108 protein-coding genes, 1 pseudogene and 1 riboswitch (1 of these 110 cut by a window edge) are annotated in these 115,343 nt (G+C 67.9%); of the genes and pseudogenes, 50 read left to right on the top strand and 59 right to left on the bottom strand.

All coding sequences use genetic code 11. The annotated features are described in order from the left end of the window. Positions 1-195: 195 nt before the first annotated feature. The 16 genes from ACY466_RS02525 to dacB all read right to left on the bottom strand — a co-directional run bounded on the left by ACY466_RS02525 (position 196) and on the right by dacB (position 16,097). Positions 196-990 carry a type III pantothenate kinase gene (locus ACY466_RS02525; RefSeq protein WP_463249586.1) on the bottom strand — a complete coding sequence of 265 codons (795 nt, stop codon included), beginning with the start codon at positions 988-990 and terminating at the stop codon, positions 196-198. 4 nt (positions 991-994) lie between these two features. Then, positions 995-1,426, bottom strand: coding sequence for an aspartate 1-decarboxylase (gene panD, locus ACY466_RS02520; protein ID WP_463249584.1), 432 nt, complete (start codon positions 1,424-1,426; stop codon positions 995-997). Beyond that, complete coding sequence (gene panC, locus ACY466_RS02515) at positions 1,411-2,343, bottom strand: pantoate--beta-alanine ligase (protein ID WP_463249582.1); 933 nt, start codon at positions 2,341-2,343, stop codon at positions 1,411-1,413. Before panC ends, panD begins: the two co-directional genes overlap by 16 nt. Continuing rightward, positions 2,340-3,251 (bottom strand): Rossmann-like and DUF2520 domain-containing protein, encoded by a 912-nt coding sequence (locus ACY466_RS02510; protein ID WP_463249580.1) that lies wholly within the window; start codon positions 3,249-3,251, stop codon positions 2,340-2,342. The genes panC and ACY466_RS02510 overlap by 4 nt, the downstream gene beginning before the upstream one ends. Before the next feature lie 113 nt (positions 3,252-3,364). Next, on the bottom strand, positions 3,365-4,759 hold the full coding sequence (locus ACY466_RS02505) for a DUF6779 domain-containing protein (RefSeq protein WP_463249578.1): 1,395 nt from the start codon (positions 4,757-4,759) through the stop codon (positions 3,365-3,367). 117 nt (positions 4,760-4,876) lie between these two features. Further along, positions 4,877-5,344: a DUF3180 domain-containing protein gene (locus ACY466_RS02500; protein ID WP_463249576.1), complete on the bottom strand. Its 468-nt coding sequence runs from the start codon at positions 5,342-5,344 to the stop codon at positions 4,877-4,879. Next, positions 5,341-5,880, bottom strand: a complete 540-nt coding sequence (folK, locus tag ACY466_RS02495) for a 2-amino-4-hydroxy-6-hydroxymethyldihydropteridine diphosphokinase (protein ID WP_463249574.1) — start codon at positions 5,878-5,880, stop codon at positions 5,341-5,343. The genes ACY466_RS02500 and folK overlap by 4 nt, the downstream gene beginning before the upstream one ends. Next, entirely contained in the window at positions 5,881-6,243 is a 363-nt protein-coding gene (folB, locus tag ACY466_RS02490) for a dihydroneopterin aldolase (RefSeq protein ID WP_463249572.1), read from the bottom strand. Then, the gene (gene folP, locus ACY466_RS02485) at positions 6,240-7,118 is read right to left on the bottom strand and encodes a dihydropteroate synthase (protein ID WP_463249570.1); all 879 of its coding nucleotides are present in this window, start codon (positions 7,116-7,118) and stop codon (positions 6,240-6,242) included. Before folP ends, folB begins: the two co-directional genes overlap by 4 nt. Next, a complete protein-coding gene (gene folE, locus ACY466_RS02480) occupies positions 7,118-7,759 on the bottom strand; it encodes a GTP cyclohydrolase I FolE (RefSeq protein WP_463249569.1) in 642 nt (213 codons plus the stop codon). The genes folP and folE overlap by 1 nt, the downstream gene beginning before the upstream one ends. An 82-nt stretch (positions 7,760-7,841) precedes the next feature. After that, positions 7,842-10,505: an ATP-dependent zinc metalloprotease FtsH gene (gene ftsH, locus ACY466_RS02475; protein ID WP_463249567.1), complete on the bottom strand. Its 2,664-nt coding sequence runs from the start codon at positions 10,503-10,505 to the stop codon at positions 7,842-7,844. Positions 10,506-10,677: 172 nt separating this feature from the next. Then, positions 10,678-12,012: an amidase gene (locus tag ACY466_RS02470; protein ID WP_463249566.1), complete on the bottom strand. Its 1,335-nt coding sequence runs from the start codon at positions 12,010-12,012 to the stop codon at positions 10,678-10,680. A 1-nt stretch (position 12,013) separates the two neighbouring features. Beyond that, a complete protein-coding gene (hpt, locus tag ACY466_RS02465; protein ID WP_463249564.1) occupies positions 12,014-12,568 on the bottom strand; it encodes a hypoxanthine phosphoribosyltransferase in 555 nt (184 codons plus the stop codon). A 31-nt stretch (positions 12,569-12,599) separates the two neighbouring features. Beyond that, a complete protein-coding gene (tilS, locus tag ACY466_RS02460) occupies positions 12,600-13,631 on the bottom strand; it encodes a tRNA lysidine(34) synthetase TilS (protein ID WP_463252113.1) in 1,032 nt (343 codons plus the stop codon). Next, positions 13,607-14,650 carry a zinc-dependent metalloprotease gene (locus ACY466_RS02455; RefSeq protein ID WP_463249562.1) on the bottom strand — a complete coding sequence of 348 codons (1,044 nt, stop codon included), beginning with the start codon at positions 14,648-14,650 and terminating at the stop codon, positions 13,607-13,609. The genes tilS and ACY466_RS02455 overlap by 25 nt, the downstream gene beginning before the upstream one ends. Before the next feature lie 28 nt (positions 14,651-14,678). Next, the gene (gene dacB, locus ACY466_RS02450) at positions 14,679-16,097 is read right to left on the bottom strand and encodes a D-alanyl-D-alanine carboxypeptidase/D-alanyl-D-alanine endopeptidase (protein WP_463249560.1); all 1,419 of its coding nucleotides are present in this window, start codon (positions 16,095-16,097) and stop codon (positions 14,679-14,681) included. Positions 16,098-16,239: 142 nt separating this feature from the next. Here dacB and ACY466_RS02445 point away from each other — a divergent pair, with 142 nt between their 5' ends. Both ACY466_RS02445 and ACY466_RS02440 read left to right on the top strand, forming a co-directional pair. After that, a complete protein-coding gene (locus ACY466_RS02445) occupies positions 16,240-16,731 on the top strand; it encodes an inorganic diphosphatase (RefSeq protein ID WP_463252112.1) in 492 nt (163 codons plus the stop codon). Between the two features lie 140 nt (positions 16,732-16,871). Then, positions 16,872-17,312 (top strand): PAS domain-containing protein, encoded by a 441-nt coding sequence (locus ACY466_RS02440; protein WP_463249559.1) that lies wholly within the window; start codon positions 16,872-16,874, stop codon positions 17,310-17,312. A 22-nt stretch (positions 17,313-17,334) separates the two neighbouring features. On the opposite strand, the gene ACY466_RS02435 is transcribed toward ACY466_RS02440, so the two are convergent. Continuing rightward, positions 17,335-18,165, bottom strand: a complete 831-nt coding sequence (locus tag ACY466_RS02435) for a crotonase/enoyl-CoA hydratase family protein (protein ID WP_463249557.1) — start codon at positions 18,163-18,165, stop codon at positions 17,335-17,337. 54 nt (positions 18,166-18,219) lie between these two features. Here ACY466_RS02435 and ACY466_RS02430 point away from each other — a divergent pair, with 54 nt between their 5' ends. After that, positions 18,220-18,696, top strand: coding sequence for a YbaK/EbsC family protein (locus tag ACY466_RS02430; RefSeq protein ID WP_463249556.1), 477 nt, complete (start codon positions 18,220-18,222; stop codon positions 18,694-18,696). 93 nt (positions 18,697-18,789) lie between these two features. Here ACY466_RS02430 and ACY466_RS02425 read toward each other — a convergent pair whose 3' ends face one another. Both ACY466_RS02425 and ACY466_RS02420 read right to left on the bottom strand, forming a co-directional pair. After that, entirely contained in the window at positions 18,790-19,227 is a 438-nt protein-coding gene (locus tag ACY466_RS02425) for a hypothetical protein (protein WP_463249554.1), read from the bottom strand. 127 nt (positions 19,228-19,354) lie between these two features. Then, entirely contained in the window at positions 19,355-20,614 is a 1,260-nt protein-coding gene (locus tag ACY466_RS02420; RefSeq protein WP_463249553.1) for an aminotransferase class V-fold PLP-dependent enzyme, read from the bottom strand. Positions 20,615-20,653: 39 nt separating this feature from the next. After that, positions 20,654-20,768, bottom strand: a riboswitch (SAM riboswitch). Between the two features lie 85 nt (positions 20,769-20,853). Here ACY466_RS02420 and ACY466_RS02415 point away from each other — a divergent pair. Continuing rightward, the gene (locus tag ACY466_RS02415; protein ID WP_463249551.1) at positions 20,854-21,684 is read left to right on the top strand and encodes an FkbM family methyltransferase; all 831 of its coding nucleotides are present in this window, start codon (positions 20,854-20,856) and stop codon (positions 21,682-21,684) included. Here ACY466_RS02415 and ACY466_RS02410 read toward each other — a convergent pair. Beyond that, on the bottom strand, positions 21,576-22,868 hold the full coding sequence (locus ACY466_RS02410) for an MFS transporter (RefSeq protein ID WP_463249550.1): 1,293 nt from the start codon (positions 22,866-22,868) through the stop codon (positions 21,576-21,578). The two genes, ACY466_RS02415 and ACY466_RS02410, sit on opposite strands and share 109 nt — an antisense overlap. A gap of 22 nt (positions 22,869-22,890) precedes the next feature. Then, positions 22,891-24,402, bottom strand: coding sequence for a SulP family inorganic anion transporter (locus ACY466_RS02405; protein WP_463252111.1), 1,512 nt, complete (start codon positions 24,400-24,402; stop codon positions 22,891-22,893). A gap of 322 nt (positions 24,403-24,724) precedes the next feature. On the opposite strand from ACY466_RS02405, the gene ACY466_RS02400 reads away from it, so the two are divergent. Next, positions 24,725-26,434 carry a ribonuclease J gene (locus tag ACY466_RS02400; RefSeq protein WP_463249548.1) on the top strand — a complete coding sequence of 570 codons (1,710 nt, stop codon included), beginning with the start codon at positions 24,725-24,727 and terminating at the stop codon, positions 26,432-26,434. A gap of 108 nt (positions 26,435-26,542) precedes the next feature. On the opposite strand, the gene ACY466_RS02395 is transcribed toward ACY466_RS02400, so the two are convergent. Further along, a complete protein-coding gene (locus ACY466_RS02395) occupies positions 26,543-26,950 on the bottom strand; it encodes a MerR family transcriptional regulator (protein ID WP_463249546.1) in 408 nt (135 codons plus the stop codon). Between the two features lie 236 nt (positions 26,951-27,186). Here ACY466_RS02395 and ACY466_RS02390 point away from each other — a divergent pair, with 236 nt between their 5' ends. From ACY466_RS02390 to ACY466_RS02380, 3 genes are all read left to right on the top strand, one after another. Then, complete coding sequence (locus tag ACY466_RS02390; RefSeq protein WP_463252110.1) at positions 27,187-28,404, top strand: glycosyltransferase 87 family protein; 1,218 nt, start codon at positions 27,187-27,189, stop codon at positions 28,402-28,404. A 102-nt stretch (positions 28,405-28,506) separates the two neighbouring features. Continuing rightward, positions 28,507-32,370 carry a Pls/PosA family non-ribosomal peptide synthetase gene (locus ACY466_RS02385; RefSeq protein WP_463249544.1) on the top strand — a complete coding sequence of 1,288 codons (3,864 nt, stop codon included), beginning with the start codon at positions 28,507-28,509 and terminating at the stop codon, positions 32,368-32,370. Continuing rightward, on the top strand, positions 32,352-33,695 hold the full coding sequence (locus tag ACY466_RS02380; protein ID WP_463249543.1) for a M1 family metallopeptidase: 1,344 nt from the start codon (positions 32,352-32,354) through the stop codon (positions 33,693-33,695). Before ACY466_RS02385 ends, ACY466_RS02380 begins: the two co-directional genes overlap by 19 nt. Here ACY466_RS02380 and ACY466_RS02375 read toward each other — a convergent pair. From ACY466_RS02375 to ACY466_RS02340, 8 genes and pseudogenes are all read right to left on the bottom strand, one after another. After that, positions 33,687-34,928: an MFS transporter gene (locus ACY466_RS02375; RefSeq protein ID WP_463252109.1), complete on the bottom strand. Its 1,242-nt coding sequence runs from the start codon at positions 34,926-34,928 to the stop codon at positions 33,687-33,689. The two genes, ACY466_RS02380 and ACY466_RS02375, sit on opposite strands and share 9 nt — an antisense overlap. Next, on the bottom strand, positions 34,925-35,578 hold the full coding sequence (locus ACY466_RS02370; protein ID WP_463249541.1) for a GntR family transcriptional regulator: 654 nt from the start codon (positions 35,576-35,578) through the stop codon (positions 34,925-34,927). Before ACY466_RS02370 ends, ACY466_RS02375 begins: the two co-directional genes overlap by 4 nt. A gap of 184 nt (positions 35,579-35,762) precedes the next feature. After that, positions 35,763-37,595 carry an acyl-CoA dehydrogenase gene (locus ACY466_RS02365; protein WP_463249540.1) on the bottom strand — a complete coding sequence of 611 codons (1,833 nt, stop codon included), beginning with the start codon at positions 37,593-37,595 and terminating at the stop codon, positions 35,763-35,765. Positions 37,596-37,617: 22 nt separating this feature from the next. Continuing rightward, positions 37,618-38,178 carry a methylated-DNA--[protein]-cysteine S-methyltransferase gene (locus ACY466_RS02360; protein WP_463249538.1) on the bottom strand — a complete coding sequence of 187 codons (561 nt, stop codon included), beginning with the start codon at positions 38,176-38,178 and terminating at the stop codon, positions 37,618-37,620. Further along, positions 38,175-38,633, bottom strand: a complete 459-nt coding sequence (locus ACY466_RS02355; protein ID WP_463249537.1) for an RNA polymerase sigma factor — start codon at positions 38,631-38,633, stop codon at positions 38,175-38,177. Before ACY466_RS02355 ends, ACY466_RS02360 begins: the two co-directional genes overlap by 4 nt. Before the next feature lie 44 nt (positions 38,634-38,677). Continuing rightward, a pseudogene (locus tag ACY466_RS02350) lies at positions 38,678-39,064 on the bottom strand (M23 family metallopeptidase); the annotation flags it as partial. A gap of 503 nt (positions 39,065-39,567) precedes the next feature. Next, positions 39,568-41,253, bottom strand: a complete 1,686-nt coding sequence (locus ACY466_RS02345) for a flavin monoamine oxidase family protein (protein WP_463249535.1) — start codon at positions 41,251-41,253, stop codon at positions 39,568-39,570. Beyond that, on the bottom strand, positions 41,250-41,894 hold the full coding sequence (locus ACY466_RS02340; protein WP_463249533.1) for a helix-turn-helix domain-containing protein: 645 nt from the start codon (positions 41,892-41,894) through the stop codon (positions 41,250-41,252). Before ACY466_RS02340 ends, ACY466_RS02345 begins: the two co-directional genes overlap by 4 nt. Before the next feature lie 75 nt (positions 41,895-41,969). Here ACY466_RS02340 and speB point away from each other — a divergent pair, with 75 nt between their 5' ends. Further along, complete coding sequence (gene speB / locus ACY466_RS02335) at positions 41,970-42,911, top strand: agmatinase (protein ID WP_463249532.1); 942 nt, start codon at positions 41,970-41,972, stop codon at positions 42,909-42,911. Here speB and ACY466_RS02330 read toward each other — a convergent pair. Further along, a complete protein-coding gene (locus ACY466_RS02330) occupies positions 42,875-43,504 on the bottom strand; it encodes a DedA family protein (protein ID WP_463249530.1) in 630 nt (209 codons plus the stop codon). The genes speB and ACY466_RS02330 overlap by 37 nt on opposite strands. A 272-nt stretch (positions 43,505-43,776) precedes the next feature. On the opposite strand from ACY466_RS02330, the gene ACY466_RS02325 reads away from it, so the two are divergent. Continuing rightward, the gene (locus ACY466_RS02325) at positions 43,777-44,592 is read left to right on the top strand and encodes an ANTAR domain-containing protein (protein WP_463249528.1); all 816 of its coding nucleotides are present in this window, start codon (positions 43,777-43,779) and stop codon (positions 44,590-44,592) included. A 16-nt stretch (positions 44,593-44,608) separates the two neighbouring features. Here the strand turns inward: ACY466_RS02325 and ACY466_RS02320 are convergent, their stop codons facing one another. Further along, the gene (locus ACY466_RS02320; protein WP_463249525.1) at positions 44,609-45,355 is read right to left on the bottom strand and encodes a 3-hydroxybutyrate dehydrogenase; all 747 of its coding nucleotides are present in this window, start codon (positions 45,353-45,355) and stop codon (positions 44,609-44,611) included. Positions 45,356-45,490: 135 nt separating this feature from the next. Here ACY466_RS02320 and ACY466_RS02315 point away from each other — a divergent pair, with 135 nt between their 5' ends. After that, positions 45,491-46,048, top strand: a complete 558-nt coding sequence (locus tag ACY466_RS02315; protein WP_463249523.1) for a DUF2231 domain-containing protein — start codon at positions 45,491-45,493, stop codon at positions 46,046-46,048. Here the strand turns inward: ACY466_RS02315 and ACY466_RS02310 are convergent. Next, on the bottom strand, positions 46,045-46,932 hold the full coding sequence (locus tag ACY466_RS02310) for a polysaccharide deacetylase family protein (protein ID WP_463249521.1): 888 nt from the start codon (positions 46,930-46,932) through the stop codon (positions 46,045-46,047). The genes ACY466_RS02315 and ACY466_RS02310 overlap by 4 nt on opposite strands. A gap of 33 nt (positions 46,933-46,965) precedes the next feature. Beyond that, on the bottom strand, positions 46,966-47,526 hold the full coding sequence (locus ACY466_RS02305; RefSeq protein ID WP_463249519.1) for a hypothetical protein: 561 nt from the start codon (positions 47,524-47,526) through the stop codon (positions 46,966-46,968). Positions 47,527-47,603: 77 nt separating this feature from the next. Here ACY466_RS02305 and ACY466_RS02300 point away from each other — a divergent pair, with 77 nt between their 5' ends. After that, positions 47,604-48,341 carry an SGNH/GDSL hydrolase family protein gene (locus ACY466_RS02300; RefSeq protein WP_463249517.1) on the top strand — a complete coding sequence of 246 codons (738 nt, stop codon included), beginning with the start codon at positions 47,604-47,606 and terminating at the stop codon, positions 48,339-48,341. 7 nt (positions 48,342-48,348) lie between these two features. On the opposite strand, the gene ACY466_RS02295 is transcribed toward ACY466_RS02300, so the two are convergent. From ACY466_RS02295 to ACY466_RS02285, 3 genes are read right to left on the bottom strand one after another with little or no spacing between them, the layout of a single operon-like run. Next, positions 48,349-48,933: an FKBP-type peptidyl-prolyl cis-trans isomerase gene (locus ACY466_RS02295; protein WP_463249515.1), complete on the bottom strand. Its 585-nt coding sequence runs from the start codon at positions 48,931-48,933 to the stop codon at positions 48,349-48,351. Positions 48,934-48,991: 58 nt separating this feature from the next. Continuing rightward, the gene (locus ACY466_RS02290) at positions 48,992-50,002 is read right to left on the bottom strand and encodes a hemolysin family protein (protein WP_463249513.1); all 1,011 of its coding nucleotides are present in this window, start codon (positions 50,000-50,002) and stop codon (positions 48,992-48,994) included. Continuing rightward, a complete protein-coding gene (locus ACY466_RS02285; RefSeq protein WP_463252108.1) occupies positions 49,999-51,438 on the bottom strand; it encodes a hemolysin family protein in 1,440 nt (479 codons plus the stop codon). The genes ACY466_RS02290 and ACY466_RS02285 overlap by 4 nt, the downstream gene beginning before the upstream one ends. Positions 51,439-51,549: 111 nt before the next feature. Between ACY466_RS02285 and ACY466_RS02280 the strand changes: the two genes are divergently transcribed. Together ACY466_RS02280 and ACY466_RS02275 are read left to right on the top strand one after the other, a co-directional pair. Next, a complete protein-coding gene (locus ACY466_RS02280) occupies positions 51,550-52,584 on the top strand; it encodes a zinc-binding dehydrogenase (protein WP_463249511.1) in 1,035 nt (344 codons plus the stop codon). A gap of 137 nt (positions 52,585-52,721) precedes the next feature. Continuing rightward, positions 52,722-53,249, top strand: coding sequence for a YceI family protein (locus ACY466_RS02275; protein WP_463249509.1), 528 nt, complete (start codon positions 52,722-52,724; stop codon positions 53,247-53,249). Between the two features lie 6 nt (positions 53,250-53,255). Here ACY466_RS02275 and ACY466_RS02270 read toward each other — a convergent pair whose 3' ends face one another. Further along, the gene (locus ACY466_RS02270) at positions 53,256-54,020 is read right to left on the bottom strand and encodes a YdcF family protein (RefSeq protein ID WP_463249507.1); all 765 of its coding nucleotides are present in this window, start codon (positions 54,018-54,020) and stop codon (positions 53,256-53,258) included. A 27-nt stretch (positions 54,021-54,047) separates the two neighbouring features. Continuing rightward, positions 54,048-55,043: a DUF418 domain-containing protein gene (locus ACY466_RS02265; RefSeq protein ID WP_463249505.1), complete on the bottom strand. Its 996-nt coding sequence runs from the start codon at positions 55,041-55,043 to the stop codon at positions 54,048-54,050. A gap of 57 nt (positions 55,044-55,100) precedes the next feature. Here ACY466_RS02265 and ACY466_RS02260 point away from each other — a divergent pair, with 57 nt between their 5' ends. Further along, positions 55,101-55,442 (top strand): hypothetical protein, encoded by a 342-nt coding sequence (locus ACY466_RS02260; protein ID WP_463249503.1) that lies wholly within the window; start codon positions 55,101-55,103, stop codon positions 55,440-55,442. Positions 55,443-55,463: 21 nt separating this feature from the next. Here ACY466_RS02260 and ACY466_RS02255 read toward each other — a convergent pair whose 3' ends face one another. Next, positions 55,464-55,610 (bottom strand): hypothetical protein, encoded by a 147-nt coding sequence (locus ACY466_RS02255; RefSeq protein ID WP_463249501.1) that lies wholly within the window; start codon positions 55,608-55,610, stop codon positions 55,464-55,466. 101 nt (positions 55,611-55,711) lie between these two features. Between ACY466_RS02255 and ACY466_RS02250 the strand changes: the two genes are divergently transcribed. After that, positions 55,712-56,086 (top strand): VOC family protein, encoded by a 375-nt coding sequence (locus tag ACY466_RS02250; RefSeq protein WP_463249499.1) that lies wholly within the window; start codon positions 55,712-55,714, stop codon positions 56,084-56,086. A gap of 96 nt (positions 56,087-56,182) precedes the next feature. Here the strand turns inward: ACY466_RS02250 and ACY466_RS02245 are convergent, their stop codons facing one another. The 4 genes from ACY466_RS02245 to ACY466_RS02230 all read right to left on the bottom strand — a co-directional run bounded on the left by ACY466_RS02245 (position 56,183) and on the right by ACY466_RS02230 (position 59,798). Then, positions 56,183-56,590, bottom strand: coding sequence for a hypothetical protein (locus tag ACY466_RS02245; RefSeq protein ID WP_463249497.1), 408 nt, complete (start codon positions 56,588-56,590; stop codon positions 56,183-56,185). 68 nt (positions 56,591-56,658) lie between these two features. After that, positions 56,659-57,258 carry a DinB family protein gene (locus tag ACY466_RS02240; protein ID WP_463249495.1) on the bottom strand — a complete coding sequence of 200 codons (600 nt, stop codon included), beginning with the start codon at positions 57,256-57,258 and terminating at the stop codon, positions 56,659-56,661. A 5-nt stretch (positions 57,259-57,263) separates the two neighbouring features. Beyond that, positions 57,264-58,229, bottom strand: a complete 966-nt coding sequence (locus ACY466_RS02235; protein ID WP_463249493.1) for a bile acid:sodium symporter family protein — start codon at positions 58,227-58,229, stop codon at positions 57,264-57,266. A gap of 108 nt (positions 58,230-58,337) precedes the next feature. Then, positions 58,338-59,798: an alanine/glycine:cation symporter family protein gene (locus ACY466_RS02230; RefSeq protein WP_463249491.1), complete on the bottom strand. Its 1,461-nt coding sequence runs from the start codon at positions 59,796-59,798 to the stop codon at positions 58,338-58,340. A 351-nt stretch (positions 59,799-60,149) separates the two neighbouring features. Here ACY466_RS02230 and ACY466_RS02225 point away from each other — a divergent pair, with 351 nt between their 5' ends. The 6 genes from ACY466_RS02225 to ACY466_RS02200 are packed head-to-tail and all read left to right on the top strand — an operon-like array spanning position 60,150 to position 65,865. Then, positions 60,150-62,981: a DUF4040 family protein gene (locus tag ACY466_RS02225; RefSeq protein WP_463249489.1), complete on the top strand. Its 2,832-nt coding sequence runs from the start codon at positions 60,150-60,152 to the stop codon at positions 62,979-62,981. After that, positions 62,978-63,376, top strand: coding sequence for a sodium:proton antiporter (locus tag ACY466_RS02220; protein WP_463249487.1), 399 nt, complete (start codon positions 62,978-62,980; stop codon positions 63,374-63,376). The genes ACY466_RS02225 and ACY466_RS02220 overlap by 4 nt, the downstream gene beginning before the upstream one ends. Then, complete coding sequence (locus ACY466_RS02215; protein WP_463249485.1) at positions 63,373-64,878, top strand: monovalent cation/H+ antiporter subunit D family protein; 1,506 nt, start codon at positions 63,373-63,375, stop codon at positions 64,876-64,878. The genes ACY466_RS02220 and ACY466_RS02215 overlap by 4 nt, the downstream gene beginning before the upstream one ends. Next, on the top strand, positions 64,875-65,252 hold the full coding sequence (locus tag ACY466_RS02210; protein WP_463249483.1) for a Na+/H+ antiporter subunit E: 378 nt from the start codon (positions 64,875-64,877) through the stop codon (positions 65,250-65,252). The genes ACY466_RS02215 and ACY466_RS02210 overlap by 4 nt, the downstream gene beginning before the upstream one ends. Further along, positions 65,249-65,506 (top strand): monovalent cation/H+ antiporter complex subunit F, encoded by a 258-nt coding sequence (locus ACY466_RS02205; protein WP_463249481.1) that lies wholly within the window; start codon positions 65,249-65,251, stop codon positions 65,504-65,506. The genes ACY466_RS02210 and ACY466_RS02205 overlap by 4 nt, the downstream gene beginning before the upstream one ends. Continuing rightward, positions 65,503-65,865 (top strand): cation:proton antiporter, encoded by a 363-nt coding sequence (locus ACY466_RS02200; protein WP_463249479.1) that lies wholly within the window; start codon positions 65,503-65,505, stop codon positions 65,863-65,865. Before ACY466_RS02205 ends, ACY466_RS02200 begins: the two co-directional genes overlap by 4 nt. 12 nt (positions 65,866-65,877) lie before the next feature. Here ACY466_RS02200 and ACY466_RS02195 read toward each other — a convergent pair whose 3' ends face one another. Together ACY466_RS02195 and ACY466_RS02190 are read right to left on the bottom strand one after the other, a co-directional pair. Continuing rightward, positions 65,878-66,237 (bottom strand): ArsR/SmtB family transcription factor, encoded by a 360-nt coding sequence (locus ACY466_RS02195; protein WP_463249477.1) that lies wholly within the window; start codon positions 66,235-66,237, stop codon positions 65,878-65,880. 17 nt (positions 66,238-66,254) lie between these two features. Further along, a complete protein-coding gene (locus ACY466_RS02190) occupies positions 66,255-67,511 on the bottom strand; it encodes an MFS transporter (RefSeq protein ID WP_463249475.1) in 1,257 nt (418 codons plus the stop codon). Between the two features lie 190 nt (positions 67,512-67,701). Here ACY466_RS02190 and ACY466_RS02185 point away from each other — a divergent pair, with 190 nt between their 5' ends. The 3 genes from ACY466_RS02185 (at position 67,702) to ACY466_RS02175 (ending at position 71,752) form a co-directional block, all read left to right on the top strand. Further along, positions 67,702-67,983 carry a DUF1490 family protein gene (locus ACY466_RS02185; protein WP_463249473.1) on the top strand — a complete coding sequence of 94 codons (282 nt, stop codon included), beginning with the start codon at positions 67,702-67,704 and terminating at the stop codon, positions 67,981-67,983. After that, the gene (locus ACY466_RS02180; protein WP_463249471.1) at positions 67,983-70,166 is read left to right on the top strand and encodes a heavy metal translocating P-type ATPase; all 2,184 of its coding nucleotides are present in this window, start codon (positions 67,983-67,985) and stop codon (positions 70,164-70,166) included. The genes ACY466_RS02185 and ACY466_RS02180 overlap by 1 nt, the downstream gene beginning before the upstream one ends. A 320-nt stretch (positions 70,167-70,486) precedes the next feature. Next, complete coding sequence (locus tag ACY466_RS02175; RefSeq protein ID WP_463249469.1) at positions 70,487-71,752, top strand: MDR family MFS transporter; 1,266 nt, start codon at positions 70,487-70,489, stop codon at positions 71,750-71,752. 94 nt (positions 71,753-71,846) lie between these two features. On the opposite strand, the gene ACY466_RS02170 is transcribed toward ACY466_RS02175, so the two are convergent. Then, entirely contained in the window at positions 71,847-72,938 is a 1,092-nt protein-coding gene (locus ACY466_RS02170) for a lipase family protein (RefSeq protein WP_463252107.1), read from the bottom strand. A gap of 278 nt (positions 72,939-73,216) precedes the next feature. Here ACY466_RS02170 and ACY466_RS02165 point away from each other — a divergent pair, with 278 nt between their 5' ends. Further along, entirely contained in the window at positions 73,217-73,948 is a 732-nt protein-coding gene (locus ACY466_RS02165; protein WP_463249467.1) for an alpha/beta hydrolase, read from the top strand. Here the strand turns inward: ACY466_RS02165 and ACY466_RS02160 are convergent. Next, the gene (locus tag ACY466_RS02160; RefSeq protein WP_463249465.1) at positions 73,945-75,000 is read right to left on the bottom strand and encodes an alcohol dehydrogenase catalytic domain-containing protein; all 1,056 of its coding nucleotides are present in this window, start codon (positions 74,998-75,000) and stop codon (positions 73,945-73,947) included. The genes ACY466_RS02165 and ACY466_RS02160 overlap by 4 nt on opposite strands. Before the next feature lie 199 nt (positions 75,001-75,199). On the opposite strand from ACY466_RS02160, the gene ACY466_RS02155 reads away from it, so the two are divergent. The 7 genes from ACY466_RS02155 (at position 75,200) to ACY466_RS02125 (ending at position 82,763) form a co-directional block, all read left to right on the top strand. Further along, positions 75,200-75,763: a TetR/AcrR family transcriptional regulator gene (locus tag ACY466_RS02155; protein ID WP_463249463.1), complete on the top strand. Its 564-nt coding sequence runs from the start codon at positions 75,200-75,202 to the stop codon at positions 75,761-75,763. A 111-nt stretch (positions 75,764-75,874) separates the two neighbouring features. Continuing rightward, positions 75,875-77,500, top strand: a complete 1,626-nt coding sequence (locus ACY466_RS02150; RefSeq protein ID WP_463249461.1) for a GMC oxidoreductase — start codon at positions 75,875-75,877, stop codon at positions 77,498-77,500. Positions 77,501-77,594: 94 nt separating this feature from the next. Further along, complete coding sequence (locus ACY466_RS02145; protein WP_463252106.1) at positions 77,595-78,842, top strand: lipase family protein; 1,248 nt, start codon at positions 77,595-77,597, stop codon at positions 78,840-78,842. Between the two features lie 66 nt (positions 78,843-78,908). Beyond that, complete coding sequence (locus ACY466_RS02140) at positions 78,909-80,201, top strand: competence/damage-inducible protein A (protein ID WP_463249458.1); 1,293 nt, start codon at positions 78,909-78,911, stop codon at positions 80,199-80,201. 81 nt (positions 80,202-80,282) lie between these two features. Next, positions 80,283-81,041 (top strand): SDR family oxidoreductase, encoded by a 759-nt coding sequence (locus tag ACY466_RS02135; RefSeq protein WP_463249456.1) that lies wholly within the window; start codon positions 80,283-80,285, stop codon positions 81,039-81,041. Beyond that, the gene (sigJ, locus tag ACY466_RS02130) at positions 81,038-81,925 is read left to right on the top strand and encodes an RNA polymerase sigma factor SigJ (RefSeq protein WP_463249454.1); all 888 of its coding nucleotides are present in this window, start codon (positions 81,038-81,040) and stop codon (positions 81,923-81,925) included. The genes ACY466_RS02135 and sigJ overlap by 4 nt, the downstream gene beginning before the upstream one ends. 46 nt (positions 81,926-81,971) lie before the next feature. Continuing rightward, positions 81,972-82,763 carry an LLM class flavin-dependent oxidoreductase gene (locus ACY466_RS02125; protein WP_463249451.1) on the top strand — a complete coding sequence of 264 codons (792 nt, stop codon included), beginning with the start codon at positions 81,972-81,974 and terminating at the stop codon, positions 82,761-82,763. 32 nt (positions 82,764-82,795) lie between these two features. On the opposite strand, the gene ACY466_RS02120 is transcribed toward ACY466_RS02125, so the two are convergent. Beyond that, positions 82,796-83,329, bottom strand: a complete 534-nt coding sequence (locus ACY466_RS02120; RefSeq protein WP_463249449.1) for a permease — start codon at positions 83,327-83,329, stop codon at positions 82,796-82,798. A gap of 100 nt (positions 83,330-83,429) precedes the next feature. On the opposite strand from ACY466_RS02120, the gene ACY466_RS02115 reads away from it, so the two are divergent. Then, positions 83,430-84,362: a cation diffusion facilitator family transporter gene (locus tag ACY466_RS02115; protein ID WP_463249447.1), complete on the top strand. Its 933-nt coding sequence runs from the start codon at positions 83,430-83,432 to the stop codon at positions 84,360-84,362. A 12-nt stretch (positions 84,363-84,374) separates the two neighbouring features. On the opposite strand, the gene ACY466_RS02110 is transcribed toward ACY466_RS02115, so the two are convergent. Together ACY466_RS02110 and ACY466_RS02105 are read right to left on the bottom strand one after the other, a co-directional pair. After that, a complete protein-coding gene (locus tag ACY466_RS02110; protein ID WP_463249444.1) occupies positions 84,375-85,673 on the bottom strand; it encodes a PP2C family protein-serine/threonine phosphatase in 1,299 nt (432 codons plus the stop codon). A 52-nt stretch (positions 85,674-85,725) separates the two neighbouring features. Next, positions 85,726-86,169: an SRPBCC family protein gene (locus ACY466_RS02105; protein WP_463249443.1), complete on the bottom strand. Its 444-nt coding sequence runs from the start codon at positions 86,167-86,169 to the stop codon at positions 85,726-85,728. Between the two features lie 150 nt (positions 86,170-86,319). Between ACY466_RS02105 and ACY466_RS02100 the strand changes: the two genes are divergently transcribed. From ACY466_RS02100 to bluB, 3 genes are all read left to right on the top strand, one after another. Further along, positions 86,320-86,847, top strand: coding sequence for a GNAT family N-acetyltransferase (locus ACY466_RS02100; RefSeq protein WP_463249441.1), 528 nt, complete (start codon positions 86,320-86,322; stop codon positions 86,845-86,847). A gap of 234 nt (positions 86,848-87,081) precedes the next feature. Beyond that, a complete protein-coding gene (locus tag ACY466_RS02095) occupies positions 87,082-88,008 on the top strand; it encodes an aldo/keto reductase (protein ID WP_463249439.1) in 927 nt (308 codons plus the stop codon). Positions 88,009-88,014: 6 nt separating this feature from the next. Then, a complete protein-coding gene (bluB, locus tag ACY466_RS02090) occupies positions 88,015-88,659 on the top strand; it encodes a 5,6-dimethylbenzimidazole synthase (protein WP_463249437.1) in 645 nt (214 codons plus the stop codon). A gap of 69 nt (positions 88,660-88,728) precedes the next feature. Here the strand turns inward: bluB and aztD are convergent, their stop codons facing one another. Genes aztD through aztB form a run of 4 tightly spaced genes read right to left on the bottom strand, consistent with a single transcriptional unit; the run spans position 88,729 to position 93,054 of the window. After that, positions 88,729-89,931 carry a zinc metallochaperone AztD gene (aztD, locus tag ACY466_RS02085; RefSeq protein ID WP_463249435.1) on the bottom strand — a complete coding sequence of 401 codons (1,203 nt, stop codon included), beginning with the start codon at positions 89,929-89,931 and terminating at the stop codon, positions 88,729-88,731. A 35-nt stretch (positions 89,932-89,966) separates the two neighbouring features. Then, entirely contained in the window at positions 89,967-90,893 is a 927-nt protein-coding gene (aztC, locus tag ACY466_RS02080) for a zinc ABC transporter substrate-binding protein AztC (RefSeq protein ID WP_463249433.1), read from the bottom strand. 2 nt (positions 90,894-90,895) lie between these two features. Beyond that, the gene (locus tag ACY466_RS02075; protein WP_463249431.1) at positions 90,896-92,125 is read right to left on the bottom strand and encodes an ABC transporter; all 1,230 of its coding nucleotides are present in this window, start codon (positions 92,123-92,125) and stop codon (positions 90,896-90,898) included. Between the two features lie 41 nt (positions 92,126-92,166). After that, complete coding sequence (aztB, locus tag ACY466_RS02070) at positions 92,167-93,054, bottom strand: zinc ABC transporter permease AztB (protein WP_463249429.1); 888 nt, start codon at positions 93,052-93,054, stop codon at positions 92,167-92,169. 53 nt (positions 93,055-93,107) lie between these two features. Between aztB and aztA the strand changes: the two genes are divergently transcribed. The 5 genes from aztA to ACY466_RS02045 are packed head-to-tail and all read left to right on the top strand — an operon-like array spanning position 93,108 to position 97,487. Further along, positions 93,108-93,755 (top strand): zinc ABC transporter ATP-binding protein AztA, encoded by a 648-nt coding sequence (gene aztA / locus ACY466_RS02065; protein ID WP_463249427.1) that lies wholly within the window; start codon positions 93,108-93,110, stop codon positions 93,753-93,755. 58 nt (positions 93,756-93,813) lie between these two features. Beyond that, positions 93,814-94,905 carry a hypothetical protein gene (locus tag ACY466_RS02060; protein ID WP_463249425.1) on the top strand — a complete coding sequence of 364 codons (1,092 nt, stop codon included), beginning with the start codon at positions 93,814-93,816 and terminating at the stop codon, positions 94,903-94,905. Beyond that, the gene (locus ACY466_RS02055; RefSeq protein ID WP_463249423.1) at positions 94,902-95,837 is read left to right on the top strand and encodes an ABC transporter ATP-binding protein; all 936 of its coding nucleotides are present in this window, start codon (positions 94,902-94,904) and stop codon (positions 95,835-95,837) included. Before ACY466_RS02060 ends, ACY466_RS02055 begins: the two co-directional genes overlap by 4 nt. Beyond that, the gene (locus ACY466_RS02050) at positions 95,834-96,646 is read left to right on the top strand and encodes an ABC transporter permease (protein ID WP_463249421.1); all 813 of its coding nucleotides are present in this window, start codon (positions 95,834-95,836) and stop codon (positions 96,644-96,646) included. Before ACY466_RS02055 ends, ACY466_RS02050 begins: the two co-directional genes overlap by 4 nt. A gap of 31 nt (positions 96,647-96,677) precedes the next feature. Beyond that, positions 96,678-97,487, top strand: coding sequence for a lipase family alpha/beta hydrolase (locus ACY466_RS02045; RefSeq protein WP_463249419.1), 810 nt, complete (start codon positions 96,678-96,680; stop codon positions 97,485-97,487). Between the two features lie 30 nt (positions 97,488-97,517). Here the strand turns inward: ACY466_RS02045 and ACY466_RS02040 are convergent, their stop codons facing one another. Continuing rightward, on the bottom strand, positions 97,518-97,952 hold the full coding sequence (locus ACY466_RS02040; RefSeq protein ID WP_463249417.1) for a DUF3995 domain-containing protein: 435 nt from the start codon (positions 97,950-97,952) through the stop codon (positions 97,518-97,520). A 346-nt stretch (positions 97,953-98,298) separates the two neighbouring features. Between ACY466_RS02040 and ACY466_RS02035 the strand changes: the two genes are divergently transcribed. Next, positions 98,299-99,237 (top strand): MerR family transcriptional regulator, encoded by a 939-nt coding sequence (locus ACY466_RS02035; RefSeq protein WP_463249415.1) that lies wholly within the window; start codon positions 98,299-98,301, stop codon positions 99,235-99,237. 53 nt (positions 99,238-99,290) lie between these two features. Here the strand turns inward: ACY466_RS02035 and ACY466_RS02030 are convergent, their stop codons facing one another. The 3 genes from ACY466_RS02030 to ACY466_RS02020 form a co-directional block, all read right to left on the bottom strand. Further along, positions 99,291-99,482, bottom strand: coding sequence for a hypothetical protein (locus ACY466_RS02030; protein WP_463249413.1), 192 nt, complete (start codon positions 99,480-99,482; stop codon positions 99,291-99,293). Positions 99,483-102,050: 2,568 nt separating this feature from the next. Further along, on the bottom strand, positions 102,051-103,046 hold the full coding sequence (locus tag ACY466_RS02025) for a hypothetical protein (protein WP_463249411.1): 996 nt from the start codon (positions 103,044-103,046) through the stop codon (positions 102,051-102,053). Further along, the gene (locus tag ACY466_RS02020; protein ID WP_463249409.1) at positions 103,043-103,543 is read right to left on the bottom strand and encodes an ImmA/IrrE family metallo-endopeptidase; all 501 of its coding nucleotides are present in this window, start codon (positions 103,541-103,543) and stop codon (positions 103,043-103,045) included. The genes ACY466_RS02025 and ACY466_RS02020 overlap by 4 nt, the downstream gene beginning before the upstream one ends. A gap of 747 nt (positions 103,544-104,290) precedes the next feature. Here ACY466_RS02020 and ACY466_RS02015 point away from each other — a divergent pair. The 7 genes from ACY466_RS02015 to ACY466_RS01985 form a co-directional block, all read left to right on the top strand. Then, on the top strand, positions 104,291-109,438 hold the full coding sequence (locus tag ACY466_RS02015; RefSeq protein ID WP_463249407.1) for an ATP-binding protein: 5,148 nt from the start codon (positions 104,291-104,293) through the stop codon (positions 109,436-109,438). A gap of 1,297 nt (positions 109,439-110,735) precedes the next feature. After that, complete coding sequence (locus ACY466_RS02010) at positions 110,736-111,368, top strand: SMI1/KNR4 family protein (RefSeq protein WP_463249405.1); 633 nt, start codon at positions 110,736-110,738, stop codon at positions 111,366-111,368. A 158-nt stretch (positions 111,369-111,526) separates the two neighbouring features. Then, the gene (gene zapE, locus ACY466_RS02005) at positions 111,527-112,567 is read left to right on the top strand and encodes a cell division protein ZapE (protein ID WP_463249403.1); all 1,041 of its coding nucleotides are present in this window, start codon (positions 111,527-111,529) and stop codon (positions 112,565-112,567) included. Positions 112,568-113,089: 522 nt separating this feature from the next. Continuing rightward, positions 113,090-113,563: a hypothetical protein gene (locus tag ACY466_RS02000; protein WP_463249401.1), complete on the top strand. Its 474-nt coding sequence runs from the start codon at positions 113,090-113,092 to the stop codon at positions 113,561-113,563. A 58-nt stretch (positions 113,564-113,621) separates the two neighbouring features. Beyond that, complete coding sequence (locus ACY466_RS01995; RefSeq protein ID WP_463249399.1) at positions 113,622-113,924, top strand: hypothetical protein; 303 nt, start codon at positions 113,622-113,624, stop codon at positions 113,922-113,924. Between the two features lie 345 nt (positions 113,925-114,269). Then, entirely contained in the window at positions 114,270-114,968 is a 699-nt protein-coding gene (locus ACY466_RS01990) for a DUF2510 domain-containing protein (protein ID WP_463249397.1), read from the top strand. A 26-nt stretch (positions 114,969-114,994) separates the two neighbouring features. After that, positions 114,995-115,343, top strand: the beginning of a protein-coding gene (locus ACY466_RS01985) for a DUF2510 domain-containing protein (RefSeq protein WP_463249395.1). It continues 371 nt past the right edge of the window; only the first 349 of its 720 coding nucleotides appear in the window; it begins with the start codon at positions 114,995-114,997; its stop codon lies off the right edge, out of view.

The following is a 115,343-nucleotide window of genomic DNA, read 5'->3' as shown; positions in this document are numbered from 1 at the left end:
ACGCACGTGAGACCACAGGGGACGACACGGAGAACTCCAGGGAGATGTGACGGCAGCGCCCACTTCGGGACGCCGGGGGCAGAGGTCAGCCCCGACAACACTCCCGAGTTCCCGTGCGATGAGTCACGGGACAAGTGAAACACAGACCCTCACTGTGCGCCAGCGTCTCCCCGCGCCGGCGCGGGGAGAGGTGGGTCAGCGGCGCCGAGCCTGGTTGCGCTCGTACACCAACCGAAGACCCTCCAGCGTCAGGTCCGGTTCGTACTGCTCGATCGACGTCGAGTCCGCCATGATCAACGGCGCGCTGTCCCCGGTCGCGACCACCACCACGTCGGGTCCGTCGAACCCGGGGACCTCCCGGCGCACGCGCGAGACGATGCCGTCGACCAGCCCGGCGAACCCGAACACCGCGCCGGACTGCATGGCCTCGACGGTGTTCTTGCCCAGAACGCCACGCGGACGGAGCAACTCGACCTTGCGGAGCGCCGCCGACCGCGACGCCAGGGCATCCATCGAGATCTCGAGGCCGGGCGCGATCGACCCACCCAGGAACTCACCCTTGGCGGACACCACGTCCACACAGGTCGACGTACCGAAGTCCACGACGATGCACGGGGCGTCGTACAGATGGTGGGCGGCGAGGCTGTTGACGATGCGATCGGCGCCGACGTCCTTCGGATTGTCCACCAGCAGAGGCACTCCCGTACGCACTCCGGGTTCGACGACCACGTGCGGAACGTGAGACCAGTAGCGCCCCAACATCGTTCGCAGTTCACGCAGCACGGAGGGCACCGTCGACAGCGCGGCCACGCCCGTCACGGTCTCGGCGTCGACCCCGAGCAGGCCGCGGAACGTGAGGGCGAGCTCGTCCGCCGTCATCGACGCGTCGGTCCGCAGGCGCCGCTGGCGCGTCAACTCCGCGTGCGTGCCGCTCCCCGTGAACACCCCGAGAACGATGTTGGTGTTACGGACGTCGACGGTGAGCAGCACGGGGTCAGACCGGAGACGTGGCGCGCGTGAGGGTGCGCGGGGAGATCAGCCCGGAATCGGCCGGGGTGTCCGCCGGGTCGACACCGAGCTGGACGGCGCGGTTGTTCTCGTCCACGAAGACCACGTTGGGGGCGTAGTCCAGCACTTCCTGCTCGTTCAGGATGCCGTACGCGATGATGATGACCAGATCACCCGGGTGCACCAGATGCGCTGCCGCACCGTTGATCGCGATCACGCCCGAGCCGCGCGTGCCCTCGATGACGTAGGTCTCGAGGCGCGCGCCGTTGTCGATGTCGACGATGGTCACCTGCTCGCCCTCGATCAAGTCGGCCGCGTCGAGAAGATCGGGATCGATGGTGATGGACCCGACGTAGTGCAGATCGGCGTGCGTCACCGTCGCTCGGTGGATCTTCGATGTCATCATCGTGCGGAACATGGTCGGTCCTGTTCTTCGGAAGCTGGGTTGAAGCCGGTGCCGAGCGCGACGCCGACGTTGTCGATGAGCCTGGTCGAACCGATGCGGGCCGCGACGAGCAGCCGCCCGTCTCCCTCGGCTGGCGGGTCACGCAGGTCCGCGCCTCGCAGTTCGAGATAGTCCACGTCGATCTCGGGGACCGAGTCGAGCACGGAGCGGGCGGCCGCCAGCACCGCGTCGTTGCCGCCGGACGCCGCGTGCGTTCCCGCCACGAGGGCGGCGGACAGGGCGACCGCGATCGCTCGCTCCTCCTCACCGAGGTACCGGTTGCGGGAGGACAGCGCCAACCCGTCCGATTCCCGCACCGTCGGCACTCCGATCACCTTCACACCCAGGTTCAGGTCCTGCACCATCTGATGCACGAGAACCAGTTGCTGGTAATCCTTCTCGCCGAAATAGGCCGCGTGCGGTCCCACGACGGAGAACAGCTTCGCGACCACGGTGAGCATGCCGGCGAAATGGCCGGGCCGAGTGGCGCCTTCGAGCTCGTCACCCACCGGGCCGGGGTGCACGGTGGTCCGCCGACCGTGCGGGTACATCGCCGCGGCGGAGGGAACGAACGCCACTTCCACTCCGGCCCTGCGCAACACCTCGAGATCCGCGTCGAGCGTCCGGGGGTACGCGTCGAGATCCTCACCCACACCGAACTGCAGCGGATTGACGAAGATCGACACCACGACGGTGGCGCCGCTGCGCTTGGCGATGTCGATGAGGTGCACGTGGCCGGCGTGCAGGGCACCCATGGTGGGTACCAACGCGATTCGGCGACCCGCGGCGCGCAGCGCACCGGTCACCGCCGACACCACGGCCGGCTCGTGATGCACGGTCAGTTCACCCGGCGTGAAACTGCCGGTGAGGTCGATCGTCGACGCGGTCACGGTCGTTCCGCCAACATCGACAGCAGATCGGCCGAGGCGCCGGCTCGTTCGGCCGTGCGCAACGACAGCGCGCGGTACCCGGCGGCGATGCGCGGATCCACCTCCGCCAATGCGTCGAGATGCCGCGAGACGGTCGAGATGTCCCCGCGCGCAACAGGTCCCGTCAAGGCCGACTGTCCCCGGCGCAGCGCGTTGTCCAGAGCCGCGGACAGCAACGGCGCGAGCACTCGCTCGGGAACACCGTTGGGACTGTCCTCGACGAGAGCCTGACCGAGCAGTTCCTGGTGCGCCAGGGCCTCGCGCAGCGCCTCGACGGCGTCGACCACCACGGTGACCAGATGATTGCTGCCGTGTGCCAACGCGGCGTGATACAGCGTGCGGGCGTCCTCGCGGACGCGCACCGGCTCGCCGCCGATCTCGAGCACCAGGGCCTGCGCGATGGCGTATCCGATGTCGTCCGCCGCGGTGATCCCGAAGCACGCCGTCGCGAGGCGGTCGGTGTCCTCGTCGCCGCCGGCGAAGGTCATCGCCGGATGCACGGCCATCGGCACCACGCCGCGGCCGGTGAGCGGAGCGAGAACGCCGATTCCGTTGGCACCCGAGGTGTGCATCACCAGCGTGCCCGGAGACACGGCGCCGGTGTCGGCGAGGCCCCGAACGATGGAGGCGAGTTCCTGATCCGGGACCGCGAGGACGAGCAGTTCGCTGCGCTGAGCGACTTCGGACACGTCGAGCACGGCGGCATCGGGCAGGCGCCGCGCAGCGCGATCGCGGGAGGCGTCGGAGACGGCCGCGCAACCGAAGACCACGTGGCCGACGCGTTCGAGGGCCTGGCCGAGGGCGGTGCCGACTCGACCGGCCGAGACCACGCCGACGGACAGGCGTGCAGGTGCTGGATCGGTGGTCACCGATGTCCTCTCGTTCGTTCCAGTCCCGCGTGGCGGGTACCGGACGTTCTGAGCCACCTTAGCGCCGGGGACGAGCACCGTGCCATGCGACACCGGTCACACCGGCGCGGTGATCAGTCCGCTCGACGACGGCGGCGTCCACCACCGGCCGCACCCTCGGCGGAACCCATTCCCGCCAGGATGTCGGCGACCGATCGGCCGCTCGAGTGCGCGCCACCGGCGGGTTCGGAGACCGCGACCGGCGCGTCGTCGTCGGGGCGTCGTCGACGGCCGCCGGTGCCGGCGGGAACGAACTCCGGCGTTGCCGATTCGGCGTCGGGATCGAGAAGGGGTTCGGGCTCGGAGAGCGGCTCCGGCTCGGTGAACGGCGGCTCCGGCTCGGTGAAGGGCTCCGGGGCGGGCGGCGCGGGCTCGGGGGTCGGCACCGGTCGCGGTTCGGGGTCGGGCTGGGGCTCGGGGTCTGGCTGGGGCTCGGGGTCTGGCTGGGGCTCGGGCTGAGGTTGCGTCGGGATCGTCTCGCCGTACGGTGCGCGATCGTCCGGGTACTGGTCCCCGAAACCACTGCTGTTCCCGAAGCCACTGTGCTCGCCGAACCCACTGTGCTCGCCGAAACCACTGTGCTCGCCGAAGCCGTCCTGGTCGCCGGACGTGTGGAACACCTGCGGGTTGTCGTACCCCGGCTGCTCGTCGCCCTGATCCTCGAACAAGGTCGGTTGCTCGCCGGCGGCGTCCGAAGCGGCTTCGTCGGACTCGGCCTCGTCCGATCCGGAGACACCCGGTGCGGGTGCGTCGGGTCGGGCGTCCCGCGGCGCGAATCCCTCGCCCGCAGACCACCCGGCCGACGGAGCGAAACGTCCGTCGGCCTCGAACTCGCCGTGGATGACCGAGGTCTCTGCGGTGACCGGCTCGTCGAACGGACCGGCGAAGCCGACCCGGTTGTACGCGGGATCGGGGGCGTACGACGGGGGCTGGCGACGGGCCGCGCCCGGAACGTACAGACCGCTCGCAGCAGGCTCGTACCCGCTGTACGACCGGTCCTGCAGTTCCCGCATCCGCTGCGCCTGACCGGCGATGGCCGCGCGATCGTCCGGAAGTTCGCCGTCGAACAGCATCTCGAGGCTGCGCCGCAACGACGCCAGTTCGGCGCGCAGGGCGCGCATCTCGTCCGCGTCCGCGCCCATCTCGTGGCGTACGCGACTCTCGACGCCCAGCTCGTACTCCCGACGCGCCGCGATCTCGCGCTCGAGCTGCAACTCGTACACGGTCTGCAGGTCCCGCGCCTTGACCTGGTCGGCCGCGGCGTCGCGCCGGTACTTCGTCATCGCGAACGCACCGACGATGGCCGCCCACAACGCGGCGACGATGCCGACGCGCAGAAGCGGCACGCTGTCGCTGACGATGAGAACGATGCTGGCCACGACCCCCAGCAGCACCAGGGCCGCGAGCGTCGTTTGACTACCACTGCGCTTCGTGCGACGGGTCGCCTTGTTTCGACTGGTGTCCGTCATGAGTCCCAGGGTAACGGCTCGGGAGGCTGTTCCTCCTCACCAAACACTCGAAACGGCCTGCGGGTTCCGTTTCCCGATCACCCCTGCGGCCCGGATCCGACCTCCCCGACCCGACACTCAGGCGGTGGGCGCGTCCGGTCGGTCGTCCGGTGTCCGGCAGCAATGCTCGAGCCACAACGCGGACCCCGCCGTCACCACGCCGGCCACCAGACCCACCACGGCACCCGGCGTGTCGGCGGCCGCCGCGACCACGGTGTCGCGCATCGGCAGCACGTGCACGAGCAATCCCACCCACACGCCGGCCGCCGCCGCACCCACCAGGCCCGACGCCTTGGCCAGGGCCACCGAGCGCGCCACCGTGATGGGGTGGAGTTGCCCCGGTCCCGGACCGATGCGTCCGGACCGCATTCGACTCCGCACCATGACGGCCATCGCGATCAGGATCACCGCGACCGGGTACAGCGACGCACCGGCGATCAGCGACACCGGCGGAAACGATCCGTACAGCGAGCGGGCGAGGATCCACGTCGCCACGGCGGCGATCACCGCGAGGCTCAGCAGGTCCCGGATCCGGGTGGGTGTCATCCTTCGCAACCCGAACCGCAGCGCACACTCCACTCACGTTCGACGAGTCGCACACCCGCACGCTCCGCCGCCGGCAGATCGGCGAGCACGCGGTCCACCCGAGTTCCGTTCAGTTCGGCGTCCGGCTGGACGTCCAACCAGGGGATCAGCACGAACGCCCGCTCCCCGGCGTGCGGATGCGGGAGACGCAGCTCCGGATCGTCGCTGCGCACGGGGACCGACGACCCGTCGACGACGTCCCACACGGCGACGACGTCCACGTCCAGCGTCCGCGGACCCCACGTCCGAACCCGCACTCGGTGCGCAGCCTGCTCGAGCTCCTGACCTCGCCGTAGCCACCCCCAGCTGTCCACGCTCGGGTCCTCGACGAGCAGCGCGGCGTTCAGGAAGTCCTGCTGCTCGACACCACCCCACGGCGCCGTGCCGTACAGACCGGACACCGCGATGACCGCGGACCCCAGATCACGCACCACCGAGCGCAACGTGTTCTCGCTGTCGCCGACGTTGCTGCCGATCGACAGGACCGCGCGCGACATCTACGCCCTTTCCCGGGTGACGACGACGGCCACGTCGGAGAACGTCAGGGGAATCGGGGCAAACGGCTTGTGCAGCGTCACCTCGACCTTCTCCACTCGCGGATCGGCCAACACGCCGTCGGCGATCTCCACCGCCACCGTCTCGATCAGATCCCGCGGTGGCCCGGCGATCACGGCTGCCGCCGCCTCGGCGAGTTCGCCGTAGTGCGCGGTCTTCGTCAGATCGTCGGACGCGGCGGCCGCGGCCAGATCCATGTGCACCACCAGATCGACGACGAAGTCCTGTCCGTCCCGCTTCTCGAATTCGAAGACTCCGTGATGGCCGCGAACCGTCAATCCGCGCAACTCGATTCGATCGCTCACGTCTGCCCTTCCGTCGTCGGTGTGGTCCACTCCCCGAACACCGCCAGGGCGTCCAGGGATCCCTGCGCATCGTGGACGCGCACCCCCCACGCACCGGCCGCAGCGGACAGGACGGAGACGGCCGCCGTCGCCGCATCACGCTCGATCGCGGGTCGGGCGACCCCGTCGCGGGCGAGCAGTGAGCCCAGGAATCGCTTGCGCGACGCCCCCACGAGCACGGGAAACCCGGTGTCCACCAACCTGTCCAGGCTTCGCAGCAGGTCCCAGTTGTGGCGGGCGTTCTTGGCGAAACCCAGGCCGGGATCGAGCACCAGGGAATCGGCGGACACGCCGGCGGCCATCACCGCATCGACACGGCGGAGCAGACCGGTCCGCACCTCCTCGACCACGTCGACGTAGCTGTGTTCCTCGGCCGAACCGGGCCGATGAGTCCAGTCGTTCGCGGAGCGCCAGTGCATCAGCACCCACGCCGCTCCGGAGTCGGCGACGACCGACGCCATGCGGGGATCCGCGCGCCCGCCGGACACGTCGTTGACGATCTCGGCGCCCGCCTCGATGGCCGCCTCCGCGACGGACGCACGCATCGTGTCGACACTGACCCGCACATCGTGCCGCGTGAGGGCGGCGACCACGGGCGTGACGCGGGCCGCCTCGACGTCGGGGTCCACGCGATCGGCGCCGGGCCGGGTGGACTCACCGCCGACGTCGACGATGTCGACTCCGAGCCGGTGCAGATCGAGCCCGTGCCCGACGGCCGCATCGAGGTCGAGGTACTCGCCACCGTCGGAGAAGGAATCCGCGGTGACGTTGACGACGCCCATCACGACGGGCCGGGACGGGCGAGGCAGAACCACCGGTCCGGAACGCGTCGACATCACTTGCGCAGGATCAGATCCAGCGCTTCGGCCCGAGAGACTGCGCTGGACTGGAGCACCCCGCGCACCGCGGAGGTGGTGGTGCTCGCCCCCGGCTTGCGGATACCGCGCATCGCCATGCACAGGTGCTCCGCCTCCATCACGACGATGACGCCGCGCGGTTCGAGCTTGCGCATCATGGCGTCGGCCACCTGGGTGGTCAGCCGCTCCTGCACTTGAGGTCGCTTCGCGTACAGATCCACGACGCGAGCAAGCTTCGACAGCCCGGTGACCCGTCCCGACTTCCCCGGGATGTACCCCACGTGCGCCACTCCGTGGAAGGACACCAGGTGGTGCTCGCAGGTCGAGTACATCGGGATGTCGCGCACCAACACGAGCTCACGATGCGACTCGTCGAACGTGGTGTTGAGAACCTCGTCGGGCTCGGTGAACAAGCCCGCGAACACCTCGCGGTACGCCCGCGCGACGCGAGCCGGAGTGTCGGCGAGGCCCTCACGTTCGGGGTCCTCCCCCACGGCGATCAACAGCTCGCGGACCGCGGCCTCGGCACGTTCCTGATCGAACGTGCGGCCCGAGATCACCGAGCGCGGTTCGGCCCGGTCACCGGTGTTCGTGTCTTCTTCGGTGCTACTGACGGACACCAACGGTCCCTTCGACGGGGGCTCTCGGCCCTGACGTGGATATATGCCTACGACGCGTGGGCGAACCGACGCGTGGGAAGAACTACCGCGGTTCCGGCCCGTCCCACTTCTGGGTCGGCGGATTCGACGGCAGGTCCCGCTCGCCGCGATCGTCCACACCGTCGCTCGGAGGCTGGTACTGCCCCTCCGGGTTCTGCGGATTGCGGTAGCGAGGTTCCGGCTGCGGGACCTCGCCGTAGGGCTGGAAGTCCTGCGGCTCCTGGTAGCGGGGCTCCTGATACGGCTCCTGGTAGGGCTGCGGCTCCTGATACGGCTGCGGTTCCCGGTAGCCCTGCGGACCCTGATAGCCCTGCGGTTCCCGGTAACCCTGCGGTCCCTGGTAACCCTGCGGACCCTGGTAGCCGCGCGGCTCCTGGTACGGCTGCGAATCCTGGCCACCGTTGTCCGGGCGGTACGCCCGATCCGGAGCGGGGTAGCGCGGATTGTCGGCGTCACGGGGCGGCCACCCGGGGGCGGACCAACCGGCGGGAGCGCCGTAGTCCGGAAGCGAACTCGAGCGCGGGCCGCCGTTCTGGTACCCACCGTTCTGGTACCCACCGTTGCGGTAGCCGCCGTTCTGCTGGCCGCCGTTCTGCTGGCCACCGTTCTGGTAGCCACCGTTCTGGTAGCCGCCGTTCTGCTGGCCGCCGGCGCCGTACCCGTTCTGCACGCCACCGTTCTGGCCGCCACCGTTGTACGAGCCGCCGTTCTGGCCACCGTTCTGCGAACCCGCACCCGAGTACGTCGGTTCCTTCACCACGGAGACCGGCGGCCACGGCTCACCGCGCTCCGCGGCCAACTCGCGCGGCGTCTTCACCGGAGGCTTGGTCGACGGAATGCGGTCGCCGAAATCGTTGAACGCCGTGATGCGCGGACGCTTCTCGACTCCGGTGAAGATCTTCTCGAGGTCCTTGCGGGTGAGCGTCTCGTGTTCGAGCAGCTCGGTCGCCAACTCGTCCAGCACGTCGCGGTAGTCGTTGAGGATCGACCAGGCCTCGGTGTGAGCCGCCTCGATGAGGTTGCGCACCTCGCCGTCGATCTCACGGGCGACCTCGTGCGAGTAGTCGGACTGCTGTCCCATCGAGCGACCCAGGAACGGGTCGCCCTGCTCCTGGCCGTATCGGACGGCACCGAGCTTGCTGCTCATGCCGTACTCGGTGACCATCGCGCGGGCGATCTTCGTGGCCTGGTCGATGTCGGACGACGCGCCGGTGGTGGGCTCGTGGAACACGAGCTCCTCGGCCGCGCGGCCACCCATGGCCATGACCAGCCGGGCGATCATCTCCGACCGCGTCATCAGACCCTTGTCGTCCTCCGGCACCGTCATGGCGTGACCGCCGGTGCGGCCTCGGGCCAGGATGGTGACCTTGTAGACCGGCTCGATGTCGGGCATCGCCCACGCGGCCAGAGTGTGTCCACCCTCGTGGTACGCGGTGATCTTGCGCTCGTGTTCGCTGATGATCCGGCTCTTGCGACGCGGTCCTCCGACCACGCGGTCGACGGACTCCTCGAGCGCGGCGTCGGTGATGATCGTGGCGTTCTCGCGGGCGGTGAGCAGCGCTGCCTCGTTGATGACGTTCGCCAGATCGGCACCGGACATGCCCACGGTCCGCTTCGCCAGACCCTCGAGGTCGGCGTCCTGCGCGACGGGCTTGCCGGCGGCGTGCACCTTGAGGATCGCGCGACGACCCGCGAGATCGGGAGCACCCACCGGGATCTGGCGGTCGAAGCGACCGGGACGCAGCAGAGCCGGGTCCAGGATGTCGGGGCGGTTCGTCGCGGCGATCAGGATGACGCCGGTGCGCTCTCCGAAGCCGTCCATCTCGACGAGCAGCTGGTTGAGGGTCTGCTCGCGCTCGTCGTGACCGCCGCCCATGCCGGCACCGCGCTGGCGGCCGACGGCGTCGATCTCGTCGACGAAGATGATGCAGGGGCTGTTCTGCTTGGCCTGCTCGAACAGGTCGCGCACACGCGAGGCACCGACACCGACGAACATCTCGACGAAGTCCGAACCGGAGATCGTGAAGAACGGCACCCCGGCCTCACCGGCGACAGCCCGAGCGAGCAGGGTCTTGCCGGTTCCGGGAGGGCCGTAGAGCAACACGCCGCGCGGGATCTTGGCGCCGAGCGCCTGGTAGCGCGCGGGGTTCTGCAGGAAGTCCTTGATCTCGTACAGCTCTTCGACGGCCTCGTCCGCACCGGCGACGTCGACGAACGTCGTCTTCGGCATGTCCTTGGTGAGCTGCTTCGCCTTCGACTTGCCGAAGCCCATGACGCCACCGCGGCCACCGCCCTGCATGCGAGCCATGAGGAAGATGAACAGACCCAGGATGATGATCATGGGCAGCAGGAAGATGAGGATCGAGCTCAGCCAGCTGTCGGTGGTGACCTCGGTGTCGAAGCTCTGGGCTCCCGACGCGGCGACCTTCTCGTAGATCTGTTCCGACACCGCGTCCGGGTACTGCGCGATGATCTGGGTGCTGCCGTTCGTCGCGTCCGTGGCGGCGTTCAGAGTCAGCCGGACCTCTTGCTCACGGTCGTGGATCTCGGCGGACTGCACGTTCCCGTCGTCCAGCTGCGCGACGGCCACGGACGTGTCGACCGTCTCCCAGTCGCGAGTGTCGTCCGAGAAGTAACTGAAGGCGAAGATCACCAACAGAATTGCGGCCACGATCGCCAGGTTGCGGAACAGTGTCTTGCGGTTCATACAGCGTCGCCCTCGATGGCAGTGAAATGTGCGTACAGGCTCCGGACGTGTCTCACCTACAGGTGGGACCCCCGAACTGTCAGGTTACCGCGAATGCGGACCCGGCAGCAGAAGCGTTCCTCCGGCCAACGAACCGTGAGGGCCATTCGGTTCCCGACGCCGCGGCGGTTCCCTACCCGGCGTCGGCGACCGTCCGCGCCCACGGGCGCTCCGTCTCGAGCTGCGCGGCCAGGGCGAGCAGCATCGCCTCCGACCCCGGTCGGCCCGCCATCTGCACGGCCGTCGGGGTTCCGGAATCCGGGTGGAGCCGGGCGGGCACGCTGATCGCGGGCCAACCGAGCAGGTTCCACACGGCCGCGAACGGCGCATACCGAACGTTGGCGACCAGGTTCGACGCCCACCCGCGCCGGCTCCAGCGCGCCGCCGCGATGGGCGGCTGCGCGAGGGTCGGGGTGAGGACGACATCGCGATCGGCGAACCACTCGTCCATGCGTCGTTCCAGGTCCGCGATCTGCTCGGGCCGCACGTAGCGTTCGAGCCGACGGCCGACGGCGATGTGGCGACGCGATCGCTTCTGCAGGGCCTTCGGATCGAGTCCCTCGGCGTCCGCGGCAGCACCGGCGGTCCACCGGGCGAGCTGTCCGAGCGGGCTGGCCGGGTAGGAAAGCTCGGCGGTGGCCACCGTGTGTCCGAGCCGAGCGAGGATGCGTCCGGATTCCTCGGTCACCGCGGCGAAGTGTCGATCGACCCGAACGAGGGGCGACGGCGTACCGGTGGCGATCCCGACGCGCAGCGACGCGGGCGGATCGACGTAGGCGAGCGACGGGTCGCCCGCCATGACCGAGAGCATCAGGGCGGCGTCGCCGACGGTGGTGGTCAGCGGGCCGTTCTCGGCCATCCCGTACCAGGAGTCCGCGCCCAGATCCGACGGGACGAGCCCGCGGCCGGGCTTGATGCCCACCAGGCCGCAGTCGGCGGCCGGGATCCGGATGGAGCCCATGCCGTCGTTGCCGTGGGCGATCGGAACCATGCCCGACGCGACGGCGGCGGCCGATCCGCCGGACGAGCCACCGGGAGTGCGGTCGGGGTTCCACGGATTGCGGGTCACGCCGCGGGCGTCGTCGGTGGTGCCCCACATGCACAGCTCGGGCACCGCGGTGAGTCCGACGACCACGGCCCCGGCGGCGCGGAGTCGGCCGACCACCGGGTGATCGGCGGCGGACGGTTCCGTGGACGTGGCCCGGGAGCCGTTGCGCATGGGGTACCCGGCGACCTGGACGTTGTCCTTGATCGCGACCGGCACCCCGGCGAGCGGGAGGGCCGCGCGGTCGGCGCGAGTGGCGACCGCATCGGCTTCACGCAGCACCTCGTCGGGCCGCACCACGACGAAGGCACGCACCGCGTCGTTCTGCGCGGCGATACGGTCGAGCGCCTCGGACGCGACGGCGGCAGGTTGGAGGATTCCGGCGCGGACGTCGTCGGCGATCTCCTGCGCGGTGCGAGCCATGTCAGCCTCCGTAGACCTTCGGGTCCAGCAACCCGATGTAGGGAAGATCCCGGTACCGCTCGTCGTAATCGAGTCCGTAGCCGACGACGAACTCGTTGGGGATGTCGAAGCCGACGTTGGCCACCTCGATCTCCACCTTCACCGCGTCGGGCTTGCGCAGGAGAGTGACCACCTCGAGCGAGGCGGGCTGCCGGGTGGCGAGGTTCTTCTTGAGCCAGGACAGGGTGAGCCCGGAGTCGATGATGTCCTCGACGATCAACACGTGCCGGCCGTGGATGTCGCGGTCGAGATCCTTGAGGATCCGCACGACGCCGGAGGACGACGTCGACGATCCGTAGGAACTGACCGCCATGAACTCCAACTGACACGGAATGGGAAGTGCGCGTGCGAAATCCGTCATGAACATGATCGCGCCCTTGAGGACTCCGACCAGCAGCAGGTCGCCTTCCGGCGCGCCGACGGGATACCGCGCGGCCACCTCCTCGGCGAGCTCCGCGACACGCTTGTCGATCTCCTCCTCGGAGATCATGATCGATGCGATGTCGCCCTCGTACACGAGTGTCCCTTCGGTAGCCCTTGCCGGCGAGTCACAGACCGCGGTGAATCGGCCGGTGCTCGAGCACAAGACTGCCACGTCGACGCAGCGCAACCAACCGCACTCCACCACCGCCGCCGCCGACGGCCACCTCGCCCTGACCCCGCCAGCGTCCGACGAGGTCGTCCACCGCACGAATCTGCCCGTCCGTGCGGGGTGACGCTCCACCGGCGAGGAGCCACGACCGCACCACTCGGCGTCGCACCGGTGCAGGCGATGCTGCGAGCACGGTGACGTCGAGACCGTCCTCGGTCCGCGCGGCGGCGAACGCGTCCGCCGCCAGGTCGTCCAGCACCGCGGAGTCCTCGCGCAGCTGATCCGCCGTGCGGGCGAGGGCGGACGCGACACCTCCACCGAGCACGTCCTCGAGAAGCGGCAGGACCTCCGCGCGGACCCGGACCCGGGTGAACGCGGGATCGTCGTTGTGCGGATCGAGCCAGGGAGTCGTCCCCAGTTCGCGGCAGGCGCCGACGGTGTCACGGCGGCGTACCGCCAGCAGCGGCCGCCCGTGCGGGGGATCGTGATCGATCATGCCGCGCAGCGATCGCGGGCCGGATCCGCGAGCCAGGCCGAGCAGCACCGTCTCGGCCTGGTCGTCGAGCGTGTGTCCCAACAGAATCGGCCGTCCGCCGCGGGCCGCGTCCAGCGCGTCGTACCGGGCACGGCGGGCGGCGGCCTCCGGGCCACCGGGACCGGTGACCTCGACGGTCACCACTCGTACTGTGCGACAACCGATGTCGTCGGCCGTCCTGGCTGCGTCCGCCGCGACCGACGCCGAATCGGGTTGCAAACCGTGGTCGACGATCACCGCGTGCACTCCGACGCCCTCGGCCACCACGCCCGCGGTGAGCGCGAGCGAATCCGGACCGCCGGACAGGGCGACCACCACGTCGCCGTCCGGGTGGTGTCGAGTCAGCCACTGCCGCACCGCATGTCGGACCACCAACAGGTGCGGACCCTCCGGGAAGGGTCGCGGCGACGCGGCCGGGGACACCTCCGTCAGCCCAGGACGCGGGCGGTCCAGCGCGCCGGCTCGGCGATCTCCGACAGCCGCGGCAGCGTGTCCGCGTCCGTCCACACGGTGTTGAACCGCTCCATTCCCACCTGACCCACGACGGCGTCGACGAAGGCCTTTCCCCGCACGTACTGCGCCATCTTGGCGTCGATGCCGAGCAGTGCGCGCAGCACTCGCTGAACGGGGTTCTGTTTCCGAGTTCGCCTGCGGTCGAACGCCTGTCGAATCGAGGCGACCGTGGGCACCACCGCGGGACCGACCGCGTCCATGACGTGATCGGCGTGGCCTTCGAGCAGCGTCCCCAGCACCAACAGGCGGTCGAGCGCCTCGCGCTGTTCCGGTCCCTGCGTCGCCCGCAGTAATCCGACGATCCCCTCGCTGCCGGGGCCACCGTCACCGTTCGAGCGCGACCGCACGGCGGCGGTCAGCCGCGGAATCATCTCCGAGAGCGGCTCGTCCGCTCCCTCGCCGAGTGTGGTGACGCAGTCCTTCATGTGATCGGCCAGCCACGGCGACGAGGAGAACTGGACGCGGTGGGTGACCTCGTGCAGACACACCCACAACCGGAAGTCGCTGGGACGCACCCGCAGTGCGCGTTCGACGGACACCACGTTCGGCGCGACCAGCAGCAGCGTTCCACCGGGGCCGGTGAAGGGATCGAACTGCCCGAGGATCGCCGAGGACAGGAACGCCAGCATCGCCCCGGCCTGCAGTCCGCCGGGCTTGCCGCCGAGGAACGACCGTTCGTCGTCGACGCCCGCCGTGGCGGTCAGGTGCTTCATGGACAACGCCGCCGCGCCGATCCACTCCGGTCGGCCGAGCACCTGTGCAGCGGGGATGTCCAGTCCGTCGGCGAGGCCGGTGACGTCTCGCACCGGTCCCTCGGCTCGGACCGACGCATCCGCGAGCTCCGCGTACACGGCGTCCTCGGTGAACCGAGTCATCTTCGGCGGGCGTGGGGCCAGTTTCGCGCCGGTGCGGGCCGCGAACGCCCAGTCGACCGCGCCGGGTGTGTCGGTGTCGGTCATCGTCGGTACCCGCCTTCGCTCGGATCGATCACGTGCAGCCGCACGATCGGAGGGTCGACGCCACCGCATCCAACGCGGGCCGACCGAGCGCCGGCGGTTTGTCGTTGGACATCAACGCGAACGTGAGCACCCGGCCGTCGGTGTCGACCACGTACCCCGCCAACGCACTGGCGACGTCCAAGGTTCCGGTCTTGGCCCGCAACCATCCCGCCGCGGTGCGGTCACCGGTGGCGTAGCGCCCGGCCAGGGTGCCGGTCGCCCCGGCGACGGGCAGGTGGTCGAGCATCGGACGCAGCTCGACGCCCACGGCGTCGTCCGTGTCCCCCGGACCCGGCCCGGCCGCGCTCGCCATGATCGACCCGAGCAGCTGCGCGGGCACCTCGTTCACGAGCGAGAGTCCGCTCAGATCGGACAGTTCCACGCCCGTCACGTCGAACCCACCGTCGGTGAGGGTTCGGAGCACGGCATCGGCGGCTCCCTCGAACGACGCCGGCTCGCCGACCTCGACCGCGACCTCGCGACCGATCGCCTCGGCGAGAACGTTGTCCGAGAAACTCAGCATCTGACCGAGTCGTACCCGCAGCGGTGCGGACTGCACCGTGGCCAGCGATCCCGCGCCCGACTCCGCGGTGCCGACGGTGACCACGGCGGGATCCAGCCCCAGGGCCGACGCGAGTGCCCGACCGGTGTCCAGCGCGGGCGTCTCGGTACGCGGTGACGAGTCGACCAGCGGATCGATCCGACCGCCGTCGAGGGTCAGCGGTTCGATCGGGGTGATGAACCCGGCACCGACATCCGCGGGAAACCAGCCACGCGCCGACGACGGTCCCGTGTACGCGCTCACGTCGACGGCGATGGAGGTCACCTCCGCGCCCGAGCGTCGTACCTGCTCGGCCAGATCCGCGATCCGCGCGCCGCCGTCGAAGAAGCTCGGCTCTCCCACCGGCTGGGCGGTGAGCGTGGGGTCGCCCTCGCTGACCAACACCACCTCGCCGGCCCGTTCCCCCTCGACCACCCGCGTCGCGACGCGATGTTCGGGAGGCAGAGCGATCATCGCCGCCGCCGCGGTGAGGATCTTCGTCGTCGAGGCCGGGGTCTGCGGCACGTCGGCGTCCGAACTCCACAGCACCTCGCCGGTGGGCCCGTCGGACACGATTCCGGTGAATCGACCGAGGTCGGGGTTGCGCAGCGGATCGGCGAGTACCGCGGCCAGACCGGCCGGGGTGGGCTTGGGCGCATCGTCGGTCGCAGGGGTCACGTACGGGGTGGCCATCACCGGCTCCGGCTCGGGGGCGATCGCCGCGACGTCGTCGTCGACGGGGCGAACGGCCGCGACGCCGATCGCGCCGACCACGAGTACCACCACCGCGACGGCCAGACCGATTCGGATACGCGTGCGCCGCCGCGATACCGCCAGCGATCCGGCGCCTCGCTTGATCAGGCCCACGTCGTTCCCCGCTCTCCACCCGCATCGGCCGAGGACCGATCCCCAACCCTTCTCTCGCACCCTATCGACGCGGCCGGTTACTGTTCGACCACCGGTGAAGACCGGAGCCAAGTACGTGGCCACCGAGCAAAGGACATCGCACGTGAAGTTCGACGTGACCATCGAGATTCCCAAGGGTCAGCGCAACAAGTACGAGGTCGACCACGAGTCGGGACGCGTTCGTCTCGACCGGTACCTCTACACGGCCATGGGGTACCCCGCCGATTACGGCTACATCGAGAACACGCTCGGTGAGGACGGCGATCCGCTCGACGCGTTCGTGCTCCTGCCCGAGTCCGTGTACCCCGGTGTGCTGGTCGAGGCCCGACCCGTCGGAATGTTCAAGATGGTCGACGAAGCCGGCGGCGACGACAAGGTGCTGTGCGTTCCGGCCGGCGACCCCCGCTGGGATCACATCCAGGACCTGGCGGACGTCTCGAAGTTCGAACTCGACGCCATCGAGCACTTCTTCGTCCACTACAAGGACCTCGAGCCGAACAAGCACGTCACGGGCTCGAACTGGGTGGGCAAGGCCGAGGCGGAAGCCGAGATCACCGCGTCGGTGGAGCGTCTGAAGAACTCCGGCGGACACTGACGGAGAACCCCGGCAGGCGCGATACCGGCAGTGGACCCGCTTCCGCGGCGACGGAACGTCGCGGCGGGTCCGCTGCTAGCATTTCCGCAGAGTCCGACAACGCTACGACGTAAGGGTGCGAGATCACGATGAGCGACGCCGTGAGCGACCGTAGGAACTCCCCGCCTCGCGGTGTGTCGAGTGCTACGCAGTTTCCCGATCTGCCGGTCACCGTCGTCCTCGACCGCATCCCCATTCCCGTGCTGGCCGTGGAGCCGGGTGGCGTCGTCGTCTTCGCCAACGAGGCGTTCGACGAGCTCATGGGATTCGACGACGAGCATCCGCGCTCGGAATCCGAACTGACCCTGCAGGACATCTTCCCGGAGAACGAGCCGCTCGGCGTCAACATCGCCGAGACCTTTCTGACCACCGTCGCGACCCGCGCCGACTCGCTGTGGCGCATGTCGGATTCGCGCGGCGACATCCTGCAGGTGCGCGCCAGCAAGTCCATCCTGCGGCGCGCCGAGGACTCCGTGGTTCTCGTGGTGCTCGAGGACTTCACCGACCAGCTGTGGAACGACCCGAAGAGCGCTTTCCGCTGATCGGGTCGCGTCCCACCGGCCGCTACTTGCCTTCGAACTTCGGCGCGCGCTTCTCGAACACCGAGGTGATCGCCTCGGTCAGGTCCTCCGAGGGCAGGAACGCGGAGTTCCAGGCGGCGACGTAACGCAACGAATCCTGCACTGCCGCAGCGCGACTGTGGTCCAGCACCGTCTTGATGCCGTGCACCACGAGCGGCGGGTTGGCCGCGATCTCCTGCGCGGTGCGATGCGCGGCGGCCGTCGTCTCGTCGGAGTCGGCGAACACCTCGTTGACCAGTCCGATGCGCTCGGCCCGCGCGGCGTCGATGTCCTTGCCGGTCAGCGCCAGTTCACGCAGGTGGCCGTCGCCGATGATGGCGGGCAGCCGGGCGAAGGAGCCCATGTCGGCCACGATCGCCACCTTCACCTCACGGATGCTGAACTTGGCGTCGGCGCTCGCGTAGCGGATGTCCGCGGCCGAGATCAGGTCGACGCCGCCGCCGATGCACCATCCCTGTACGGCCGCGACGACGGGCTTGCGGCAGTCCGCCACGGCGTTGATCCCGCTCTGCATGCGCTTGATCAGGTCGTGGAACGTGCTGCGCGGTCCGGCCTGCGCGCCGGCGAGCACGGGACCGAAGTCGCCGGCCATCGCGGGTAGATCCAGACCGTAGGTGAAGTGCTTGCCGGACCCGGCGATCACCACGGCGCGGACCTCGGGATCGGCGTCGAGATCGGCGAAGATCGGCGGCAGCTCGGACCAGAAGTCCGGGCCCATCGCATTTCCCTTGCCGGGCCCGATCATGGTCACGGTCGCCACGTGATCGGCCTTCTCGACGGTGAACGCGGTCCAGGTCTGGTTCTGTTCGGTCATCGGGTCAGCGTAGCCATCCCCGAAATCCCCACCCGACGCCATATCCTCGACGCCATGGCGAGGATCCATCACCCCGGCGCATCCCGAGTCGCGGATGTACTGATCTCCCGAGGGCACCACGGCGTGATCGTCACCTCCGATCGTCCGACCCACACCGCACGTCAGGCGGCGGAGGCGCACGGCGTCGAACTGGGTGCGATCTGCAAGTCGATGGTGTTCCTGCTCGACGAGGATCCGGTGCTGTTCCTGGTCTCGGGCGCGCACAACGTGGACCTGGCCGCGACCGGCCCACGTGTCGGCGGGGTGTTGACGCGCGCATCGATCGCGGACGCCGAGCACGCGACCGGTCAGCCCGTGGGCTCCGTGGCACCGGTGGGGCATCCGACCAATCTGCCCACGTTCGTCGATTCCGCGTTGGCCGAGCATCCGACGCTCTGGGCGGCGGCCGGGGATCCCGGCACCATGTTCCGGACCTCGTACTCCGAGGTTCTGCGGATCACCGCGGGTCTGGCGGTGGAGGTCGGCGGGTGAACCTGTTCCCCTGACTGGTTTTCCGTGGGTGCTGTGTGGACACGTGGGCGCTGCAGCACGCCCGGATCCACACAACTCCCGCGGAAAGCCGATCTACCCCCGCACTTTCCGCTGCGCCACACCGGGAATCACGTCGTCGACCACGCGGCGCACCACGTCCGCGCGGGCCGCCTCGATCACCGGACGCACCGTCACCCCGTCGGCCGCCCGGACGGTGACGATGTCGGCGATCAGGCTGATCAGTCCGGTGGCGGTGCCGACGTACTGCAGCGAATCCGGCCGGGGCGCTCGGCCGGACTCCGCCACCTCGCGTCGCGCCGTGCGCGCGTCCGCGGCGAGGTGCACGTCGACATCGACAAACACTCGCGCGTCGGGGTTCGTCTCGCGCAGCGCGCGGTAGCGGTTCTGCGCGACGGACAGATCGGCGGCGACGATGCGCACCACCGCGGCATCGTCACCACCGGAGGCGTCGGCATCGGGGAGGGCGTCGGTATCGAGGAGTACGACGGAGTCGGAGAGTACGGAGGTCATGAGCGCTGCCTGTCGGTCGGACGGAAAGTGGGTCACCCGGGAGATCACCGGGGCCGACACGCACTCGCCGTGGCTCGGCACAGGTCGATGTGGCGCCGAGCCCATCGCGCGTCCGTGACCATGTTGCTCATGCTAACGACACCGCCGACTCGCGATCGCGCAACGAGACGCAGCACACACCGACCGCGCGGACCAGCCTGTGCACGTCCTCGACGGTGGTCGCGATACCGATGCTCGCGCGCACGGCACCATCACCGTGCCCCACGCGGTCCAGCAGCGGGTGCGCGCAGAACTTTCCCGCCCGGACACCGATCCCGAAGTCGTCGGCCAACGCCGTGGCCAGCGCGAACGGATCGACGCCCGCAACCTGGAACGTGACGATGCCGACGCCGTCGTCCCCGTCCGACCACACACGTACGATCTCCAGGCCCTCCACACCGGCGAGCCCGTCTCGCAACGCGTGGGTCAGCACGGCGTCGTGCTCGGCGATCCGGTCGAACCCGGTCGCGGCGAGCGTCTCGCACGCCGCCGCGAGTGCGACCGCGCCGAGAAGGTTCGGGGTGCCGCCCTCGTGCCGCGCGGGCGACGGGCACCAGGTCACCCCCAGCGATCCGTCCTCCGCCACCGTGACGCTCGACGTCGCACCTCCCCCTGCGAGATACGGCTCGGCCGCGTCCAGCCAGTCCCGGCGCCCCACCAGCACGCCCGAGCCGAACGGGGCGTAGAGCTTGTGGCCGGAGAAGGCGAGGTAATCGACGTCGAGTGCTGCGATGTCGAGACCACGGTGCGGAACCAGCTGGGCACCGTCGACCAGAATGCGAGCGCCGCAGCGATGCGCGAGCGCCGCCAGTTCCGCCAGCGGAAGAACCTCACCGGTGACGTTGGACGCCCCGGTGACGGCCAGCAGCGCCGCCGGCGTCGACCACAGTTCGGCCGCGACGCGCTCGAGCGTCTCCGCGACGGTGTCCGCGGCCCGCACCACGCGGCGGTTCCGCCACGGAAGCAGGTTCGCGTGATGTTCGACGTCGAGGACCACGGTGTCGCCGGGAACGCAGCGCGACAACAGGTTCAACGCGTCGGTGGTGTTGCGGGTGAACACCACCACGTCCTCGGCGCCCGCCCCGCAGAAGCGTCCGACCGTCGCCCGCGCGGCTTCGAACGCGTCGGTGCTCACCCGCGACTTGTGCCCCGCGCCCCGGTGCACGCTCGCGTAGTTCGGGATGCAGTCCGCCACCGCGCACACCACCGCGTCGAGCGCGGGTGCGCTTGCCGCGCAGTCGAAGTCGAGATAGCGAACCGTGGTTCCGTCGGAGCAGAGCACCCGCTCGTCGGCCCCGAGCACCGGCGGTAGCGAACGGACGGGTGTGCAGCAATCGACAGCAGTCATGACAGAGGTGTCCCCTCGTTCAGGGACCGGTGTGGGACCGATCCGCGCTTGCCGTCCCGTTGTCGGGAATCGGCCGGGTCGTCACCCGGAGCACCCCACCGCGGAGGAGGGTTGCCGACCAGCGAGCCGGGGCTTGATGCTGGTACTCGTGACCTGGAAGCAGGATGGCAAACGCTCGATGTGTTGTCAACGCCGAGCGCGGTGGGCTCGAACTCTTACGTGGCGGTAGAGTATGGCTCATGGCCAGCCCCTCCTCCCGCCGCGTCCGGGGCGTGGCCCGGGTCCTGCGACTTCTCGCGAGCCGCACGTCGGTGCTCGAGCCGGAGATCGAGGGGCTCGCCCAGCACGTCTTCCCCGGGGCCATCTGCCTGGACGTCGGCGCCGAGTACGGGCTGTACACCATCGGCCTCGCCGCCCTAGCCGGATCGTCGGGCAGAGTCGTTGCGTTCGAACCGAATCCGTCGCTCGCCCGCTGGTTGCGCATCGTCTCCCGCGTGCTGCGCACCCCCCGCGTGACCATCGCGAACACCGCCCTCGGTGACGCGGTCGGCTGGACCGAACTGTCCGTGCCGCGCCGCAAATTCCTCCCGGTGCACGGCCGCGCGTTCATCGTGGCCGGTGCCTCCGGCGAGGGTGCGAACACCGAGTTCTCCTCGTCTCGACACCGCCACGTCCGGATGGAGACGCTGGACGAGGTGTGTCGAGCGCGGGGTATGGAGCGAGTGGACTTCGTCAAGGCCGACGTCGAGGGCGCGGAGCTCGCCGTTCTGCACGGCGGCATCGAGGTTTTGAAGAACTCGCAGCCGACCCTGCTGCTCGAGATCGATCAGCGCCACCTCGATCGATACGACCGCCGCGCCGAGGACGTCGTCGATGTCGTTCTCGCGCAGGGCTACTCGATGCACGTGTGGCGCGGCGCCAGGTGGACACCCGTGTTCGAGATCGACATCGAGTGCCGCAACTACCTTTTCGTCCCGCCGGATTCCGGGAGCGTCGGAGCGGGAGTGAACGCCACCAGCACGCACACCGCGGCGGGAACGATCGCGAATCCCAGCACCACGGGGACGTAACTGTCGAACACGTCGCGGCCGAGGGACAACGCCACCGGTCCGAACGCCGTGGACCCGACGCTGATCATCGTGGCGACACCGCGAATCGCGCCGATGTGCGCGGTCCCGAAGTAGTGGGCGTAGGCCGCCGCCTCGACGGCGCGAATGGATCCGCCGGCCAACCCCAGAATCAGCCCGTAGACGACGGCCAGGAATCCGGGCTCGATCAGCGGGATGGAGACCAGCGCCGCACACAGCAACGCCATCGAGATCGCCACGCCGAGCTTGGGTGCGATCCGATCGGCGAGTGCACCGAGCGCGAGCGTGCCGATCAACCCGGCCACGGTCTGCGGGATGAAGTTCGCGGCCGCCGCGGTGGCGCTGAGACCCTGCTCCCCCAACAGCGAGATCTGATGGAAAGCGACTGCAGTGCTGAGCATCCCGGACGCGGCGAGCCCCGACGCGATGGCCCAGAACATCAGCGTGCGCATCGCGGCGCGGACGGTCCACACGTCGCCCCGAGCGTCGGCGTCGGTGCTGCCGAGGTCCGCGACGCCGAGGGACCCCGGCGTGGAGACCGGCACCTCGATCGCGCGCGGCGCCCGACGCGGCGAGGTGGACCGCAGTCCGAGCAACGCGACCGGAATCACGATGACCCACACCGCGATCGCCTCGTATCGCCACACGGCGTCGATACCGTGCGAGGCGACCAGACGCTCGAGGAGCACCGGCGCGAGGGAGATTCCCGCGGATCCCGCCGCGGCGGTGATGCCCAGGGCCAAGCCACGTCGCTTGGTGACGTGCACGGCCACGGCGGTCGTCGCCGCCAGGCCCAGGGCCCCCTGGCCGGCCATGCGGATCCCGACGAACCCCGCGGTCAGGCCGTAGACGTCGGTGGCGACGCTCAACCCCATCAGCACCGCGCCGAAGATCGCGCCGATCACGGCCATCACGGCGCGGACGCCGTACCGATCCAACGCGCGGCCGACGAACGGCATCGCGGCCGCCCCGCCGAGGGTGCCGACGAGGTAACTCAACGACAGTTCGGTGCGCGAGATGCCGAGCTCGGCGATCAGCGGATCGGTGAAGACCGAGATCGCGGCGGTCTGACCGGGGGCGGTCATGATGGACGCCACGCTCGCCATGGCGACGATCAGCCACGGCGAGGTGGCCCGCGCGGACGGCGCGGAGGTGTGGGTGGTCATGTGGTCCCGTTCATCGCGAACATCAGTGTTCCGTGGACAGGTTTCCGGTCAACCGCAGGTGCCGCGCCGCCGATTCGTCGTCAAGCCCGGTGATCTCCGCGTGCTTGCCCTTCGAGGCGTACTTCTGGGTGACGGCGTCGAGCGCCGCGACCGTGGAGGCGTCCCACACGTGGGCTCCGCTGAGATCGATGATCACGTTCTTCGGGTCACCCGAGTAGTCGAACCGGTACACCAGATCGTTGCTCGAGGCGAAGAACAGTTCACCGCTGACCCGGTAGACGCGGGTGTCGACCGATCCGTCGTGGTTCGCATCCTCGTCCGACACCTTGGTGACCGTGGTGAGGTGGGCGACGCGGCGGGCGAACAGCACCATCGCGGTCAGCACGCCGACCACCACGCCGTACGCCAGGTTGTGCGTCGCCACGGTGACCACGACGGTCACCACCATGACGGTGGTTTCGCTCTTGGGCATGCGGCGCAACGTCTTCGGGCGCACGCTGTGCCAGTCGAACGTGCCGATCGCCACCACGATCATGACCGCGGCGAGGGCTCCCATGGGGATCAGCGCGACGACGTCGCCGAGTCCGACGACGAGGACCAGCAGGAACATACCGGCCATGAAGGTCGAGATCCGGGTGCGGGCACCGGACGCCTTGACGTTGATCATGGTCTGGCCGACCATCGCGCACCCTCCCATGCCGCCGAAGAAGCCGGTGATGACGTTGGCCGCGCCCTGGCCCCAGCTCTCGCGCGTCTTGTTCGAGTGGGTGTCGGTGACGTCGTCGACGAGCTTCGCCGTCAGCAGCGACTCGAGGAGACCGACGATGGCCATCGCGATGGCGAACGGGGCGATGATCTGCAGGGTCTCGAGCGTCAGCGGAACGTCGGGCAGGAACAGCGACGGCAGGCTGTCGGGCAGTTCGCCCTCGCCCCCGACGTTGGGAACGTTCCACGCGAAGGTCACCGTCGCGGCGGTCAGCAGCACGATCGCGACCAGTGGCGCGGGGACCACCGAGGTGATTCTGGGGAGACCGAACATGATGACCAGACCGACCGCGACCATGGGATACACCAGCCACGGCACCCCGATCAGGACGGGGAACTGGGAGGTGAAGATGAGAATCGCCAGTGCGTTCACGAAGCCGACCATGACGCTACGAGGGATGAACCGCATCAGCTTCGCCACACCGAGGACGCCGAAGAGGACCTGCAGGATGCCGGCGAGGATGACGGTCGCGATGAAGTAGTCGAGCCCGTACTCGCGGGCGACCGGGGCGATGACCAGCGCGATGGCACCGGTCGCCGCCGAGATCATCGCGGGACGGCCGCCCAGGAAAGCGATCGACACGGCCATGGTGAAGGACGCGAACAATCCGATGCGCGGATCGACACCCGCGATGATGGAGAAGGCGATGGCCTCGGGGATGAGCGCGAGTGCCACGACGAGACCGGCGAGGATCTCGGTCTTCAATCGCCGGGGGGACCTGAGTGCATCGAGCACGGTGTGCTCGCTCTCCGTCACCTCGTGAGGCATCGGTGAGTCGTATCCGCTCTGTGTCGTCAAGGCGGTTCCTTTCCACTGTTCGGCGCCGCACGAACAGGCAGGCGCGCACCATCGACCGCTGGTGGCGGGTGGTCGCATCGCTGCGACCGAGGGAAGATTGCGCGGAGCCCGGACGGGCATCTCGCGGTTCACGCACGGGCGTGACGACCAAGGACGAGAACGAACTCTACTCTTACGCAACTGTAGAGTCGAAGCAACCTGCGGTTGCGCCGTGTGACCGAACGCACCTGTGCGCCGTCGCTGGTAGAACCCGCGCACGACCGAGACGAAAATCTCCCGTAGCGTAAGACTAATGTCGAGAACTTCACGCCCGCGCAGATCCGCTTCCCCCACGCGAAATCCGGACATCACCGCACCGGCGAGCGGCACCCTTCGAGTGATCGCCACCGGCGGACTCGGCGAGATCGGTCGCAACATGACCGTCTTCGAGTTCGAAGGGAAGTTGCTGATCGTCGACTGCGGCGTCCTCTTCCCCGAGGAGCACCAGCCCGGTGTCGACGTCATCCTTCCCGACTGGAGCTTCATCCGGCACCGGCTCGACGACATCGTCGCGATCGTCCTGACGCACGGTCACGAGGACCACATCGGCGGTGTCCCCTACCTCCTCCGCGAACGCGGCGACATCCCGGTCATCGGGTCTCGGTTGACGCTGCAGTTCCTCGCGGCCAAGTTCGACGAGTTCAAGGTCTCCACCAAGCTCGTCGAGGTCGTGGCCGGCGAGAGCCGCACGGAGGGCCCCTTCGGCCTGGAGTTCCTCGCCGTCAACCACTCCATTCCGGACGGCCTGGCGATCGTCCTGCGCACCGGAGCGGGTGTCGTGCTGCACACCGGTGACTTCAAGATGGACCAGTTCCCGCTCGACAACCGCATCACCGACCTTCGTGGATTCGCCCGGCTCGGGGACGAGGGCCTGGACCTCCTCCTCGTCGACTCCACCAACGCCGACGTTCCCGGCTTCGCCGTCTCCGAACGCGACCTGAACCCGGCCATCGAGCAGGTGTTCCGTGAGACCGACGGGCGCGTCATCGTCTCGAGTTTCGCCAGCCACATCCACCGCATCCAGCAGGTTCTCGACGCCGCCCACGCCCAGGGCCGCAAGGCGGCGTTCGTCGGGCGCTCGATGGTGCGGAACATGAAGATCGCCATGGACCTCGGTTACCTCACCGTTCCCGACGGTCTCGTGGTCGAACTGCCGAAGCTTCGCGGACTGCCCGCGCGTAAGATCACGCTGATCTGCACCGGGTCTCAGGGCGAGCCGCTGGCGGCGCTGTCTCGGATGGCCTCCGGGGAACACCAGATCGAGGTCGGCCAGGGCGACACGGTCCTGATGGCCAGCAGCCTCATCCCCGGCAACGAGAACGCGATCTACCGCGTCATCAACGGGCTCACCGACAAGGGCGCCCGCGTGGTGCACAAGGGGAACGCGAAGGTGCACGTGTCCGGTCACGCGAGCGCCGGTGAACTCGTGTACTGCTACAACATCCTGGAACCCCACAACGTTCTTCCGGTCCACGGCGAGGCTCGACACCTGCGGGCCAACGCCGATCTGGCCATCCGTACCGGCGTTCCGCGCGAGCGGGTCCTGATCGCGGACAACGGCGATGTCATCGACCTCTCACAGGGCGTCGCCCAGATCACCGGCAAGGTCCCGGTCGGCCTGGTCTACGTCGACGGCAAGACCACCGGCGTCCTGACCGAGACCACGCTCGACGAGCGTCGTTCGCTCGGCGCCGACGGTGTCCTCACGGTCATCGTCATCGTCGACCCCGACACCGGCCTGCTGGTCGACGACGTCGACTTCATCGCCAAGGGCTTCACCCACGACAAGAACGCCTTCAACCCGCTGGCCAAGATCATCGCGAAGGCACTCGAACGCGAGAGCGCCAAGACCGCCGCATCGACGGGCGCCATCGAGGCGTCCGTGGTCCGCGAGACCACGCGGTGGTCCAAGGGAACCCTCGGCCGGCAGCCGCTCGTGGTGCCGGTCGTCGTCGACGGCTAGACGGTCCGCCCGGCGGCTCGGCGCAGGAGCCGCGCCGTCGGCGCAGCCGGGACCTCGGCGACGCGCGGCCGCGCCGGAAACTCGGCGACGCGCGGCCGCGCCGGGATCTCAGCGACGCGCGGCCGCGCCGCGGGACGCGAGGACCTCGGTGAGTTCCTCGGCGTAGGCGAGGTGGCGGCGCAGGGTGTCGCAACTCTCGGTGGCCTTGGTGTGGCATTCGCGGACGAACGTCTCGGCCGCATCGCGCTCGTCGTCGGAGGAACTCGGATCGTCGAGAGTGTCGAGGGCCTCGATCAGATTCTTCATCTCGGCGAGGGTGAACTCGAGGGGCTTCATGCGCCGGATCACCAGCAGCCGCTCGACGTCGTCCTCGGTGTACAGGCGAAATCCGCCACTGGAGCGGGCGGACGGGGTCACCAGACCGATGTCGTCGTAGTGCCGGACGGTTCGGACGGAGAGCTCCGTGCGCTGCGCGACCTGGCCGATCTGCATGTGCAGCCGATCGTCCGCCGTCATAGGTGATCCTCCCTCGCTGCTCCGGCGCGGCGCATGCATCCGCTGCCCTCGCCCGAACCACTGTAGTCGCGACGGCGGCGCCGTCCCGACGCCGATCGCGCGATGTGCGGTCCCGCGAACCCTACTGTTACGTTAAGGACGATTTGCGCGGACAGTGAGAATGGTGAGCGGCCACGGTGCCGCGCACCGTTTTCCGTTCGCCCGACCGAGGAGACACCCGCGTGCCCACCCCTGCCTTGTTCACCGCGGAAACCGGTGCCCGCCGCAGCCGAATCGCGGCGATCGTCCTGGTCGGCGCCGCGTCCGTGCTCACCGGCCTCACCACGGTCTACTTCATGTACCTCGGGTTCGCGAGAGATCAGATCGACCTCGCGGTCTTCCAGGACGCCGGCGCCGCGTACCTGAACAACTTCCCGCTGTACTCCGAGGACTTCCCGACGCGGTCCGGCCTGCGCTTCATCTACGCGCCCATCGCCGCGGTGCTGTTCGCGCCCATGACGCTGCTGAGCACGGTGAACCTCCAGATTCTGTGGGCCGCGCTGAACATCGCCCTGGTGTGGTGGGTCCTGGCCATCGTGCTCCGCCGCCTCGGTGTCGCCCGCCCGTTCCTCGTCGCGGTCGCCGCGCTGGGTGTCGCCCTGATGCTCGAACCGGTGCGGTCGAACTTCCTCTTCGGCCAGATCAACATCGTGCTGATGGCGCTGGTCGTGGCCGACTGCGTCGGCGTGGTGCCGCGGCGGCTGCGCGGTGTCGCCACGGCCGTGGCCGCGTCGATCAAGATCACCCCGGCCGCCTTCGGACTGTTCTTCCTGGTCAAACGCGACTTCGCGTCCATCGTGCGCGCGATCGTGACCGTCGCCGTCGTGGCGGCCGTCGGATTCGTGCTGCTGCCCGCCGCCTCCGTGTACTTCTGGACCACCGAGTTCTTCTCCACCGACCGCGGCGGCGGACACGCGTTCACCCGGAACCAGGCCATCACGGGCCTGATCGCGCGCCTGGGTATCGAGGGAAACCTCAAGACGATTCTCTGGGTGGTGGCCGCCGCACTGGTGGTGGCCGCTGCGGCCTGGTCCGCCCACCGCTTCGCCCGCGCCGGTGAGCCGATCGTCGCCCTCGCCGTCGTCGCCCTCGCCTCGCTGCTCGCGGCGCCGTTCGCCGTCACCCATCACTGGGTCTACGTCGTTCTGCTCGTCCCGCTCGCCATCGCCCCGCAGTACCGCCGGTGGCGCCCGCTCCTCTTCGCGGCGATCGCGGTGTTCGTCATCGCGCCGCACTCGGTGCTCAACGGCATCGACGACACCGACGGGTGGTTCGAGGTCACCGTGCGTCAGATCGTCGGCAACGGTCAGTGCCTCATGGGCATCGTGCTGATGATCGCCGCCGTCCTGGCGGCCCGCACCCGTCGGACGCCCGTCGAATCCGCCCCGGCGGACCCGGTGTCGGCGGCCGCCTGACGCTCCGGCGGCCGAGTTGTTCACCCGCTCGCAAACTGAGCGTGGAATAACGTGTCGTCACCGTCGTGAATCGAGCTGTCGTCACCCGAGAGGCCGCCCTACGTGTCATCGCCCATCCCCGAGGAGTACCTGCGCTCCCCGCTCGCGGCACCCGAACGCACCCTCGTCGACGTGCTGCGCGAGACCGCCGATCGCTATCCGGATGCCCCCGCGATCGACGACGGCGACACCACCATCGGCTACGCGGAACTGCTGGTCAACATCGACGAGGGCGCCCAGTGGCTCTCGCGGCACGGCGTGTGCGCGGGCGATCGCGTGGGCGTGCGGATGCCGTCGGGCAGCTACTCGCTGTACGCCGCGATCCTGTCCGTCATCGCCGCGGGAGCCGCGTACGTGCCGGTGGACGTCGACGATCCGGACGAGCGCGCCGATCTGGTGTTCTCCGAGGCCGGGGTCACCGCGATCATCGCCGACGACGGCGTGGTCACCACCGATCGACCGGGCACCGGACGGCCCGTGGGCCACCCCGGGCCCGACGACGACGCCTGGGTGATCTTCACGTCGGGATCCACCGGCAAGCCCAAGGGCGTCGCGGTGAGCAACCGCAACGCCGCGGCCTTCGTCGACGCCGAGGCCCGGTTGTTCCTGCAGGACCGACCGATGGCCCCCGGCGATCGGGTACTGGCCGGACTCTCGGTCGCCTTCGACGCGTCGTGCGAGGAGATGTGGCTGGCGTGGCGCAGCGGCGCGTGCCTGGTCCCCGCACCGCGCTCGCTCGTGCGCAGCGGCATGGATCTCGGTCCCTGGTTGGTGGCGCGCGACATCTCGGTGGTCTCCACCGTCCCCACCCTCGCCGCCCTGTGGCCGCGCGAGGCGCTCGAGGACGTGCGACTGCTCATCTTCGGCGGTGAGGCGTGCCCGCCGGATCTGGTCGAACGCCTGGCGGTACCGGGCCGCGAACTGTGGAACACCTACGGCCCCACCGAGGCGACGGTCGTCGCGTGCGCCTCGCTGATGGACGGACGCGGACCGGTGCGCATCGGGCTGCCGCTCGACGGGTGGGATCTGGCCGTCGTCGGTCCGGACGAGCAGCCCGTCGCCGTCGGTGAGGTCGGTGAACTGGTGATCGGCGGCGTCGGGCTCGCGCGGTACCTCGACCCCGAGAAGGACGCCGAGAAGTACGCTCCGATGCCGTCGCTGGGGTGGGACCGGGCCTATCGCAGTGGTGATCTGGTGCGCCTCGAACTCGAGGGGCTGCTGTTCCAGGGACGCGCCGACGATCAGGTCAAGGTCGGTGGCCGCCGCATCGAACTCGGCGAGGTCGACAACGCGCTGCAGGCCCTGCCGGGCGTCGGCGGAGCGGCGGCCGCGGTGCGCACCACCGGCTCCGGCACCCCGGTCCTCGTCGGGTATCTCGTCAGCACCGACCCCGCGTTCGACCTGAATCGGGCCAGAGAGATTCTGGCCGAACAACTTCCGGCCGCCATGGTTCCTCGCCTGGCGCTCGTCGACGAGTTGCCCACCCGCACGTCGGGCAAGGTCGACCGCACGGCCCTCCCCTGGCCGCTGCCCCGCGCACACGCCGAGGATCCCGCCGCCGGAGACGAGTTGACGGGCACCGCGGCGTGGGTCGCGCAGGTGTGGACCGACGTCCTCGGTACCGAGATCACCTCCGCCGACGCCGACTTCTTCGGCGTCGGGGGTGGCTCGCTGTCGGCGGCCCTCCTGGTGACCCGGCTCCGGGAGAAGTACCCGGAGATCACCGTCGCCGACCTCTACGACCATCCCCGGCTCGGATCCCTGGTGGATCTGCTCGTCTCGCTCGCGCCCTCCGCCGCGGTGGTGACCCGCGTCGTCGAACCCACCCCGCGGCGGGCGCAGGCGATGCAGATCCTCGCCACGCTCCCGCTCACCACCCTCACCGGGCTGCAGTGGGTGATCTGGCTCGGGGTTCTCGCCAACGTCGCGTCGTGGGTCACGCCCCTCCCGTGGTTGCCGACGCTGTCGTGGTGGTGGATCGCCGTCGGCTACGTGTTCTGTGTGACCCCGCTCGGACGCATGGCCGTCTCGGTCGCCGGAACCCGAATTCTCATGCGCGGCATCACCGAGGGCCGCTATCCCCGCGGCGGATCCGTCCACCTGCGGTTGTGGACGGCGAACCGCCTGGTCGACGCCAGCGGCGCCTCGAACATCTCCGGCGCACCGTGGATGGTGCACTACGCGCGAGCTCTCGGCGCGTCGGTGGGCCACGACGTCGATCTGCACACCCTCCCGCCCGTCACCGGATTGCTGACGCTCGGCGACGGGTGTTCCATCGAACCCGAGGTCGATCTGAACGGGTACTGGGTGGACGGCGACGTCGTCCACATCGGAGCCGTCGAGGTGGGCGCAGGCGCGTCCGTGGGCGCGCGGTCGACGCTGCTGCCCGGCGCCAAGGTGGGCAAGCGCGCGGAGGTCGAAGCGGGCTCCGCCGTCTCCGGCAAGGTCAAGGCCGGACAGCTGTGGGGCGGCTCCCCCGCCGCCAAGATCGGCCGCGCCCAGCACGCCTGGCCCGTGGAGGCACCGCCCCGCGGGCGGGCGTGGTTCCCCGTCTACGCGTTCACGTCGCTGCTGCTGTCGGGACTTCCCCTGCTGTCCATCGGCGTCGGGTTGCTCTCGGTGGGCTGGGTGATCGCGAGCGCGCGGACGCTGCCGGGGGCCCTCGGACTCGGACTCGCCGTCGTTCCCGTCGCCACACTCGTCGCCCTGGGCGTCTTCGCCCTCGTCACCCTCGTGTCCGTGCGGCTCCTCGGCGTGGGCATCGCCCCCGGGTACCACGCCGTCCGCAGCCGGATCGGATGGCAGGTCTGGGCCACCGAGCGACTGATGGACAGCGCCCGCACCTTCCTGTTCCCGCTCTACGCGTCGATGCTCACCCCGGGATGGCTGCGCCTGCTGGGGGCGAACATCGGCAAGGACGTCGAGGCGTCGACCGTGCTGATGGTTCCCAAGTTCACCACCGTCGGCGACGGGGCGTTCCTGGCCGACGACACGATGATCGCCAGTTACGAGCTCGGCGGCGGCTGGATGATGCTCGGCGAGGCCAAGGTGGGCAAGCGGGCGTTCCTGGGCAACTCCGGGATGGCCGCGGCCGGTCGGCGCGTGCCGAAGAACGGCCTCGTCGCGGTGCTCTCGGCGGCGCCGGCGAAGGCGAAGTCCGGATCGTCGTGGCTGGGCAGCCCGCCCGTCAAGCTGCGCCGGGCGCCGAACTCGTCCGACACCTCCCGCACCTTCGAACCGGCCCGACGCCTCAAGATCGCCCGCGGCGTCGTCGAGACCTGTCGCCTGGTGCCGGTGATGGTCTCCTTCGCCATCGGATTCGCCGTTCTCGTGGCGCTGACCGCACTGGCGTCGTCGGTCGGCTACTGGGCGGCCGCTCTGCTGAGCGGGGTGGTGCTCCTCGTCGCCGGCGCCGTCGCCGCGGGCGCGTCCGCGGTCGCGAAGTGGTCGCTGGTCGGACGCATCGGCGCGGTGGAGCACCCGCTCTGGAGTTCGTTCGTGTGGCGCAACGAGGTCGCGGACACCTTCGTGGAGATGGTGGCCGCCCCGTGGTTCGCCCGCGCGGCCGAGGGCACCGCCGTCCTCAACGTGTGGTTGCGGTGGCTCGGCGCGGACATCGGACGGGGCGTCTGGTGCGAAACGTACTGGTTGCCGGAAGCCGACCTGATCACGCTCGCCGACGGCGCCACCGTGAATCGAGGGTGCGTTGTGCAGACTCACCTCTTCCATGATCGGATCATGAGCATGGACACGGTCAGCCTGGGCGCGGGCGCAACTCTCGGACCGCACTGTGTCGCCCTGCCCGCCGCGGGGATCGGAGCCGGCGCCACCGTCGGTCCGGCGTCGTTGGTGATGCGCGGAGACACGGTGCCGGAGTCCAGTCGGTGGCAGGGCAACCCCATCGCTCCATGGTCGTCCGAGCGGTGAGCCCGTCGACCGCGCGCCGACGTGACGACACCGATCCCCCCATCGACTCGTACCTTCCGCAGAACGGCAACCGCGGATACTCCGTGGACCGATACGACCTGGACCTCGAGTACAAGGTCAGCTCCAATCGGTTGGCCGGCAAGGCCGTCGTGACGGCCACGACCCTGCGGCCGCTGGAGCGGTTCTCGCTGGACTTCGGTCCCGCGCTGTCCGCGTCGAAGGTGACCGTGGCCGGGATGCGCGGGGTCAAGTTCTCCCACCGCGGCGGCAAACTGACCGTGACGATGCCCCGGGCGCTGCAGTCCACCGAGCCGCTCGTGGTCACGGTGGCGTACAACGGAAACCCGGCGCCCATCCGCAGCGTGTGGGGCGAGGTCGGTTGGGAGGAACTCACCGACGGTTCCCTGGTCGCGAGTCAGCCGAACGGCGCCGCATCCTGGTACCCGTGCGACGATCATCCGAGTTCCAAAGCAGCGCATCGGATCTCGATCACCACGGACTCGCCCTACCACGTCGTGTGCAACGGCGAACTGATCGACAAGACCGTCAGGTCCTCCCGCACCACGTGGGTCTACGAACAGTCCGAACCGATGGCGACGTATCTCGCCACCGTGCAGATCGGCCAGTACGTCGTGCACCGGGTCGCCGACTCGCCCGTGCCCATCGACGCCGTGCTGCCGGCGCGATTGCGCCGCACCTTCGACCACGATTTCGGTCGCCAGCAGGAGATGATGGCCACCTTCGTCGACCACTTCGGCCCGTATCCGTTCGCGGCCTACTCCGTGGTGGTCACCGACGACGAGCTCGAGATCCCCATCGAGGCGCAGGGCCTGTCCACCTTCGGCGCCAACCACTGCGACGGCCGCCGCGGGTACGAGCGTCTCGTCGCGCACGAGTTGGCGCACCAATGGTTCGGCAACAGCGTCACCATCGGCCGATGGCGCGACATCTGGCTGAACGAGGGCTTCGCGTGCTACTCGGAGTGGATCTGGTCCGAGAACTCCGGCGGTGCCACCGCCCACACCGAGGCCACCCGGCACCATGCTCGATTGTCCTCGCTGGCACAGGATCTCGTGCTGTCGGACCCCACCCCCGAGATCATGTTCGACGACCGGGTCTACAAGCGCGGCGCCCTGGCCCTGCACGCGCTGCGGCGCACGATCGGGGACGACGCCTTCTTCGGCCTCCTCCGCGAGTGGACCTCGACCTTCCGGCACTCCACCGTGATCACGTCGGATTTCGTCGATCTCGCCGTGCGGCAAGGCAGTTCGCACGAGTTCTGGGATGCGTGGTTGAACGAACCGCGATTGCCGGACCTACCCTGACGGCAGGTTCGCGCGCGAGTTCCTCGCCACCACCAGGGCCGACGCCAGGGCCAGAACCGCTCCGGCGACGAACAGCACCGGGTACCCGAGATACTGCGGGAACTCCTGCACCAAGAACGCGAGGATCGCGGGAACGGCGAAGCCGAGGTAGGTCACCGAGTAGAAGACCGCGGTGAGCCCGGCCAGATCGCGCGGCCCGGCGATGCGCTGCACCTCCTGCAGCCCCGAGACCATCGCCATGCCGTATCCGCACCCCAGCACGGCGGACGCCAGCAGCGCGAGAGGAATCGTCAACTCGCTCGCCGCGACCGACGCCAGCAGCATGCCCACGACGACGATGCCCAGTGCCACCAGGACCGCACGCGCGCTCACCGGGGAGTCGATGCGGCGGCCGAGCGACTGGATCGCGAAACCGAAGCCGAGACCCACCACGCACATCAACGCGGAGAACGCGATCGGCGCGGAGCCGACGGACTCGGCCATCAGGGCCGGCAGCACCGCGTAGGCGATGCCCGCGGCTCCGAACACCCACGGCGCCACCGGCAGCACGACGGTCAGGAAGCGGCGGTGGCTCGCGGACGGGATGCGCAGATCGCTCGCCAGGGAGTTGCGGTCGGTGGCGTCGGGTCGGCAGGTCTCGGGAACCCGCAGCATCGCGACCACCGCGGCGAGCGCGAGCACGGCGTGCAGTGCGTAGGGCAGCACCTCGCGCCACGGCGCCCACTGCGCCAGCACCCCGGCGACACCCGCACCGATACCGAATCCGGCGGTGAGCGACATCGCCGCCCGGCGCGCACCCGCGCCGGGAGAGCCTGCGGCGCCGGACAATTCCTTCACCCAGCTGCCGCCGACGGCCATACCCAGTCCGAGGGCGATGCCGCTGAGCACCCGCCCGGTGACCAGCAGGGCGGCCGAGTGCGCGCCCACCGCGATGACCACCGAACCCGCGGCGGCGATCGCCGGGGCGGGGAGCATGAGGGGCCGACGACCGAAGCGGTCCGACAGCGGACCGCCGATCAGCAACGCCGGGACGATGCCGACGACGTAGGCGAAGAGGAACGCGTCGACCACCACCGGGGAGAAGCCGTAGCCGTCCCGGTACATCACGAGAAGCGGGGTGAACTCGTTTCCGCCGTACGCCACCGCGAGCATGCCGAGCGCGACGGCAACCCATCCCCCGGTTCGCGTGGTCGGTGTGGTCCGCACCGCTGCAGAGGTTCTCATCGTTGTCAGTCCTGTCCGGCGCGGGGCAATCCGTGCACCCGGGCCATGTGGTCGATCAGAGCCGCGTCGTATCCCGCGACGTCGGCCTGCTCGACGAGATCGGTCAACCGCGTGTGGTCGTCGACGATCGACGACAACGCGGCGGGGTTGCGCGCCACGGAGCTGGCGGTCATGCGCCGCTGCCGGTCGCGCAGACCCGCGTAGAAGGTGGACAGCAGGGGGTTGTCCCCGCGTCGGACCACGATGGTGTGGAAGTCGGCGTCCTCGGCCGCGAAGGCCGCGGCGTCACCGGCGTCGGCGAGGGTTCGCTGCCTCGCCAACGAGTCGCGCATCTCGGCCGTGGCCGCTGCGCACGCCGCGGGGTCTGCGGCGAACGCGGCCAGCGAGCCGGTTTCCACCAGTCGCCGGGCGGCGACGAGGTGCGCTGCTTCACCCGGAGCGACGGGCACGATCAGTGCGCCCCGCTTGGGGTAGAGCCGCATCCATCCCTCGGCGGCGAGACGCAGAAACGCCTCGCGCACGGGGGTGCGGCTGGTTCCGGTGCGCTCGGCGATCAGCCCTTCGCTGATCAACTCCCCGCCCGGCAGGTCGCCGGTGACGATGAGCTCCTTCACCTCTCCGTAGACCCGGTCTGCCGAGGACGGTTCGGTGTTGCGCACAACTTGTATCTAAGCAGAAGGGTAGCAGTGGTCCAAGGTGGTGTGCGCTACCGCACAGCAGCCGGCGCCTGTGCCCGCCCCGACCCATCCGCACAGCGCCCAGCAGCCCGCACAGGTCGTGGCCTGTGCGGGCTGCCGAGGTGTGTGCGGTTACCGGGTGGAGTGAGTGCCCGGCGAGTCCCCGCTACGCGAAGATCGCGGGATCGAGGTCCAGCGTCGTGCGGTCCATCGCGGCGAGCAGATCGAACTGCGGGCCGATCTTGGGCAGCTCGTAGCGGAAGAAGTACTGCGCCGCGAGCCGCTTGCCCTCGTAGAACGCGCCCTCCTGATCGCCGACCGCGACGAGCTGGTCGAGCCACAACCACGCCACCACGATGTGACCCACCGCTTCGAGGTAGGCGGACGAGTTGGCCAGCGCTGCATCGGGATCGCCCGGACCCCAGACGATGCCGGTCACCTCGACCATGCGGTCCACCGCGGCGCGCAGCGCGTCCACGTATTCGGTCGAACCCGACGCGGACGAACCCGCAGCCGACGACAACGTCCCCTCGATCGCCTCGACCAGCAGCCCGAGGCCCTTGCCACCGCCCGCGATCACCTTGCGACCCAACAGGTCCAGACCCTGAATGCCGTTGGTGCCCTCGTGGATCGGGTTCAGCCGGTTGTCCCGGTAGAACTGCTCGACGTTGTAGTCGCGGGTGTAGCCGTAGCCGCCGTGCACCTGAATGGCGAGGTCGTTCGCCTCCAGGCACCACTGCGACGGCCACGCCTTGGCGATCGGGGTCAGCACGTCGAGCAGGAAACCCGCCTTCGCCGCCGACTCCTCCTCACCCGTCGCCTGCTCGTCGACCAGCTTCGAGCAGTACAGGCCCAGCGCCAGCCCGCCTTCCGCGTACGCCTTCTGCGCGAGCAGCATTCGCCGCACGTCCGGGTGATCGATGATGGGGACCTGCGCCGCGGACGGATCCTTGTCGCCCACGGGACGGCCCTGAGCGCGGTCCTTCGCGTACGCGACCGAGTGCAGGTAGCCGGTGTAGCCGAGCGCGGTCGCACCCATACCGACGCCGATGCGCGCCTCGTTCATCATCTTGAACATGTAGAACAAGCCCTTGTGCGGCTCGCCGACCAGGTAGCCGACCGCGCCGCCCTTCTCGCCGAACGCGAGCAGGGTGTTGGTGGTGCCCCGGTACCCCATCTTGTGGTTGAGCCCCACCAGGTTCACGTCGTTGCGCTCGCCCAAGGTGCCGTCCTCGTTCACCAGAGTCTTGGGCACCACGAACAGCGAGATGCCCTTGACGCCGGCGGGAGCATCGGGCAGCTTCGCGAGCACCAGGTGGACGATGTTGTCCCCGAGCTCGTGATCGCCACCCGAGATCCACATCTTCGTCCCCGTCACCGCGTACGACTGAACACCGCTCGACCGGCCTCCGGCCTGCCCGTCCTCCCGCGGCACGGCCTTCGTGGTGATGTAGGCCAGCGACGACCCCGCACCGGGCTCGGACAGGCACATCGTGCCGTGGAAGCGCCCCTCGAGCATCGGGCGCACGTAGGCGTCGATGATCTCCGAGGTGCCGTATTCCACCAAGAGATTGGCGTTGGCCATCGTCAGGAACGGATAGGTGGCCGTTCCGGTGTTGGCGGCCTGGAACCACAGCAACGACGCGCGCGCCACCGTGGCCGGGAGCTGCATCCCGCCGAGGGATTCGTCGAACTGGCCCGCGACCAATCCCGATTCGTTGAACACCTTCAATGCCGCGGCCACCTCGGGAATGAGAACGACCTTTCCGTCCTCACCGACGTGCGGCTCGTTGGCATCCGCCTTCTTGTTGTGGGGCGCGAAATGCTTGACGGCGATCTGCTCGCTCAGTTCCATCACCGCGTCGAACGTCTCGCGGGAGTGTTCGGAGAACCGTTTGCGCTCGGTCAGCGCCTCGACGTCGAGCCATTCGTAGAGCATGAATTCGAGGTCCCGGCGGGACAGGACGAGATTGGCGGGAACTTCGGCAGCTGCGGACATGACTCGAGAGTAATACCGTTCTTCACCCGTCCGCTTCCAGATCCAACAGTTGCCTCTTCGCGGATTCGCCCCCGGCGTAGCGACCCATCGACCCGTCCGAGCGCACCACGCGGTGGCACGGGATCAGCAGGGGAAGCGGATTGGTGGCGCAGGCGGTGCCGACGGCCCGTACGGCGCGAGGACTCGCCGTCCCCGACGCCACGGCCGCGTAACTGCGCGTCGCGCCGTACGGGATGGCTTCGAGCTGCGCGAGCACGTCACGACGAAAGCCCCGGGTTCGTAGGTCCAGCGACAGATCGAACGACGTTCGCGTCCCCGCGAAGTACTCGTCGAGCTGCCGAACCACCGGGTCCAGGCGGTTCGGTGCCCGGAGAACCCGGGGGCTGACCATCGCCGCCAGCTGCGCGAGCACCGCGTCGTGGTCCTGGACGGTGAACGCGACGCGCACCACCCCGGCCTCGGTCGACGCGAGCAGCAGATCGCCGATGGGCGAATCGACGACGCGGTACGCCACGTCGAGCAATCCGTCGCGCGCCGCGTCCGCGACCAGGCGTCGGTGCAGGTGTTCCAGGTGTTCGGTCACAGCAGATCGCTCCGGATTCGTCGCAGGGAGGCGATGCCGTCGGCGCACGCACGGCGGGCGGCATCGGGTGAGTTGCCGAGAAGGGTCGCCACCTCGGCGTGGGGCATTCCGGCGAGGTGGTGGTACGCGACCGCGAGTCGCTGCTTGTCCGGGAGCGTCGCCAGGGCCGCCCACAGGTCGCCGTGATCGCGATCGTGCACAGGTGTCTCGGGGATCCGCTCGGTGGGGCGGGGTCGGCGCGCGGCGGCTCGATGGATGTCGATCGCCTTGCGATGGGCGATGCGCACCAGCCAGGCCTGCACGTTCGCGTCGGGCGGGAGGTCGGGGTAGGCGCGCAGGGCGGCCAGGAAGGTCTCCGACCAGGCGTCGTCGGCGTCGACCGGACCCACGACGGCCCGGCACACCCGCAGCACGACGGCGCCGTGCGCGGCGACGACGGTCTCGAAGGGCAGCATCACGATCAGTAAACGCGTGGGAGGCCGACAACGTGAGACGCGAGTCAGTCCCGCGAACCGAGTGTGATGCCGCGGCCGATCAGCCACAGCTCCGGGTCGACGTGCCGACCGCCGGCGATGGTCTCGAAGTGCAGGTGCGGACCGGTGGAGTCACCGCGGTTGCCCATGGTCGCGATCTGCTGCCCCGCCACCACTCGTTGACCGGCGACGACGGTCATGGTGTCGATGTGACCGTAGATGGAGACGGTCCCGTCGTCGTGGCGCACCCGCACCCAGAGGCCGAAGCCCGCGGCCGGACCCGCCTCGATCACCTGACCGTCGGCGACGGAAAGGATGGGGGTGCCGATGGGTCCGGCGATGTCGATGCCGTTGTGCAACGTCCCCCACCGCGGGCCGAACGGCGAGGTGTACACCCCGCGGGCGGGCAGCGCGTAGTTGCCGATGCGCGCCCCGATCACGGCGGGCGGGAGCTCGAAGAGTCGGCGGTCCTTCTCCGACGCCGACGCCGCGTTCGACAGAATCGCGACGGCCGCCGCGTACTCCTCCTCCGCGCTCAGTCGATTCAGGCGGGAGATCTGCCGCAGCGGGTCGAGGTTGCGCTCGGATTCGGCGAGGAACCCCGGACGCAGGTCCACCACGCCCGACGCCGACGCGGCGATCGGCGCCGCGGCGGTGGGTCGAGACAGTTCGAACGCCAGGACGGCGAGTGCGAGCACCGCGACGATCGCCAGCGCCTGCACCGACACGGTGCGCACGGGGACGCGGCCGGACCCGGCGCGTGCGCGTAGCAGCGACAACCTCGTACCTTCCGCGAACCCGACGACTCTCCCGGCCGAACGTTACCGCCGGGTACGGCGCCACAGGGGCGAATCGCAACATGGCCGAATCGCAACATGGCCGAATCGCGAAGGCAGCACTCGGTCCGGGAGTCGCGTCAGTCCGGGAGCTTCAGCGGCGCGATGCGCTCGAACACGTCTCCGGGTCCCGGGTTGTCGGGGTGCGCGGCGCCGCCGAGGTGGTTCATCACGCCCCACACCGCGTTCAGCGCCGTCTGGATCGCCCCCTCGGCCCAGCCCGCGGTCCACGAGATGTCGTCACCGGCCAGGAAGATGCCGCGATGGCGCTCGTCCATGTCCTTCTGCACGAAGTGGGTGAACAGCCTCTCCTGATAGCGGTAGTGCCCCGGCAGGTTGGCCTTGAACGCTCCCATGAAGTGGCGTTCGGTCTCCCAGGACAGCGTGACCGGATCGGCGACGATGTGGCTGCGGAAGTCGACGCCCGGATAGATCTCCTCGAGCGAGCCGAGCACCAGTTCCGTGCGCTCCGCGGCGTCGAGCGGCAGCAGCTTGAGCGAATCGTCCGACCAGGTGTAGGACAGGCAGATCAGACCGGGCCGATCGTCGCCGTTGTCGATGAGATACGTTCCGCGACTGAGCCTGTCGGTCAGGGTCATGCTGACGACGTCGCGTCCGGTACGTGGATCGGTGTCCTTCCAGAACGGCCGGTCCACCAGAACGAACACCTTGGTCGAGCCCATGTAATGGGTGCGCTCGACGGCGGTCCAGTGATCGATGGGCAGCAGATCGTCGTCCGTGTCGATGGTGTTGAGCAGCATCCAGGACTGCGCGGTGACGACGACGGAGTCGAAGACCTCGGTGGTTCCCGACGCGTCGGTGACGGCGTAGCCGCTCCCGCGCCGCCGCACGGCGGTCACGGCCGGGCGGGGCGCACCGTCGTTCAGGGAGGCGACGGACGTTCCGACCGGCCAGTGTTCGGCGTCGGTCAACGCCTCGGACCACAGCCCCTCCGGCAACTGCGCGGAACCGCCGACGATGCCGCGGTGATGGTCGTCGGCCGCGGTCGCGACGACGCGCAGGATCTCGAGGATCGAGTTGGGAAAGTCGGTGTCCCATCCTCCGGTCCCGAAACCCACCTGCCCGAACAACTCTCGACGCCGGAACGACGCGAAGTGCTCCGATTGCGTGAGAAATCCGTAGAAGGTGGTGTCGTCGAGCCGCGGCACCAACTCGTTCCAGATCGCCTTGACGGCCGCGGCGTCGCGGCGGCGGATGGCGTCCTGCAGGGGAACCAGTTCGGAACGTTCTTCGAGGGTGCGCTGCCACGCCTCGGCGACGGCGGCGAACTCGTCGGGAAGGTCGTGCAGATGCTGTGCGTAGTGGCTGACGCCCTTGAGATCGATGACGGTGCTGGGGGTCACCTCGGCCAACGGGTTCGGAAACGGCGTGGTGCGCAGGCCGAGATGGTCGAGATAGTGGAAGAGCGTCGTCGACGACGGCGGAAAGCGCATCGCTCCCATCTCGGCGACCACGCCCGGGTGTCCGTCGAACGGCACCGACCGCATGCGCCCACCGATCGAACCCGCTTCGTACACCACGGGTTTCAGCCCCAGCCGCGCCAGTTCGCGCGCGGCGACGGTGCCCGAGAGGCCGGCGCCGATCACCGCGACCGCCGTGCCGTGTGCCGCCGCCGGAACGGAGCCGAGTCCTTCCTCGTGCGTGACGTAGTCGTCGTACGCGAAGGGGAAGTCCGGGCCGAACATGGTCAGCGGCTTCTCGTTCGGCTCGCCGACGGTGCTGTCCGGGGTGACGGGCGTGGTCATGCGGTGTCCTCGGTTTCGTGATTCGGCGCTTCGGGGTTCCGGGGTGCGGTTCGCTGGGATGCGGGTGTCCGGGATGCGGGTGTCTGGGGACGGACGGGGGCCCGGGTCGGCAGGCCGGGGGTGAGCACCCACAGCACCGTGGTGGGAACGGACGCCCGAAAGCTGTGGCGGCGGGTGGGATCGAAGGTGAAGGCGTCGCCGTCGCGCAGGGTCACCGGCTCGGAATGCTCGAACGCGACGGTCAGCTCGCCGGTGAGCACGTGTACGAAGGCGACGTCCGCGGGCAGTTCGTAGGCCTCGGCGCCGCTGCCGCCACCGGCGTCGATGTCCCCGCGCAGCACCTGCACGCGGCGTTCACCCGCCGGGGTGAGCAGGTGTTCGCGCTGCCCGGTTCCCCCGAAGTCGATCGGTGGGTACTCGCCCGCGCGCACCACGTCGCCGGCCGGAACGTCGTCGAAGAGCGAGCCGACGGGAACGTCCAGAGCCGAGCACAGGCGCACCAGGAGGGCGACGGACGCCGTGGCCCGACCGTTCTCGAGCTTGGAGAGATAGCCCTTGGTGACGCCGACGTCGTCCGCGAGGTCGGCGAGCGTCACCCGGCGTGCGGAACGCGCCGCGCGCAACCTCGATCCGGTACCCATGCCACGCATACTGCAGAAGATCGCCGCAGGAAACAAGTGTTGACAAGGAGAACGCGCGGAGGAAACCTGGAGTTCATGACCGACATCCGCGGCCCGCTCGACGCCTCCCGCCACCCCCGGTACACCGAGCCGTCGACCTTCGCGCGGCTACCGAGGCTCGACGAGGTCTCCCGTGCCGACGTGTCGATCCTGGGAATTCCGTTCGACTCCGGGGTGAGCTACCGGCCCGGTGCCCGCTTCGGACCCGGCCACATCCGGGCGTCGTCCAAGCTGCTGCGCCCCTACAACCCGGCGCTCGACGTCTCCCCGTTCGCCGCCCGTCAGGTGGCCGACGCCGGCGACATCGGGGTCAACCCGTTCGACATCACCGAGGCACTCACCACGGTCGAGGCCGCTGTCACCGATCTGCGCAGGGACGGCAGCACCGTGCTCACCCTCGGCGGCGACCACACGATCGCCCTGCCCATCCTGCGGGCGCTTCGTCGCGACCACGGACCCGTCGCCGTGCTCCACTTCGACGCGCACCTCGACACCTGGGACACGTACTTCGGTGCGCCGTTCACCCACGGAACGCCGTTCCGACGGGCGAGCGAAGAGGGTCTGATCGACCTCGAGCGCTCGCAGCACATCGGCATCCGCGGCCCGCTCTACGGCAAGAAGGACCTCGAGGACGACGCGATCCTGGGATTCCAGATCATCCGGTCCGACGATTACGAGTCCGACGGCGTCGCCTCGATCGTGGAGCGGATGCGTCGCCGACTCGACACCGGTCCGGTCTACGTGTCGGTGGACATCGACGTGCTCGACCCCGCGCACGCGCCGGGTACCGGCACGCCCGAGGCGGGCGGGCTCACCTCCCGCGAACTGCTCACCACGCTGCGCGGACTGGTCGGGGTGAACGTCGTCGGCGCCGACATCGTGGAGGTCGCCCCCGCCTACGACCACGCCGAGATCACCGGCATCGCCGCAGCGCACGTGGCCTACGAACTGCTCTCGGTGCTCGCGACCGATTCCTGACGGTGGGCGCGCACGCGCCACACGACGATCGCCACCACGGCCACGGTCGCAACGATCAGTGCCGCGTCGCGACCGACCGTGCGCGCCACCGCCTCGTACGAATTGCCGGCCGCGTACCCGAGGGCGACGAACCCCAGACCCCACACGATGCCGCCGAACGCGTTGAACGCCAAGAACTTCGGATAGGGCATCCGCGACATCCCGGCCAGGGCGGGCATCACCGCGCGGAAGAAGGCGACGAAGCGGCCGAGGAACACCGCGGCCCCACCGCGTCGGGCGAGCAGATCGCGGGCTCGGTCCAGTTTCGCGCGGCGCCTGTCCAGCATGCGCATCGCCAACAGGCGCGGGCCGAAACGCTTGCCGATCTCGAAACCCACGGTGTCGCCGAGGATCGCGGCGCCGACCACCACCGCGGCCATCGCGACGACCGACACGTGGTGCTGACTCGCCGCCACCCCGCCGATCACCGCGGCGGTCTCGCCGGGGAGAACGAATCCGACGAACACGGCGTCCTCGAGGAACACCAACGCGAACACGATCACGAAGACCCACAGCGGCGCCACGTCCAGCAGCCGTTCCATCACCGAACCCATGCGTCCATGATGCGCTCGCGGCCGCCGGGACGCCCGCCTCCACAGAGCGCAAGAGCCCCACCGGCGCGCAGGCGCACGGTGGGGCTCTCGGAAGCCGTCGGCGGGTGTCTTCACCGGACGACTCTGGTGGCGCACGACGTCCGGACGTCGCCAACCACCTGTTCGTGGGCTACCCGTCCGGGTGGGGCCTCAATCGAGGCCCGGTCCTCGACCACGTCACCACCACCTCGCCCGGGGCAGGGTGGCGCCGAGGTCGTGAGACAATCGTCCCCGTGGAGACAACGGATGCGGGTGCGTCCCCGACGGACGGCTCGATCCGGGCCCTTCCCGACGCGTCTCCCGGGAACGATTCGATTCCCGCCCGGCCCGACGAGGCCCCGGCCGCGGTTCTGACACCGCTGCGCCTCGCCGCTCTCCTCACGGCCATCGGCCGCAGCGTCGTCGACGACGATCACCTGGCCGTCACCCTCCAGCGCGCCGTCGAGATCGCCGCCGAGGCCATCGACGGCGCGTCCAGTTGCGGCGTGACGATCGTGCTCGGCGGGCTCACCTACACCGCGGTGCACACCGACGATCGCACCCTCGAGGTCGACGCCCACCAGTACGCCAACGGCGACGGTCCGTGTCTCGAGGCCGCCCGTACCGGCACCATCGTGCGGGTCGACGTGGACTCGGCGGACGAACGGTGGCCGGACTTCGCCCGGGCCGCGAAGACGGAGGGCATCCGATCCTTCCTCGCTGCGCCGCTGCACAGCCACGATCTCCACTTGGGTTCGTTCAACCTGTACGGCACCGATCCCGCCGCCTTCGATTCGGTGGACGAGGCCGTGCTCGGACTGCTCACCTCCACCGTCGCCACCGCGATCGGCGACTACGCGCGGGTGCGCTCGGCGAACGAGGTCGCGTCGGGACTTCGGGAGGCGCTCGAACACCGCGCGCCGATCGAGCAGGCCAAGGGCATGCTCATGGCGCTGCACGGCTGCGACAGCGACACCGCGTTCCGCATGTTGTCCACGCAGTCGCAGAAGGAGAACCGCAAGCTCCGCGACATCGCACGCGAGTTCGTGGCGAACGTCTCGAAAGGCTGAGCGTCTCGAGCCGACCTCAGCTCGCGCTCCACCCGCCGTCCATCGTGTACGACGATCCGGTGATCATCGACGCCTCGTCGCTCACGAGGAATCCGACCAGCGCCGCCACCTCGGTCGGCTCCACCATGCGTTTGATCGCGCTCTCGGTCAACAGAATCTTCGCCGGCACCTCGTCCTCCGGAATCCCGTTCACCCGCGCCTGATCGGCGATCTGCTTCTCCACCAACGCGGTTCGGACGTAGCCGGGGTTCACGCAGTTGCTGCGTACGCCGCGCTCCGCACCCTCGAGAGCGATGACCTTCGACAGCCCCTCGAGGGCGTGCTTGGCGGTCACGTACGCCGACTTGTTGGCCGACGCGCGCAACCCGTGCACCGACGAGACATGGACGATCCGCCCGTACCCGCTCGCGTACATGTGCGGCAGGGCCGCGCGGACCAGAAGGAACGGCGCCTCGACCATCAGCGTCTGGATGCGCCGGAACATCACCGGATCGAAGTCCTCGATGGGCGAGACGTGTTGGATTCCGGCGTTGTTGACCAGGATGTCGGCCTCGAGGGTGAGCGTCGCCAACGCGTCGACATCGAGAAGGTCCACGGCCCAGGCGGTTCCGCCGATCTCGTCGGCGACGGTCGTGGCCAGGTCGCCGTCCCGATCGGCGACGGTCACCTCCGCACCGCGCCGGGCCAGGGTCCGGGCGATCTCCGCCCCGATTCCCGCGGCCCCACCCGTGACCACCGCGTGCCGTCCCGTCAGATCGCTCATTCGCCGAGTCTGGGCGCGAGGACGCTCGCAGGACAAGACCGACCTGCGCAGGACGGTCGTGCAGATCTGCAGAACCGGGGGCCGGATTTCTCCGTTCTCGGGTAACGCCGGTCACAGTGGGGTATTCCGAGGGGTATGAACATTGCCTCCGTATTCCGGATCACCGAGAAGGCCACTTTCCTCGACCCCGTCAGCGATCCGCTGTCGAGGACACTCCGAAAGGTGCTCGACGGCACCGCGGTCGACGGACTGCTGCGCGGCGAGTGGCTCGACCACCCGGTTCACCCCGTCGCCGCGTCCGCCACCGCCGGATTCTGGTCGGGTGCCGTGCTGCTCGACGTGCTCGGCAAGAACCCCGACGCCGCCCGCACCCTCATCGGCGCCGGACTGGTCACCGCGCCCACCGCACTGATCACCGGCTGGTCCGACTGGTCCGTGCTGGACTCCCGCCAACGACGCGTCGGGATGATCCACGCCGGCACCAACGTCGTCGCGCTGAACCTCTTCCTCGCGTCGTACCGCCGCCGGGCGAAGGACGCGGAGGGGACCGAGCCCGACGCCACCGCGAAGGCGCTCGCGCTCGGCGGCGTCGCGATGGCCGGTCTCGGTGGCGCACTCGGTGGCCACCTCGCGTATGCGATGGGGGCGAACATGTCCGGCGGCGGTCTCACCTCCCGCCTGCTCTCCCGCTAGTCGGGCGGGGCCTGCGTGTCGCGGTAGTAGCGGGAGATGTCGCCGGGGGTGGTGAACCACACGCCGTCGCCGGCGGCCGTCAGGTGCTCGAGCGCCGCGCGGAATCGGCGCAGCCGGTAGGGCTGACCGGTGAGGAACGTGTGCGTCGAGATCGCCAGCACCAGGGGCTGATGCACCGACTGTTCCTTCAGCTCGTCGAAGCTGTCGACGATCATGCGCTCAAAGGTCTCCGCGGTGTAGTGGTGGTGAACGAACCCCGGAAGATCGTTCACCTCGTGGGGGTAGGGCACGGACAGGAGCGGGCCGGACCGCGTCCGCAGCCACACCGGCTGATCGTCGATGGGCCAGTCCAGCGTGTACTCGTAACCCCGCTCGACGAGGAGGTCCTCGGTCACGCGGCTCGGGTTGGCTCCGGGGCTCATCCATCCCTGCGGCGGCGCACCCTCGTGGCGTTCGATCGCCGCGGTGACCTCGTCGATGCTGCGGCGCTCGGTGTCCTCGTCCTGCTGGTTCGGTTGTACCGAGTTGGTTCGTCCGTGCGCCACCACCTCGGCGCCCAGCGAGCGGAACGTGTGCAGCAATTCCGGTGCGTGCTCGTACATTTCGGTGTTGACCAGCAGGGTCGGTCGAATGCCCGTGTCCCGCAACGCCTCCGCGAGCCGGAAGCCGCCGACGCGGTTGCCGTACTCCCGCCAGCCCCAGTTGTACGTGTTCGGCTGGTCCATCCCCGGTGTCCACCCGAGTCCCGGCGCACCGGCGTCGTACGCGAAGTGTTCGCAGTTCACGGCGACGTACACCGCGAGGCGGGCACCACCGGGCCACTCGAAGTGCGGGCGATCACCGATCGCGGAGTACTCGAACCGTCCGTGCGAGGGAAGCGCCATGGGCTGCGGGTGCCCCGAAAGTTCGCGGGTGAATCAGTCCTTCTCACGGGCGATCGTCAGGTGCCGGCGAAGTCCGGCGAGGTACGGCTCGATGTCGTCGACGCGAGTGAGCGCCAGCTCCGTCGGCGCGCAGTTCCGACCTTCCGCCACGATTCCGGTGCCGCCGACCGTTCCCGACGCCCACCACCGACTGTCCCCGCCGAACGCGTCGAACGTCACCGATGCGTCGTCGACGGTCACCGGTGTGGGGGTGGGTGCGGCCGCGTGCAGGGCCGCACGGCGTTCCTTGTAGTTCGGGGAGAAAGCCGTCAGACCCATCGCGGACATCATGAGCTTGACCACTTTTCGCGACGGGTCGGCGTCGGTCACATAGACGTCGACCCACGGTTCACCGTCCCGCTCGGGGTCCCCGTGACGCAGGCCCGCCATGACGACGGCGTCGTTCTCCCACTCCCACGGCCCGAGCATCACCGGGCCGTCCCACCACCGCAGACCGTAGATCGCCATCGCCGCGGACGCCGCCCGCACGTGGTTCTCGATGTCGCGCTGATGCGCCCAGAACTCGTCGGGGGGAAAGGGGTCGCCGGCGTGCATCACTCCAGTGTGCCCGCGACCCGGTGCGCCCGTGACTGCGCCGGGACCACCTCCGCGGCGGCGATACAGTGGAGATCATGACCGAGGGGCGGAACGACCGGCGACGGGTATCGACACCGATCATCGCCGCGGCGGCGGCAGTGGTGATCGTCGTGGCGGCGGTGGTGGGGTTCCTGGCCTTCCGACCTGCCGGCGAGGACGACTCCGTGATGACCATCCCCGAGGGCCCGCGCATGCTGATCATCGGCGACTCGTACTCCGAGGGCATCGGCGCGGACGATCCCGAGTCCGACAACTGGGCCCGTCTCGCCGCCGATCACTACGCCGAGTTGGGCTGGGACACCGAGATCGACGGCGCCGGCGGAACCGGCTGGATCAACGGCGCGGGTGGCCCCAACACGTACGGTGAGCGCCTCGAGCGGGCCGCCGACGAGGACTTCGTGCCGGACATCCTCGTCCTGCAGGGCGGGCTCAACGACTACGAGACGGCGCCGCCCCAGGTGGGCGACGCCGTGGCGGAGTCGATCGAACAGGCCCGCGAGCAGTGGCCGGGGGTGCGGGTCGTGGTGTTCGCCTCCACGGTCCCCTACCCGCTGTCGGAGGAGGCCGAGCCCCTGACGTCGGCGATCTCCGCCGCGGCGGCCGGCGTCGGCGCGCCCGTGATCGACCCGTTCGCGGAGAACTGGATGACCGCGGACACCGCCGACGAGTACACCGCCGGCGACGGCACGCACCTCACGACGGCCGGGTACGCCTACGTGGCAGACCGATTCATCGCGGACTTCTCACCGATGTTCCGGCTGACCCCCGCGTAAAGCTCTGTCAGCCGACGACGTCGAGGATGTCGATGGCGAACACCAGCGAGTCCCCCGCTTCGATGCCCGCAGCGGGCTGGCCGTTGCCGTAGCCGTCGTCCGAGGTCATCGCGACCGCGACCTTCGAGCCCACGGTCTGCCCCGCGATCGCCTTCTGGAAGCCGGTCACGACGCCGTCGAGCGGGAACTCCGCGGGGGCGCCGCGCTGGTAGCTGCTGTCGAACACGTTGCCGTCCCGGCCGTTGACGCCCACGTAGCAGACCGACACCTCCGCGGTGTCCGACACGACGGGTCCGTCTCCCTCGACCAGGGTCTCGACCTGTGTCTCGTCGACGGAGAACGGTGCCTCGACCTCGATCACCGGGGACGCCGACTCCGTCGATCCGGTCACCGACACGCTGCCGGTGGTTCCCTCGAACGTCCAGTCCGGCGAGTCGCTGCTCTCGGATTCGGCGTCGGGGCACGTGGTGGCTGCGGTCGCCGGGGTGGCGGTGGTGTCGTCGGACTCGGAGCCGCACGCGGTGAGGGTGAGGACCAGGGACGCCGCTCCGAAGAGGGCGACGCCGAACGAGGTGGATCGAGAAGTGTTCACCGCCGCCACGGTACAGACCCGCTCCTCCGTCGTTCGCGGGTGCGCGGCGACGAATCCGTCAGGCTCGTGACGTGGGCAGCATCCGCTTGACCACGTCGGTGAGCGTGACCAGACCCTGGAATTCTCCGTTGGACTCCACCACCGCGAACTGGACGCTCCGCGTACGCATCTGCCGCAGCACCTCGTACACCGGAGTCGCCGCGTCCACCGTGTAGGCCGCGCGGGCGTAGCGGGAGGCCGGCTCGTCGACGTCGGCGAGCATCGTGTCCCGAACGTGGACGACGCCGGGAGTTCCGCCGGACGCGTCGTCGAACAGCACCCGGAGGTGGCCCGAGTTCAGCGACGCGGCCTGGACGTCCGCGACCCGTGCGTCTGCGGCCACCGAGGTGGCGACGGATCCGCGGACCATGATCTGTTCGACCGTGAGCGTCTCGAGTTCGATGACACCGGTGATCTGGGTCTGGAGCTCCGGTTCCAGAACGCCCGCCTTCGACGAGTACTCGACGAGGCTGCGAATGGTCGCGGCGTCGCGCCCGCCGACCGCGGCGCTCTCGACCGGCTCGATCCCCGAGCGACGCACGAGCAGGTTGGCGATGTGGTTGACCCAGTTCAGGAACGGCCGGAACGGGCGGATGAACGCGCGTGACGGGAGTCCGATGATGGTCGCCGCGAGCTCGGGATGGGCGATGGCCCACGACTTCGGCGCCATCTCACCGATCACCAGGTGCAGGAACGTGACCAGCAGCAACGACAGCGCGAAGGCAGCGCTCCCGGCCAACCAGCCCGGTGCGCCGATCGACGAGAGCACCGGGCTCAGCCACGAGTCCACCGCGGGCTTGGTGACGGCACCGAGCGCGAAGGTGCACGCGGTGATGCCGAGCTGGGCACCCGCGAGCATCACGGTGAGCTCGCTCATTCCCACCAGCGCCGCGCGCGCGGACCGGCTCTCCCCGGCCTTGGCCTCGAGCCGGTGCCGGCGCGCGCCGAGCAGCGCGAATTCGATGATCACGAAGAACGCACTGAGTGCGATCAGCGCGACGGTCACGAGGACGACAACCCAGCCGCTCATCGGTCACTGCTCTCATCGGATGCGGAATCGGAATCGGATGTATCGGAGGTGTCCGTGCCGTCGGGAGTGCTGCCGTCGGCGAATTCCTCGTGGATACGAATACGAACCTCGCTGGGGACATGCCGGTCGATTTCGAGCACCTCGACCTCCAAGGTCCGCATCGGCGGCTGATCCTCGACGTAGTCGGACCCGAAGACGGCCAGTTCGACCCGCACCGTGTCCCCCACCGCGGGAAGCGATCCGCCCTCCGCGATGAGCAGACCGGCGAGGGTTTCGTAGTCACCGCGCGGGAGCAACAAGTCACGGCCGATGGTGCGCTCCACCTCGTCCACGTGGACGTCGCCGTCCATGATCCAGACGCCGTCCTCCTCTACCTGTGCGCCGGGAACCTCTTCCGGATCGTGCTCGTCGGTGATCTCCCCGACGAGTTCCTCGGCCAGATCCTCGATGGTCAGCACGCCCACGAATCCGCCGTACTCGTCGATGACACAGGCCAGCTCGTTCTTGGTCTGCGACAGCTGATCGAGCACGTCGTGCAGCGGCATGAGCTCGGGAACCACCAGGGGTTCGCGCATGATGGCGGTGACCGGCCGCTGATCGTCCTGCGGGGCGGCCAGAACCTCGGCGAGCTGCACGACGCCGATGGGCTCCTCGCGCTCGCCGATCACCGGGTAGCGGGTGTGGGCACGCACCATCAGCTCGCGCATCGCCGCGATGGGAGTCTCCGGGGAGACCACGTCGACCCGTACGCGCGGGATCATCGCGTGCTCGACGTCACGGTCGGGAAAGTCGAGGATGCGATCGAGGAGCAGTGACAGCTCCTCGGTCAGATCTCCGCTGGCGCGGGAGTCGTCGATGATGCTCTCGAGGTCCTCGGCGTTGGCGCTGCTGTCCACGTCGTGCACCGGCTCGACCTTGAGGAGCTTCAGCATGGCGTTGGACGACTTGTCGAAGAAGGTGATCAACCAGCCGAACACGGCCAGATAGATGAGGGTGGAGCGGGCGATGCCGCGCGAGAGCGGGTCCGGGTTCGCGATGGCCAGGTTCTTCGGGTAGAGCTCACCGAAGATCATCTGCACGACGGTCGCGAGCACCAGGGCCGCGACCGTGCCGATCGAGATCCCCACGGCCAGTGGCACTCCCGCGCCGCCCAGCAGCTCGCCGAGCGACTCGCCGATGAACGGCTCGGCCACGAACCCCACCAGCAGGCCGGTGACCGTGATGCCGAGCTGCGCACCCGACAGCATGAACGACGTGCGGCCCGTGACCTTCAGAGCCCGCTTGGCCGACGCGTCGCCCTGCTCCGCCTTGGCCCGGAGGCCGGCGCGGTCGACGGACATGTACGCGAATTCCTGGGCCACGAAATAACCGTTCGCGGCGATGATCACCGCGGTCAGAGCGAACCCCAACAGAAGTGACAGCAGAGCAGAGACCACCATGGCGACAACCGTACTGGATTCGGACATGTGGTCGATCCCCGAAGATCGCGCTTACGAACTTCGGGCTGCGGGTAGTACTGATGCGTTCACGAGCATAGGAGCACACCCATGAAGGCCACTCTGATCTACGGCGCCGGCGATGTACGCATCGAAGAGGTACCCGATCCCACGCTTCGCGAGCCGACCGACGCCCTGGTGCGGGTTCTTCGGTCGTGCATCTGTGGAAGCGACCTATGGCCCTACGGGTCGAAGAAGTCGTCGGACCAGGGCGACCGCATCGGACACGAGTTCCTCGGCGTCGTCGAGGACACCGGTTCGGACGTCGGCGATCTGAAGGCCGGCGACGTGGTGATCGCTCCCTTCGTGTGGGCCGACAACACGTGCGACTTCTGCCGCGAGGGTCTGCAGACGTCCTGCCGCCACGGCGGCGCCTGGGGCGGGCCGGGTGTCGACGGCGGACAGGGCGAGGCGGTTCGCGTTCCGCAAGCACAGGGAACCCTGGTCAAGGTCCCCGTCGGCGAGGACTCCGATCTGCTGCCGTCGCTGCTGACCCTGTCCGACGTCTTCTCCACCGGCCACCACTGCGCGGTGACGGCCGGGGTGACCGAGGGGTCCACGGTCACGGTGATCGGCGACGGTGCGGTCGGCCTGTCCGCGGTTCTCGCGGCCAAGCGGCTCGGCGCCGAGCAGATCATCCTCATGGGGCGACACACCTCCCGCACGGATCTCGGCGTGGAGTTCGGGGCCACCGACGTCGTGGCCGAGCGCGGCGACGAGGGAATCGAGAAGGTTCGCGAGCTCACCGGCGGCGACGGCACCCAGTTGGTTCTCGAATGCGTCGGTCACGAGTCGGCCATCGAGATGGCGTTCGGATCGGTCCGCGCCGGCGGCACGGTCAGTCGTGTCGGCGTACCGCAGTACAGCAAGGTCGCCGCCGGACCGGACTTCTTCATGCGCAACATCACGCTCACCGGCGGCGTCGCACCGGCCCGCGCCTACATCGACGAACTGCTCCCGGACGTGCTCGACGGGAAGATCGAGCCGGGTCGAGTCTTCGATCGGACCGTGGATCTGGACGGCGTGCCCGCCGGATACCAGGCGATGGCCGATCGCGAGGCATTGAAGGTGATGATCACGCCGTAGTGGGAGTCGGCGGCCCGTCACTACCCGGCGGGCCGCCCTTCTCGCGACGTTCCCCTCCACGCGTTGTCGGTACCCTTCTCGTCGGTGATGTTCTCATCACGATCGGCGCACCCGCACGAACGACGAGAGGACAGCCCGTGACCGACGACCCGCGACATTCCGAGGTGGATCTCTCCACGGCGATCGGAACGTGGACACTCGACCCCGACGCGAGCACGGTGACGTTCACCGCTCGCGGATTCTGGGGTCTGATGCCCGTGACAGGAACCTTCGAGACCATCACCGGATCGGTCGAGGTTCGGTCGGGTACCGATGCCGCCGGCACGGTGGTCGTCGACGCGGCGAGCGTCTCCACAGGAATGTCGATGCGCGACAAGCACCTGGTCGAGGACAACTTTCTCGCGGCCGAGTCGCATCCCCGCATCACCTTCGCGATCACCGCCGTCACCCGGACCCCGGCCGGCACCACGGTGGCCGGGACCCTGACGATCCGTGACACGGAGACGCCCCTCACCCTCGACGCGACCGTCCGCCAGGACGGTGCCGCAGTCCTCGCTCGGGTGTCGACACCGATCGTGCTGCCCACCTACGGCATGACTCCGCCGCTCCGGATGGTTCGCCCCGAGGCTCGGGTGAACGTCGAGGCCCGCTTCGTTCGGAGCTGATCCGCGCTAGTTCACGTTCTGCAGGACGACGACGAACGCGAACACGCTCAGCAGGACCACCGCGTTCGGCTTCCAGTACCGCCGCAGCACCGCGATGAACTCGCGCAGGCACGCGGTGGGAACGGAGAACCGGGCCGTCCAGGCGCCGGTGACCCGAGCGTCGAGACCGAGGTCCCTCGTGAACGTCGCGGTGCGCAGAACGTGGAAATCGCTGGTCACGACGACCATCGGGCCGGAGTCGATGCCGCGTGCGGTGAGCAGTTCGGCACTGAGCACCAGATTCTCGTGCGTCGTGCGTGACGACGATTCGACGAGTACGTCCTCGTCCGCGTACCCCGCGGACAGCAGATATCGCTGCATGGCCACGGCCTCAGGCACCGTCTCGTCCGAGCCCTGCCCACCCGACACCACCAGCGCGGGTCGGTGACCCGCCGCAATCTCCTCCGCCATCACCTCGCGAGCACGATCGAGTCGACTCGCGAGCAACGGTGTGACGCTGCCGTCGGAATTGAGCCCGCACCCCAGGACGACCACCGCCTCGGCGCCGAGGGGTGGCTTCTCGAGCGCGTACAGCAGCGTGTGCACGGTGAACGCCGCCAGTTGTATCGCGAGGGCGAGCGAGTAGATCACCGCGGACCACACGATCGCCGGAAACCACGGCGGTAGCTCGTGTCGTTCCGACACCGTCACGACGATCGCCACCGACAGGCCACCGGCCACCACCGTCGCCCCGAGCGCGAGGGGAAGCACGGTCGCCGATCGTCGCACCATCGAGCAACCGTAGTCCGCGGCTGTACGTCAGCGACGCAGTGGCTGGCGTGACCACCACGTCACGCAGCGCCACACCCATTCGGCAGGTCCGTACCGGAACCGGGACAGCCAGGCGATGCTCACGACGACCTCGACCGCAATGATCGCCGCGACCAGAGCCACCACCTTCGGCCAATCGCTCACGTCCACGATCCCGACGATCGGCGACACCGTCACCATGATCGCGGTCGCAAGAAGGTAGTTCGTCAGCGCCATTCGTCCGAGCGGAGCGAGGACTTTCTCGAGCGCTCGACCGAGTGCGACGCGGAACGACAGCACCAGCAGGCACGCATAGAACATGCCGGTCGCGACGCCCGCGAGTTGCGAGGGCAACGACGCGGCGCCGAAGGACAGTCGCGGAATCGTGACACCGGCGGCGACGGCGATCCAGTACGCGAAAGCCACTGCGCCGAATGCCACCGTGGCGAGGACCCAGCGACCCGTGTGCGTGGTGAGTTTTCGGTGAATACCGAACTGCCCCAACGCGTATCCGATCAACAGCAATCCGGGCATCACCCCGTACCCGGCGATCAGCTGGGCTCCCACGATCAACAACACCACCCCGAAAGCCAGAATCGGCCCGGGACGCAACCAGGTCGCGGGGAGCAGGAAGATCAGACCGAAGAGCGCGTACGGCAGCAACGCTTCACCCTGGTGAAAGAACTGGTGACACAGACCGATGACGGCGAGCGCGAGCAGTCGACGCGCCAGAACCGCCCTCGGGTGATCACTGCGTCTCGTCGCACCGGCCAGGAAGATCGCAAAGCTGATCCCGAACAGAAGCGTGAAGATCGGGAAGAACCGCTCGAAGAATCCGTAGCGAACCAGGGCCGGCATCACGGTCACGCCGAGACCGCGTTCGTCGCCGAACATCGCGGGGAAGATCTCCTGCTGGTACACGTTCACCACATGGATGCCGCACAGGGCGAATCCACGAACGGCATCGAGTTCCGTGACGCGACGCGCCGTATCGGTGATCGTCATCGGCATTCACCGAGCCCCTCCGCACCGGGACCCCGGGTGCGACGTGTCGTCCGCTGCGTGTCACGAACACCGTACGACAGCTCGGTCGGCATTTCGCCCCCGTATCCGGGGCCCGACCGCGGAATCTGGATCCGTGCGTTCGGAGTTCGCGACGTCCTGATCGGTGCGGCCGCACTGCATCCCGATCGCTCCGTTCGCTCGGCGGTACGCACGGCCGGAATCGCGATGGACCTCGTCGATGCCGCGGTCGTGATGTCCGCAGCGCGACAGGGACTCACGCGACGCGCCACCGTCGCCGGAGTGCTGATGGCGGGTGGGACGGCCACGATTGCCGCCGTCGGACCACGCCTGCTGGTCGGAGTGAACCGACGATTCCGCCGGACGTCGACAATGTCCTGACACCCGGCGGATCGAGCGTGGTCAGTCGTTCTCGTTCGCGTCGCCGGGGTGGGGCACGTTCTCCTCGTCGACGTACGCGGTGGTGTCGGTGTCGACGTTCTGCTCGCGGGGACCGTCGTTGCTTCCCACGGGCTCGATCGCGTCGGCGGCGTCGCTGGGCATCGTCATCGTTGACCTCCGGTGTCTTCGGCGGGGCCGGTCCTCGCCGAATCGTGTCCCTCTCACAGTGCCCACCCGCTTCGGTACGGAAACGTTCGTAAGGTCGACGAATGACCATGACGCATCTGTCCGCGGCCGGCTTCTCGCTGGACTGCGAGGATCCCCCGACGCTGGCCGCCTTCTACGTTCGCCTGCTCGGCGGACGCGTGCTGTGGACCGACGACGCGGGGGCGGGAATGCGCACGGCGTCGGGTCTGACGCTCGTCGCCCAGAAGATCGAGGGCTACGTCCCTCCGATCTGGCCGGGCTCGGCCATCGTGCATCTCGATCTCGACGCCGGCGACGATCTCGACCGGGCCGTCGCGTACGCGCGTGATTGTGGTGCGACTCTGGTTGCACCGCAGCCGGATACACGTTGGACGGTCCTGCTCGATCCGGCGGGGCACCCGTTCTGCATCACCACGATGACGTGGACCGGGTCGTAGATTCGCCGCCGCTACCGTGCGGTCGAGCGGGCCGCTCGGCGTTCAGCGGGCCCTGCGGCACCCGCCCGCACCCGCCCGCACCCGAGCGAACCGCGGTCACGACTCCGGCACGAGACCCGGGAACACGAAATGACCGGGTCCGCCGCCGGGAAGCCCCGCCCCGCTGATGTTGGGCAGATTGAACGGGAGCCGGACCAACCGGTGCGGCTCACCCGCGGCGTCGGCCTGCCAGCAGCCCAACAGCACACCGTGGAACGCGGTGCAGACGATGCGCGTCGACGTGCCGTACGGCGATGTCAACCGGTCTCGCTGGACGAACGGGTTCCAGTAATCGGGATCCGTCGGAGTCAGGAAGTCCGTGGTCTCGAACGGCACCACGGGACTGGGGTAATCGGGAACCGGCGGCCACTCGTCCGCGCTCGCGGCGCCGGCACCGACGGTCATGGCCGCGGCCGTCACCGTCACCGCAGCGAGCATCCGACCGAACAGCTGTGAGTTCCTCATGGTCGGACGGTACTGCGTTCTGTCGCAGGGTCTGTACTCATCGACGCAACGATTACGCCTCGAAACGATCACGGGGACAGGGGCGCACCGGGAGAACGGGATGCCGACCGGAGAAGCCTGAGCTGACCGAGCTCGGCTGCGTTCTTCATCAGCTCCGCATTGAGCCACGCAGCGGTGTGTGCCACCGTCATGCCCGAGCCGTCGCCCCACGGATACGACGACGGCGCATCCAGATCGTCGTCGCTCCACTCGGCGATGACATCCAGCCATTGATCGCGAAGATCCCGTAGCCACCCGATCACCCCATCGAGATCTCCCGACCAACCGATCTCCGTGCGGTCGCGAACGGCTCGTCCGTTCGCATGATCGAGCGCGGTGCTCCACCACCAGCCGATGTGCCAGGCGACCCACCCTGCCGTGGGTACGGGTATCGGGTCGAGTTCCGACTCGTCCCAGTCCGGGACCCAGCGCCCGGTCTCGTCTTGTTGCACGGCCCAGCACACCGACACCGGCTCCCACGCGAGTACCTCGGAGGTCAACTGTTCGAGGTGTAATTCGACCAGCGACCACGTCAGGTCGAATTGCCACCGAAGAAGCTCGATCCGTTTCGACGCGCCCGTCACCGCCCGGTCCACTTCGTCGGCGAGGTCCTCATGCTCGGACGGCACTGCGTCTACCCACTCGACGCGGTGTCGCGTTCGGTCGAGGCTTCGGCGCCGACCGGCCGTCGCGACCAGTAGCTCGCGAGCAACGACCCCGAGACGTTGTGCCACACCGAGAAGATCGCCGCGGGCAGCGCGGCCGCCGGACTGAAGTGCACCGACGCCAGCGCGGCGGCCAAGCCCGAGTTCTGCATTCCGACCTCGATGGAGATCGCGCGTCGACCGGCGGCGTCGAGCCCGAAGACCTTGCCGATCCCGTATCCCACGGCGAGACCCAGCGAATTGTGGAGCACGACCGCCAGCACGATGACGGCGCCGATCGACAGCAGCGTCGGCGCGCTGGCCGCAACGACGATGACCACGACGGTGGTGATACCGACGACCGAGACCAGCGGCAGCGCGTCGAGCACGCGATCGATCGCTGCCGGAAACAGAAGGCGGAGTACGACTCCCAGAACGACGGGCACCAACACGATCTGCAGAATCGACACGAACAGTCCGCGCGCGTCGACCGGAAGGAACTCCCCCGCCAGCCACAGCACGAGCAGCGGAGTCAGAAGCGGCGCCAACAGCGTGGACACCGACGTCATCGCCACGGACAGCGCGGTGTCACCTCTGGCCAGGAACACCATCACGTTGGAGGCAGTGCCGCCCGGAGCGGAACCGACGAGCACCATGCCCGCGGTCAGCGCCGCCGACAGGCCGAGAACCGAGGCGACACCCAACCCGAGCAGAGGCATCACCACGAATTGTGCCGCGACCCCGACGAGGAGGGGCCACGGGCGTTTCGCGACGACGGTGAAGTCACCGAGCTTCAGGGTCATCCCCATGCCGAGCATGATGAGGGCCAACAACCACGGCACGGCCGGTGTGCCGCCGCTGAAGGTGTCCGGGGTCAGCAGCGCGAGTGCCCCCGCCGCGACCACGATGAGCGCGAACCACTTTCCGGTGAATTCGCCGACGGAATTCAGGCTCACTCGGCGTCTCCCCTGGTGATCAGGCGTGCATCAGCGTCCGATTTCACCGGTGATCAGCGGAAAACCGCTCGCACCACACGAAATCGGACCACGGTGCACGCGCGGAACTCACGGCTTCGCCTTCCGCACCGTCGGGCCCTGGTCGAGCACGGGATCCCAGATGTCCCCCGGCAGATCGCCCGGTAGGTAGGCGTTTCCGCGCCCGACGAACTTGTCGTCCCGGCCGTCGCGCCGCATGGCCTCGAAGTCGGCGAGCGCACCGAACGCCCACTTGCCCAGCATCGCGATGGCCACCAGGTTCACCGTCGCCATGCCGGCCATCGCCACGTCGGCGAGAGCCCACACCGTGTTCAGTGCCGTGAGAGAACCGATTCCGATCGCCGCGAGAACCATCGTCCGCAGCACGTTGAGCATCTTGCCCTCGATGCCGAGGAAGTTCAGGTTCACCTCGGCGTAGGAGTAGTTGCCCAGGATGGACGAGAAGGCGAACGTGAAGATCAGCAGCGCCATCGGCACCGAGGTCCAGGTACCCAGCTGTGCGGCAACGGAATCCTGGGTGAGGACCGCGCCCTCGACCCCTCCCGGATCGCTGATCTGGTAGACGCCCGACACGAGGATGATGAATGCCGTTGCGCTGCAGATGATGATGGTGTCGAAGAAGACGCCCAGCGACTGGATGAGCCCCTGCTTCGCCGGGTGTGAGACCGTCGCGGTCGCGGCGGCGTTGGGTGCGCTACCCATACCGGCCTCGTTGGAGAACAGTCCGCGCTTCACGCCGTTCAACATCGCGGCCAGGATTCCGCCGGCCGTACCGCCGATGGCCTCGTTCAACCCGAAGGCGCTGGACACGATCTGGCCGAACACGGCCGGGATTTCTCCGACGTTCATCGCGACGATGACCAAGGCGAGCAGCACGTACACCAGAGCCATGACCGGGAGCAGGTACTCGGCGACGCGCGCGATGCGGCGCACCCCACCGAACAGGATCGGCGCGGAGAGCACCACCAGGAACACCGCGATCCACCCGGCGTCGATGGAGAAGGTCGAGGAGAACGACTCGGTGATCGTGTTGGCCTGGACCATGTTGAACGCGAAGCCGAACGCGAAGATCAGCAGGCACGCGAACACGATTCCCCAGCGCCGCGAGCCCAGTCCGTACTGGATGTAGTAGGCGGGACCGCCGCGGAAGCTGCCGTCGGCGTTGCGCACCTTGTACATCTGCGCCAGTGTCGCCTCGATGAACGCGGTGGCCATACCGACGACCGCGACGATCCACATCCAGAAGATGGCACCGGGTCCGCCGAGGGTGATGGCGATGGCGACACCGGCGATGTTGCCGGTTCCCACGCGGGACGCGAGCCCGACGCAGAACGCCTGGAACGCCGAGATGCCGCCCTCAGCGTCGGACCGAGAACCCGCGATGGATTTGAACATCGAGGGGAGAAGGCGGATCTGCACGAACTTCGTGCGGATCGTGAAGTAGAGCCCGACCCCGAGCAGCAAGTAGATGAGAAAAACGCTGTACAGGCGGTCGGCCAGGAAATCGATCACTGCATTGACGGTGTCCACGATGCCATCCTCGGAGTGCTCGGTGTGGTGCGCGTCGGCAAGACACTACTCGCGCCGAACCCACCCGTCTCATCGATCGACCCCGCACTCTCGAATGCGGGTGTTCCGGCGAATTCGGGTAATATTCGCATCGTGACAGCTGGCCGGGTGATAACGCGTGCGCATTTCGTGCCCGTGTTCCGGGCTCTGCCGCACTCGGGCACCAACGGGTATCTGTCGACGTGGGGTGAGGCGCTGTCGGGCACTCCCCCTATTCTTTCGTCCTCACGCACCGGGAGAGCTCCGACCGCACGTTAGAACACGCTCTCGCCCGGGCACCGTTTCCTCTGACCGCTCGGACGAAAGAATGTCGTGCTCGCTCTTCTGTGCCTGATCGGCACCGCCGCCGCCGCCGCGCTCGCCCCGGCCCTGGGTCGGCGGTTCGGCCGTGACGCGGGCTGGCCGCTGGCCGCGCTTCTCACCGCCCTCGGGGTGCTGCTCCTCGTCGCGAGCGCCTCCGAATCGGACAGCATCGACCTGCCGTGGATTCCGTCCATCGGGGTGGAATTGTCGTTGCGTCTCGACGGTCTGGCCCTGCTATTCGGCTCGCTGGTGCTGTTCATCGGCGCGCTCGTGCTCGCCTACAGCGCGCGCTACCTCGGCACCGGTGACCAGGCGCGTTTCTACGCCCTGATGACGTTCTTCGCCTTCGCGATGCTCGGCCTCGTCCTGGCCAACGACGTCGTGGTGCTGTTCGTGATGTGGGAGCTGACCACGCTGTGCTCGTTCTTCCTCATCACCCGCTCCGGCGCCGGCGCCCGCGAGCCCGCGGTGCGCACCTTGCTGGTCACCGCGGCCGGCGGCCTCATGCTCCTCACCGCCGTCGTGGCGATGAGCGTCCGGGTCGGGTCGACGCGTCTCGACGTCATCACCGCCTCCACGGTGTGGGAGACGGACACGACGTTCACCGTCGTGATCGGTGTCCTCGTGGCACTCGCCGCCTTCACCAAGTGCGCCCAGTTCCCGTTCCAGGCCTGGTTGCCCGACGCCATGGCGGCGGCCACCCCGGTCAGCGCGTACCTCCACGCCGCGGCCATGGTCAAGGCCGGCATCTACCTGCTGATGCGGTTCACCCCGATCTTCGGCGGCGTCGCCGTGTGGAACGTCCTGCTCGTCACCGTCGGTCTCATCACCGCCGTGATGGGCGCCGTGGGGGCCCTGCGCCGGTTCGACCTGAAGGAACTGCTGGCCTACTCCACCGTCTCGCAGCTCGGTTTCCTCGTCGCCACGATCGGCGTCGGCACCCCGTACGCGATGGTCGCCGCGGGCACCCACGTCATCGCGCACGCCCTGTTCAAATCGGCGCTGTTCATGCTGGTCGGTGTGGTCGACGACCGCTACGGCACCCGCGACATCCGCGAACTCTCCGGGGTCCACCGCACCATGCCCTGGACCGTGGGTGCGATCGCCGCGGCCGCGTTGTCGATGGCCGGAATTCCGCCCCTGCTGGGATTCCTCAGCAAGGAGGGCATGTTCTCGGCGATGCTGCGCTTCCCCGGTCCGGGGTGGGCCACCGCGGTGGTCGCCGTGGTCGCCGTGTCCGCTGCCGCCGTGACCGTCGCCTACTCGGCGCGCATGATTCTCGGACTCAGTTCCGGCCCACCCGACGGCCCCAACGAGGCGTCGGCGGCGTTCCTGCTTCCCGCCGCCATCCCCGCGGCCCTCGGCACCGTGCTCGCCATCTGGACCTTCCCGCTCGAAGGCCTCGTGTCCGACGCCGCGTCGTCGCTGGCCGACGAACCGGTCACCGCCGGTCTGTCGTTGTGGCACGGGTTCAACACCGCGCTCCTCATGTCCGTGGTGGCGGTGGCGGCCGGCGTGGTCCTGGTGCTCCTTCGCCGTCCGGTGCACGACGTCATCGGTGACGGCATCGCACCGTTCTCGGCGCTGAACGTGGTCGACTCCCTGCGCGCCGGATCCATCGCCGCCGGCCGACGCACCGGTGACCTGACCCGGTCCAGCTCCCCCACCCGCCACCTCGCGGCTCCGATGGTGGTCCTGACCGGCCTCGCGATCGTGGGTATCGTCGCCTTCCGCTCGTCCTCCGACGCGGCGCAGCTCGCCGACCCCATGTCGGGTACCTCGCAGCCGTTGGATTGGGTGCTGGTGGCGTTGATCGCCGTCGGCACGCTGGCCGCGATGATCGCCCGGACGCGCATCGCCGTCGTGGCGGTCGTGGGTCTGATCGGCTTCGCGCTCGTGGTGTGGTTCCTGAGTCTCGGCGCCGCGGACGTCGCGCTGACCCAGTTGCTCGTCGAGATCCTGACCGTCGTGGTGCTCGTGCTGGTGCTGCGCCGGTTGCCGATGGTGTTCGCCCGTCCGTCGCGCCGCCGCGTCATCGGATCCGGCGCGCTCGCCGTGGTGGCCGGAGTCGCGACGACGCTGTCGGTGCTGGCGTTCACCGGCCGTCGAGAGCTCAGCGCGGCCGGGGAGTACTTCATCCGCGAGGCCGAGGCCGAGACCGGCGGAACGAACGTGGTCAACACGATCCTCGTGGACTTCCGTGCGCTGGACACCTACGGCGAACTCACCGTCCTCGGCGTGGCCGGCATCGCGGTCGCGGTCTTGATCGGCTCTCGTGACCTGTTGCCGCAGAAGTCCTCTCGCGTCGAATCCCGCGCCTCGGTGCTCACCGAGCCCGAAGGTTTCGCGGTGTTCGGTCGTGCACTGGCCCGCGCCGTGGGCCCGGTCATGATCGTCGTGTCGCTGATCCTCCTGTGGCGCGGGCACTCCGAGCCCGGCGGCGGCTTCATCTCCGCCCTCGTCGGCGGCGCCGGATTCTCGCTCCTGTACCTCACCGCGTCGTCGGACGATCCTCCTCGCCTGCGCCTGCCGTACGTGGGCCTGATCGCGTCGGGCGTCGTCGTCGCCACCCTGACCGGCTTCGTCGGGTACCTGCCGGGATCGTTCCTGACCCCGATCAACGGTGAGTTCCTGGGCATCAAGCTGACCACGGCCCTCGTCTTCGACGTCGGCGTCTATCTCACCGTCGTCGGCGTCGTCCTCGCGTCGCTCCGGCTCCTGGGTCGTCCCGAAACTCCGGACGAACCCGACGTGGAGCCACCACGTCCACCGGACGATCCCGGACGCCCCGCCGACACTGCAGCCGACGCCGCCCCGACCACCCGTCAGGAAGTCCAGTGACACTTGCCATCTCCGCCGGCATCCTCGTGGCCGGTGCCGTGTATCTGATCCTGCAACGCGGCATGCTGCGCATCGTGCTCGGTTTCGTCCTGCTCAGCCACGGCGTCAACCTCGTCCTGATGGCCTCGGGCGGCACCGACCGACGCGGCGAGCCTCTGGGGTCTGGCGCCGACCCGGCGGTCGTGGCCGATCCGCTCCCGCAGGCCTTCGTGCTCACCGCCATCGTCATCGCGTTCTCCATCACCATCTACATGCTCGCGCTCGCCGTCGCCGGTGACCGCGACGACGACACCGCAGACGACGAGAGCGCGCACACCGAGGGCACCGACGACGAGAACGCCGATTCCGCCCTCGCCGCCCGCATCCGGCCGACCACCGATGAGGTGACCACGTGATCGGCGCCCTGCTGCCGCTGCTGGTGGCCGTCCCCATCGTCGCCGCGACGCTGCTGATGATGACGACCAAGAACGTGCGCGCCAACATGACCGTGCTCGTCGTGGTTCTCGTCGGATGCATGGTCGGTGGGGCCCTGTTGGTCGCCGACCAGACGAGCGGCGTGGCCCGCGGACACGGAGTGGGAACGTGGCCGTTCGGCATCGCCATCCCGTTCGTGGTGGACATGCTCTCGGCGCTGCTCCTGACCGTGACCGCCCTGCTGACCCTGGCCGCCTCGGCGTTCGCGGTCTTCGCGGGTCAGGCGCAACGACCGTTCTTCGCCCCGCTGATCCTGGTGCTCACCGCCGGTGTCAACGGCGCGCTGCTCACCGCCGATCTGTTCAACCTGTTCGTGTTCATCGAGGTGATGCTGCTTCCCTCGTACGCGTTGATGGTGCTCTCCGCCCACAAGAGCGCGTCGCGAGGACGCGTGTCCGGAACCCGGCTCTACGTCACGGTGAACCTGCTGACGTCGACGGTGTTCCTCGCGGGTGTCGCCTTCGTCTACGGCACCGCGGGCACGGTGAACATCGCCGAGCTCGCCGGCGCGGCCCGCGAATCGACGGCCATCGCGCTGGCCTGCGCGGTCTGCCTGTTCGCGCTGTCGATCAAGGCCGCGGTGGTTCCGGTGCACGGATGGCTCGCCCGCACCTACCCCACGACGTCGCCGACGGTCACGGCGCTGTTCTCCGGCCTGCACACCAAGGTCGCGATCTACGGCATCTACCGCCTCTACGCCGTCATCTTCGAGGGCGACAGCCGCTACCTGTGGGTGGGTCTCGTCGCCTTCTCGCTCACCATGGTCGTCGGGGTGCTCGGCGCGGTCGGAGAGAACGGCTCGCGGTCGATCCTCACGTTCCACATGGTGAGCCAGATCGGCTACATCCTGCTCGGAGTCGCGCTCTTCGGTCCCATCGGACTCACCGCCGGCATCTTCTACCTGATCCACCACATGATCGTGAAGGCGTCGCTGTTCCTGTCCACCGGAGCCGTCGAAGTGCACTACGGCACCGACGAACTGGGCAAGCTCCGCGGCATCGCCCGGAAGGAACCGATCGTCGCGGCCGCGTTCCTCGCCGGGGCACTCTCCCTCGCCGGGTTGCCACCGTTCTCCGGGTTCGTGGCCAAGCTGACTCTCATCACCGCGGCCATGGACGGGCAGCAGTACCTCGTCGCCGCCATCGTGGTCGCCGTCAGCTTGTTCACGCTGCTGTCGATGCTCAAGATCTGGTCCGGCATGTTCTGGGGTCCGTCCGATCCCGAACCGAAGTCGACCGACGAGGGCACCACCAGGGTCGAGGAGAAGACCAGGATCCGCGTCGGGTTGCTGGCTCCGGCCGTGGTGCTCGCACTGATCACGCTGTCGCTCGGAATCGGCGCGCAGGGTCTGCTGTTCCTGACCGACATCGCGGCCGACCAGCTGATGGACACCGCGGGCTACGTCGAGGCGGTCATCGGATGAAAGACACACTCACCTGGCTGCCCCGAATCCTGTGGTTCCACCTCTGGTACCTGAAGGAACTGGTGGTCGCGAACGTCGGCGTCATCAAGGACACGCTCTCGCCGGGCCAGAACTCCGAGCCCGGCATCGTGGTGGCGCGCACGCGCTGCACCACCGAGTTCGAGATCACCCTGCTCTCCTCGTTGATCTCGTTGACGCCGGGCACGCTCACGCTCGGAACGAGGCTCGTCGCGGCGACGGACGACGACGCCGCGCACCGAGTTCTGTACGTGCACTTCATGTATCACCCGGATCCCGAGGACGCCCGCGCGGCGGTCGCGGACATGGAGGAGCACATGCTCACCGCCGTGCGCCGGAAGGGAGTCACCTCGTGATCGGCATCGACATCGCCATCGCCCTGGTCATCGTGACCACCGTCCTCACCGCGATCCGCATGGTGCGGGGACCGTCGGACGCCGACCGCGCCGTGGCCGCGGAACTGCTCTTCTTCGCCGCCGTCGGGCTGATCGCACTCTTCGGAGTTCGCGCGGGGAGTGTGGCGACGTTCGACATCGTCCTCGTCGCGACGCTCGTCGGGTTCCTGTCCTCGATCTCCCTCGCCCGCGCACTCACCAGGGGGCCCCGATGAACCTTCTCGGACAGATCACCGTCGTCCTCGGCGCGCTGATCCTGCTGACGGCCGGAGCCGGAGTCCTCAAGTTCCCGGACCTCTACACCCGTGCGTCCGCCGTCAGTACCGCGGCCGGATTCGGCATCGCGTTCCTGGTGCTCGGCACGCTGCTGATCGACCCGTCCATCGGCTCCGCGGTCAAGGTCGCGATCATCATTCCCATCCACCTGGCGACGGCGGCCGTCGGCAGCATGGCGATCGTTCGGTCCGGGTACATCACCGGGACGCCGCTGTTCAAGCAGGTCTACAACGAGGTCGAGGACGGCCCGACGAGCGGTCCCGACGCCGACGACGCCGCGACCGAGGGTCGCCGCTGACGGTCGACCGTGTCAGTGGTGCGGGGGCTCGCCGGTGACGGCGTGGTCGGCGAAGTTGAGACCCTCGCGAACGAGCCGAGCGAGGTGGCCGTCGGCGAGTCGGTAGATGACGTTGCGGCCGTTCTTCTGCGTCTCGACCATCCCGGTGAAGCGTAACTTGGCCAGATGCTGACTGACCGCGGTGCGGGACGCGTCGGACTCGTTGGTCAGTGCGGTCACGTCCGCCGGGCCGCGGCTGAGCAACCACAGCAGATGCAGACGGGTGGGGTCGGACAGCATGCGGAAGGTATCGCTCGCGGCCTCGAGGCGTGCGCGGTCCGGGTGGACCGCGTGGTCGAGGCTCGCGGTCGGTTCGCCGCTCGCTGCTGTCATGATCACCGATTCTCGTCCTACGACGCGGCTCCACCCGTTGGGGACGGGACCGTCGTCGGCGTGCGGACCCACAGCCTTCCGGCGGCGAGTGCCGCCAGTGTAGCGATCCCGGCGAGTATCGCGGCCGCCGCGAACTGCCCGACGGCGGCGCCCACCCACCCGGCGACGGGGTAGGTGACGAGGAACCAGGCGTGGGACAGCGAGAACTGCCCGGTGAAGATCGCGCCGCGGTCGCTCTCGTCGGATTCGCGGCGCAGCACCCGCGCCGTGGGCGTGCCGATCATCGACGTGCCTGCGCCCATGACCGCCCACACGGCGCACAGGGTGGCAAGCGACGTCGGTCCCGATGCGGTGAGAACCGCCGCCGCAGCGGTGCCGACGACCGTGACGACGGCTCCCACGAGCATGAGTGAACGGTCGTCGACGACGTCGAGCACCCGCGGCACCGCGAGGGCGACGGCCATCGATCCACCCCCGTAGAAGGCGAGGGCAACGGCGACGGCGGTGTTCGATCCCCCGAGGAGATCCCGCACGTAGACGACGGTGTTGACCAGGACCAACGCGGTCGCGGCCGCGACGACGAGGTTCAGCGCGAGGAGTCCGCGCAGCGCGGGACGACGGCCGAACACCCGGATTCCCGCGGTGGCTCGGGCCGCGAACGACGCGGTGTGCTCGGGCGGCTCGTACGCGGGCAGGCGGGTTCCGACGACCATCATCGCCGACACCGCGAACCCGACGGCGGTGCTGACGAACAGCGAGTGGAAGGACACCACCGTCAGAAGCGCGGCAGCGATGACGGGACTGAGCAACGACTCGAGGTCGTAGGCCAGCCGGGAGAGCGACAGGGCGCGGGTGTACTGCCGTTCGTCGGGAACGACCGACGGGATCACCGCCTGGAACGTGGGCGTGAACGTGGCCGACGCCGCCTGCAGCACGAAGATCAGGACATAGATCTGCCACACCTGATCCACGAACGGCAGGAGCAGTGCGATCAGCGCGCGCACCGCGTCCGCGGCGACCAAGACCAATTTTCGCGGAAGTCGATCGGTGAGAGCGGACACGACGGGCGCCACCCCGACGTACGCCACCATCTTGATCGCGAGCGCGGTACCGAGGACGGCACCCGCCGCGCTGCCCGTGAGGTCGTAGGCCAGCAGACCCAGCGCGACGGTCAGCAGTCCGGTGCCGAGCAGGGCCACGACCTGCGCGGTGAAGAGCCGCCGGAACGCCGGTACGGCGAGAACGCTGCGGGAGAGCGCGCTGGGTACGGTCATGGCGCTCAACGTACCTCATGAGTGCATACGTGTGCACATGAAACTGCGTGGAGCACGTCCGCCCGGCCGGATACGGTGATCGACGCGACCCCCTGTCCGGCCCGCCGTTTGGCCGGGGCCGCACCGGCACATATAGTGATTCATGCATGAGTCACGGCGAGCGCCGTGACGGAGAACTCGGAGGCAGACGATGGTGTTCGGAGCAGTACTCGGTAAAGCAGTGTCGACCGTGGTGACCGGCGCCGTCGGCGTCGCCGCCTACAACGGCGTCAAGGAGATCGGCCGACGCGCCCCGTTGCGCGACGCCGCAGTGACCGCCACCGCCTGGTCCATCCGCGGCGTCCGCAAGGCCGAGGAGAAGGCCGAGACCGCGCGTCTGTCGGCCGCCGACGTCATCGCCGAAGCCAAGGAGAAGGTCGGCGAGCAGGTGACGCCGCCGGTGCACACCCCGGCGCACGATCACGACCACTGATGACGGTCGCTCCCCTGGCGCCTGATTCCCGTACCGACGCGGACCCCACAGCGATCGAGATCCGCTCCGACGCCGCCGGCCGGATGCGTCTGACGGTTCGCTGGCTGATCAACAGCCCCGCGCGCGCCGTCGCGATCGAGGACGCGCTCGCCGAGGTTCCCGGCGTCCGTGCGACGCACGCCTACCCGCGTACCGGCAGCGTGGTCGTGTGGTTCTCCCCCGATCGCGTCGATCGGGATGCGTTGATGGACGCCCTCCACTCCGCGAGTTCGACGTCGGCCACGGCCGCGATCGAGCGCTCCCCGCACTCGGCCGAGGTGGGCAACGGTGACATCCTCCGCATGGCGGTCGGTGGCACCGCCCTTTTCCTGCTCGGCATCCGGCGCTACGGCTTCGGTCGGCCCCCGATGCTCGGCCCGACCAGTCGGCTCGTCGCCAGCGGCGTCACCATCTTCACCGGCTATCCGTTCCTGAAGGGTGCGCTGAAGTCGATCGGCGGACGCAAGGCCGCCGGCACCGACGCCCTCGTCTCCGCCGCCACCGTCGCGAGCCTGCTCCTGCGCGAGAACGTGGTCGCTCTGACGGTGCTGTGGTTGTTGAACATCGGCGAATACCTGCAGGATCTGACGTTGCGGCGCACCCGGCGCGCGATCTCCGCTCTGCTGGCCGGCAACCAGGACACCGCCTGGGTCCGCGGGCCGGACGGTGTCGAGATCTCCGTCGACATCACCTCCCTGCAGATCGACGACGAGGTCATCGTCCACGAGCAGGTGGCCCTCCCCGTCGACGGTGTCGTGTGCGACGGCGAAGCGGTTGTCGATCAATCCGCCATCACCGGCGAGAACCTGCCCGTCACGTTGCGGACGGGCGACCGCGCGTACGCGGGATCGGTGGTGGTCCGCGGTCGACTCGTGGTGCGCGCCGCCGCCGTCGGCCACGAGACGGCCCTCGGCCGCATCATCGCCCGCGTCGAGCAGGCCCAGGAGGATCGCGGGCAGATCCAGACGGTCGGCGACAACTTCTCCCGACGGTTCGTTCCCGCGTCGTTCGCCCTGTCCGCTCTCACCCTGCTCGTCACCCGCGACGTGCGTCGGGCGATGACGATGCTGCTCGTCGCCTGCCCGTGCGCGGTCGGCCTGTCCACCCCGACGGCCATCAGTGCTGCCATCGGCAACGGCGCCCGCCGCGGCATGCTCATCAAGGGCGGCTCGCACCTCGAGCAGGCCGGACGCGTAGACGCCATCGTCTTCGACAAGACCGGCACCCTCACCGTCGGGCGACCGATCGTCACCAACGTCGTCTCCTTCGACGACGACTGGACGCCGGAACAGGTGCTCGCCTTCGCCGCGAGTTCGGAGATCCATTCCCGACACCCGTTGGCGGAAGCGGTGATTCGCAGTACCGAGGAGCGCCACATCGAGATTCCCGCGCACGAGGAGTGCGAGGTGGTCGTCGGCATGGGCATGCGCACGTTCGCCGGTGACCGCACCCTGCTGCTGGGCAACCGGCCACTCCTCGAGAGCGAGGGAGTCGCGCTGTCGGAGGACGCGCTCGGTTGGGTCGACCGGCTCCAGCGCAAGGCCGAGACTCCGCTGCTGCTCGCGGTCGACGGCGCCCTCGTGGGACTCGTGAGCCTCAGCGACGAGGTCAGGCCGGAAGCGTCTGCCGTGGTCGCGAAGCTTCGCGCATCCGGAGTGCGGCGCATCGTCATGCTCACCGGCGATCACCCGCAGACTGCCGCGGCGGTTGCCGAGGAACTCGGTATCGACGAGTGGAAGGCGGAGGTGTTGCCCGACGACAAGCTCGCCGCCGTGCGCGCCCTGCAGGACGAGGGGCACGTCGTCGCGATGGTCGGCGACGGCACCAACGACGCTCCGGCACTGGCGGCCGCGGACATCGGCATCGCCATGGGCATCGCGGGCACCGACGTGGCCGTCGAGACCGCCGACGTCGCGCTGTCCGGGGACGAACTCGGCCGCCTGCTCGAGCTCCGCGAACTCGGCGGCCACACGTTGGACGTGATCAAGCAGAACTACGCGATGTCCATCGCGGTCAACGCCATCGGCCTGGTCGTCGGCGCGGGCGGGGCTCTGTCTCCGGTGCTGGCCGCGGTGTTGCACAACGCGTCGTCCGTGGCCGTGGTCGGCAACAGTGCGCGGTTGATCAGGTACCAGCTCGACTGAGCGCGCCCACCGCGCCGCCCGCCCACCGCGCCGGAGTCAGGGGCACCCTCACTCCCACCGCGCCGTCCGCCCACCACGCCGGAGTCAGGGGCACCCTCACCTCCCGAGACGGAGCGAACGGCACCCTGACTCCGGTTGGTGCGCAATCGAACCCGAGTCAGGGGCACCCTCGCACCGCGAGACGGAGCGAACGGCACCCTCACTCCGAACGGGTAATCGATCGACTGTCCGACGGCGTCGCGAGTGTGGAACGCGCTCCGCGGATGGCATTCGCTCCCCCGAGGGCGTCGACCACTTCTCGATCGACAGGAGTTTCGAGTGTGACCGCGCGAACCGAGGGACGCCCCACGAGACTTCGGTGGTCCTTCCTCACCGACCTCCGACGGGCGACCCCCGTCATCCGGTTGCTGGTACTGACGCAGCTGACGTTCAACGTCGGCTTCTTCATGGTGGTGCCGTATCTGTCGGTGTATCTGACCGGCGAACTCGGACTCACCGCGGCGGCCGTCGGCGTCGTCCTCGGCCTCCGGACGTTCTCCCAGCAGGGCCTGTTCTTCGTCGGCGGCACGCTCGCCGACCGCTGGGGCATCAAGCCCGTCGTGCTGGTCGGATGCGTTCTGCGTGTGATGGGGTTCGTGGCCCTGGCGCTATCGGGATCGTTGACCGGCGTCGTCGCCGCGACCCTGATGATCGGGTTCGCGGCCGCATTGTTCTCTCCCGCAGTCGAATCCGCGATCGCGATCGAGGCGGGGACGAGCGAACGGGCGGGCGGTCCGAGTCGCATCGAGACGTTCGCCCTGCTGTCGGTGTGCAATCAGATCGGGTCGTTCGCCGGGCCGCTCGTGGGGTCGGCGCTGCTGCTCGTCGATTTTCGCGCAGCGTGCTACGTGGCCGCCGCCATCTTCGTCGGAGTCGTTCTCGCGCACCTGATGTGGCTCCCCGGCCGAAAGGGGGAACATCGCGACGAGCCGTGGCTGTCCGGCTGGAACGACGTGGTGCGCAACAAGCTGTTCCTGGTCTTCGCACTGGCCATGAGTGCTCAGCTGGTGGCCTACAACCAGCTGTATCTGCTCCTCCCCCTGGAGGTCGAGCGCGCGTGGGGTTCGCAGACCGTGCTCGGCTGGTTCTTCGCGCTCTCCGCCCTCCTCGTCGTGAGCACGCAGATGACGATCACCCGACGCAGCGGGAAGCACTCGGCCGGAAAGGTTCTGCCCCTCGGCTTCGCGGTCATGGCCCTCTCGTTCGTCCTCGTCGCAGCCACCTCACCCCTGGAATTGCGCGGTGCGGTGGGCCTGATTCCCGCCGGCGTCTTCGTCCTGGTGCTCGCGTTCGGGCAGATGATCGCGATGCCTCAGGCACGAGATCTGGTCCCGAAACTCGCGGGTGAGCGTCGCCTGGGGTCGTACTACGGATTCATGGCCTCGCTGGGCGGTGCGGCGGTACTCGCCGGTTCGGTGATCGTGGGCGCCGTCATCGACGCTGTCCCCGACACCGGGTGGGGCGCGTCGGTGCCGTGGTTGGTGGCGGCGGTCTTTCCGCTCGCCAGCGTCGTGGGGTTGCGAATCGTGCTCGCGCGCATGGCCTGAGCGGCCGCCGCGCCGGACAGCCGCACACCGCGCAGCAGTCCGCACATTGCCGGAACTGTGCGGAGCGCCGGGAGCTGTGCGTTCGCAGCGACCGCTACCGGCCGAACAACCCGTTCACGAACGGCACCGTGTCCGCCTGCGATCGGACGAACGCCCCGCTGTGATCAGTGTCGTACGTCCGGACGGTGAGGGGCTCGCCGTTGGCCGTCAACCGCGCGATGTAGGCCGCGGTGACGGGGAACGGTACGTCGATGTCCACCAGGCCGTGGCCCAGGAAGAACGGCTTGTCGAAACCCGATTCGGGCATCGCCATGTACTCGGCGAGCACGGCGATGAAATTCGGCAGGCTCGTAACAGGGGCGGTGAAGAAATCGCCGACCCTCACCCCGTCGACCAGCTCCTCGAAATCGGCGACGCAGGTGGTCTCGGCGAGCGCCGCGTACTGCCGACCGGTCGGGGTGAGGATGCTGTCCACGTTCAACTCCGGACGCGCGTAACGCAGGGCCGCCACGATGTAGCTCACGTACGCGGTCAGACCGGCGGGCAACGTGACCGGCGGGACGTTCGGCGCACCGATGGACATCAGCGTCTCGATGTACGCCGGGGTTCCGGTGCCCACCGCACCGCGGTAGTCGAGGTCCTCACCACCGAACTCGGTGGCGTACCGGGCGGTGTAGATCGCCGCGCCGGCGCCCTGCGACTGCCCGACGGTCACCCACGAGCGGGACAGATCGTCGCGAGAATTCCGAGCGGCCTTCACCATGTCGACGACGTTGTGGGCGGTGGATCGGCCGTCGAGATAGGCCTGCAGGCCCGGTGTTCCGAGTCCGGCGTAGTCACTGGCGACGATGGCGTACCCCTGCTCGATCCAGTTGGCGAGGTAGGGCAGGTCGCGATCCGGCGCGGCGGGGCCGACGACGGACGGAGCGCATGCGTCGTCCAGACCGGACGTGCCGTGCGCCCACGAGATCACCGGCCACCCGCCCTCCGGCGCGGTTCCGGGTGGCACGAACACGGTGCCGGTGCTCAGCGCCTTCTCCCCGAACGTGTCCGTGGTGACGTAGGTCAACACCTGCGCCTCTGCGGCGCCGGGAATCCAGAGTTCGCGTTGCAGTGCACGAGTCGCGACGACATCGCCGACCTCGCCCGAGACGGCGGATGCCGGCGCGGCGAACACCACACCCATCCCGGGGATCAGCAGTGCGGTCGCGAGCAGTGCACCCAGCCGTCGGCGCAGAGACACGAAGAACTCCTTCGTTCGGGTCGATCGCAATGGCGCTGTCGAGGTCTCGGCGCTGCTCGACGGTACAACGACCCGCCCTGGTGCGCGGGGAATCGTGACACACTCGACGACAGAAGTTCGGGTGCAATCCCACTTCTGTTATGTCCGTTTCGATTCGAGCCCGGAGTGACCCTTGCCCGACGCCACGACGCCCCACCGCTCGACGCCCCTCCGGATCGACGGTGGCAACGGGCAACTCGATGCCGTTCTCGAGGCTCCGGCGGGCGGCCCTCGTCATCGTCATGCACGGCATCACCGGGTCCAAGGACGATCCCGTCATCGTCGCGATCGCCGCGGCACTGCGGGCGCGGGGCGTCGCGACCCTGCGCTTCGATTTCAACGGGCACGGTGCGAGCGACGGAGATCCGGTGGACATGACCGTCCCCAACGAGATCGACGACGCCCTCGCCGTCCACCGGTACGCCCGCAGCCTGGACACGGTGTCGACGATCGGGCTCGTCGGGCACTCTCAGGGCGGGGTGGTCGCCGGACTGGTTGCAGCGCAACTGATCGACGAGATCACGGCGCTGGTTCTGCTCGCGCCCGCCGGAGTTCTCGAGGAGAATGCTCGACGCGGCGAGGTCCTGGGGGCGACGATCGATCCGAACGACATCCCCGAGCGTGTCGCACTGCCCGGGAAAGACTTCGCCGTCGGGCGCGAGTACATCCGGACCGCGCAGTCGCTGTCCGTCTTCGAGACCTCGGCGCGGTACCGCGGCGCGGTGTGCATCATCCAGGGCAGCGACGACGAGATCGTGCCGCTGAAAACCGCCGAGCGGTATCGCGACATCTACGGGCGCAGTGAGCTTCACGTGCTCGAGGGACAGAACCACGGCTTCGACCGCGACCCGGCCGAGCCGGCGGAGATCGCGGCACTGTTTCTGGCCCAACGACTCTCGCCGTCGCCCTCCTAGCGGCCGGTGAGCCCCGGCGGTACGACCACGAACTTTCCCACGTGGTCCTTGTCGAGGAACCGTTGCTGGGCCGACGCGATGTCCTCGAGCGCGAACGTGTCGGCCAGCAGAGGCGCGATCTCGCCGTTCTCGATGTAGGACACCAGGTTCGGGAAGACCGGCTCGTCCCACGCCGTGCACCCGAGGAGTGTGCGATCGCCGAGGTACAACTTTCTCAGATCCAGCTCGACCTGCGGGCCGGCGATGGCTCCGGACGTCACGTACGTCCCTCCCGGAACGAGAAGATCGAGCAACCCCGCGAAGCCCGCGCCGGCGACATTGTCGACGACCACGTCGACCGAGTTCGCCCCCAGCACATCCTTCGGGTCGACGTCTCGGTCGAGGACCGTCTCGACACCGAGCGCACGGACGCGGTCGTGTTTGGCGGCCCCCGCGACGGCGACCACCCGCGCGCCGCGCCGAACCGCGAGTTGCACTGCAGCAGAACCCACCCCACCCGACGCACCCGTCACGAGCACCGTCGATCCGCGCGTCACACGGGCCCGCTCGATCATGTTCTCGGCGGTTCCGTAGGCACAGGGAATGGTGGCCAGTTCCGCATCGGACCACTCGGAGTCGATCGCGAACACCTCGGTCTCCGGTACCGCGACGTACTGGGCGAACGCACCGTTCATGTCCGAGCCGAGCCATCGCGTCTCGCGCGAGGAGAATCCGTCCACCCGCATGCACGGACGAATCAGCACCCGGGTGCCCACCATCGACGCGTCGGCGCCCTCCCCCGCACCGACCACGCGACCGCAACAGTCCGCACCCTGGATCAGGGGGAACGGTGTGCGCGCGTTCCACCCTCCGCTCCCGTACCACCCTGTGCGGGTGTTGATGTCGGTGTTGTTCAGTCCGGCCGCCAGCACCTGCACGAGCAACTCACCTCGACCCGGCACCGGTCGGGGCACCCGGTCCACCACCAGGCGGTCGTACCCACCGACGCCGGTGGTCACCACGGCCGTCATGGCATCGTCGACGGGCCCGGTACTCGACTCGAATTCGGCCACGTCGTCATCCTACCGCACCGAGACGGGAGTGGAGGCGGAACCGCGCTGCTGAACGGGACGTTCGGACCCACAGCCGCACTCGCCCCCGCAGAACGCACAGGCCGGGAGCGATGCGTCCTGCTGGGCGGTGTGCGGATGCGCGGACATCCGCACACTCCTGCACGGCCGGCTCGAGCTGCTCCGGTGAGACAATCGATGCATGCGTTCCCGCGAGAAGATCCTCGACGCCACGCTCGAGGTCATCGCCCGCGGCGGGTTCGACGCGGTCTCGATCGTCGCGGTGTCGCGCGCGGCCGGGGTGACCCGGCAGACGATCTACTCCATCTTCGGCACCCGCGAGGCACTCGTCACGCAGGCCATGGAGGGCCTGGCGGTCTCGGTGCTGTCCGAGATCGAGGGCCGGCTCGGCGGAGCGTCGTCGGCGCGTGAGTACGTGGTGAACATGATCGTCGCGGGACGTCGAGCGGTGCGGGACCATCCTGTGCTGGCCACGTTGGTGCAGATGGACGCGTCGAACCCGGTTCTGCACTCTGACGTCATGGCGCAGGCTCAGCCCGTGGTGCGCGGTCTGCTCGAACCACTGGTCGACCTGGACCCGGCCATGGGTCCCGTGCTCGACGACGTCGTGCACATCACCGTGCGCCTCGGCATGTCGGTGGTCCTCTTCGACGATGCCCGCCTCGCGCACGACGACGACCTCAGGGCGTTCCTGACTCGATGGTTGCCGCCCGACATGACCGGCGGAAGCCTCACCAAACCTTGACAGTTGGACCCCGAAGTGTCTAACTAGTCGCACCCGAGGCGGTCCTCGGGTGCCTCGACGGGGACGCACTCATGCGGATCGAGGCCCATCTCGAATGTGGGGGAACCGACCGTGTCCGCTCTCGATCGTCGTTCGTTCCTCGTCGGTTCCGCCGGGGCACTGATGTCCGCCGGGGCACTGATGTCCGCCGGGGCACTGATGCTCGACGCCGCCTCGCCCGCACGCGCTGCCGGCATCGGCGCCCGCGTTCAACGGATCCCACTCGTCCGCGAGGACCATCGCGTGGTGGTCGTCGGCTCGGGTTTCGGCGGGGGAGTGTCGGCCCTTCGGTTCGCGGAGGCCGGGGTGCCGGTGACCGTTCTCGAACGCGGTCTTCGCTGGCCGACGGGGCCGAATTCCACCACCTTCCCGCGGGCGACGGCACCCGACCGACGCATCCTCTGGTACGACTCGGGGAAGAACCTGTTCGGCCGGGACCTCGACGTCGATCCGTTCACCGGCCTGATCGAAGCGGTCCCCGGCGAGAACATGACGGTGCTCTGCCCGTCCGGCGTGGGCGGCGGCTCCCTGGTGTACCAGGGCATGTCGCTCCAACCCGCCGAGGAGGTCTTCGCGACGCAGTTCCCCGCCGCGCTCGACTGGTCCCTGATGGACCGCGTGCACTACCCACGGGTGGCTCGCATGCTGAAACTGCAGGTCGCGCCGGATCGCCTCGTCGACAGCCCCACTTACGCTGCAGCACGGGCATTCTCAAACAATGCGCGACGTGCAGGACAGCCCGTGTCGAAGATCCCGATGCCCATCGAATGGCAGTTCGCGCTCGACGAACTGGACGGCCGAATGACGCCCTCCTACACCAACGGCGACGGCGCCATGGGGGTCAACAACGGTGGCAAGAACACCGTCGACGTCACCTACCTCGCGGCCGCGGAGGCCACCGGGCTGGTCTCGGTGCAGACGTTGCACCAGGTGACCGACGTCGAACGCGCGCCCGACGGTCGGTGGACCGTGTACGTCGATCGCATCGACACCACCGGGCGCGTCGTCGAGAACAAGATCCTCACGACCGGGACACTCGTGATGGCCGCGGGAAGCATGAACACCACTCGTCTGCTCATGCGGGCGTCCGCCTCCGGCCGCATCGGCGACCTCCCCGACGGCCTCGGTGAACAGTGGGGCACCAACGCCGACCGCATCTACTCCTGGACGTCGTTCGAGCACGAATTCGGTGCGACCCAGGGTGGACCGGTGGTCTTCGGCAGCCTCGACTGGTCGGATCCGTCGACGGCATCGACCGTCATCCAGGCGTCCCTGCCACCGATCGGATTCGATTCTCGCACCACGACTCTCGTCGGATACGGCGTGAGCGACGCGCGCGGCCGCTTCGTGTACGACTCCGCGCGTGACGACGCGATTCTGCGGTGGCCACGCGAGGGCGACGCCGCCATCCAGACCGGAACGATCGACCCTCGCGTTCGAGCGATCGCGGGACCGCAGAGTGTCCTCGTCGACACCAACGCGGTGTTCCCGTCCACGTGGCACCCGCTGGGCGGCGCGAACATGGACGTGGTCTGCGACCTCGAGGGCCGCGTGCTGGGACAGCGGGGCCTGTACGTCCTCGACGGTGCGCTGATTCCCGGGAACTGCGCAGCCTGCAATCCGTCGCTGACCATCGCGGCGGTCGCCGAACGCGCGATGGACACCATCGTCGCGCGAGACGTCGGGACCGTGATCTGACCATCCGACCGTGCAACCTCAGGTGACGACCGACGACAGGAACCCCATCGTGCACAACACTTCTCGTACCCTTCGTACCCTGACCGTGGTGGTGATGCTCGTTGCCGCCGGTCTGGTGGGAGCGGTCGACGCGCGCGGCGACACCGTGGACGATTTCTACGTGCCGCCGGCGCAGTTCGACGACACCCCGGGCTCGGTGGTCCGAACACAGCCCATGTCACTGTTTCTCGCCGCCCCCGGAGCCGACGGGGTCTATCCCGCCTCGGCGGAGCGAGTCATGTACACCTCTCGGACCGAGCACGACGAGCCCGTCGCCGTGACGGGCACGTTCCTCGACACCGAGATTCCGTGGCGGGGCGACGGTCCGCGTCCCACGATCGTGGTGGCCCCGGGAACCGTCGGGCAAGGCGATCAGTGCGCGCCGTCGCGAGCGTTTCCGACGGCGGTGAACCTGGTGGCGGATCCGTTCTCGGCCTCGGTGAACCAGGAACTGGTGTCGTCGACGCTGTGGGGATCGATGGGCGCCCGGGTCTTCGTCACCGACTACATCGGGCTCGGCACCCCGGGCGTGCACACCTACGTCAACCGCATCGAACAGGCGCACGCCGTGCTCGACGCGGCCCGCGCCGCCACCGAGTTGTCCGGCGGCGCGGACGGTCCGATCGGCATCTGGGGTTACTCGCAGGGCGGCGGTGCCGCGGCCGCCGCAGCCGAGATGGCGTCGACCTACGCGCCGGAACTCGACATCGCCGGCACCTGGGCGGGTGCTCCGACGGCCGATCTGCTCGACGTGTTGGGAACGGTCGACGGGACCCTGATCGGCGGTGTGATCGGATACGCCCTGAACGGTTTCGTCGAGCGGAACCCCGAACTGCGTGCGCTGGTGGACGAACGCGTGAGCGACACCGGAATCGCCGTGCTGGAGTCGCTGAAGTCGCAGTGCATCGCCGACACGATCCTGCAGTATCCGTTCCTGCGCACCGAGACTCTGACGAAGGACGGACGGTCGATGCTCGACAATCTGCGCACCATCCCCGAAGCCACGGCCATCTTCGACGAGCAGCGGACGGGGAGAACCGCACCGTCGGCGCCGGTTCTGATCACCAGCGGCATCAACGACGACACCGTTCCCTACGATCAGGCCCGACGCCTGGCGACGCAGTGGTGCGACGGCGGTGCGGCGGTGACGTTCCGATCCAACCCCCTCCCGCCGATCCTGCCGGGGGCGGTCATCCCCAACCACTTCGGGCCTCAACTGATCGACGGTTACGGCGGCGCGGCGGCGCAGTTCCTGCTCGACCGGTTCGCCGGGGTTCCGACGTCCGGGTGCACCCTGGAGTAGCCGGACACGCCGCTCTCCGGGACTCGCCCCGGCCGGCTCCTCCGGCGACGCCAGTAGGGTCGAACGATGACGGTGCGAGCAGGTGTGGTGGTGACGGGAACCGAGGTGCTGGGCGGCCGGGTCACCGACCGGAACGGTCCATGGGTAGCCCAACGCCTCCTCGAAATGGGAGTCGACGTCGCTCACATCACGGTGTGCGGGGATCGTCCGGCCGATCTGACCGCCCAGTTGCAGTTTCTCGCGGATCAGGGCGTCGACCTGATCGTCACCACCGGAGGCCTGGGGCCCACGGCGGACGATCTCACCGTGGAGACGGTCGCCGCCCTGTACGGCCGTGACCTCCACCTCGACGTCGAGCTCGAGCAGCGCATCGCCGACATCGTGGCGCGGTGGCGAAGCCGGTTGTCCTCCGCGGTCGATTCCGAGCCGCTCCGAGCGGGAATTCGCAAGCAGGCGATGGTTCCCGACGGTGCACACTCGATCTCGCCGACCGGAACGGCTCCGGGCGTCGCGATCGCAGCATCGGACTCGGGATCGCTTCCCGCTGTTCTCGTTCTTCCGGGCCCTCCTCGCGAGTTGCAGGCGATGTGGCCGGACGCCATCGAGAGCGCACCCGTCGCCGCGGTGTTGGCGCGACGCGTGCAGGTTCGCCAGGACACCATCCGCGCGTACGGCCTGTCCGAAGCCGATCTCGCCGCGACCTTGCGCACGGCCGAGCGCGACATTCCGGGGTTCGGCGAGCTCGAGGTCACCACCTGCCTGAGCCGCGGCGAGCTCGAGATGGTCACCCGCTACGCCGACGCGGCGGCACCGTCGTACGAGCGCCTCACGGCCCTGATCGACGAACACCATGGCCGGCAGATCTTCTCGACGGACGGGGCCACCATCGACGACATCGTGGCGACGAGGCTGGCCGGTCACCGCATCGCGACGGCGGAGTCGTGCACCGGAGGCATGATCGCGGCCCGGCTCACCGATCGAGCCGGATCCTCGGCCTACGTGATCGGCGCCGTGGTGTCCTACGCCAACGAGGCGAAGATCGAACTGCTCGACGTCCCCGCCGAGATGATCGACGAGCACGGCGCCGTCAGCGAACCGGTGGCGGCCCGGATGGCGGAGGGCGCGCTGACCCGCGTGGGCGCCGACATCGCGATCTCGACCAGCGGCGTCGCCGGACCGGGTGGCGGCACCGACCTCAAGCCGGTGGGCACGGTCTGCTTCGCGATCGCCGTCGGTGACCGTCCGACCGTCACCCGCACCCTGCACCTCCCCGGCGACCGCACGAGCGTGCGATCGCTGTCCACGACAGCCGCGATGCACATGCTCGCCGATGCACTGGGCGCGGCGACCGTCGACTAGGGGCTTGTCACATTCGCCGGCTCCGCCTCGTCATCGTGTCGACGGGTTCCGCACGGGATCCGGTGACGAGAGGATGAGTCCATGCGAATCGCAGTGGCAGGCGGAACCGGCCTCACCGGCCGACTGGTGGTCGGAGGCCTCGAGGCGGCGGGCCACACGGCCGTGGTGCTGGCGCGGTCCACCGGTGTCGACCTGACCCACGACTCGCAGCGGGTGGACGAGATGATGACGGGCGTCGACGCCGTCATCGACACGAGCAATCTCACCACGATGAAGCGAGCCCGGTCCGAGGAGTTCTTCGGCGCCGTCACGGCGACCGTGCTCCGGGCGGCAGAACGAGCGGGCGTCGGCCACCACGTCGCACTCTCGATCGTCGGCTCGGACCGGGTGGAGTACGGCTACTACGCCGGAAAACGAGTGCAGGAGAGCTTGATCCGTCAGGGGAACGTTCCGTGGACGATTCTGCGCGCGACGCAGTTCCACGAGTTCACGGAGCAGACCCTGGGCATGACGAAGGGGCCACTCGCCGTGATTCCCGTGATGCGCAGCCAACCGATCGCGGTGCGAGAGGTCGCGGACCGGCTGGTGGAACTCGCAGTGGCGCCGCCACGTCGGTCGGTCGTCGAGATCGCCGGACCGCGGGTGGAGCACCAGCCCGATCTCGCACGTCGATTGCTTCGCGCTCGCGGATCGCGTCGACTGGTGATTCCCGTTCGCATTCCGGGCGCCGGCGGGCGAGGCATGGCGGACGGCAGCCTGCTTCCCACCGACGACGGTCCTCGCGGCCGGGAGACGTTCACCGACTGGTTGTCGACCACCGCGACGCCGGCGCGGGGATGACGGTTCCGGACCTCGCCGAGGATTTTCTGCGTGCGCGCCCGCGGTTGGTGCGCATCGCCTATGCGGTCCTCGGGTCGTACGCCGAGGCCGAAGACGTGGTGTCCGGCTGTTGGTTTCGCCTGACCGACGCCCACCACCGTGACCCGGTGCGGGACGTCGAGGCGTGGACGACGGTCGCCGTGGCCCGGATGGCACTCGACGTGTTGCGGTCGGCTCGGGTCCGGCGCGAGAACTACGTCGGTCCGTGGCTTCCGGAACCCGTGGTCGCCGCGGCGGACGACCCGGCGGAGCAGATCGCGGCCGACGAGAGTGTGTCGTTCGCACTGCTCGTGGTCCTCGAGTCGCTCTCCCCGGCCGAGCGGACGTCCTGGGTGCTGCACGATCTGTTCGGCATCCAGTTCGACGAGGTCGCCGACATCCTCGGCCGCACCCCGGCGTCCGTGAGACAAGCCGCATCACGAGCCCGACGACGCGTCACCGAGGGCGCGTCGCGATTCACCGTCGATCCCGTGCGCCACGGCGAGACGGTCCGGGCGTTCGCGCGTGCAGCCGAATCCGGCGACACGACAGAGCTTCTCGCCGTGCTGGACCCGAGCGTGGTGCTGACCAGCGACGGTGGCGGCATCGTGTCGGCAGCCCGGCGTCCGGTGGTCGGCGCGGATCGCGTCGCGCGATTCCTCCTCGGCATCGCCGCGAAGGTGGGCCCGACCCTCACCCTGCGGCCGTGCCGGGTGAACGGCCGGGACGGACTCGCACTCTCCGTGCACGACGCTCCGGCCGGCATCGTGTCGTTCGACGTCGATGCGCGCGGCCGGGTCGCTCGCATCGATCTCGTTCGGTCACCGGAGAAGTTGACGGCGGTGACCGACAGCGTGTGGCGCTGACGTTCGCACCGCGACGGCACACCACCGCGTCGGTAGGGTTCGCATCATGACCGGTGTGGGAGTTGTTCTGCGTCCCGAACTACCGCCCGAGACCATCGTCGACGCGGCTCGCCGCGCCGATGCGATGGGTGTCCACGAGGTGTGGCTGTGGGAGGACTGCTTCCTCTCCGGCGCCTTCTCCGTCGCGGCGAGTGTCCTCGCGGTCACCGATCGTGTGCACGTGAGCATCGGTGTCATTCCGACGCCGTTGCGCAACGTGGCGCTGACGGCCATGGAGATCGCCACGCTCGCTCGACTGCATCCCGGACGTGTCCGCGTCGGCCTCGGGCACGGCGTCCAGAGCTGGATGGGGCAGGTCGGCGACCGCGTGCAGTCACCGATGACGCTACTGCGAGAACAGATGTCGGCTCTGACCGCTCTGCTCGACGGCCGGTCGGTCGACGTGACGGGACGCTATGTCTCGCTGTCCGACGTGAAGCTCGGTCTGCCGCCGACCCGGGTACCGCCACTGCTGGTCGGGGCCACCGGGCCGAAGACGCTGGCCCTGAGCGGCGAATGCAGCTCGGGAACCATCCTCACGAGCGAGACGAGCCCTGAACAACTGCGGGAAGCCTGCGGCCACATCGGCGGCGGGGCCGGCCACGACATCGCCGGCGGGGCGGGCCACGACATCGTCGTCTACGTCGACTGCCCGACCCCGGACGATGCGTCCGCCGAACGCCTCCGCCGGTGGATCGATGCGGGCGCCACCACCGTCGTCCTGCAGCCTCCCGCAGATGTGACGGACCTGGACGCGCTGTTCGAGAAGGCGGTCGAGCTGCAGTCCGTCCTCGCCTGAGGTCCGGTTCCTTACCGACCTACCACCGATCCCTACGCGGAGCGCGACCCGGCGTCGACCGCCCGCAGACGACGAGTCCGTCGGGTCCGCAGGAACACCAGCAGCGCGAACAGGGCGAGAGCGATGAGGGCTCCGAGCAGCGTGGCACCACGGAACCCGGGCGCACTGGTGTCGAGGGTGCGCTGGCCGGCGTGCGCGGCGTTGCTGGTTCCGAGCACGACGGTGAGGGTCAGCAGGTTCGGGATCGCGGTGATCAGGGCGAGAACCACCGTCCCGATGGCGAGCGGCTTTCCGCCGCGCCGATTGCGCACCGCGAACGCACTCCAGAAGAACATCAGTGGCGCGAAGGTGCACAGCACGCCGAACAGAAGTCCGAACGAGATGCCACGCGTGAAGGTGCCGTCGGCGAGCGACTCGACGCGCAGACTCCACCACCGCGGCAGGAACGCCGAGAGAACGAAGTAGGCGACGACCAGAAGAACGAGCGCCGATCCGACGAGGATGGCGCGCCTCTTCCAGACTCCCGAGTTGCTCGACGGAACGGATGTGGTCGGATCTGCAGTCATACCGCGATAGTAGAGCGCGATAGTGCGCACGCGGCTCCACTACGCTGACCGCCGTGGATTCGGCCGGCGGCCGAGGGGATTCGAGGAGGACACGAGCGCGATGCGCACCGAAGAACAGGCTCTGAAAGTCTCGCTGATCGGGGTGCTCGTCGTGTCCGCGTTGGGCATCGGCTTCGGCATCGTGTCCGGCTCGTTCGCCATCCTGTTCGACGGCGTCTTCTCCCTGGTCGATGCCGTCATGACGGTCGTCTCCATCGCCGTCGCCCGCCTGATCGCGGCATCCGTGTCCAACACCCTGTCCCGACGCACCCAGGACAGGTTCTCGGTCGGCTTCTGGCACTTCGAACCGATGGTGTTGGCGGTCAACGCGCTGCTCATGATGTCCATCGCGGCGTACGCACTCTTCCAAGCGATCTCGGCGTTGTCGAGCGGCGGGCGCGACGTCGCTTTCGGCCCGGGCGTGGCCTATGCGGCGGTGGTCGTGGTGTTCACCTGCGTGATCGGGTACGCCGAACACCGGGCGAACAAGCGAATCGGTTCCGCTCTGGTCGCCATGGACGTCAAGGGATGGATCATGGCGGGTGGGGTGACCGCGGCCCTGCTGGTCGCCTTCCTCATCGGCATGCTGATCTCGGGCACCCGCTGGGAATGGCTGATGCCCTACGTGGACCCGGCGGTGTTGACCGTCGTTGCCCTGGTTCTGCTTCCGGTCCCGTTCTCGACACTGCGGACATCGTTGAGCGAGATCAGCTTGATCACTCCCGTCGCACTGAAGCAGCAGGCCGAAACCCTCGCGCAGCGCGTCGTCGAATCCGAGGAGTTCGACGACCACCGGGTCTATGCGTCCCAGCAGGGGCGGGCGCGCACCGTCGACTTCGTCTTCTACGTCCCGTCCGGATTGCCGCCACGACCGCTCGAAGAGTGGGATCGCATCCGTGACGGAGTGAGATCCGAACTGGTGGACGATGATCCGCACAGTTGGGTCACCGTCTCGTTCACCACCAATGCGCCACCCGAGACGGTTCCCCGGTGAGCGGAGTCGTCGTCAGGCGTCGCCGATCGGGACTCCCAGCGCGAGCAGAGCGACGTCGTCCTGCACCCCGTCACCGAAGCCGTTCAACACGCCGATGAGGTCGTCGACCACCCGAGCCGCAGTGGTCGGGGCCGCCGCGACGGCGAAGTCCTCGAGTGCGCCGGTGTCGTCGTACCGGAACCGCCCCGGACCGACGTGCGCCTCGGTCAACCCGTCGGAGTAGAGCAACAGCACGTCTCCGGGAGCCAGTACCAGCTCCGCGGCCCGGAAGTGCGGATCGGGGAGGGCTCCGACCAGTTGGCCGCCGACGGTGTCGACGTAGCCCGCCGTGCCATCGGCCCGCAGGTGCAGAGCGGGGGGATGTCCCCCGCTCGCCAAGCTGACGTGTACCGAGCCGTCCACCGGGGTCACGGTGCCGAACAGCACCGTACAGAACCGCGGATCGTCACCTCGAAACTCTTGCTGCAGGACAGCATTGAGGTTGTGCAGAACCGAGACCGGATCGCGGTCGAACACCGCCGCGGCCCGCAGGGTGTAGCGCGTCAGGGACGTCACGGCGGCAGCGGCCGCGCCTTTCCCGCTGACATCGCCGAGAAAGAAACCCCACGTTCGAGCATCGAGCGGGAAGAGATCGTAGAAATCGCCGCCCACCTCGTCCTCGGAAGCGTGGTGGTAGTACGCGGACACCTCGGTCCCGGTGGGTGAGGTCAGGGCCGGCGGGAGCAGGGTTCGCTGCAATGTCGTGGCCAGGATCTGAAGAGCGGTGCGCTCGGCCTCGGCGCTCTTACGGGCGTCCTCGGACTCACCCAGCGCGCCCTCCGACCGGGCCAGCGCATCCTCCGACCGAGTCAACGCCCGCTCCGCGACCGACTGCGCCGACACGGCGTCGTCGCGCGCCTCCACGAGACGCTGCTCGCGGATGCGGTGGGCCGTCGCGGCGTGCAGCGTCACGCGCACCTCGGCGCCGTCGTCGCTCGAACCGCGATTGGCCATGAGGAGAACCGACAGGGTGTCGTGCGGTCCCACCACGAGTTCGGCCATGGCCCCGGCCGGTGGGTCGGAGTCGGCGTCGGAACCGGCTGCGAGCAGGGCGATGACGGTGCCGGTACTCGACGGCACGAACAGATCGTGGAGCATCGATCCGACCACGCCCTCGGCGCCGATCATCCGGACCACCGTCGCGTTGGCGTAGGTCACCACGCTGGTCTCCGCGTCCACCACCAGAAAGCCGGCGGGGGCGGTGTCCAGCCACCGCACTGCTCTGTCGGCGGCGCCCGAACGGTCGTCAGGCCTGCCGTTGCTACCGTCCATCGCTCACATGTCTACCAAATCGAACGGTGTCGGATGACCCGTGACGTGTCGGTCAGCGGGATGACCCCACACGGGTGCGGATGTTGCGATCGGTCGCGGCGATGCCCTGCTGGATGAACGGCTCCACCAGTTTGGACAACGCTCGACCGGTCAGGCCGCCGGGAAACGTGTACCCGAACTCCACCCGCGCGCGGCTGTTTCGATCGTCGACCGGCTCGACCAGCCACCGCGACGACGTCTCGAAGCCGGCCACCGAACTCAGCGAGAACACCGAGCCGTCGACCCATTCGACGACGTCGACCGTCGACTTCAGCGTCTTGGGGCCGAGCTTCATCTGGGCGTCGAACCGGTCACCGATCCCCCTCGATACCGGCCCGACCGGCGCGAAATCGGTGACTCCGAACATCCAATCGGGGACGTTCTCGTAATCGGACAGGTACGCGAAGACCTCACCCGCCGATGCGGGCAGTTCGATCTCTCGGGTGATGACGGGCATGGATTCTCCGTGGTGTGTGCGGGTTGCGTGCGCAGTGCGTGAGACACCGCGTATCACTAACTTCTTACCCGACGGTCGGCGACGTGGTGAGACCCGCCCCCTCGACGGACTGCGCCCGGATCCGACGACGGTGATCGATACGATCCGTTCGTGGAGTTCCGGACCGACAGACTGCTCCTGCGCACGTACCGATCCGGCGACGACGCCGAGCTGCTGACGTACTACGGCGACCCCGACGTGTGCCGATATCTGCTGCACGAGCCGTGGACCGCGGACGACGCCGCGGCCGCCGTGGGCAGACGCGCGGAGAGAACAGGACTGGACGTCGGGGCACTCGCGATGGTGGCCGAACTCGACGGTGCCGTGGTGGGCAACGTCGAGGCATGGACGACGGACGACGAGTCGACCTCCGTCGAGATCGGCTGGACCTTCTCCCCCGCGGTATCCGGGCGCGGCCTCGCCACCGAAGCCGTCGACGCACTGTTGCGCCTCGTGTTCGATGTGCCGACCACTCATCGCGTCGTTGCGCAGATGGACGCACGCAACGATGCGTCCGCACGGCTCGCACGGCGAGTCGGGATGACGCAGGAGGCCCACTTTCGTCAGAACTGGTGGTGCAAAGGGGAATGGACCGACACCCTCGTGTTCGCACGGCTGCGTGGCGACCGCCCGACCTGATTCCGCGACACCGGAGTTCGTGACTCTGCGGACGTTCTATTCGCCGACATCGCGCGGCGTGGGTCTGCACAGGCTGCACACAACCGTGGCCATCAGGGCCGAATGTGCCGATCGGGGCATGGTTGTGTGCAGCTGGTGCACCGCTCGCTGATCGGACCCACGCGACCGGAGCGGACACGGGAGTTCACCCTCCAAGGTTGCGTCACAGGGTTCGCGGCGGGTAGTCAGGTGCAGATGAAGACCTACGATCTCCCCGGCACCGACCTCCACGCGTCGAGCATCGTGCTCGGACTGATGCGCATCGAGTCGCTGGCCGACGAGGAGATCCGCACGCTCGTCGAAACCGCCCGCGACGCGGGAGTGTCGGTGTTCGACCACGCGGACATCTACGGCAGCGAGCGCCACGCCTGCGAGCGCCGGTTCGGCGACGCGGTCTCGTTCGGGGCCGACCGTGACGATGTCGTCATCCAGAGCAAGGTCGGCATTCGTGACGGGTTCTACGATTTCTCGGCGGACCACATCCTCGCCACCGTCGACGAGTCGCTGGCGGCGCTGCGTACCGATCGCCTCGACATCCTGCTGCTGCACCGCCCGGACACGCTCGTGGAGCCGGCCGAGGTCGCCGCGGCGTTCGACACGCTGCACTCCTCCGGAAAAGTGCGACACTTCGGCGTCTCGAACCACACCCCCGGACAGATCGAGGTGCTGAAAACCGCTGTGCGCCAACCCCTGATCGTGAACCAGGTGCAGCTGAGCATCACGCACGCTCCACTCGTGGCGTCCGGGCTCGCCGCGAACATCGGCGGACTCGAGCAGTCGGTCGATCGCGACAACGGTCTTCTGGATCACGCGCGCCTCCACGGCATCACTCTGCAGGCGTGGTCACCGTTCCAGAAGGGGACGTCGGACGGGGTGTTCCTCGGAGACCGCGACCACTATGCCGATCTGGACGACGTGCTGCGCGCACTGGCCTCCGAACTCGGGACCACGCCCACCGCGATCGCGACCGCATGGATCACCCGGCACCCGGCCGACATTCAGGTGGTGCTCGGAACGACGAAGCCGGACCGAGTGCGCGAGGCCGCAGCAGGCTCGGACGTGCATCTCACCCGCGAGCAGTGGTACCGCATCTTCCGAGCCGCCGGTCACACACTTCCCTGACGCCGAATGAGCTACTTCGAGAACGACATATCGGTCTACACGGCCATCCGATCCCGACGCGACGTCCGCGCCGAGTTCGCCGGAGAGCCGATCGACGACGAGGTGCTCGAGCGCATTCTCGACGCTGCCCATCACGCCCCGAGCGTGGGCAACACACAGCCGTGGGATTTCGTCGTCGTGCGCTCACCACGGACCCTCGACGCTTTCGCATCGCACGTGGAAGAGGAACGTCGATCGTTCGCCGCGTCGCTTCCCGACGACCGCCGAAAGACGTTCGACCCCATCACCATCGAGGGAATCCGCTCCAGTCGGACCGGCGTCGTGGTCACCTACGATCCCGAGCGCGGAGGACAGCACGTCCTCGGACGCGCCACCGTCGACGACACCGGATTGTTCTCGGCCGTACTCGCCGTGCAGAACCTGTGGTTGGCGGCGACGTCGGAGGGCATCGGCGTCGGGTGGGTCTCTTTCTACCGAGAATCGTTCCTCGCGGACCTTCTGAGGATTCCGCCGCCCGTGCGGCCCGTGGCCTGGTTATGCATCGGACCGGTGACCGAGTTGCAGACGGAACCGGACCTGGAGAGGTTCGGATGGCGTCATCGGCGCCCGCTGGCGGAGGCCGTGCACCACGAACATTTCCGGGGCGAGTGACGGGTTCGCCGTGGACCGGCTGTCGTAGGTGGGGAGCGACTCCGCACCTACGACAGCCGGTTGCCGCGATCAGTCGGCGACGGCCACGAACTCGTTCGGGGTGACGTCGAGTTCACCGCTGACGGTGACCTCGCCGGTGGTCAGATCCACGGCGTGGATGCTGTCGGTAGCCGGTTCGGTGACGTAGGCGATGTTGCCCGCGATGGAGATTCCGGGATGCGGGTCCTGGCTCTCGACCGGGCTCTCCCACGCCCCGATGACGGGGTACGACGCGGTCACGGCCTTCGTTTCGGGATCGAAGACGTGCACGTTGCCGTCGGAAGCGATGATGTAGGCAAGGTCGTCGGGGCCACGAGCGACGCCCCGCCACGTGTACTCGGCACCGTCCGGCAGCGCGACCACGTCGAGGGTCTTCGCGACCGGATCGATGACGGTGACCGCCCCGAGGAGGTAACCCTCGGCATCGGCGTCGTCCTTGTAATCCCCGACGATCAGCGGGCTGGTCTCACTGACGTAGGCGTTGCCCATGCGTCCGTAGGGCTGGTCCGGCGCGTCGAGCTTGGTGATCTCGCCGTCGTCGTAGACCAGGGCGCCGTTCTCGCAGCCGAAGACCACGATCTCGTCCTGCGTCGTACCTTCACCGTGGACACCGGGGCACTCGTCGTTGCGAGCGATGACGGAACCGGCCGCGTCACGTACCTCGATGCCGGTGCGCCCGTTCGCGTTTCCGACGGTGGTGAGGAACGTGCCGTCCTCCAGGACGATCGAGACACCGTGGTGCGCCTCGACACCGGGGATGCTCTCGACCTCGGGGAGCCCGTCCGAGGATTCGAGTGCGGCGGTGTCGAAGATCGTGGTGTCGCTCGTGCCGTCGGCGTACAGGACGGTCTTGCCGCCGTGACGGACGACGTGACCGGCCTTCTCGGCCTCGAAAACGGTGTCGGTGAGCGCGGGTTCGTCCGTCGTGTCGGCCGCGGTGTCGAGTACCTGGAAGCCCTCGCTCGTGGTGACCATGACATTGCGGTTGTCACCGGCGAGGTTGAGGCGGGTGTAGTCCTCGGACTCGAAGTCCGCGACGGTCTCGAAGGTTGCCGCGTCGAGAACGAGCAGTCCGCCTTCGTAGGACACGACGACGCGATCGCCGGGCTCCGTCGCCGCTGCGGTGGTCGACTCGGTGCCGGCGTCGGCACCCGAGGAGCAGGCCGCGAGTGTCGCGACTGCCCCGAGAGTGAGCACCGTGATGCCTGCTCGTCGGAAGTAGGGAGTGCGCATTCAGGGTTCCTTTTCTGTGTGGGATGGAGAATCGATCAGGCGGACAGGCCGGTGGCGATGCGCTCGGTGTTGACGCGCATCATCGTGAGGTAGTCGGGAGCACCGCCGTCGGGACCGGAGAGGGACTCCGTGAACAGCGAGACGACGTCCACACGGATATCGGCTTCGCTGGCGAGAGCCTGGACGAGGCGGTCGGGCGAGGACGATTCGGCGAAAATCGTTCGGACACCGGTGGAATCGACTGCATCGACCAGATCGGACAGGTCCGAAGCGGACGGCGCAGCGAGGGTGGTGCCGCCGGGGATCACCGCACCGACGACCTCGAAGTCGAACCGGTCGGCGAGGTAGCCGAACACGTGGTGATTGGTGACGAGCGCGCGGCGCTCCTCCGGAATCGCGGCGAAGGCGGTGGACATCTCGTCGTCGAGAGTCTCCAACTGCGCGCGGTAGTCGGCCGCTCGTTCGGAGATGACGGTGGCGTCCGCGCCGTCGAGCCCGGCGAGCACCGGCTCGAGTGCGTCGACGACGGCGATCATGCGTGCCGGGTCGGTCCAGAAATGCGAGTCGGGACTCCCCGCCGCGTCGCCCTCGCTGTAGTCGAGAACCTCGATGGCATCGCCCGCGACGAACGACGGGACGTTCTCCGCCGAGGCCGCGTCGAGATGCTGTTGCAGACCTTCCTCGAGGCCGAGCCCGTTGGAGACGACGAGATCGGCCGAGCGGAGGCGAGCGCCCTCCTGTGCGGAGATCTCGAAGGAGTGCGGATCGGCGTCGGGCTTCATCAGGGTGACGACGTCGGCTTCGTCGCCGACGAGTTCCCCGACCACATCGCCCAGGATGTTCGTCGACACCATCACCGACGGTCGGTCGTCATCGGCCACCGAACACCCGGTGAGAGAGAAGAAGACGCCGAGTGCCGCCACCGTGGCAGTCAGGGACGACGCCGTTCGGAGTGATCGCATGGTCAGCGTCCCGTCTCTGCGGTGAAGGCAGGTTCCGTGTCGGTCTCGAACGTGCGCGAGATGCGGGCTCCGTCGGCGTAGTCGATCTCGTACAGCGCTCGCTCGGCGGGTGCGCTGAGATACGCGCGCTGCTGGTCGGCGACGAGCGTCGGGCTTCTGCCCTCGGCCAGAGATGCCGCGACGAGAGGGCTCGTCTCGGCGATCACCGATCCGTCGCCTCCGTCCATCACGAGGACGCGACCGTCGGACGCAAGACCGAGAATGTGCTCGTCGCTGTCGTCGACTGCCGTCACGTGCGTCAGGCGAGTGGGGGCGGGCAGCAGCGTCCAGGACTTCTCGCGGGTGTCGAGCAGCCAGATTCCCTGGTCGCCCGCCAGACCCGCGACCGTGGGACGCCCTTCCCGATTGTCGAACGACGTCGCCGGAGGAGCCGTCGCGTCGGCGGGATAGGGGATTCTCTCCACCGTCAGCTCGTCTCCGGTGGCCGATGCGAGCAGAGCGCCGTCGGAGCAACCGACGACGGCACCCACGCGGGTGGTGATGGTGCCGGCGGCATCCGGACACGGCTCGACGAGACCCGTCTGCTCGCCGTCGGCGGTGTGGCCGACCAGGGTCCGCGAGGGCCCCACGCCGTCGGTGACCAGCGCGAACGACCCGACGGGCACGACCATGCCGTCACCCGGCGGATTCTGCATGCGGAAGTGTTCGGAGATCTCGCCCTTCGACAGTGCCTCGGTGTCGAGCAGCACGGCGTCGCCGGAGTCGGGGAAGTAGACCCCGGTGCCTCCGGAGGTGGACAGGTTCGACGTGGCGACCGCCGCCTCGCCGTCGCCCTCGACGGTGCCGAGAAGCCGGGGCTCGGCGCGGTAGTAGTGGAAGTGGTCGACGTGGTCCCAGGTCCAGACGCCGCTGTCGACGATCTCGATGCCCGCGTCCGTCTGGGCGAACAGGTAGCGGCCGTCCGTGGTCATCGCCTCGGGTGCGCCGATGGTGCCGAGATCTGCGACGGACTCGTCGAGCAGGTCCAGGTGGGACACCGCGCCGGCGGGGTCGATGGAGGTCAATCCCAGGCGCGGTTCGGCGAGTTCGGCGGCGTTGGCGATCGCCCCGTGGCCTTCTTCCGATGTCTGTTCAGCGGGTGCCGGCGCCGGCTGCTCGGTGGAGCAGGCGGCGAGACCGAGCACGAGGGTGCCGATGATGACGGCGGGGGTGGTGGTGATGCGGGGTCGCACGGGGTCCTTTCGAATGGGGCAGGGAAAGTCGGTCGACGGGTTCACACGTCCGTGGGCACTGTCGCTGTCGGTGCCGCCGACGACTGCGTTCGTGGTCTCAGCGTCGTGAGTGCGCTTCGTGTCGCCCACGACAGGCCCGCCACCGCGATCGCGGTGGCGGCGACCGAGGCCCCGGCGGCGGTGGCCGCGTGCCAGGAGATCAGCAGTCCGACGAACACCGACAGCACGCCCAGGACCGCGGCCAACACCATCCGAGTCGGAATTCGATCGGTCCACTGCCCGGCGGCCACGGCCGGTGCGAGCAGCAGGCCGACGACCAGAAGTGAGCCGACGGCCTGGTACGACGCCACGACCGCCAAGGTCACCAGCGCGACGAGTCCGGCCTGGGCGGAACGGGGCCCGAGGCCGAGAACGGCGGCGATCCGTGGGTCCAACGCGAGCGCGACCAACGGCCGATGGAAGGCGACCGCGACGGTCAGACCGACCACCACAGCCGCCGCCAGGAGAACGACATCGACCACCGTGATGGCCAGAATGTCGCCGAACAGGATCGATGTGGCGTCGGTCGCGAAGCTTCCGGAGTGGGAAATGACGATGACGCCCAGCGCCAGCATCGAGACGAAGAGCATGCCGATACTCGTGTCGTAGGACAGCCGACCACGTCGCTGAAGTCCGGAGATTCCCAGGCTCATCGCCACGGCGCTCAGGGCACCACCGACCAGAACGGGCGTGCCCAGAACAGTGGCGAGGGCGACCCCGGGAAGCATTCCGTGCGCCAGAGCCTCACCGAGGAATGCCATGCCGCGGATGACCACCCACGTTCCGACCACCCCGCACAGCACGGCCACGAGTGCGCCCCCGAGCATGGCCCGCTGGACGAACCCGAGCGCGAAGGGTTCGAGCAGCAGGCTAACGGTCGGTATTGTCACCGGGGCGATGTTAGGACAATGATAACGGTAATCAAAATCGTTAAGGTGGTGCGGTGAGCACATCCCGATCCGAACGACAGTCCGCCGCCCGCCTCCGTGGGGTCCGCGTGGAGTACTCCGGCCGCGCCGCCGTGTGCGACGTCGACCTGGACGTGTCACCGGGTGCAGTCACGGCGATCGCGGGACCGAACGGTGCCGGAAAGTCCACCCTGCTCGAAGTGATCGCCGGTACCACCGCGCCGACCTCGGGCACCCGGACCGCGACCGACCGCATCGCGTTCGTGCCCCAACGCGCCGCCATATCCGACCGGTTGCCGCTGACCGTGCGCGATGTCGTGACCGTCGGCGCCTGGGGTCGAACCGGACGGTGGCGCCGACTCGACTCCGAGTCTCGCGAGGCGGTGAACGTCGCCCTCGACCGTCTCGGTATCACCGACCTGGCCGCGACGCCGTTCGCGACACTGTCCGGTGGTCAGCGTCAACGTTCGCTGCTCGCCCAAGGTCTCGCTCGCCGGGCTGAACTGCTGCTTCTCGACGAACCCACCACCGGTCTGGACACGGCGAGCGGCGAGCGCATTCGCGAGGTGATGGACGCGGAATCGCAGCGCGGTGTCGCGGTGGTCTGCGTGTCGCACGACCCGTCGGTGCTCGATGCCGCCGATCGGGTCGTCAGGCTCGACGACGGCCGCATCGTGTCGTGACGCGTCGGCGGCGTGTGAGCGACGGCGCCGGACGGGGATCGTCCGTACGGTCGAGAAGGTGCGTGGATCGTGGCGGTGGTCGGCAGTGGTGCTGGGTATCGCCGTGCTCGTCGCCACGCCCTCGGTGATCCAGCGGCTCCCCGTCGACGATTCCGACATCTCCGCGGCCGAACTCCTCACCGACGTCACGTCCTCCGCTTCGACCCCGTACTCGGGTTACGCCCAGTCGGTCGGCGGCATCGCCCTCCCCGTCACCAGCGGGTTGGGTGGGCTGCCGGATCTGCTCGGGGACACCACGACGCTGCGGGCCTGGTACCAGGCCCCGGACAGGTGGCGTGTGGACACGGTCCGCCTCGTCGGCGAACGCGGTCTCTATCGGTCCCCGACCTCGATGTGGAGATGGGACTACGAGCGAAACACGGCCGTGCTCACGCCCGTCCCCGAGCCGAGCCTGCGCCTGCCACGCGAAGCCGACCTGCTCCCTCCCGAGCTCGGCCGGCGGCTGCTCGGCGAGGCGACGGCGGACGAGGTCACCCGACTGCCGGCGCGCCGTGTCGCCGGTCGCGACGCCCCCGGACTGCGGCTGGTCCCGTCCGAGCCGCAGAGCACCGTCACCGCCGTCGACGTGTGGGTCGATCCCGAATCGAGACTGCCACTGCGGGTCGACGTGCTCGGCGACGGTGCGGCCCGCCCGATCGTGAGTACCGCGTTCCTGGACTTCTCGGGCACCGCTCCCGACCCGGAGGTCGTGACCTTCGTGCCGCCGCCGGGCACCGTCGTGTCGGAGGAAGGCGGCGGCGACATCGCGTCACTGGCCGATCGGATCGACACCGCGGGGCTTCCCGCGACCCTGTCCGGCCTCGGCCTGAACGGTCGCGACGAGCCGGGATCGGTGGGGATCTACGGCCGCGGCGTCACCGCACTCGTCGTCGCACCGCTACCCCGCCGAGCCGGGAACGGTCTGGTCGACCAGCTGACGGACGCCCCCGGTGCCGTCGTCGCCGGCGACAGCGTGTCCCTGTCGATCGGTCCCATCGACGTCCTGGTGACCGCTCCGACGCCGGACGGGCGCCGCTATCTGCTCTCCGGGACCGTCACCACCCAGACCCTCGCCGTCGCCGCCGGGGAGCTCGAAGGAGACACCACGTGATCCGCACGACAGGGCTGACCAAGCGTTACGGAGCGGTGCGAGCGGTGGACGGCATCGACCTCGATGTGCGCTCCGGCGACATCTACGGCTTCGTGGGCGCCAACGGCTCCGGCAAGACGACGACCGTGCGCATGCTGCTCGGCCTGGTGCTGGCGACGTCCGGTCAGATGAAGGTGCTCGACGAGGAGATGCCGCGACGGCGGCGCAGCGTCCTTCCGCGAGTCGGGGCGCTGATCGAGAATCCCGCCGCGTATCCGAACCTGTCCGGACGACGGAACCTCACTCTGCTCGACGCGGCAGGTCCCGGCGGTTCCCGGCGGACCCGGAAGTCCCGCGTCGGTGAGGCTCTCGAGCAGGTCGGACTCGCCGGCGTCGGGCGCCGACCGGTCAAGCAGTACTCCCTGGGCATGCGGCAACGCCTCGGCTTGGCGGCGGCCCTGATGCGTACCCCCGAGTTGCTGATTCTCGACGAGCCCACCAACGGTCTGGATCCGCAGGGGATCCTCGAGATCCGGGAACTGCTGCTGGACCTGCACTCCCGCGGCACCACGGTGTTCCTCTCCAGCCACCTGCTGGCCGAGGTGGAACAACTGTGCGATCGGGTGGGCGTGCTCGATCGAGGCCGCCTGGTCCTGCAGGACCAGATGTCCGTGATGCAGAGACCCACCGGCCGCGTGATGGTGCGCACCCCGGACCCGGTCATGGCCGTCACCCTGCTGGCCGAGGTGGGGGACGCCACCGTCCTGGAGCGCGAGGACGACCGACTCGTCGTCATGCACCCGGACACGGCTCGGCTGAACCGGCTTCTCGTCGAGGGCGGCGTGCGCGTCGGCGAGCTCGTCCCGCAGCGGATGAGCCTGGAGGAGTCGGTGCTCGCCGCCACCGGAGACAGCGCCGACCGCGTCCCGGCCCGAACGGAGACGGCCACGTGATCGGCGTCGAACTCGCGGCGATGCTGCGTCGTCCCCGCACGTGGGTCGTCATTTTCCTGCTGAACCTCCTGCCCACCGTCGTCGCCGGTCTCCTCGCCCTGACCGACGTCGGACCGCGGCCGGGCGAGGGGCCCGCCTTCCTCTCCGCCGTCCTCGCCAACGGTCAGCTGTTCCCGCTCGCGGCGCTCGCCATCGTGCTTCCGCTGTTCCTTCCCGTCGCCGTGGCGGTGATCGCCGGAGACTCCGTGGCCGGGGAGGCGCAGGCCGGGACCCTGCGCTACCTCCTCGCGCGCCCGGTGGGACGGACTCGGCTGCTGGTGGCGAAATTGGTCTCGGTGGTGGCGTTCGTACTGCTGGCCGTGGTCGTCGTGGCCGTGACCGCCTACGTCGTCGGCACCACGTTGTTCGAGACCTCGACGTTGGGCGAGGTCGCCAGCGTCTCCGGCACGGTGCTGACCGAGAACCAGATCGCGGCACGGACCGTCATCGCCGTGCTCTACGTGACGTTGTCGATGCTGGGCGTCGCTGCCATGGGGCTGTTGTTGTCGACGTTCACCGACTCGCCGCTCGCCGCGACCATCGGCGCGTTGGCATTCCTCATCGCGAGCTCACTGCTGCTCACCCTGGACGCCGCCGACGCGATCGCACCGTACTTGCCGACGCGGTACTGGCTGGCGTTCGTCGACCTGTTCCGGGACCCGATACCGATGCGGGACCTGTTGCGAGGCGTCGGGTTGCAGGCCGTCTACGTGGTGGTCTTCCTGGGGGCCGCGTGGGCGAACTTCACGACGAAGGACATCACCAGCTGAGCGTCGCCGCAGCGCAGGCACACTGGATGGAGTGTTCGCTTCCCTCTCCCCTGCCCGTCGTCGCCTCGTGCTCGGTGTTCTCGCCGTCGTCCTGATCGGGGTCGTCGTGGCCGCCGTGTTCTTTGCCACCTCGCGCAGTGAAGGCGAGCCGATCGCGAGCGTCGATCGGTCCGTACCCGGTCCGGTCCTGCTGATTCCCGGGTACGGCGGTTCCACGAATTCGCTCGACGTGCTCGCGGACCGGCTGCGGTCCGACGGCCGCGACGCCACCGTCGTGGACCTGCCCGACGGCGGAACCGGTGACCTGATCGAGCAGGCGGACACCGTGCGGGAGGCCGTCGACACCGCCCTGGCCCGCACCGGGGCGACATCCGTCGACATCGTCGGGTACTCGGCCGGTGGAGTGGTGGCCCGACTCTGGGCGGCCGATGCGGGCGGCGACGACCAGGCCCGACGCATCGTGACCCTCGGCTCACCCCACCACGGCACGCAGATCGCGGGGATCGCGGCCCAATTCGTGCCCGATCAGTGCCCGATCGCGTGTCGGCAACTTGCCCCCGACAGCCCCGTTCTCACCGCGCTGAACGCCGACGACGAGACACCGGCCGGACCGGAGTGGGTGTCGATCTGGACCGAACTCGACGAGGTGGTGACCCCGCCGAGCTCCGCCTCCCTGGACGGGGCGATCAACATCCCCGTGCAGAGCGTGTGCGCCGACTCCACGGTCGATCACGGCAACCTCCCGAGTGACCCCCTCGTCGGCGCGATGGTGTCGGCTCAGCTGGGTGACAGCTCGACGGTCGCTCTGGACGCGGGTGACTGTGGCCGCCTGGGTGGGTGAGCCCGCGTTCTCGATGCGCCGCGTCGGGCGTCACGACCGCGACAGGCGCAACCATGCGACCAAGAAGCCACCCCAGAGCACGAACAGTGGGTCCCACAGATAGGCGTGTCCCATCATCGCGTCGGCGTCGTATCCTCCGTCCGGATCGATGACACCGCTCAGAACTCCCACGCTGACAACGACATTGACTCCCCCGTACACGACGAGGAGGGGTCCGCCGATCCAGCACAGCGTGCGCCAGAACCGCGGGTGTGCCGAATTCCCCTGCGCGACAACGATCGGAATCAGAGCGGCGGCGAGTTTGACGAGACCGATGGCGCCCAGCAGCAGGCCGGCTTCGACCGGCGCCCGCTCCACGAGGTCCACGGCCCAGTCACCGACGGTGGGTAGTAACCAGCGCCCGCCCAGGGCCCAGTAGACGCTCCATGCCGCGTGGCCCGCTGATTCCCGTCCGTTCGACGCCATCGAAACATCGTGAGCCGGGCGTCGGGGAAACGCCAGCGCCAATGCGGTCGAGGGTCGACATTCACGCCGTTGTCGTTCGGCAGATGCCTCGACGTTGCTCTCGGTTGTTCGCACCGTCGCTTCACGACGTCTGGTCCTGAGGCCGGCAGGTGACACGCCGAATGAGTCGGCCGATGATCGCGCGGGCCCGGCGTACCGGACCGGCTGCTCGACTGGATGCTTACATGAGGGCGATCGAATGTCTCGGAAATCTGTTGTCCTGCGGGACTCTTCGTTCGGGGTTGCACCTTCCGTAGCGTCATGTGGTGCAGTGGCCGTATCCCGCCCACCGAGGAAGGCACCGCCCATGTTCTCGTCCTTCATCCCGCCACGCCACGTCACGATCGGGGGCGCCGCCGCCTTCGTCGGCACCACGCCGCGAGCGATCCGTCACTACCACCAGATCGGTCTGTCCCCGGAGCCCGAACGTGGGAGTGACGACCGCCGTCGCTACGGCTACGACGACATGATTCGGCTGCTGTGGATCCGCCGGATGGCCGACGCCGGCGTCGCCCTCGACGACATCCGTGACGCCTTCGAGGACACGGACGGCACCGCCGACAGTGACGTCGCGCGCATCCTGAACCGGCTGGAGAGGTCCATCGTCGCCCGGCAGGCCGAGCTCGAGCGGCAGCGTACTGCCGTGCAGCGCATGAGTGCTCGAGGGAGCAGGTTGGGTCTGCTCTCCGATGTCGTGAGCGATCGCCTCGTGGACCTACCCGAGGGAGCCTTGCGGCAGGACGACCTGGACACCCTGCTCGTGACCGAGCGGATCTTCGGCGCGCTCGGTGCGTCCGTCCAGGCGTCGCGTTTCATCGCCCTGGCCACCCACCCGGACCTGCGGGAGGAATCCGACCGAATCACCGCCGCCGAAGAGTCGCTCGACGACACGGTCGCCGTCGATGATCCCCTTGTCGCGCAGGTGGCGGCCGAACGGCATGCCTTCGAAGCCGCCCTCCGCGCGGTCATCGAGAGCTCCGGCCTGGCGCGGGACGACGACGCCCGATTCGACGCGCTGGACGAGGTGCACCCCGCGCCCGCCGACGACGGGGCCGCCGGTTCGGCGTGCGGGTCGACGAGCCTCACCGACACCGTCCGGATGATGCCCTACGACTTCTCGCCCGCACGCCTGCGGTGCATGGAACTGGCCATGGAACTCGGCGGTCTGCCGGCGACCGCGCTCGTGGCCGACGACGACACTGTCATCGAAGCGCCGGACCTGTCTTCGAGAGAAAAGCCGAGGTAGGTATTGGACACCTGCCGTGCGCCTCGACGGCGACGTACGCCGTACCGAATCGCCTACGGCCGTACGGGATCACTCGGGGAGGACGCGGATCCCTCGCGAGCGAGCGCGCGGCGGGCCCGCCACGGATCGACCCACATGTCCAGCACGAAGAGCCCCACGAACGCCGCCGTGACAGCGACCGTGCCGATCCTGCCGAGCGGGCCGGGCGGCGAGGTCCAGACGACCAGCAGGAGGACCGCCAGCACAGCTCCTCGCCCGAGGTACCGCCTCGGTGTGGGCCACTCGGTGTTACCTGGGGCCATCGTTTTCTCCCGGTGTTGTGATGTCGTGCGGACCCGTCCGCGGAGCGCCGATGACCGCCAGGGGCGCTCTCGATGGAGTCGGATCCCGTGGGGCACCGGTATCGCCCGAACGTTTCCTGCTGCTGTAGATCTCGGTGCCCGAGCCCTGTAACTCGAGCGCAGTAATCAGCATCGCGCACCCGGCGCGAGGCGGGTGAGTCTCGCACCCGAATCGTCGAATGCCAGAGGTGGCACGAGAATCGCTGTGTTCCAACACAACAGGTGGTATATCGACCGACGAATATCCTTCGCGTGCGCGTCGGCGTCACGCCCGGCGTGGACGATGACGAACGCCCAACGCTCAGCGAGGACGGACTCGACTCCCGACGATCCGGACCTTCGCCCCACGCACGAGGCGGTTGCCGGATTGATGCGCGGAGAGGCGGCACCAGTTGAACCGAGAGGGTCCGCTACGCGAGTGGTGGCCGACCGCCCTCGGCCGCACCGACGGAGAACGCCCGCATCAGTAGGCGCGGTGAAGGATCCGCGAGCACCTCCGCCAGATCCCACATCACGCGTCCTTCCCGCCCTCAAGCACGTACAGGACCTCCGTCGGCAGGTACGTCGGTCACCTTGATCGGCGTCAAGCCGTCGTCGCTCTTGCTCATCTCGTTTGCTTCCCCCGTTCACAGGACCCCTGGCTGCCCGCGTCGACATCTCTACCTCTCCTCCCGGTCTACACGCGATGTCGGAGCGACTTCGTAGGGTCCACCTCAGTCCACGAGGCCATCTTCGCTTCGTCGACGGGGCCTCTCGACCTTGGGTATTCCAGCGGACGGCCAAGTCGTGGAGATTGCTGAGGTGCCTCACTCAGGCGGCGTGCGACCGAATTGCGACCGCACAGGGGGCTATGTGATCGCCTGGTCCCGGAGACAAATCACGCCCCACCAGGAATACCCGGTGGGGCGTGGATTGTGATGGAGCCGCCTAAGAGAATCGAACTCTTGACCTTTTCATTACGAGAACGACGAAAGCAGTTCAGGCAAATCTACCGAAGTCCACGCAACTACCCGTGATCTGCGGAAACAGTCCAGCTGGATCCACCGGAATTCATGGTCGTCGGTACCGACTTGTGTCACTCTCGTGTCATCGAGACCCCGCCTGGTCCACACGAATCCACCTACATCTTCAGCTGCACGGCCTGTCGCCGATCCACCGTCCGCGTCACTCAACGCTGCAGGGACAGCGCCCGGAGTCCGACCTCACCCCGCGAGTGCGGCTTTCACATCGTTCGGCAACTGCGTGTGGCCGGAAACCCCCGGCACCATGAAGCGGGCGCATCCGTCCACCTCTGCAGTGAAAATCCCGCCGCCAGAACCATCGGGGCGGACCAGTCGAACAGCAACCTCCTCGGTGGCCACTCTGCTGCATGGCCCCGCCGCAGGGGCATCCGAGGACCGTGTCGCCACCTCCCGACTGACCTTCGCGGGCAGTGCTCGTGACCAACGTAGTGTCGTCCGGAGTGGTTCGGTAGCGACACACGGTCAGGTCCGAGACGTCCCGGGTCGGCACCATCAGCTGGAACGCGTGGAGATCCGGTGCCCTCGCCCCTTCGGCGTCGGCTTCCGAGGTCGAAGTGCAAACGTATCCACTGGACTGACCGCACGAACCAGGTGCCGACGCCGACCCGAGGGTGACCACCGTCGTCCGGCTCGTCTCGACGAGTGCGTTCACAGCTGCGAACGCTTCGTCCTTATATCCGCAGACAGTGGTCGGCCACTGCGGCCGCACCGCGGACCCGTCCGCTGACACCAACCACTGCCCCGCCGGTACGTCCTCACCGAATGCACAGGACGAGCCATTGGTACCTGATCCCCGCCCGGATGGAACATCGAGCGCCCGGGCGACCTTTTCGACGTCGCCGCCGAGAGTCACCGCGGCGATGACGACAGTGCCCGCGGCATCCACACCCCGTTCGCACCGCACCACCTCCGTCGCGCGGAAATCCTCCGGAACGGAACCCAACCCGACCGGAATGGGTGCAGTATCACCGGCAAAGTAGCCGATCCCATTGCCGACAGCGAATACACGATGTCGGGTAACGCGCAATCGACTGAGGGGAACACCTCGGGCGGCGGTCGAATGAATGATTCCGTCTGCGGATAGTGGCCGAACGACGAAGGCCCCGTCTGTGCGCAACCAGCCGTAATCAGAGCGATCGCACAACACACCGCGGTCGCGCCCCAAGCGCGACTAGACGCCGATGTCATTCCGCGAAGCTACGCCGCTGACGAATTCTCGGTCCATCACCGACTGGTTCCGGCCCCGTGCTACACATCTGAGACCGGACTACGCCAGCATGCTGCGGCTCCCCTAGCAGCACCGCGGTCAAGGCGGATTCGATATTGAGCAGCAGAACAAGTCTCGACTGACTGCAGGAGTGCAGTCATACCGAGTCACTCACGCTTGGGGGCGCTGCGGTGTGGTGTGGTGAGGTCACCCACGTGCCAGCCGCCAATCGCCACCCACGCTCTACTCTTCCTCTTCTTCCCCTTCAGGTTCCGTACCCTCTGGCCGGGGCGACTTCTCGGGTGGAGCAGACTCGGCCCCCATCATCAGATTGTCTTCAGGCAAGGGGGGAGCCTGCGGGACTATTGCCGTGAAGTCACCCTTGGTAGATGCCGGCAGGTATATCGCACCGTGCCAGTTCGAACTGTCCCGGCATGCACGCGCCACACGCTCGACGTCTTGCGACGTCAGCTTCGGTTGTTCGTGCAACTTGCGAACTGCTGAGTTGACGCCTTCGAAGTACCGCCGATCTATCGCGAAAAGTGGATACTCTCGACCCGCCCAAACTCCTTTAAACGCCATGTTTCCAAGGAAAGTTAGCCTGTCGAAACCCTCGGCTTCATTTTCCTCGTATGAACTCATGTATGCCCAGGCAACTTCAAGCGAGAGGGTGAAGTAGCGTTCGACGCACGCATTTACAACACGAAATCCGGTGTCTATGCTAGGCCCGCAATAGTCGAAGATGTAGTGTTCGCCATCCTGACTGTTGATCGCTGCTCGATTGAGGATTTCAGGCCGAATAAAAGATTGTTCGAAAGAGGTCTTGCGAGGGATTGAGACCATGTCGTCCGGGGAAGGAAAAACTCCAAGAAAAGCTCCGCCCTTAGTGGACAATGGATAACTCTTGAGGGCGCTTTTTTCGTACGTTTCCATTGCCCTCAACCATGAATCTATTGCAAGGCGTATGTCATCTTCGTCGGACACGACGACCGTGAATACCAACTCGTCACCAATTGGCTTCCATAGGTTGGGCTCTAAGGCCCGTCCCCCACCAGTTTCACTGGTCGCGACCTGCATCGCCTCTTCCAGCCCTTGGGGAAATTGGCGATAGAACGACAGAAAAACCTGTTGCCAGGTTCCCGGATTTGCCTGCTTGAAAGCCGTGGAACCGACCAGATCGCACGAAAGAAAGAGTTTGGACTCCGGCCGGTTCTCATATGCCTCGGATCCGTCGCTCACGACAACTTCAACGTGGACGCACGGACTTCAGCAGCCGCTGGCGAGACTTGGAAACGCGATGCAACTCGCCAGAGGTCGCCATCTGAGTCAAGGTAAGCCTTGCGGAAACTATCTTCAGGCATCAAAAGTGATGCAGCGAAGACATTGGCTTCCGTCTCTGCGACGCTCCTCCCACCACGCCAGTAAGTCCGCTCTCCAGTCAATCCTTCGTACCGATAGTGAAGGAAGTAGTGACCTAGTTCGTGAGCGATGGTGAACCGGTCACGGCTGGCAGATGTAGTCGAGGGCACGAAGACCGTAAAGTCACCTTTGCCACGAACGCGCAGCGACTCGTTTGTGTCGTGGACCTCGACCTCGCCGCCAAGAGTACGTAACAAGCCGTCGATGTCAGCTCTGCCGTCCTGGTCATAGGCCCGATGCTTGCGACCGATGCGCTCCGCCCAGTCGCGGATCTCGTCATACGATAAATCGGTGCATTCGTTGTGAGCTGTAGCCACCTAGATCACCGCCTCCTTCGATCGAGCGAACACCCGGACCATCTCACAGCCTACCGACACGAAGTAGGCAGCCTTCCGTAGATGCAATCGGGCGGTCCGAGTCCGCATCCTTAAGGACGGTGGCTTCGCCCGCACCGTCATGGCGATAAGTTCCATGGTCCTCGCTCACCACATTGCGGCGCCGGAACTACACCCTTGACGGGCTAGTCGAGTCCGGTTGGGTGCCCGCGCTGGGCCGTGACAATGTTCTGTCCATGGACGGTGCGCTCCCGCCGTAGGCACTCCGATACAACGGTGATCCCCGCCCGCCATGTCGGGCGGGGACCGGCGGTTCACGGTTGTTTGTCGCGGGTGGCTTCGAACAGGATTGCCGGCGCCGACAGGCGATCTGGGTACAACCCATCGCATGCAGCTTGCGGCATCGGCGTAGCGGCGCGTTAGTGTCGCGCACGTACCGGTCGGACGCGCCCATCACATCGGCGTGCTGGTCATTGGATTCGGTTCGAACGCGACCCGGCCATCCATCGCCGAACTCGCAGGCGGTACCGGCCGGGTCTGGTCGGTTCCGGCTTCTAGGATGTCGTGTGTGACGTCCCCGCTCTCGGCCAGCGTGCAGGGAACCGACTGCCGTTTGGGACCCGATCGCCGAGTGGTGCCCCGCTACGAAGATCATCGAGCCTCGATCTCCAGAGACGGGGCACGCCTTTGCTTCGGCCAAGGTCATGACGTTGGGGTTGTCAAACCGAGATGACTGAGCCAACTCCCAAGGAATCGGTTGCGAGCGCTGGCGAGGCGATGAGTCCCTACGCAACAGGCGGGGGCGGTGTCACTTTCGAGCGCAAGGTTGCGGTGGGCTACCTCGCCAAGATGCTCACTGGATCGGGGGCCGCCGAACTGGGCGTAGGGCGCTTCATCTCAAGAGTGTCGTTCCAGCAGGCGCCGGACCACCCTGTGGATGACCTGGTGGTCCGCGCTCAACGGGCAGACGAATCCGATCCTTCATTGGTGCTCGCGCTCGCCATCCGCAGAGAGCCTTCGCTCATCAAGAGCGACGAAAAGGCTCGGAAGCTGATCGGCACCCTCCTGAGTGATCTAGGAAAGAACCTCGGCACCGACGTCGATCATCTTGTTGGTCTGGTAGTTGCCGGACCACAACCTCACGCATCCCAGCTTGCGGAACTGTCCGGGCTCGCTCGCGGGCAGTCGAACCACGAGGCGTTCTTTGCGCTTATCGAAGAGCCGAACCGGTTCGGCCGAAACCTGCGACAACGCCTGGAACACGTCCAAGTGCTCGTTCGCCTGGCTATGCAAGATGCTGCCGGCGGCGTTACGCCAGAGGCCGCGACGGTAAGCGAACGCACCTGGTTCCTGCTGTCACGCCTCCAAGTCTTAATGCCTCGGTTCGAGTCCCCAGACGAATCGGATTGGGCCTACATCACCAACGATCTGGTTGAAGTAGCGAACGGGAAAGATCTCGCCGGCGCGAACCAGCTGCGGGATCGACTCGGTGCCCTCTCTGCTGAATACGCGCCCATTGCCGGTGCCATAGATCTCGACCTACTTCGACGCGATGCGCACGATGTGCTGGCTTCGACTACGCGACGGCATGAGACGGCCTGGCAACTTCTGAACGGACTCCATCAGCGGGCCGTCGATGCCGTTCGAGGTCAGGTGACATCTCCCGATGGCGCTCACCACGAACATGTCGATCGCACCGCCGATGCTGGGGAGCTGCGGTCTCTCGCCTTGGCAAATTCGGCGGTTATCGTTCACGGCGAGTCGGGCGTCGGCAAGAGCGCCCTCGTCATCGAGGCAGCAACCACTACGGACAAAGTGGGCGACCAAGCCCATGCCCTCGTAGTCAACCTTCGTCACCTGCCAGCAACCGCCCTGGAGTTCGAGCAGGCTCTAGGTGCGCCGCTGAAGGCGGTACTGGCCGAGATGAGTGCGCCGAAGAGGCTCCTGATCATCGACGGCGCCGATTCGATAGCCGAAGACAAATTGGAGCAGCTCAGGTATCTGGTCGCTGCTGCTGAACAAAGCGATGTGCGCATCGTGGCGCTGACGACGAACGACATTCGAAAGCTTGTTCACGATTCTGTCGAGGAACACTGTGACGGCACGGTCGTCGACTTTGAGATCGATGCGCTGTCAGACGCTCAAATCGATCGGCTGACAGAAGCCTTTCCCGAACTCTCCTCACTGGCCTACAACGCGCAGGCGCGAGAGCTGCTTAGACGCCTCGTGGTGGTCGACCTGCTGGTCCGCGGCGGGGTCTCCGGTGTGCCCCTTACGGACGGCGACGCGATGAAGCAGGTCTGGGCGGGACTGGTTCGGCGGCACGAGCAGTCGGATCGGGGCACGCCTGATGCTCGCGAACTTGTCATGCTCCAGCTCGCAGAACTATCGGTTACGCGCGCGGACCCGTTGCCGGTGCTCGCAACGCTCGACGGGGCGGCGCTGGCCGGCCTGCGGCGAGACGGCCTCTTGCAGACGCCAGCCAGCCAGCCATTCCAGGTGGGTCCCGAGTTCGCCCACGATGAGGTTCGGCGATACTCCGTCGCCCGTCTGCTCCTCGCGACGGGAGACCCGACAGTCAAACTCCTGGTCGCCGGAATGCCTCGGTGGTCGCTAGGAGCTGCGCGGCTCGCTTCGGAGCTCTACTTGAGTGCACCAAACTCGATCGGCAATCCGTTGCGTGGCCGCTTCGCTCGTCTGAAGCATGCGTTTGATTCGGTCGTCGCAGCTGGACATGGCGAACGGTGGGCTGATGTGCCGAGCGAGGCACTACTTACGCTTGCTGACCCTGTGCTGATCTTGGCCGACGCGTGGGATGACCTGGCCGACGACGACAAGGCTGGTCTACACCGCCTGTGTCGTCTGATAGTTCAGCGACATCGGGTATCAGGCCTGGTCCGGCTCTCGGTCGTGGAGCCGGTAGTGAGACAGCTGCTCGGTAGTGGAACTCCGTGGTTCGGCGACGAGAAGCTACAGGAAATAGTTCGAGATTGGCTGAGGGCGCTTATTGCTGCGGACATTCCGGCGGGCACTGACCTGCGCGTGGAATTCCGTGCGCAGTTGGTTGCTCGTTGTGCAGCGGGGGACGAGAGGCAGCGCGCCGAGAAAGACGCCGCGAGAGCTGCGCGCGCAGCGAGGACTCCTGAGCAGGTAGAGCGCGATAAGCGCATGGCGCCGCGAAGCCACTCGTTCCGTGAGATCGGCTACCCGCGCAGGCACTCGCGTCGGAGGCGGGATCTGCCGCGCGAAGTTATCGACAAAGTGATGGTCGAGCTGCTGGCGCTTCTTGCCCCTGACCTCGGTGATGACGGCGAGGCGCTGCTTCGCCGAGTGGCCGACGAGTCGGCGAGGGATCTCCGTCCGGCTGTCGAGGGCGTGCTTGCAGGCCGCGCTCTTGCGTCCTGCGCAAAGGGTTTCCTCGCCGAGATGACTGCCGCGTATTACGTGGACGAGGACGAAGACGGGTCCGGCTCCTACGAAAACGGCGTTCGTGATCACGGGTACCACGTCCTCGGTACCCCATTTGCGGCTTGGTACTACGGATCCTTTATGCCGTTGCTCCAGTCGGACTTTCAAGGGGGCGTGTGTGTAATCAATCGGATGTTGAATCACGCAGCTCGGGCTCGGGTGCGCAGCTTGGCCAGCAATGGTTACTACAGCGCATCCGTCTCCGACGAAGACCTGGCCGGATACGCGACAGAGTTGCATATTGCGGGTACCGCACGCAGCTACGTTGGTGACTCGCACGTGTACAGCTGGTACCGCGGAACGAGCGTGGGTCCGTACCCGTGTATGAGCGCCCTTCAAGCCCTCGAACGGGTCTGCGACCAAATCATCGAACTCGACGTATCTCTGGTCACGATCGTTTCCGTATTGCTCGACGGCTGCGACAACCTCGCGATGGTCGGGTTCGTCGTGGGACTACTGGTCCGCCACATAGAGAAGAGCAGCGCACTACTTCATCCCTACTTGGCGGAGCCATCAATCTGGCATTTCGAGTTCGGCCGCGTCGCGAACGAATACAGCGGCCTGAAGGCATCGTCCGACGGTGTCGCGGGTGCCGAGCGCCGAGAATGGTCGCTACGCGAGGCGGCGATGGTGCTCGTACTCCGTACCGACGAGGGTCGCGCTGAAGAGTTTCGTCAACTGGCTCGACTCCTGGTTCAAAGAGAAGAGCAGGCGATTCGAGCTGCCTCTCCCGACGCTAGTGACGCCGAGGTTGACCAACTTTTGGTGAGTGCGCGCGGCTGGGCGAGCGGTATGGACCGAGACACTTACACGGCGCAGCAAACTGAAGACGGCCGGGTCATGATTCAGAGCACGCCGCCCGAGCCACTTCTAGAGGCCCTCGGGAGCGGAAGCGCCGACATCCAGCGCGGTCAGGAAGCGACGCGACTCTCCGTCGAGTACTACATCAACGCCAGGAATGGGACGGCCGCAGCGCGGTCCACAGAAACGCTGACTGCGGACTTGCAGATTGCCCAGGAACTCATTGTGGACCCTCCGGGCCTAAGCGTAGGAGCGGAGTGGGACGCCCCGGCCTCGGTCATCGCTGCAGCACTCGAAGCCCATCTGGTCGACGGCGTCGCGTTGCCAGACGAGTCCCTTCGATTTGCGGTCGACGCCATCATCACGATCGCTGGAGCTGCGGGACAAGAGCGTCAATTCGAATCCGAGGAGTCGTACTTTGAGCGGGGCGCTGACCGTTCTGCCGCTCGCACCCTGCCGTTGCTGTTGCCGCCGAGTGCGCAGCGCGCCCGTGCTCTTGTGGACGGTGACGACGGATCGGCGACCTATTCGCGCGTGGAGCAGGCTGCGGAAGCGTTGGCTCAAGCGCTCCCGAACGAGGTCCGAGTTCACCTGGCGCGAGGTTTTGATCATCTTTGGCAGACGTCGTGTTCGAGCACTACGCCGTGCCATCACGTCACGGCGCTGAAACTGATCAGCGAGACGATGCGCGATTGCACCTTCGGGGACTGGGATCCAGAGACCGGCCATCGATCCATCCTGCAACTGGATGACCCGATCGGCGAGGCACTCTGCGCGCTCGCGGACGATGCCATTTACTTCTACCGACTCGATGCTGCTCTTCGGGCACTTGCACCCGCTGCCGTGGCTGACACGTGCGTTTCTCGAGAGTCCGCCAACCTATTCAGAGTCGCCGTCATCGCACAACGACGGGCACTCCTTGCGCACGAGCGGAATGTCGACGACCGAGGCACACATGCCTTAGTCGCGGCTCGCGGGCTTCTGATAATTGTCGAGAACGGAGACCCTGCGCCGCTCCTAGAGCACCTGGATGCGTTCGCTGATCGTTCTGACCTGCTCGGCTCATTCCTTCGGGCGTTGTCATCTGCGGCGGAGGAGTCCTCAGGCCGGGCGGCGACGCTTGCCGGACTCTGGCCTGATGTCGTCCGTCGTATTCTGGGCTACGCAGAAGACCACGAGCCGTTCGGTGGGCTGCACTATGACGACTCCGCCCGAGCGTCGCTTATCCCCAACCCCGCCGGAGATGTCTTGTATCTCTACCGCGAGTTGGACGGATTACCCAACGTTTGGTGGGACCCACGTACGCTTGTCGACGTGGTGGAGGCATGGCTGCCAACGGCCCGAGGACACGCGAGGTGTGTCGATCAGCTGATTGCCTTCGTTCGAGTGCTGGAACTAGACGACCAGGTTCGACTCGGACTTCCGTGGGTCAGCGATCTAGCCACTGAACACGTAGAGCAGGTAGCCCAACGGAGCTATTCGCTCTCGAACTGGCTAGTGGAGCTTCGGCCAGCAATCTTCGATGCCGCCTCGTTGGCGAGCTGGCAACGGTTGGTTGATGCTCTTGTTGTGGCCGGCGACTCGACTTTGGCTCCATACTCGGACTAATCCGAGGTCTGGCGGTCGACGAACAGCAGGTGGTTCTTACCCGCGGGGGTTTCTCCTCGACGCGGCCTAATGATTGCGCGCCGGGTCGGGCGCGGGAATTGCTGATTTTCGTTGCTGCACATCTTTACTAAGCAACTTGCTGACATAACACAATAATCGGCGTTATTCAGCGCCCAGCTCACACCACGCACTACGCCGACGGACGCTTGTCCACGTCCGCGCAATCGATCGACATACTTGCGTGCACCGACAGCCCTACCGGCTTCACCTCCTTTCCGAGATTCACCGCCACAGTCGAGGTGGACGAATTCGATCTCGCAGCAGTCGTCACAGGTACCGGACGCCACGGGTACACCGGCGCCTGCGCCGGTGACTTCGGGGACGAAGTCGTCCGCACCCGAACCGGCGACTGATCCGCGATCGACATGATCGCGGCCGGGTAACCAACATCCCCCGCAGCCCGTCGGCGCGTTCGCACCGGGATCGCTGGGTCGTCCCGTCCCGAATCCGACATTCCGCACACCCGTGTTCCGTCCACCGTGGGTCCACCAAGCTTCACGCGCGCGACATACGCGTACCGAGTTGTGTCACCCTCGTGTCATCGACACCGAAAGCGCAGGTCAGCGCGGTGGCGACCGGCGACCTTTAAAGTCTGAATAAAAAGGTCGGTTTTGAATACCTGCTGGTCAGAGCGATGCCGTCGTGTACTCCACGGACCTACGGCACTTCATTTGCGCGCAATCAGAGCTGAAAAAGCGGTCATGCGAATCGCATAACCGCTGATCAGAGTATGTTTTGGAGCCGCCTAAGAGAATCGAACTCTTGACCTTTTCATTACGAGAACGACGAAAGCAGTTCGGGCAGGTCTACCGAAGTCCACGAAATTGCCCCTGAGCTGCGGAAACGGTCCAACTGGATCCACTACGATTCATGGTCGTCGGTACCGACTTGTGTCACTCTCGTGTCATCGAGCGCGAACCGGATTCATACAAGTCCACGGGCATCCGCGAACACAGCGCTTCCGCATCGATCATCACTCCACCGTGAGAAGCGATCCTCACAGATCAGTTGCCAACGAAACCGGGGGCAGTCCCAATCCGCGCGCAGGGTGTCTCGATAGACGGTCGTCGATTGCGACGGCCCTCGGGTGGAGCGCGGATCTCTGCGACGTAGACGCGCACGAGCGGCCGCACGGGTGTGTCAACGGCTCGACCGCGCCGAAACAGCGAACTCGTCGGGCCGATAGTGGCAGCGTGGATCAAAGTGCGAGCATGCCGGCGCCAGGTAACCTGCCGACATGACCCTCTCGCAGACATGGGCGGGCTACGTGCAGTTGCTGCGAGAGGTGGCTCCGGTTACAGCAGCGTCCGTCGAACCACCACCGTCGCGCAAGGCTCGCCTACGGGCCGAGCACGAAACAACTCCGTGGCCGGATGAGCTCCAGGAACTCTTCTCGCTGCAGGGTGGACAGCACATCCCGGTGGGTGCAGACCACGTGGTAGGGACTGTGCTGCCCGACAGAGCGTTGCTAACCCTCGATGGGCTTCTCTATCGGTACAGGTTGGCTCGTGACACACTCCACGACACAGATGATCTTGGACCCGAGTGGCCCGAGATCGTACGTGCGCAGGAGGCCGGCGAAACAGCTGAAATGTTCCTGGACGCGTACGTACCGTTCGCCGAGGACGGTGCCGGCGACTTCGAATACATCGATACTCGTCCCGGTGAACATCACGGCTGTGTTCGCTACTTCATGTCGGAGGCTGCTGATGGTGGCGGACCCATCTTCGACTCTCTGACCAACTACATCGCTGCCGTCCATCACAGTGTTCGATCTCCTCACGAGTTCAACGGACTAATACCGACGATCGTCGACGGGGCCCTGCTGTGGGAGGTGCCCGAGCGACCACCGGGGTTCTACAACTCGTGAGGCCGCGCTCGGTGGGTGACGAGTAACCGATCCGCGTATCGCACGCCACCAGCGGTGCTGACGTGACTCGATAGACATTCGTCAATCGGGACAGGCGCACTGCGGTCTGTGACCGATCGCTCGTACCGCTCGGTCGGCAAATCTTCTAGGTTCGGCCTATGCGATGGCCGCTGCGGACCCGAGACGCCACCGATCTGTCGACGGAACCCGCTGCCGTCCGTCGACGGGCGGCAGATGCGGGAATGCCTCTCGATACCGCGCAACTCGCCGCCGTCGAAGCTCTGAGCCGTTCCGGGTCGAGTGGGGTATACCTCTGGGGCCCTGCCGGGCGGGGCAAGAGCTGGTTGATGGACTGCTACTTCGACCTGCTGCCCACCGAACGTAAGACCAGAGTCCACTTCCACACGTTTTTTACGGCGCTCCACACCCAACTCCACCGCCACGCCCACCGCCTGGACGACGCCCTCGACCACGTGCTCGGCGACGTCGAGGTGGTGTGCTTCGACGAGTTCCAGGTCGACGACCCCGCCGACGGACTCTTCGTCCGCCGCCTACTCGATGCGCTCCTGGCGCGGTCCGTACGACTGATCGTGACGTCCAATCATCCACCCAGTGAATTGATGCCGAATCCGCTGTTTCACAGCACGTTCACGGACACCATCGCGCTCATCGAGTCGGCGATGGTCACTGTCGAGGTCGACGACGGCGTGGACTACCGCACCACCATAACCAGTAGGGAACGCGTCGGATTCACTGCAGGGCAATGGATTCACGCGGCAACGGCCGCCGACGCAGCAACCGCAGGATTGGCATGGCCCGAACCGGCGGAGGCCGCGGCGCTCACCCCGCACGGTCATCCCATTCGGGCGTTGGCGATACGGCCGGAAGGTCAGGTGTGGTTCGACTTCGCGGATCTGTGCGCGCAACCGACCGCACCGGCGGACTACGCCTCGATCGCCGACGCGTTCACGTGGTGGGTGATCAGCGGAGTGCCCGACCCGTCCGACATGGAACAGGAACCCACCCGACGCTTCGCTCATCTCATCGATGTCCTCTACGACCGAGACCTGCGGACCGACATCGTGACCTCCTGCACGGCGCGACACTTTCTCTCGCTCGCCGACGATTTCACGGGACCAGCCCGAACAATCAGCCGGCTCCACTCGTTGAATCAGGGCGCTCCCCCACCCCGGACCTAGCCCCGCGAACGTCTCGATAGACGGTCGCCGATCGGGACTCGACGTCTCATGCGCGTCCGCTGCCGAACTCCGCGTCCTCGGGCGCTTTCCACGCCACGGACCTGGAAGTCGAACTGTGACGCTTTGACCGGGACCAACTTCTGATCTGTGGCGTGTTGGCGTCTCAGGGAATCGTCGCCACGAGCTTCGATCCATTGGCGCGAGATATCGAGGTGGCGTGGTGTCCGACGTCATAGCGGACTACAACTCGACTCTGCACCGATCGGCGCTGCTCAGGTCGCTCGATCCACCGGCCAGATAGTTTCGAACAGGGAGTTACCGAGCACCCCGCGCTCGAGAGCCTGGAGCCAACCTCGAACCTGTCTCGATAGACGATCGTCGAACAGGACTGATTTTCCGGGCGCGGACTCCGGTCAGATCGGGCACACTTCGAACCGAACGTTGTGTTCGGTGACAAACGAAGGAATTCTCTGTGCGTTCGATGACGAAGTTGGGTGTGCCGCTGCGAGCTCGGTGGGCATCGTGTTCGCATTCCCGCCCATCGCGTCCGCCGCGGACGGTAGCGAGGTCACCTTCTCGTATTCGGCGGATGGGTCGACCATCTCCAACGCGATCACCAACACCACGGATTCGACATTGCGTTGTTCGACGTCTCTCGAGCCCGCCCCTGACGGGGTTCTGCCTCCGCTCGACACCATCCTCGGGCAGGACATCTTCACCGGTGGAGACGTCCCACCCGGCACCACCACCCAGCAGCTGACCGACATTCCGGACGGGTCATGGGCGGTGCTGGTCACGTGCGGCAATCCGGGAAGCGAGAGCCCATTGACCTGGCTGTCCGATTACCCCGGAGTTGAGGACTACCTCACCCGACTCCAATTCCCCACCCCGTGGTTCGCAGTCGACCAGGCGTCCACTGTTCTGACCGTCCCGGCGCCGACCTCCAATGACACCGAAAACCCGCTCGACGAATTGTCGGACGCCTTCGGTAGCTGAGTTTGCGACGCGGCGACCTCGAACCGCCGCGTCGGCCACGCCGATCGAGGACCCCGAATTGAACGATGCGTCGCCCGCCACACCGCCGTTCGGCCACCGGTCGGTCACCCTCACCGTCGACGGCGAGGTCTTCGTCGTCTCTGCGCGACCGGGAGACTCACGGACGTACGACTACGACTGGGCCTCGGGTCCGAACTCGGGTTACGGGTTCTCGAGTACCACCCACGCCGCGTTTGCCAGCGTGTCGGATCGTGCGGATACCCCATCGGGGTTTCCGCCGGCGACGCTCGACGAGCACCGCGCGGCGATCCGGGACTTCCTCGCGCAGATCGATCCGGACACCGGTTACCTCGGTGACTGAGTAGATGCCGCCGGTGCCAAAAATTACCGACACGCCTGGTTGTCAGCCCCGGTCCAATAGTGAGCGGTTGATCCGGTCGAAAGTGAGCGGCACGGCCGGAGGTACAGAGACCATACGGAGGCACCAGCACAGGAAAGAAGTGCAGTTCTTCCGCCGTGCTTGGCGGCCTTCCGCGCTACATTCGCCGCAGCCGGCGTTTCAATGTCGCCGACGATAACCCCTCTTTACAGCCAGCTTCTAGACGCCGCCACCTGAAATTCGTACTCACTCAGTGAGTACCCCAGCCCACGACATGTCGGGGCGATTCATGCCGCGTCAGACTGGTCGGTCTGCAATGCTTGTGCCGTGACGCAACCAGGTCCAGGGTGGTTTAACGATCCCGACGGCAGCGGGCGCATGCGATGGTGGGACGGTCAGCAGTGGACCAGTTCGACTTCGCACGGCTCGGCATTTCAGGGTTCGGATAACCGCGGCGAACCCTCTGGTAAGTCTGGTTCGCAACCTGCTACTCCTGCTGTGAATAAGCAGCAATGGAATCGTTCGGTCCTGCTTGTGTGCGGCGCGGTTGCTGCGGTGATGGCGGCCATCTGGCTCGTGGTCGGCACTTCCTCACCGGACGATGGCGGAGGCGGCGGTTCCACAACGTCTGCCGCCGACGGTTTTAACGCAGTGGATCTGTCCCGGCAGGATCGATCGACTTACGACGTTCTCGACGAACGCGCCTTCTCGGTGCTGTTGCGTGACCCCGAAGCAGACAAGAACCGAAAGGTGGTTCTCCACGGAGAAGTGTCCCAGTTCGACACAATCACTGGACCCGAACTGTTCATGGCGCAGGTGTCGGCTGTTCCAACGGAGTCCGTCTACGGCGAAACGGTGCTTGTTCGGCTGCGCGACGCCGCAGTCGCGGCGGGCGTCGTGGAGGGTGACTCTGTGACGCTCTATGCGGAAATTGACGGCGTGCAGCAGTACGAGAACAAGCTCGGTCGCGAGACTCAAGCGGCGGTGGTGTGGGCCAACATCGTCGAAGTCACGGGGCAACGGTAAGTGCGCCCATCTGTCAACATGCAGCCATGACGACTGAACCCAATGCTGGTTGGTACCCGGACCCCGATCCCCGCAACGCCAACGGTCAGCGCTATTGGGATGGTGCGCGTTGGACCGAGGATGCCCGTATGGCTCCCGCTACAGGCTTCAGCACAGCGGCACCTGATCCTGGCGACGGAGGCAGAGGCCGGCGCGCACTGAATACCAAAATCTTGATTGGCTTCGTCGCTGCGATTGCGTTTTTGTTTCTCGTCGCGGCGGTGGGTGCAGTGGTTGGAGACAGCGATGAGGAGTCCGCCGAAGCGAATGGCGTTGGCACCGTGGCTGAGTCGACGCCGATAGCGCCGCCGGCCATAGAGTCAACTGCCCCCACAC

This window comes from Rhodococcus sp. K11/5 (assembly GCF_055193735.1).
The sequence above is the reverse complement of the archived record's forward strand: the minus strand, read 5'-3'. Positions and strand labels throughout refer to the sequence as shown.

Coding starts and splice junctions, on each gene's coding strand:
- ACY466_RS02420 (WP_463249553.1), bottom strand. CDS start 20,614: ATGACTGCTGTCGATTGCTGCACACCCGTCCGTTCGCTACCGCCGGTG.
- ACY466_RS02125 (WP_463249451.1), top strand. CDS start 81,972: ATGACCGGTGTGGGAGTTGTTCTGCGTCCCGAACTACCGCCCGAGACC.
- ACY466_RS02320 (WP_463249525.1), bottom strand. CDS start 45,355: ATGAGCGATCTGACGGGACGGCACGCGGTGGTCACGGGTGGGGCCGCG.
- zapE (WP_463249403.1), top strand. CDS start 111,527: ATGCGATGGCCGCTGCGGACCCGAGACGCCACCGATCTGTCGACGGAA.
- ACY466_RS02470 (WP_463249566.1), bottom strand. CDS start 12,012: ATGGCTCGCACCGCGCAGGAGATCGCCGACGACGTCCGCGCCGGAATC.
- ACY466_RS02365 (WP_463249540.1), bottom strand. CDS start 37,595: ATGTCCGCAGCTGCCGAAGTTCCCGCCAATCTCGTCCTGTCCCGCCGG.
- ACY466_RS02500 (WP_463249576.1), bottom strand. CDS start 5,344: ATGACACCCACCCGGATCCGGGACCTGCTGAGCCTCGCGGTGATCGCC.
- ACY466_RS02455 (WP_463249562.1), bottom strand. CDS start 14,650: ATGACCGACACCGACACACCCGGCGCGGTCGACTGGGCGTTCGCGGCC.
- ACY466_RS02115 (WP_463249447.1), top strand. CDS start 83,430: ATGCGCACCGAAGAACAGGCTCTGAAAGTCTCGCTGATCGGGGTGCTC.
- ACY466_RS02155 (WP_463249463.1), top strand. CDS start 75,200: ATGCGTTCCCGCGAGAAGATCCTCGACGCCACGCTCGAGGTCATCGCC.
- ACY466_RS02195 (WP_463249477.1), bottom strand. CDS start 66,237: ATGACAGCAGCGAGCGGCGAACCGACCGCGAGCCTCGACCACGCGGTC.
- ACY466_RS02305 (WP_463249519.1), bottom strand. CDS start 47,526: ATGCACGCCGGCGACCCCTTTCCCCCCGACGAGTTCTGGGCGCATCAG.
- ACY466_RS02270 (WP_463249507.1), bottom strand. CDS start 54,020: ATGGTGCGACGATCGGCGACCGTGCTTCCCCTCGCGCTCGGGGCGACG.
- ACY466_RS02210 (WP_463249483.1), top strand. CDS start 64,875: ATGAAAGACACACTCACCTGGCTGCCCCGAATCCTGTGGTTCCACCTC.
- ACY466_RS02290 (WP_463249513.1), bottom strand. CDS start 50,002: ATGAGCGGCTGGGTTGTCGTCCTCGTGACCGTCGCGCTGATCGCACTC.
- ACY466_RS02105 (WP_463249443.1), bottom strand. CDS start 86,169: ATGCCCGTCATCACCCGAGAGATCGAACTGCCCGCATCGGCGGGTGAG.
- ACY466_RS02265 (WP_463249505.1), bottom strand. CDS start 55,043: ATGACGATCACCGATACGGCGCGTCGCGTCACGGAACTCGATGCCGTT.
- ACY466_RS02435 (WP_463249557.1), bottom strand. CDS start 18,165: ATGACCGAACAGAACCAGACCTGGACCGCGTTCACCGTCGAGAAGGCC.
- ACY466_RS02185 (WP_463249473.1), top strand. CDS start 67,702: ATGGTGTTCGGAGCAGTACTCGGTAAAGCAGTGTCGACCGTGGTGACC.
- ACY466_RS02010 (WP_463249405.1), top strand. CDS start 110,736: ATGACCCTCTCGCAGACATGGGCGGGCTACGTGCAGTTGCTGCGAGAG.
- ACY466_RS02035 (WP_463249415.1), top strand. CDS start 98,299: ATGTTCTCGTCCTTCATCCCGCCACGCCACGTCACGATCGGGGGCGCC.
- ACY466_RS02505 (WP_463249578.1), bottom strand. CDS start 4,759: ATGACGGACACCAGTCGAAACAAGGCGACCCGTCGCACGAAGCGCAGT.
- ACY466_RS02040 (WP_463249417.1), bottom strand. CDS start 97,952: ATGGCGTCGAACGGACGGGAATCAGCGGGCCACGCGGCATGGAGCGTC.
- speB (WP_463249532.1), top strand. CDS start 41,970: ATGACCGACATCCGCGGCCCGCTCGACGCCTCCCGCCACCCCCGGTAC.
- ACY466_RS02170 (WP_463252107.1), bottom strand. CDS start 72,938: ATGGGTGTGGTGTTCGCCGCGCCGGCATCCGCCGTCTCGGGCGAGGTC.
- ACY466_RS02280 (WP_463249511.1), top strand. CDS start 51,550: ATGAAGGCCACTCTGATCTACGGCGCCGGCGATGTACGCATCGAAGAG.
- ACY466_RS02425 (WP_463249554.1), bottom strand. CDS start 19,227: ATGACCTCCGTACTCTCCGACTCCGTCGTACTCCTCGATACCGACGCC.
- ACY466_RS02145 (WP_463252106.1), top strand. CDS start 77,595: ATGCTCGTTGCCGCCGGTCTGGTGGGAGCGGTCGACGCGCGCGGCGAC.
- folP (WP_463249570.1), bottom strand. CDS start 7,118: ATGTCGACGCGTTCCGGACCGGTGGTTCTGCCTCGCCCGTCCCGGCCC.
- ACY466_RS02410 (WP_463249550.1), bottom strand. CDS start 22,868: ATGACCACCCACACCTCCGCGCCGTCCGCGCGGGCCACCTCGCCGTGG.
- ACY466_RS02245 (WP_463249497.1), bottom strand. CDS start 56,590: ATGAGGAACTCACAGCTGTTCGGTCGGATGCTCGCTGCGGTGACGGTG.
- ACY466_RS02405 (WP_463252111.1), bottom strand. CDS start 24,402: ATGCCTCACGAGGTGACGGAGAGCGAGCACACCGTGCTCGATGCACTC.
- aztC (WP_463249433.1), bottom strand. CDS start 90,893: ATGCGATCACTCCGAACGGCGTCGTCCCTGACTGCCACGGTGGCGGCA.
- ACY466_RS02135 (WP_463249456.1), top strand. CDS start 80,283: ATGCGAATCGCAGTGGCAGGCGGAACCGGCCTCACCGGCCGACTGGTG.
- ACY466_RS02250 (WP_463249499.1), top strand. CDS start 55,712: ATGACCATGACGCATCTGTCCGCGGCCGGCTTCTCGCTGGACTGCGAG.
- ACY466_RS02380 (WP_463249543.1), top strand. CDS start 32,352: ATGGTCGTCCGAGCGGTGAGCCCGTCGACCGCGCGCCGACGTGACGAC.
- ACY466_RS02400 (WP_463249548.1), top strand. CDS start 24,725: ATGTCGAGAACTTCACGCCCGCGCAGATCCGCTTCCCCCACGCGAAAT.
- bluB (WP_463249437.1), top strand. CDS start 88,015: ATGAGCTACTTCGAGAACGACATATCGGTCTACACGGCCATCCGATCC.
- ACY466_RS02315 (WP_463249523.1), top strand. CDS start 45,491: ATGAACATTGCCTCCGTATTCCGGATCACCGAGAAGGCCACTTTCCTC.
- ACY466_RS02110 (WP_463249444.1), bottom strand. CDS start 85,673: ATGGACGGTAGCAACGGCAGGCCTGACGACCGTTCGGGCGCCGCCGAC.
- ACY466_RS02200 (WP_463249479.1), top strand. CDS start 65,503: ATGAACCTTCTCGGACAGATCACCGTCGTCCTCGGCGCGCTGATCCTG.
- ACY466_RS02190 (WP_463249475.1), bottom strand. CDS start 67,511: ATGACCGTACCCAGCGCGCTCTCCCGCAGCGTTCTCGCCGTACCGGCG.
- ACY466_RS02300 (WP_463249517.1), top strand. CDS start 47,604: ATGACCGAGGGGCGGAACGACCGGCGACGGGTATCGACACCGATCATC.
- ACY466_RS02180 (WP_463249471.1), top strand. CDS start 67,983: ATGACGGTCGCTCCCCTGGCGCCTGATTCCCGTACCGACGCGGACCCC.
- ACY466_RS02120 (WP_463249449.1), bottom strand. CDS start 83,329: ATGACTGCAGATCCGACCACATCCGTTCCGTCGAGCAACTCGGGAGTC.
- ACY466_RS02015 (WP_463249407.1), top strand. CDS start 104,291: ATGACTGAGCCAACTCCCAAGGAATCGGTTGCGAGCGCTGGCGAGGCG.
- folK (WP_463249574.1), bottom strand. CDS start 5,880: ATGTCGCGCGCGGTCCTGTCGATCGGCAGCAACGTCGGCGACAGCGAG.
- ACY466_RS02140 (WP_463249458.1), top strand. CDS start 78,909: ATGACGGTGCGAGCAGGTGTGGTGGTGACGGGAACCGAGGTGCTGGGC.
- sigJ (WP_463249454.1), top strand. CDS start 81,038: ATGACGGTTCCGGACCTCGCCGAGGATTTTCTGCGTGCGCGCCCGCGG.
- ACY466_RS02395 (WP_463249546.1), bottom strand. CDS start 26,950: ATGACGGCGGACGATCGGCTGCACATGCAGATCGGCCAGGTCGCGCAG.
- aztD (WP_463249435.1), bottom strand. CDS start 89,931: ATGCGCACTCCCTACTTCCGACGAGCAGGCATCACGGTGCTCACTCTC.
- ftsH (WP_463249567.1), bottom strand. CDS start 10,505: ATGAACCGCAAGACACTGTTCCGCAACCTGGCGATCGTGGCCGCAATT.
- ACY466_RS02340 (WP_463249533.1), bottom strand. CDS start 41,894: ATGGGTACCGGATCGAGGTTGCGCGCGGCGCGTTCCGCACGCCGGGTG.
- panD (WP_463249584.1), bottom strand. CDS start 1,426: ATGTTCCGCACGATGATGACATCGAAGATCCACCGAGCGACGGTGACG.
- ACY466_RS02310 (WP_463249521.1), bottom strand. CDS start 46,932: ATGGCGCTTCCCTCGCACGGACGGTTCGAGTACTCCGCGATCGGTGAT.
- ACY466_RS02255 (WP_463249501.1), bottom strand. CDS start 55,610: ATGACGATGCCCAGCGACGCCGCCGACGCGATCGAGCCCGTGGGAAGC.
- ACY466_RS02345 (WP_463249535.1), bottom strand. CDS start 41,253: ATGACCACGCCCGTCACCCCGGACAGCACCGTCGGCGAGCCGAACGAG.
- ACY466_RS02415 (WP_463249551.1), top strand. CDS start 20,854: ATGGCCAGCCCCTCCTCCCGCCGCGTCCGGGGCGTGGCCCGGGTCCTG.
- ACY466_RS02355 (WP_463249537.1), bottom strand. CDS start 38,633: ATGCTGCCCTTCGAGACCGTCGTCGCCGCGCACGGCGCCGTCGTGCTG.
- ACY466_RS02095 (WP_463249439.1), top strand. CDS start 87,082: ATGAAGACCTACGATCTCCCCGGCACCGACCTCCACGCGTCGAGCATC.
- ACY466_RS02330 (WP_463249530.1), bottom strand. CDS start 43,504: ATGGGTTCGGTGATGGAACGGCTGCTGGACGTGGCGCCGCTGTGGGTC.
- ACY466_RS02430 (WP_463249556.1), top strand. CDS start 18,220: ATGGCGAGGATCCATCACCCCGGCGCATCCCGAGTCGCGGATGTACTG.